Origin of the sequence: Larsenimonas rhizosphaerae, from assembly GCF_023700005.1 — a bacterium.
GTDB lineage: Bacteria > Pseudomonadota > Gammaproteobacteria > Pseudomonadales > Halomonadaceae > Larsenimonas > Larsenimonas rhizosphaerae.
This window is the reverse complement of sequence record NZ_JAMLJK010000002.1, coordinates 1-115343: the sequence shown is the minus strand read 5'-3', so window position 1 is coordinate 115343 and position 115343 is coordinate 1. Positions and strand designations below refer to the sequence as shown.

Annotated in this window: 109 protein-coding genes and 1 rRNA gene (1 of these 110 running past the window's edge); 65 read left to right on the top strand and 45 right to left on the bottom strand. The window is 60.5% G+C overall.

Annotated elements, in window-relative coordinates:
* A protein-coding gene (locus NAT21_RS10540; RefSeq protein WP_250938240.1) for an FAD-binding monooxygenase crosses the window boundary here: on the bottom strand, positions 1-1510 show its 5' portion. It extends 371 nt beyond the left edge of the window; only the first 1510 of its 1881 coding nucleotides appear in the window; the start codon lies at positions 1508-1510; its stop codon lies beyond the left edge, outside the window.
* A 445-nt stretch (positions 1511-1955) separates the two neighbouring features.
* Between NAT21_RS10540 and NAT21_RS10535 the strand changes: the two genes are divergently transcribed.
* The 5 genes from NAT21_RS10535 to NAT21_RS10515 all read left to right on the top strand — a co-directional run bounded on the left by NAT21_RS10535 (position 1956) and on the right by NAT21_RS10515 (position 6650).
* On the top strand, positions 1956-2342 hold the full coding sequence (locus NAT21_RS10535; RefSeq protein ID WP_250938238.1) for a 5-carboxymethyl-2-hydroxymuconate Delta-isomerase: 387 nt from the start codon (positions 1956-1958) through the stop codon (positions 2340-2342).
* 27 nt (positions 2343-2369) lie between these two features.
* Positions 2370-3878 (top strand): 5-carboxymethyl-2-hydroxymuconate semialdehyde dehydrogenase, encoded by a 1509-nt coding sequence (hpaE, locus tag NAT21_RS10530; protein WP_250938236.1) that lies wholly within the window; start codon positions 2370-2372, stop codon positions 3876-3878.
* 71 nt (positions 3879-3949) lie between these two features.
* Positions 3950-4930, top strand: coding sequence for a 3,4-dihydroxyphenylacetate 2,3-dioxygenase (hpaD, locus tag NAT21_RS10525; protein WP_250938234.1), 981 nt, complete (start codon positions 3950-3952; stop codon positions 4928-4930).
* 42 nt (positions 4931-4972) lie between these two features.
* The gene (locus NAT21_RS10520; protein WP_250938232.1) at positions 4973-5863 is read left to right on the top strand and encodes a fumarylacetoacetate hydrolase family protein; all 891 of its coding nucleotides are present in this window, start codon (positions 4973-4975) and stop codon (positions 5861-5863) included.
* Entirely contained in the window at positions 5829-6650 is an 822-nt protein-coding gene (locus NAT21_RS10515) for an FAA hydrolase family protein (RefSeq protein ID WP_250938230.1), read from the top strand. Before NAT21_RS10520 ends, NAT21_RS10515 begins: the two co-directional genes overlap by 35 nt.
* A 12-nt stretch (positions 6651-6662) precedes the next feature.
* Here the strand turns inward: NAT21_RS10515 and hpaA are convergent, their stop codons facing one another.
* A complete protein-coding gene (gene hpaA / locus NAT21_RS10510) occupies positions 6663-7562 on the bottom strand; it encodes a 4-hydroxyphenylacetate catabolism regulatory protein HpaA (RefSeq protein WP_250938228.1) in 900 nt (299 codons plus the stop codon).
* Between the two features lie 221 nt (positions 7563-7783).
* Between hpaA and hpaI the strand changes: the two genes are divergently transcribed.
* Positions 7784-8587 carry a 4-hydroxy-2-oxoheptanedioate aldolase gene (hpaI, locus tag NAT21_RS10505; RefSeq protein ID WP_250938227.1) on the top strand — a complete coding sequence of 268 codons (804 nt, stop codon included), beginning with the start codon at positions 7784-7786 and terminating at the stop codon, positions 8585-8587.
* Positions 8588-8686: 99 nt separating this feature from the next.
* Positions 8687-9121, top strand: a complete 435-nt coding sequence (gene hpaR, locus NAT21_RS10500; RefSeq protein WP_250938226.1) for a homoprotocatechuate degradation operon regulator HpaR — start codon at positions 8687-8689, stop codon at positions 9119-9121.
* A 201-nt stretch (positions 9122-9322) separates the two neighbouring features.
* On the opposite strand, the gene NAT21_RS10495 is transcribed toward hpaR, so the two are convergent.
* Positions 9323-10720 carry an APC family permease gene (locus NAT21_RS10495; protein WP_250938225.1) on the bottom strand — a complete coding sequence of 466 codons (1398 nt, stop codon included), beginning with the start codon at positions 10718-10720 and terminating at the stop codon, positions 9323-9325.
* 395 nt (positions 10721-11115) lie between these two features.
* Positions 11116-11592 (bottom strand): MarR family winged helix-turn-helix transcriptional regulator, encoded by a 477-nt coding sequence (locus NAT21_RS10490; protein WP_250938224.1) that lies wholly within the window; start codon positions 11590-11592, stop codon positions 11116-11118.
* Positions 11593-11671: 79 nt separating this feature from the next.
* Between NAT21_RS10490 and NAT21_RS10485 the strand changes: the two genes are divergently transcribed.
* Entirely contained in the window at positions 11672-11926 is a 255-nt protein-coding gene (locus NAT21_RS10485) for a hypothetical protein (protein WP_250938223.1), read from the top strand.
* 144 nt (positions 11927-12070) lie between these two features.
* Here the strand turns inward: NAT21_RS10485 and NAT21_RS10480 are convergent, their stop codons facing one another.
* The 14 genes from NAT21_RS10480 to NAT21_RS10415 all read right to left on the bottom strand — a co-directional run bounded on the left by NAT21_RS10480 (position 12071) and on the right by NAT21_RS10415 (position 24977).
* Positions 12071-13504, bottom strand: a complete 1434-nt coding sequence (locus NAT21_RS10480; protein WP_250938222.1) for an aldehyde dehydrogenase family protein — start codon at positions 13502-13504, stop codon at positions 12071-12073.
* Positions 13505-13623: 119 nt separating this feature from the next.
* A complete protein-coding gene (locus tag NAT21_RS10475; protein WP_250938221.1) occupies positions 13624-14478 on the bottom strand; it encodes an intradiol ring-cleavage dioxygenase in 855 nt (284 codons plus the stop codon).
* A gap of 54 nt (positions 14479-14532) precedes the next feature.
* Positions 14533-15576, bottom strand: a complete 1044-nt coding sequence (locus NAT21_RS10470) for a maleylacetate reductase (protein ID WP_250938220.1) — start codon at positions 15574-15576, stop codon at positions 14533-14535.
* Positions 15577-15600: 24 nt separating this feature from the next.
* A complete protein-coding gene (locus NAT21_RS10465) occupies positions 15601-16167 on the bottom strand; it encodes a nuclear transport factor 2 family protein (protein ID WP_250938219.1) in 567 nt (188 codons plus the stop codon).
* Between the two features lie 57 nt (positions 16168-16224).
* Positions 16225-17151: a flavin reductase gene (locus NAT21_RS10460; RefSeq protein ID WP_250938218.1), complete on the bottom strand. Its 927-nt coding sequence runs from the start codon at positions 17149-17151 to the stop codon at positions 16225-16227.
* A gap of 33 nt (positions 17152-17184) precedes the next feature.
* Complete coding sequence (thmT, locus tag NAT21_RS10455) at positions 17185-17376, bottom strand: 2-hydroxymuconate tautomerase (protein ID WP_250938216.1); 192 nt, start codon at positions 17374-17376, stop codon at positions 17185-17187.
* Between the two features lie 20 nt (positions 17377-17396).
* Entirely contained in the window at positions 17397-18368 is a 972-nt protein-coding gene (locus tag NAT21_RS10450; RefSeq protein WP_250938215.1) for a PDR/VanB family oxidoreductase, read from the bottom strand.
* Between the two features lie 5 nt (positions 18369-18373).
* Positions 18374-19132, bottom strand: coding sequence for an SDR family NAD(P)-dependent oxidoreductase (locus NAT21_RS10445; RefSeq protein WP_250938213.1), 759 nt, complete (start codon positions 19130-19132; stop codon positions 18374-18376).
* Positions 19132-19617: an aromatic-ring-hydroxylating dioxygenase subunit beta gene (locus NAT21_RS10440; RefSeq protein WP_250938212.1), complete on the bottom strand. Its 486-nt coding sequence runs from the start codon at positions 19615-19617 to the stop codon at positions 19132-19134. The genes NAT21_RS10445 and NAT21_RS10440 overlap by 1 nt, the downstream gene beginning before the upstream one ends.
* The gene (locus tag NAT21_RS10435) at positions 19614-20888 is read right to left on the bottom strand and encodes an aromatic ring-hydroxylating oxygenase subunit alpha (RefSeq protein ID WP_250938211.1); all 1275 of its coding nucleotides are present in this window, start codon (positions 20886-20888) and stop codon (positions 19614-19616) included. Before NAT21_RS10435 ends, NAT21_RS10440 begins: the two co-directional genes overlap by 4 nt.
* An 85-nt stretch (positions 20889-20973) precedes the next feature.
* Positions 20974-21321 (bottom strand): IacB protein, encoded by a 348-nt coding sequence (locus tag NAT21_RS10430; RefSeq protein WP_250938210.1) that lies wholly within the window; start codon positions 21319-21321, stop codon positions 20974-20976.
* 55 nt (positions 21322-21376) lie between these two features.
* Entirely contained in the window at positions 21377-22528 is a 1152-nt protein-coding gene (locus tag NAT21_RS10425; protein WP_250938209.1) for an acyl-CoA dehydrogenase family protein, read from the bottom strand.
* Complete coding sequence (locus NAT21_RS10420) at positions 22515-23657, bottom strand: amidase (RefSeq protein ID WP_250938208.1); 1143 nt, start codon at positions 23655-23657, stop codon at positions 22515-22517. Before NAT21_RS10420 ends, NAT21_RS10425 begins: the two co-directional genes overlap by 14 nt.
* Before the next feature lie 387 nt (positions 23658-24044).
* Positions 24045-24977 carry a LysR family transcriptional regulator gene (locus NAT21_RS10415; protein WP_250938207.1) on the bottom strand — a complete coding sequence of 311 codons (933 nt, stop codon included), beginning with the start codon at positions 24975-24977 and terminating at the stop codon, positions 24045-24047.
* A 208-nt stretch (positions 24978-25185) separates the two neighbouring features.
* Between NAT21_RS10415 and NAT21_RS10410 the strand changes: the two genes are divergently transcribed.
* The 3 genes from NAT21_RS10410 to NAT21_RS10400 all read left to right on the top strand — a co-directional run bounded on the left by NAT21_RS10410 (position 25186) and on the right by NAT21_RS10400 (position 29482).
* Positions 25186-26262: a 4-oxalomesaconate tautomerase gene (locus NAT21_RS10410; protein WP_250938206.1), complete on the top strand. Its 1077-nt coding sequence runs from the start codon at positions 25186-25188 to the stop codon at positions 26260-26262.
* A 78-nt stretch (positions 26263-26340) separates the two neighbouring features.
* Entirely contained in the window at positions 26341-27462 is a 1122-nt protein-coding gene (locus NAT21_RS10405) for a Bug family tripartite tricarboxylate transporter substrate binding protein (protein WP_250938205.1), read from the top strand.
* Positions 27463-27502: 40 nt separating this feature from the next.
* The gene (locus NAT21_RS10400; RefSeq protein WP_250938204.1) at positions 27503-29482 is read left to right on the top strand and encodes a tripartite tricarboxylate transporter permease; all 1980 of its coding nucleotides are present in this window, start codon (positions 27503-27505) and stop codon (positions 29480-29482) included.
* Between the two features lie 193 nt (positions 29483-29675).
* Here the strand turns inward: NAT21_RS10400 and ald are convergent, their stop codons facing one another.
* The 4 genes from ald to NAT21_RS10380 form a co-directional block, all read right to left on the bottom strand.
* Complete coding sequence (ald, locus tag NAT21_RS10395) at positions 29676-30797, bottom strand: alanine dehydrogenase (protein ID WP_250938203.1); 1122 nt, start codon at positions 30795-30797, stop codon at positions 29676-29678.
* Between the two features lie 92 nt (positions 30798-30889).
* Complete coding sequence (gene aguA, locus NAT21_RS10390) at positions 30890-32008, bottom strand: agmatine deiminase (protein WP_250938762.1); 1119 nt, start codon at positions 32006-32008, stop codon at positions 30890-30892.
* A gap of 42 nt (positions 32009-32050) precedes the next feature.
* Positions 32051-33397, bottom strand: coding sequence for a Na+/H+ antiporter NhaC family protein (locus NAT21_RS10385; RefSeq protein ID WP_250938202.1), 1347 nt, complete (start codon positions 33395-33397; stop codon positions 32051-32053).
* Between the two features lie 106 nt (positions 33398-33503).
* On the bottom strand, positions 33504-34925 hold the full coding sequence (locus tag NAT21_RS10380) for an aminotransferase (RefSeq protein ID WP_250938201.1): 1422 nt from the start codon (positions 34923-34925) through the stop codon (positions 33504-33506).
* A 252-nt stretch (positions 34926-35177) separates the two neighbouring features.
* Here NAT21_RS10380 and NAT21_RS10375 point away from each other — a divergent pair, with 252 nt between their 5' ends.
* A complete protein-coding gene (locus NAT21_RS10375) occupies positions 35178-36416 on the top strand; it encodes a M20 family metallo-hydrolase (RefSeq protein ID WP_250938200.1) in 1239 nt (412 codons plus the stop codon).
* Between the two features lie 45 nt (positions 36417-36461).
* Positions 36462-37967, top strand: a complete 1506-nt coding sequence (locus tag NAT21_RS10370) for an aldehyde dehydrogenase (protein WP_250938199.1) — start codon at positions 36462-36464, stop codon at positions 37965-37967.
* Positions 37968-37987: 20 nt separating this feature from the next.
* On the opposite strand, the gene NAT21_RS10365 is transcribed toward NAT21_RS10370, so the two are convergent.
* Positions 37988-38845 (bottom strand): helix-turn-helix transcriptional regulator, encoded by an 858-nt coding sequence (locus NAT21_RS10365; RefSeq protein WP_250938198.1) that lies wholly within the window; start codon positions 38843-38845, stop codon positions 37988-37990.
* 140 nt (positions 38846-38985) lie between these two features.
* Here NAT21_RS10365 and NAT21_RS10360 point away from each other — a divergent pair, with 140 nt between their 5' ends.
* From NAT21_RS10360 to NAT21_RS10330, 7 genes are all read left to right on the top strand, one after another.
* Positions 38986-39723, top strand: a complete 738-nt coding sequence (locus NAT21_RS10360; protein ID WP_250938197.1) for a glutathione S-transferase family protein — start codon at positions 38986-38988, stop codon at positions 39721-39723.
* A 391-nt stretch (positions 39724-40114) separates the two neighbouring features.
* On the top strand, positions 40115-41413 hold the full coding sequence (locus NAT21_RS10355) for a flavin-containing monooxygenase (RefSeq protein ID WP_250938196.1): 1299 nt from the start codon (positions 40115-40117) through the stop codon (positions 41411-41413).
* Positions 41413-41838, top strand: a complete 426-nt coding sequence (locus NAT21_RS10350; RefSeq protein WP_250938194.1) for a RidA family protein — start codon at positions 41413-41415, stop codon at positions 41836-41838. Before NAT21_RS10355 ends, NAT21_RS10350 begins: the two co-directional genes overlap by 1 nt.
* Positions 41835-42509 carry a DUF1028 domain-containing protein gene (locus tag NAT21_RS10345; RefSeq protein ID WP_250938192.1) on the top strand — a complete coding sequence of 225 codons (675 nt, stop codon included), beginning with the start codon at positions 41835-41837 and terminating at the stop codon, positions 42507-42509. Before NAT21_RS10350 ends, NAT21_RS10345 begins: the two co-directional genes overlap by 4 nt.
* A gap of 73 nt (positions 42510-42582) precedes the next feature.
* Complete coding sequence (gene argE, locus NAT21_RS10340) at positions 42583-43854, top strand: acetylornithine deacetylase (protein WP_250938190.1); 1272 nt, start codon at positions 42583-42585, stop codon at positions 43852-43854.
* Positions 43855-43962: 108 nt separating this feature from the next.
* Positions 43963-44916, top strand: coding sequence for a LysR family transcriptional regulator (locus tag NAT21_RS10335; RefSeq protein WP_250938189.1), 954 nt, complete (start codon positions 43963-43965; stop codon positions 44914-44916).
* 519 nt (positions 44917-45435) lie between these two features.
* Entirely contained in the window at positions 45436-46872 is a 1437-nt protein-coding gene (locus tag NAT21_RS10330) for a sodium:solute symporter family protein (RefSeq protein WP_250938188.1), read from the top strand.
* A gap of 181 nt (positions 46873-47053) precedes the next feature.
* Here the strand turns inward: NAT21_RS10330 and NAT21_RS10325 are convergent, their stop codons facing one another.
* Positions 47054-48322 (bottom strand): NAD(P)/FAD-dependent oxidoreductase, encoded by a 1269-nt coding sequence (locus NAT21_RS10325; protein ID WP_250938187.1) that lies wholly within the window; start codon positions 48320-48322, stop codon positions 47054-47056.
* A 54-nt stretch (positions 48323-48376) separates the two neighbouring features.
* Positions 48377-49270, bottom strand: a complete 894-nt coding sequence (locus NAT21_RS10320) for an MBL fold metallo-hydrolase (protein ID WP_250938186.1) — start codon at positions 49268-49270, stop codon at positions 48377-48379.
* Between the two features lie 170 nt (positions 49271-49440).
* Between NAT21_RS10320 and NAT21_RS10315 the strand changes: the two genes are divergently transcribed.
* The 10 genes from NAT21_RS10315 (at position 49441) to NAT21_RS10270 (ending at position 56932) form a co-directional block, all read left to right on the top strand.
* The gene (locus NAT21_RS10315; protein WP_250938185.1) at positions 49441-49764 is read left to right on the top strand and encodes a YkgJ family cysteine cluster protein; all 324 of its coding nucleotides are present in this window, start codon (positions 49441-49443) and stop codon (positions 49762-49764) included.
* Positions 49765-49799: 35 nt separating this feature from the next.
* On the top strand, positions 49800-50474 hold the full coding sequence (locus NAT21_RS10310) for a spermidine synthase (RefSeq protein ID WP_250938184.1): 675 nt from the start codon (positions 49800-49802) through the stop codon (positions 50472-50474).
* A gap of 30 nt (positions 50475-50504) precedes the next feature.
* Positions 50505-50921 (top strand): alternative ribosome rescue aminoacyl-tRNA hydrolase ArfB, encoded by a 417-nt coding sequence (arfB, locus tag NAT21_RS10305; RefSeq protein WP_250938183.1) that lies wholly within the window; start codon positions 50505-50507, stop codon positions 50919-50921.
* 69 nt (positions 50922-50990) lie between these two features.
* Entirely contained in the window at positions 50991-51203 is a 213-nt protein-coding gene (locus NAT21_RS10300) for a DUF3820 family protein (RefSeq protein ID WP_250938182.1), read from the top strand.
* 167 nt (positions 51204-51370) lie between these two features.
* Positions 51371-51811 carry a MarR family winged helix-turn-helix transcriptional regulator gene (locus NAT21_RS10295; protein WP_284732764.1) on the top strand — a complete coding sequence of 147 codons (441 nt, stop codon included), beginning with the start codon at positions 51371-51373 and terminating at the stop codon, positions 51809-51811.
* 43 nt (positions 51812-51854) lie between these two features.
* Positions 51855-52283 carry an organic hydroperoxide resistance protein gene (locus tag NAT21_RS10290; RefSeq protein ID WP_250938180.1) on the top strand — a complete coding sequence of 143 codons (429 nt, stop codon included), beginning with the start codon at positions 51855-51857 and terminating at the stop codon, positions 52281-52283.
* Positions 52284-52476: 193 nt separating this feature from the next.
* On the top strand, positions 52477-52968 hold the full coding sequence (locus NAT21_RS10285; RefSeq protein WP_250938178.1) for a methylated-DNA--[protein]-cysteine S-methyltransferase: 492 nt from the start codon (positions 52477-52479) through the stop codon (positions 52966-52968).
* Between the two features lie 87 nt (positions 52969-53055).
* Positions 53056-53748, top strand: coding sequence for an SDR family NAD(P)-dependent oxidoreductase (locus NAT21_RS10280; protein ID WP_250938176.1), 693 nt, complete (start codon positions 53056-53058; stop codon positions 53746-53748).
* 108 nt (positions 53749-53856) lie between these two features.
* Positions 53857-55323, top strand: coding sequence for a Na+/H+ antiporter NhaC family protein (locus tag NAT21_RS10275; RefSeq protein ID WP_250938174.1), 1467 nt, complete (start codon positions 53857-53859; stop codon positions 55321-55323).
* A gap of 73 nt (positions 55324-55396) precedes the next feature.
* Positions 55397-56932, top strand: coding sequence for a cryptochrome/photolyase family protein (locus NAT21_RS10270; protein WP_250938172.1), 1536 nt, complete (start codon positions 55397-55399; stop codon positions 56930-56932).
* A gap of 3 nt (positions 56933-56935) precedes the next feature.
* Here the strand turns inward: NAT21_RS10270 and NAT21_RS10265 are convergent, their stop codons facing one another.
* Positions 56936-57235: an ArsR/SmtB family transcription factor gene (locus NAT21_RS10265; protein WP_250938171.1), complete on the bottom strand. Its 300-nt coding sequence runs from the start codon at positions 57233-57235 to the stop codon at positions 56936-56938.
* A 91-nt stretch (positions 57236-57326) separates the two neighbouring features.
* On the bottom strand, positions 57327-58457 hold the full coding sequence (locus NAT21_RS10260) for an NADH:flavin oxidoreductase (RefSeq protein WP_250938170.1): 1131 nt from the start codon (positions 58455-58457) through the stop codon (positions 57327-57329).
* Positions 58458-58642: 185 nt separating this feature from the next.
* Between NAT21_RS10260 and NAT21_RS10255 the strand changes: the two genes are divergently transcribed.
* Positions 58643-58846 (top strand): hypothetical protein, encoded by a 204-nt coding sequence (locus tag NAT21_RS10255; RefSeq protein ID WP_250938169.1) that lies wholly within the window; start codon positions 58643-58645, stop codon positions 58844-58846.
* 152 nt (positions 58847-58998) lie between these two features.
* Positions 58999-59718, top strand: a complete 720-nt coding sequence (locus NAT21_RS10250) for a hypothetical protein (RefSeq protein ID WP_250938168.1) — start codon at positions 58999-59001, stop codon at positions 59716-59718.
* Between the two features lie 26 nt (positions 59719-59744).
* Here NAT21_RS10250 and NAT21_RS10245 read toward each other — a convergent pair whose 3' ends face one another.
* Positions 59745-60650 (bottom strand): AEC family transporter, encoded by a 906-nt coding sequence (locus NAT21_RS10245; protein ID WP_250938167.1) that lies wholly within the window; start codon positions 60648-60650, stop codon positions 59745-59747.
* Positions 60651-60819: 169 nt separating this feature from the next.
* Here NAT21_RS10245 and NAT21_RS10240 point away from each other — a divergent pair, with 169 nt between their 5' ends.
* The 5 genes from NAT21_RS10240 (at position 60820) to NAT21_RS10220 (ending at position 65353) form a co-directional block, all read left to right on the top strand.
* The gene (locus NAT21_RS10240; RefSeq protein ID WP_250938166.1) at positions 60820-61539 is read left to right on the top strand and encodes a glutathione S-transferase; all 720 of its coding nucleotides are present in this window, start codon (positions 60820-60822) and stop codon (positions 61537-61539) included.
* A 153-nt stretch (positions 61540-61692) separates the two neighbouring features.
* The gene (gene gmk / locus NAT21_RS10235) at positions 61693-62331 is read left to right on the top strand and encodes a guanylate kinase (RefSeq protein WP_250938165.1); all 639 of its coding nucleotides are present in this window, start codon (positions 61693-61695) and stop codon (positions 62329-62331) included.
* Positions 62332-62454: 123 nt separating this feature from the next.
* Positions 62455-62703 carry a DNA-directed RNA polymerase subunit omega gene (rpoZ, locus tag NAT21_RS10230; protein ID WP_250938164.1) on the top strand — a complete coding sequence of 83 codons (249 nt, stop codon included), beginning with the start codon at positions 62455-62457 and terminating at the stop codon, positions 62701-62703.
* A gap of 32 nt (positions 62704-62735) precedes the next feature.
* The gene (locus tag NAT21_RS10225) at positions 62736-64862 is read left to right on the top strand and encodes a RelA/SpoT family protein (protein WP_250938163.1); all 2127 of its coding nucleotides are present in this window, start codon (positions 62736-62738) and stop codon (positions 64860-64862) included.
* A gap of 101 nt (positions 64863-64963) precedes the next feature.
* Positions 64964-65353 (top strand): RidA family protein, encoded by a 390-nt coding sequence (locus NAT21_RS10220; protein ID WP_250938161.1) that lies wholly within the window; start codon positions 64964-64966, stop codon positions 65351-65353.
* 35 nt (positions 65354-65388) lie between these two features.
* Here NAT21_RS10220 and NAT21_RS10215 read toward each other — a convergent pair whose 3' ends face one another.
* Positions 65389-66261, bottom strand: coding sequence for an SDR family oxidoreductase (locus NAT21_RS10215; protein WP_250938160.1), 873 nt, complete (start codon positions 66259-66261; stop codon positions 65389-65391).
* Positions 66262-66370: 109 nt separating this feature from the next.
* Between NAT21_RS10215 and NAT21_RS10210 the strand changes: the two genes are divergently transcribed.
* A complete protein-coding gene (locus NAT21_RS10210) occupies positions 66371-67294 on the top strand; it encodes a hydrogen peroxide-inducible genes activator (RefSeq protein WP_250938158.1) in 924 nt (307 codons plus the stop codon).
* A complete protein-coding gene (recG, locus tag NAT21_RS10205; protein ID WP_250938156.1) occupies positions 67291-69378 on the top strand; it encodes an ATP-dependent DNA helicase RecG in 2088 nt (695 codons plus the stop codon). The genes NAT21_RS10210 and recG overlap by 4 nt, the downstream gene beginning before the upstream one ends.
* A gap of 3 nt (positions 69379-69381) precedes the next feature.
* On the opposite strand, the gene NAT21_RS10200 is transcribed toward recG, so the two are convergent.
* Together NAT21_RS10200 and NAT21_RS10195 are read right to left on the bottom strand one after the other, a co-directional pair.
* Positions 69382-69744 carry a hypothetical protein gene (locus NAT21_RS10200; protein WP_250938155.1) on the bottom strand — a complete coding sequence of 121 codons (363 nt, stop codon included), beginning with the start codon at positions 69742-69744 and terminating at the stop codon, positions 69382-69384.
* A gap of 88 nt (positions 69745-69832) precedes the next feature.
* On the bottom strand, positions 69833-70108 hold the full coding sequence (locus tag NAT21_RS10195; protein WP_250938154.1) for an HU family DNA-binding protein: 276 nt from the start codon (positions 70106-70108) through the stop codon (positions 69833-69835).
* A gap of 298 nt (positions 70109-70406) precedes the next feature.
* Here NAT21_RS10195 and NAT21_RS10190 point away from each other — a divergent pair, with 298 nt between their 5' ends.
* The 7 genes from NAT21_RS10190 to NAT21_RS10160 all read left to right on the top strand — a co-directional run bounded on the left by NAT21_RS10190 (position 70407) and on the right by NAT21_RS10160 (position 77501).
* Positions 70407-70949 (top strand): chorismate--pyruvate lyase family protein, encoded by a 543-nt coding sequence (locus NAT21_RS10190; protein WP_250938153.1) that lies wholly within the window; start codon positions 70407-70409, stop codon positions 70947-70949.
* Between the two features lie 45 nt (positions 70950-70994).
* On the top strand, positions 70995-71867 hold the full coding sequence (ubiA, locus tag NAT21_RS10185) for a 4-hydroxybenzoate octaprenyltransferase (RefSeq protein ID WP_250938152.1): 873 nt from the start codon (positions 70995-70997) through the stop codon (positions 71865-71867).
* A gap of 140 nt (positions 71868-72007) precedes the next feature.
* Entirely contained in the window at positions 72008-72697 is a 690-nt protein-coding gene (gene phoB / locus NAT21_RS10180) for a phosphate regulon transcriptional regulator PhoB (RefSeq protein WP_250938151.1), read from the top strand.
* An 18-nt stretch (positions 72698-72715) separates the two neighbouring features.
* Entirely contained in the window at positions 72716-74053 is a 1338-nt protein-coding gene (phoR, locus tag NAT21_RS10175; protein ID WP_250938150.1) for a phosphate regulon sensor histidine kinase PhoR, read from the top strand.
* A gap of 61 nt (positions 74054-74114) precedes the next feature.
* A complete protein-coding gene (locus NAT21_RS10170; RefSeq protein WP_250938149.1) occupies positions 74115-75077 on the top strand; it encodes an N-acetylmuramoyl-L-alanine amidase in 963 nt (320 codons plus the stop codon).
* A gap of 267 nt (positions 75078-75344) precedes the next feature.
* On the top strand, positions 75345-76064 hold the full coding sequence (locus tag NAT21_RS10165; RefSeq protein WP_250938148.1) for a GntR family transcriptional regulator: 720 nt from the start codon (positions 75345-75347) through the stop codon (positions 76062-76064).
* An 81-nt stretch (positions 76065-76145) separates the two neighbouring features.
* Positions 76146-77501: an MFS transporter gene (locus NAT21_RS10160; RefSeq protein WP_250938147.1), complete on the top strand. Its 1356-nt coding sequence runs from the start codon at positions 76146-76148 to the stop codon at positions 77499-77501.
* Positions 77502-77542: 41 nt separating this feature from the next.
* Here the strand turns inward: NAT21_RS10160 and NAT21_RS10155 are convergent, their stop codons facing one another.
* The 6 genes from NAT21_RS10155 to NAT21_RS10130 all read right to left on the bottom strand — a co-directional run bounded on the left by NAT21_RS10155 (position 77543) and on the right by NAT21_RS10130 (position 83605).
* Entirely contained in the window at positions 77543-78535 is a 993-nt protein-coding gene (locus tag NAT21_RS10155; RefSeq protein ID WP_250938146.1) for a 2-hydroxyacid dehydrogenase, read from the bottom strand.
* 43 nt (positions 78536-78578) lie between these two features.
* Complete coding sequence (locus NAT21_RS10150) at positions 78579-79862, bottom strand: MFS transporter (protein ID WP_250938145.1); 1284 nt, start codon at positions 79860-79862, stop codon at positions 78579-78581.
* Positions 79863-79907: 45 nt separating this feature from the next.
* Positions 79908-80876 (bottom strand): sugar kinase, encoded by a 969-nt coding sequence (locus NAT21_RS10145; protein ID WP_322974133.1) that lies wholly within the window; start codon positions 80874-80876, stop codon positions 79908-79910.
* Positions 80873-81655 carry a sugar phosphate isomerase/epimerase family protein gene (locus NAT21_RS10140; protein WP_250938144.1) on the bottom strand — a complete coding sequence of 261 codons (783 nt, stop codon included), beginning with the start codon at positions 81653-81655 and terminating at the stop codon, positions 80873-80875. Before NAT21_RS10140 ends, NAT21_RS10145 begins: the two co-directional genes overlap by 4 nt.
* Before the next feature lie 74 nt (positions 81656-81729).
* Complete coding sequence (locus tag NAT21_RS10135) at positions 81730-82761, bottom strand: LacI family DNA-binding transcriptional regulator (RefSeq protein ID WP_250938143.1); 1032 nt, start codon at positions 82759-82761, stop codon at positions 81730-81732.
* Positions 82762-82906: 145 nt separating this feature from the next.
* Positions 82907-83605 (bottom strand): glutathione S-transferase N-terminal domain-containing protein, encoded by a 699-nt coding sequence (locus NAT21_RS10130; RefSeq protein ID WP_250938142.1) that lies wholly within the window; start codon positions 83603-83605, stop codon positions 82907-82909.
* Between the two features lie 355 nt (positions 83606-83960).
* Here NAT21_RS10130 and NAT21_RS10125 point away from each other — a divergent pair, with 355 nt between their 5' ends.
* From NAT21_RS10125 to NAT21_RS10090, 8 genes are all read left to right on the top strand, one after another.
* Positions 83961-85007, top strand: coding sequence for a GlxA family transcriptional regulator (locus NAT21_RS10125; protein WP_250938141.1), 1047 nt, complete (start codon positions 83961-83963; stop codon positions 85005-85007).
* A 263-nt stretch (positions 85008-85270) separates the two neighbouring features.
* Positions 85271-86575, top strand: coding sequence for a serine hydroxymethyltransferase (gene glyA, locus NAT21_RS10120; RefSeq protein WP_250938140.1), 1305 nt, complete (start codon positions 85271-85273; stop codon positions 86573-86575).
* 42 nt (positions 86576-86617) lie between these two features.
* Complete coding sequence (locus NAT21_RS10115; RefSeq protein ID WP_250938139.1) at positions 86618-87868, top strand: sarcosine oxidase subunit beta family protein; 1251 nt, start codon at positions 86618-86620, stop codon at positions 87866-87868.
* 12 nt (positions 87869-87880) lie between these two features.
* On the top strand, positions 87881-88273 hold the full coding sequence (locus tag NAT21_RS10110; protein WP_250938138.1) for a sarcosine oxidase subunit delta: 393 nt from the start codon (positions 87881-87883) through the stop codon (positions 88271-88273).
* Entirely contained in the window at positions 88270-91317 is a 3048-nt protein-coding gene (locus tag NAT21_RS10105) for a sarcosine oxidase subunit alpha (RefSeq protein ID WP_250938137.1), read from the top strand. Before NAT21_RS10110 ends, NAT21_RS10105 begins: the two co-directional genes overlap by 4 nt.
* Entirely contained in the window at positions 91310-91942 is a 633-nt protein-coding gene (locus NAT21_RS10100; RefSeq protein ID WP_250938135.1) for a sarcosine oxidase subunit gamma, read from the top strand. Before NAT21_RS10105 ends, NAT21_RS10100 begins: the two co-directional genes overlap by 8 nt.
* A 64-nt stretch (positions 91943-92006) precedes the next feature.
* Positions 92007-92876 (top strand): formyltetrahydrofolate deformylase, encoded by an 870-nt coding sequence (purU, locus tag NAT21_RS10095; RefSeq protein ID WP_250938133.1) that lies wholly within the window; start codon positions 92007-92009, stop codon positions 92874-92876.
* A 101-nt stretch (positions 92877-92977) separates the two neighbouring features.
* Complete coding sequence (locus tag NAT21_RS10090) at positions 92978-94360, top strand: L-serine ammonia-lyase (protein ID WP_250938131.1); 1383 nt, start codon at positions 92978-92980, stop codon at positions 94358-94360.
* 96 nt (positions 94361-94456) lie between these two features.
* Here the strand turns inward: NAT21_RS10090 and argE (NAT21_RS10085) are convergent, their stop codons facing one another.
* Together argE (NAT21_RS10085) and NAT21_RS10080 are read right to left on the bottom strand one after the other, a co-directional pair.
* A complete protein-coding gene (gene argE, locus NAT21_RS10085) occupies positions 94457-95605 on the bottom strand; it encodes an acetylornithine deacetylase (protein ID WP_250938129.1) in 1149 nt (382 codons plus the stop codon).
* 31 nt (positions 95606-95636) lie between these two features.
* On the bottom strand, positions 95637-97043 hold the full coding sequence (locus NAT21_RS10080) for a YfcC family protein (protein ID WP_250938127.1): 1407 nt from the start codon (positions 97041-97043) through the stop codon (positions 95637-95639).
* A gap of 95 nt (positions 97044-97138) precedes the next feature.
* On the opposite strand from NAT21_RS10080, the gene NAT21_RS10075 reads away from it, so the two are divergent.
* Positions 97139-97909: a trimeric intracellular cation channel family protein gene (locus NAT21_RS10075; RefSeq protein ID WP_250938125.1), complete on the top strand. Its 771-nt coding sequence runs from the start codon at positions 97139-97141 to the stop codon at positions 97907-97909.
* 86 nt (positions 97910-97995) lie between these two features.
* Here the strand turns inward: NAT21_RS10075 and NAT21_RS10070 are convergent, their stop codons facing one another.
* The 3 genes from NAT21_RS10070 to cysZ form a co-directional block, all read right to left on the bottom strand.
* Positions 97996-99666, bottom strand: coding sequence for a cation acetate symporter (locus NAT21_RS10070; protein WP_250938123.1), 1671 nt, complete (start codon positions 99664-99666; stop codon positions 97996-97998).
* Complete coding sequence (locus tag NAT21_RS10065; protein WP_250938121.1) at positions 99663-99992, bottom strand: DUF485 domain-containing protein; 330 nt, start codon at positions 99990-99992, stop codon at positions 99663-99665. Before NAT21_RS10065 ends, NAT21_RS10070 begins: the two co-directional genes overlap by 4 nt.
* A gap of 195 nt (positions 99993-100187) precedes the next feature.
* Entirely contained in the window at positions 100188-100913 is a 726-nt protein-coding gene (gene cysZ / locus NAT21_RS10060) for a sulfate transporter CysZ (RefSeq protein ID WP_250938119.1), read from the bottom strand.
* Positions 100914-101075: 162 nt separating this feature from the next.
* On the opposite strand from cysZ, the gene NAT21_RS10055 reads away from it, so the two are divergent.
* The 7 genes from NAT21_RS10055 to NAT21_RS10025 all read left to right on the top strand — a co-directional run bounded on the left by NAT21_RS10055 (position 101076) and on the right by NAT21_RS10025 (position 109203).
* On the top strand, positions 101076-101852 hold the full coding sequence (locus NAT21_RS10055; RefSeq protein ID WP_250938117.1) for a DeoR/GlpR family DNA-binding transcription regulator: 777 nt from the start codon (positions 101076-101078) through the stop codon (positions 101850-101852).
* Between the two features lie 38 nt (positions 101853-101890).
* Positions 101891-103729 (top strand): glutamine--fructose-6-phosphate transaminase (isomerizing), encoded by a 1839-nt coding sequence (glmS, locus tag NAT21_RS10050; protein ID WP_250938115.1) that lies wholly within the window; start codon positions 101891-101893, stop codon positions 103727-103729.
* 146 nt (positions 103730-103875) lie between these two features.
* Positions 103876-104736, top strand: a complete 861-nt coding sequence (gene pdxY, locus NAT21_RS10045) for a pyridoxal kinase PdxY (RefSeq protein WP_250938113.1) — start codon at positions 103876-103878, stop codon at positions 104734-104736.
* A gap of 3 nt (positions 104737-104739) precedes the next feature.
* A complete protein-coding gene (locus NAT21_RS10040; RefSeq protein WP_250938111.1) occupies positions 104740-105615 on the top strand; it encodes a DUF72 domain-containing protein in 876 nt (291 codons plus the stop codon).
* A 308-nt stretch (positions 105616-105923) separates the two neighbouring features.
* On the top strand, positions 105924-107297 hold the full coding sequence (locus tag NAT21_RS10035) for a sodium-dependent transporter (RefSeq protein ID WP_250938109.1): 1374 nt from the start codon (positions 105924-105926) through the stop codon (positions 107295-107297).
* Between the two features lie 198 nt (positions 107298-107495).
* Positions 107496-108311 carry a motility protein A gene (locus tag NAT21_RS10030; RefSeq protein ID WP_250938758.1) on the top strand — a complete coding sequence of 272 codons (816 nt, stop codon included), beginning with the start codon at positions 107496-107498 and terminating at the stop codon, positions 108309-108311.
* Complete coding sequence (locus NAT21_RS10025) at positions 108292-109203, top strand: OmpA/MotB family protein (RefSeq protein ID WP_250938107.1); 912 nt, start codon at positions 108292-108294, stop codon at positions 109201-109203. The genes NAT21_RS10030 and NAT21_RS10025 overlap by 20 nt, the downstream gene beginning before the upstream one ends.
* A 14-nt stretch (positions 109204-109217) precedes the next feature.
* Here the strand turns inward: NAT21_RS10025 and NAT21_RS10020 are convergent, their stop codons facing one another.
* Positions 109218-109430 carry a PA3496 family putative envelope integrity protein gene (locus tag NAT21_RS10020; protein ID WP_322974134.1) on the bottom strand — a complete coding sequence of 71 codons (213 nt, stop codon included), beginning with the start codon at positions 109428-109430 and terminating at the stop codon, positions 109218-109220.
* A gap of 239 nt (positions 109431-109669) precedes the next feature.
* Between NAT21_RS10020 and hexR the strand changes: the two genes are divergently transcribed.
* The 3 genes from hexR (at position 109670) to phoU (ending at position 113633) form a co-directional block, all read left to right on the top strand.
* Complete coding sequence (gene hexR / locus NAT21_RS10015; protein ID WP_250938105.1) at positions 109670-110533, top strand: transcriptional regulator HexR; 864 nt, start codon at positions 109670-109672, stop codon at positions 110531-110533.
* A 78-nt stretch (positions 110534-110611) separates the two neighbouring features.
* Complete coding sequence (gene uvrD, locus NAT21_RS10010; protein ID WP_250938102.1) at positions 110612-112810, top strand: DNA helicase II; 2199 nt, start codon at positions 110612-110614, stop codon at positions 112808-112810.
* A 100-nt stretch (positions 112811-112910) separates the two neighbouring features.
* Positions 112911-113633 (top strand): phosphate signaling complex protein PhoU, encoded by a 723-nt coding sequence (phoU, locus tag NAT21_RS10005; RefSeq protein ID WP_250938100.1) that lies wholly within the window; start codon positions 112911-112913, stop codon positions 113631-113633.
* Positions 113634-113725: 92 nt separating this feature from the next.
* Here phoU and glmU read toward each other — a convergent pair whose 3' ends face one another.
* Complete coding sequence (gene glmU, locus NAT21_RS10000; protein ID WP_250938097.1) at positions 113726-115084, bottom strand: bifunctional UDP-N-acetylglucosamine diphosphorylase/glucosamine-1-phosphate N-acetyltransferase GlmU; 1359 nt, start codon at positions 115082-115084, stop codon at positions 113726-113728.
* Positions 115085-115243: 159 nt separating this feature from the next.
* A 5S ribosomal RNA gene (gene rrf, locus NAT21_RS09995) occupies positions 115244-115343 on the bottom strand; the annotation flags it as partial.

Sequence of the window (115343 nt, the reverse complement as noted above, 5' to 3'; positions counted from 1 at the left end):
CGGCGGTGGCGGCATCGGCGAACACGTAAAGACGCCAGCGCCCATCGGCTCGGGCCTGATGCCCGAGCTGCAGCGGATTACCGTCACAGACCCGCGAGACCCTTGCCGACTTGAAGCGCTTGCCGATGGGAAAGCCGGTCGCGAGCGCCTGATGATCGTCTGCATGGGTGATCAGCGACGGCGCATACTCGGTCATGAAACCGGCCGGAAACTCGATGGTGCGGGTGTAGAACTCTTCCAGCTCGCTGGGATCCTCGAACTCCTCCGGGCGCCTGGCCATCATCGTCGACCACTGCCTGTCGAAATCGATCAGGTTTTTGGCAACCACCTGACGCTCGGCGGAGTAGGTCGAAAGCAGACTCGCCGGGCTGCAACCGGACAGCACGTAGGCCAGCTTCCATCCCAGATTGAAGCCATCCTGCATCGAGACGTTCATGCCTTGGCCGGCCTTGGCGCTGTGGGTATGACAGGCATCGCCGGTGATGAATACTCGTGGCAGCTGCCCGGAGTCCGGATTATCAACGTCATCGAAGCGGTCCGTCAGTCGATGACCGACCTCATAGACGCTGTGCCAGGCCACGTTTCGCACATCAAGTGTGTAGGGCGTGAGAATCTCGTTGGCCCTGGCGATGATCTGCTCGATCGGCGTGTTGCGCACGGCACTGCTGCCATCGGCCGGCACTTCGCCAAGATCGACGTACATTCGAAACAGATGCCCCCCCTCACGCGGGATCAACAGAATGCTGCCGCCGGAATGGGACTGAATGGCACATTTGGTACGGATATCCGGGAAGTCGGTGCGCGCCAGTACGTCCATCACACCCCAGGCATGGTTGGCCTGATCGCCGGCAAGGGTGCACCCGATGGCGCTTCGCACGCCGCTTCGCGCCCCGTCACAGCCGACCACATATTTGGCCCGTACCGTACGTTCCCGACCTTCATCCGGCCCGGCCACATGCCTGAGCGAGACCCTGACCGGGTAATCGCCCTGCTCCTCGACCTCAAGTCCCTTGAACTCGATACCAAAATCCGGGCGGATGCGGGCCGGCCCGTTGGCGGCGGATTCAGCCAGATAATCGAGCACACGCGCCTGGTTGACGATCAGATGCGGAAACTCACTGATGCCCTCCGGGTCATCCGGGGTACGTGCCGTGCGAATGATGTGCTCGGGCTGTTTCGGATCCGGTTTCCAGAATGCCATTTCAGTAATGCGATACGCCTCGGCCGTGATCCGGTCGGCGAAGCCGAACGCCTGGAAGGTTTCAACGCTTCGGGCCTGAATGCCATCGGCATGGCCGATTTCGAGCCGGCCCGCCCGGCGCTCGATGATACGGGTACGAATGTGGGGGAACTGAGCCAGCTGCGCCGCCATGATCATGCCGGCAGGGCCGGTACCGACGATCAGAACATCGACGTCATCGGGCAAAACCTCGGGGCGATCCAGCCCTTCGCCGGATGCCGGCTGAACACGGGGATCACCGGACACGTAGCCATAATGGTGAAATTGCATGGTCTTCTCCTCATTGAACCTGTTGGCTCCGGACGGCATGCATGGCGGCACCTCAGTGAGCGCACCCCCGGTAACACGCCGCATCCGCAGCCCTTATACGGTTCATGCTGAACACCCCCTGTCACGATGAGGATGTGTTTTACATCCTCATGATTGTACTTTTCATAAATACACGCCCTACCTTGGTCGGCCCGGCCACCACGCCTCCTCTCCGCTCGTTAATCTATGAATGACTCGGGGACGCCCATGCTCTCTGGAGGGCACAAGGGCGCTCCTTCGGCCATGAAGGAAGGGTATGGCCTGCTCCTGGCCAACGCATTTCATGTAGATCGAAATGAGTAGAAACACCCCCTTGACACAGCAGCCCCATAAACTCATTAATATATTAACGACCAAGACGTACTGCGGTCGGCCACATCTGCTGCAGGCATCAAAGGAGAACGACGTGCCCCACTTGCATATCGAATATTCACCTCACCTCGAACAGCGCGTTGACGTGCGCGAGGTTTGCCTCGCCGCCCATCGGGTGATGACGGGCTGCGACCTCTTTCCGCTCGCCGGCATTCGCATCCGCGCCTTTGCCGCCGAGCACTGCATCGTGGCCGACGACCACCCGGACAATGACTTTCTGGCCATGACCCTGAGTGTGGGCAGCGGCCGGACCCAGGCCGACCTCAAGGCCGCCGGTGACCGACTGTTCGCCGCCGTGCAGAGCGTGCTTGCCACGCCGCTTTCCACTCCGCACTTCGCCCTTTCGCTCGAGATCCGCGAGATCGATGCCGCGCTGAGCTGGAAGGACACACCGATCCACTCCCGACTGTCCAAGCAGTGAGCCACTACTTCCTCTGGAGAATTCTCGATGAGCCAACTGGACGACAACATCGCCCGCGCACAGGGCTACATGAAGCGCTTTCGCGATCAGGGCGTTTTGAACCATATCAACGGCGAGTCGGTACCGGCCGACTCCGGCAAGACATTTGAAACGCTGTCGCCAATCGACCTCACCGCGCTGGCCGACGTCGCTCACGGTGGCGCCAGCGACATCGACCGTGCCGTCAGGGCCGCGGAGCAGGCATTCAAGACCTGGAGCAGAACCCCGGGCAAGGAGCGCCGCGCGATCCTGATCAAGGTGGCCGAAGCGATCGAGGCCCGCGCCGAAGAAATCGCCTTTACCGAATGCATGGACACCGGCCAGTCGCTGCGCTTCATGTCGAAGGCCGCCATTCGAGGCGCCGCCAACTTCCGCTTCTTCGCCGACCGCGCCCCACAGGCCGAGGATGGACTGTCGCTTCGAAACGATACGCAGATGAACGTGACCTCCAAACGTCCGCTGGGCCCGGTCGGGGTCATCACGCCATGGAACACGCCGTTCATGCTCTCGACCTGGAAGATCGCCCCGGCGCTGGCCTCGGGCTGCACCGTGGTGCACAAACCGGCCGAATTCTCGCCGATGACCGCCAAGCTTCTGGTCGAGATCGCCGAGGACGCCGGCCTCCCGAAAGGGGTGTTGAACCTGGTCAACGGGATGGGTGAAGACGCCGGCAAGGCGCTGACCGAGCACCCCGGCATCAAGGCCATCGCCTTCGTCGGTGAAAGCCGCACCGGCCAGCTGATCATGGCTCAGGCCGCGCCAACGCTGAAGCGCTTTCACTTCGAACTCGGCGGCAAGAATCCGGTCATCGTGTTCGACGACGCCGATATCGACCGCGCCGTCAACGCCGCCACCTTCATGATCTACTCCCTCAATGGTGAGCGCTGCACGTCCTCCTCGCGCCTGCTGGTGCAGGAAAGCATCTACGAAGAAGTCACGCGGCGCGTGGCGGAGGTCGCCAACGGCGTGAAGGTCGGTCATCCGCTGGACCCGGAGACCGTGGTTGGGCCGCTGATTCACCCCGAGCACGAAGAAAAGGTGCTGTCGTACTTCGACAAGGCGCGTGAAGAGGGGGCCACCATCGCCGCCGGTGGCGAGAAGGTTGGCCAGGAAGGCTGTTTCATCCGTCCGACGCTCTTTACCAACGCTACCAATGACATGACGGTCGCCCAGGAAGAGATCTTCGGCCCGGTTCTTACTGCCATTTCATTCAAGGATGAAGACGAGGCACTGCGTCTGGCCAATGACACGCAGTATGGCCTTGCCGCGTACCTCTGGACCAACGATCTCGACCGCGCCATGCGTCTGACCGACGAGCTGGAAGCGGGCATGATCTGGGTCAACTCCGAAAACGTCCGTCACCTGGAGTCGCCGTTCGGCGGCGTCAAGGCATCAGGCATTGGCCGCGATGGCGGTGACTGGTCGTTCGATTTCTACATGGAGACCGTCAACGTCTCCTTCCCACGCAAGGCCCATCAGGTGCCGAAACTCGGATGATGCCATTGTCGCGAGGCCGCATGACCGCCTCGCCTTTCAAACATCCGTGAGCCGAAAAAAGGAGTCTCTTCATGCCTATTCCAACACCGAATCTTTACCCTGCATTCAACATCATTCGCCTGAGCCACGTCGTGTTCGGCGTCAGCGATCTGGCCCGGAGCCGTCACTTCTACGTTGATACCCTGGGCCTTCAGGTCACCGATGAGGACGACAGCCGCATCTACCTGCGCGCGATGGAAGAGCGCGGTCACCACTGCATCGTGCTTGAAAAAAGCGACCGCGCGGTGGTGAAATCGCTCTCGCTCAAGGTCTTTGATGAGCAGGAACTCGACAAGGCCCATGACTGGTTCAAGGACAGGGGCCACCCGGTCGAGTGGGTCGAACGCCCCTACCAGGGCCGCACACTACGCACCACCGACTGCTTTGATGTACCGATCGAGCTGTACTTCAAGATGGACCGGCTCTCGCCCATTCATCAGCAGTACGCGCTCTACAAGGGTGTCAAACCGCTGCGCATCGATCACTTCAATCTGTTTTCTCCGAACGTGGACACGTCTGTCGACTTTTACAACCAGATCGGCTTTCGCGTGACCGAGTACACCGAGGATGAAGAAAGCGGCAAGCTATGGGCAGCATGGACGCACCGCAAGGGCGGCGTGCATGACATGGCCTTCACCAATGGCCGTGGCCCGCGGCTGCACCACACCGCGTTCTGGGTCCCGACGCCGCTCAACATCATCGATCTGTGTGACCTGATGGCCACCACCGGTTACGTCGACAACATCGAGCGCGGCCCGGGCCGCCACGGCATCTCCAACGCCTTCTTCCTCTACATCCTCGACCCGGACGGTCACCGCATCGAGATCTATTGCTCGGATTACCAGACCGTCGACCCGGATCTGGAAGCGATCAAGTGGGATCTGAAAGACCCTCAGCGTCAGACGCTCTGGGGCGCTCCGGCACCGCGCTCCTGGTTCGAGCACGGCTCCGAGTTCGAAAACCTCGAACCGGTGGATTCCCAGCTCAACGCCACGCCCATCGTCGCCCCATGATTCAAAGGGCCCGAGCACGCTCGGGCCATCAGGAGACACGCCATGAATAATGCCCTTCCCCCGCGCCTCGCGGCCTTTCGTGCCAATGGCGCTGATCGCTACGGCGTCGTTACCGACGCGGGTATTGTCGATCTGACACCGGAATTCGGCCCCCGCTTCAAGGGCCTCAAGGAAGTCATCGAGGCCGGTGCCATCGACGAACTGCTGAGCGCTGCCGATGGCCGCAGCCCGAGTTACCGTGAAGATGACGTCACCTTTCTGATCCCGGTCGCCAATCCCGAGAAGATGATCTGTGTCGGCGTCAATTTCCCGTCGCGCAACGAAGAATACAAGGACGGTCAGGCAGCGCCGAGCAAGCCATCGCTATTCATTCGCTTCCCCGGAAGCTTCGTCGGCCACAACGAGAACCTGGTGCGCCCGCCGGAAAGCGAGCAGCTCGACTACGAAGGCGAGGTCACCATCGTGATTGGCAAGGGCGGCCGCCGGATTGCGCGCGAGAAGGCCTATGAGCACATCGCGGCGCTGACGCTGTGCAACGAGGGCACCATTCGCGACTGGGTTCGCCACGCCAAGTTCAACGTCACCCAGGGCAAGAACTTCGACGCCACCGGTGCCATCGGCCCGTGGCTCGTGCCGTTCAGGCGCGCGGAGCAACTCGATGACATCGAACTGACGACCCGCGTCAACGGTGAAGTGCGCCAGAATGATCGCACCTCACGGATGATGTTCGATTTTCGTTATATCGTGAATTACGTATCGACCTTCACCACTCTGGTGCCGGGCGACGTGATCGTGTGCGGCACACCCACAGGCGCCGGTGCCCGCTTCGATCCGCCGATCTGGCTCAAGCCGGGGGATGTGATCGAGGTCGAGGCCGACGGTATCGGCAGGCTGGTCAATGGCGTGGAGGACGAACGACATGGCACTGAGTGACACCCAGGTTGCCGAGGCGGCCGAGGCACTGCTGACCGCAGAAGCCACCCGCGAGCAGATCGGACTGCTGTCCCGACGCTACCCGAACATGACGCTGGACGATGCCTACGCGATCCAGACCGCCCAGATGACGCGCAAGACGCGGGATCACGCCATTCTCGGCTGGAAGATCGGGCTGACCTCCAAGGTCATGCAGGACGCCCTCGGCATCACCACGCCCGACAGCGGCGTACTCTATGATTACATGCGCCATGACACCGGCGCCGTCATTCCCAGGGGCCATTTCATCGCGCCCCGCGTTGAAGCGGAGATCGCCTTTGTCATGAGGGCACCGCTTGAAGGTGACGTGACGCGCGAGGAAGTATTGGCCGCGACCGAGTACGTGACGCCGGCCCTCGAAATCCTCGATACCCGCATCGTGCGAAAGGACGAGGAGACCGGCCAGGCCCGCGTGATCGTCGATACCGTGTCCGATAACGCCGCCAATGCCGGCATCGTGCTGGGTGCCGAACGCCACGATCCAGGCGCGCTCGATCTGCGCTGGGTCGGCTCGATCGTCAAGCACAATGGCGACGTGGTCGCGACGGGGCTTGGCGCCGGGGTCCTGGATGACCCGGTCACCGGCCTTGTGTGGCTGGCGCGGCGGATGGCGACGTACGGCCAGCGCATCGAGGCCGGTCAGATCATCCTGTCAGGCTCGTTCATCGGTCCGATCGAATGCCCCTCGGGCAGCCGAATCGATGCCGACTATGGCGCGTTCGGCAGCGTATCGCTGACGTTCGACTGAACGACAGGCCGGTTACCGGTGGCCCGGCTGATCGCGACGGTAACCCGAGGGGGTGGTGGCTGCATGCCGTGCAAAGAATCGACAGAAATAGCCCGGGTCCTGAAACCCGAGCCGGTAACCGATCTCATTGACACTCATGCGGGTAAAGGTCAGAAGCCGCCGCGCTTCCTGCATCACGCGGTCGTGCACCACACGCTTGCTGGGCACCCCGGCGATGCGGCGGCAGACGCTGTTGAGCCGGGCCTCGGTCACATTCAGCGCATGGGCATACTCCGACAGCGTCCAGTGGGCGGTGTAGCGAGCCTCGATCTCCAGATTGAAGCGGTGAAACAGCGACAGCTCGTCGTGCCGTACACTCTGTGCCGGCAGCGAATTGGCCGAGAGCCGAAACAGGCTCACGAAGATCAGCCGGGTAAGCGCTGTCAGCGCGCCCTCTCGCCCGGGTCGGTCGGCCTCGAACTCAAGATGCAGCTCGTCGAACAGCCGTTCGATGCGGTTGACGTCAAGCCGCGCCTCGTCGCTCACCCGGCCGGTCGCCACGCACACAGGTGCTACCGCCGAGGCATCGCCCAGCTCGGGCAGCTCATCGAGCAGCGACCACACCAGCTGCTGACGCACGGTCAGCACGTGACCATCACTGCCCTCCTCGGTCGTGAAGGAGTGCGGCACGGTCGGTGGGGTCAGAAAGAACATCGGGCCCTGCTGGTGAAACTGCCGCTCGTCCAGATAGACCCGCACCATGCCACGCTTGACGTAGTGAACCTGAAAGAAGCGGTCATGATGATGCACCGGCATATTACGCCCATAGAACTCCGCCATGCGGCCCAGTGCGTCGTAATGCACGGTGGCATCGGCGTACCGCTGGTCATACTCCTGACCGATCGTGATGTTGGGAATGGGCTCCAGCGCCATGACATTACTCCTGGGTTCGCGCGGGGCTATCGCTCGACAAGCCTCTATCTTAACCACCGACAGGCGCGGCGCTCCATGGCCTCGCCGGGGCATCGACACGCTGACGAATCAATCTTCATACCCCGTCGACGGCGGCAGCCCCGTCGAGGGTATATACACCGGTCACACGTTCGCCCGGATCAACGCCGTATTTCCACACGATAACGCACGAGGAACGCCTTATGGACATGCCCATCAATACCTTCAAGCAGGCCCTTGGCCGCAGGGAAGCCCAGATCGGCCTCTGGCTCGGACTCGCCAACGGCTACTGCGCCGAGCTTGCCGCCAATGCCGGCTTCGACTGGCTTCTGATCGATGGCGAACACGCCCCGAACGACCTGCGTACCATCCTCGAACAACTTCAGGCCATGGCACCCTATCCGGCGCAACCGGTCGCCCGGCCCCCAGCAGGCGACGCCGCAACGATCAAACAGTATCTGGACCTTGGCGTGCAGACCCTGCTGGTCCCGATGGTCGATACCGCCGAACAGGCCCGCGAGCTGGTCCGCGCCACTCGCTATCCTCCAGACGGCATTCGCGGCGTCGGTAGCGCCCTGGCTCGCGCTTCGCGCTGGAACTCGATTCCGGATTACCTCGCCCACGCCGATGACCAGATCTGCCTGCTGGTGCAGATCGAAACCCGCCAGGGGCTTGAAAACCTCGATGAGATTGCCGGCGTCGACGGGGTCGATGGGGTTTTCATCGGCCCGGCGGATTTAAGCGCCTCACTCGGTCATCGCGGTAACCCGGGCCACAAGGCCGTGCAATCGGCCATCGAAGAGGGCCTCACCCGAATTCAAACGGCCGGCAAGGCCGCCGGGATCCTGTCGGCAGACAAGGCACTGGCCCGACGCTATCTCGAGCTTGGCGCCACCTTCGTGGCCGTGGGCGTGGATACCAGCCTGCTGATGGGCGCACTGACAGCACGGGCCGGCGAGTTCAAGGGCAACGACAGCGCCGCCCCGTCAACGTCCTCGGTCTACTGACTCGAACATCGCGGCGGCTGAACAGGTACCAGGCCTCGACAGCCCCGCCCGCAACCGTCAGGATACGATTCCTCCAGCGACTTCCAGACAAGGCATAACATGGCGCGCCCCACTCCCTCCCTGACCCTTGCCCTGCTTCAGGCGCGTGAATCCGCCATGGATTTTTTCAGGCCACATCTCAACCGCAACAACGTCACCGAACAGCAGTGGCGCGTCATTCGCATCCTGTGGCAGTCCGACAATCAGACCCTTGAAAGCTATCAGCTCGCCGAGCGCGCCTGCATTCTGCGCCCGAGCCTGACCGGGGTGCTCCTGCGACTGGAGCAGAGCGGCCTGGTCAGCCGCTGGAAGCCTGAAACCGACCAGCGGCGGCTGTGTGTCACGCTGACGCCCGAAGGCAATGCGCTGTTCGACAGCATGAAAGGCGAGATGATGCGCCAGTATCAACGCATCCAGCAGCACCTCGGCCCGGAGAAATACCGGACGCTGATGAGCCTGCTCGATGAAGTGCAGCAGCTCGATCCAAAGGAATAACCTTCCAGCAGCCCCACCAATGGCCATGCCTTCCCAGCGCATCCTGTTCCGGCTACTGAGGCATGATTCGAGCCCCCCGATGACAGCACGGGGCACCGGGAGTGCAACACGCCCTCTCGGCGATTGCCATGACGCTGAGGCCGAGCCTGAAACGCACAGGGCACCTCATATCGAGGTGCCCTGTGGATCAGCCTGCATGCACTAGTCGCTCAGGTCTGCCTCGAACAGGCCCTTTTTCATCTTGAACTTGACCCAGATGATCGCAATCAGACTGACGACACCCAGTACCCCACCCAGGAGGCTATAGATCGTGGCGGTCATGTCCGGCGAGGGTGAGGCATGGAAGATCACATAGGTCATGCCGATGATTCCCAGCACCTGCGGCAGCGGATAGAACGGCGTACGGTACGGGCGACGATGCTCGGGGTGGCGCCGACGCAGTACGATCACATCGATATGCGCCACGATGTAGGCCATCAGCCAGCTGGTCGCCGCGGCGATGACCAGCGCAATGATCTGCTGTGGGTTGACCAGCAGAAAGGTCACCGTCGAGACGGCTGCCAGAAACAGGATGCCGACCCAGGGGGTGTTATAGCGCGAATGCATTTTGCCCATGATGGCAAAGGCCTGGCCATTGTCGGCCATGCCCGAAAGCATGCGCGGTACGGCGGCCAGAACCGTGTTGACCGTACTGCAGGTGGCGGTCATGCCCATTACGGTCGCGATGATCAACCCGGTCTTGCCGAAGACCGCATCGACCAGATCAAGATAAGGCAGCGGCGACGTGGTCAGGGTCTCATCGGAAAGATACCGCCCCCCGCCAAGACAGAACAGGATAAAGAGCACGAAGATAATGCCCAGCGACAGGAACATGGCCCGTGGAATACGTTTTTCCGGCTGACGGATATCGCTGATCATCGGGCAGACGAACTCGCAGCCAACGAACATCCACATGGCAAGTGCTACCAGCCCGAAGAAACTGCCGTCGGCGATGCCGCCCAGCCCCCAGTCGATGCCCGCCGCACTGCTGGCTGCGGCCGGTGTCAGCGGCTGAGTCAGTGCTGTCACGCCGACCAGCAGGATGACGGCGATCATGGAAAAGGTGAATACGTTCTGAAGCCGGGCGAAGACATCGGTACCCAGGATATTGAATATGGCAATCGCTACCAGTATCAGAAGCGGCACCACGTGCGTGGGAAGTATCCCGGGGAACAGGGCCTGAAGCAGGGCATCAACCAGCAGAAACTCGGCCGGAATCGCGAAGACGGCCACCACGATGTAGCCTGCGAACACCGACACGATGGCCGGGAAATGTCCGATGGCCTTCTGGGTATAGGTGGCCAGCGTACCGGCCTGTGGATACATCAGCGAGAGCTCTGAAAACGACATGGCGTTGCAGATGGCCAGCAGGAACGCCACCAGCATGGCGGCCAGGAAGCTCAGGCCTCCAATGCCGAACCCCAGCAGCCCGGACGCCATGACCCCCTGTACCACTACGGTCCCCACACAGATTGCAATCATGGTCTTGAAACCGATGACTGGCCGGGCGGCGGGGGGGGAGTCAGGTATCGCGTGAGCTGCTTTTGTTATATCGGGCATGGTCAATGACCTCCGTAAGACAGGGTCGATTTTGTTATTGTCGGATACTGATCACGGCATCACAGTATATTGAACCAACCTACATCTACCGGAGGGGGCGTTCTTGTTCTCTCCTGCCAGGAACTTTCCTTTCCCTGCCCACCAGGATCACGTGGCGCTCTCCCGTCGATGCACCATGCCCTCCTCACCGGCATGCCCGGTGGCATGGAACAGCGGGAAGAGGATGCACCAGCAGGGGCCGCACCAGTGATTCAGGCAGTGACGCCAGGGGGGCGTCTCCAGCAGCGGCCTCACGCCTTATGATCGTTGCAATCATGAGGCAAGGTCAGGCGCGGATCGAAAGCGGGCATTATCCCGAACGGCAGGTACCGGCCGAGCGAGCCCGCAGGCAAGCGTCAGGGCGCGTTGAGGTTACGGAACATCTTGCTCAGGCACTGGTTGACGTGAACGATCTCCGCCTTGCTCAGACCATCGAACGCCTTTTCCACCACCCGGGCGGTGAGCGTTCTGGCCACCGCCAGCTTGGCTTCACCTTCAGCAGTAAGCACCACCTCGGTGACCCGGCGATCCTGCGGAGAGGGCGCGGTTTCGAGCAGGCCTGCCTCCTGCATCTTGTAGACGATTCTGGTCACCGTAGAGAGCTTGGCCACGACGTGGGTGGAAATATCGGACATGCTCAGGCGGCCCTGCTCATGAAGGATGACCAGCACCCGCCACCTGGACGAACTCAACCCCTCGGGCTTGAGCAGAGCATCTACCTCGGCACTGTACTTTGCATTCAGACGCGCAACCCAGTAGAGCGGAAAATCATGGGCGCGATATTCATCGGAGAGCGGAAAGAAGGAGGAAGCCAACTCGTCCTTGTCGACCATATAAGTGCGCTCCAGGGCGATAAAGTCATTAAAGGGTTTTGCTGTATCGCCTGACCCGTGAAAACCGCCTCGGTGCTGCATGCCTTCGCGTCAGGCACTGATATCAGCCCCGTTGGCAGGTGTCAGGAGAGGACTCGACGAACTGCATGTGATAGCTCGCCGAGAAGCAGAAGTGGCTGATGAAAAAACACCCCGGGGCGTGGACCACTTCGCTCATCGAAGCGCGCCAGCCGCAGCACTCATCAACGCCTCGCTGTACTTTTCGCGCAGGTCATCGGCACACCGGCTGCTGAGTCAGGCCGGTAACGGGACGGAAGATATCAAGCTTGGTTGACGCCAACAACCCCGGCGGCACCTCAGCCGCGGCAGCCCGGCCCTTGTGCGAACCGGGCGGTGCCCGGCGCGCTTCCGATCAGAGAAGGCGGATGGCTGACGCAACAGCCCTGAATCAGCCATCCGTGCTGACATGATGCGTCGGTCAGCTCGCTGCCGGGGACGGCAGCGGGCACGTAAAGCGCAGCTGTGGCGTGGTGAACTCAAGCAGCCCCTGCATCCCGAACTCGACCCCGAAGCCGGACATCTTGCAGCCACCAAAGGGAGTGTCGGGCTGAATCCGGGCGTGACAGTTGACCCACGCCACACCACTTTCCAGACGGTTGGCGATGGCCCGGGCGCGAACCTCATCAGCCCCCCAGACCGAACCACCCAACCCCATTGATGATGCATTGGCACGGCGCAGGGCATCCTCGACATCGGTATAGGCAATCAGCGGCAGCACCGGGCCGAACTGCTCCTCGTCCACCAGCCTCTGGCCATCGCTGACCCCCATGACGATGGTCGGCGGATAGAAGAAGCCGTCCCGCGCCAGGCGCTCGCCACCACACAGCACCTCGGCGCCCTGTGCACGGGCATCATCGACCAGCTCACTCACCAGCGCGAGCTGGTCAGCATTCTGCACCGGACCGAAGGTCACGCCCTCCTCCAGTCCAGCGCCCACCACCTGACGCCGTGCGATGTCAGCCATTGCCTCGCCGAGCTCCCGATACTGGGACTCATGCACATAGAGCCGTTTCAGTGCCGAGCAGGTCTGGCCCATGTTGAGAAAGGCCGCCTGGAAGATCGCCTCGGCCACTGCCGCAATCGGCGTATCCGGCAGCACAATGGCGGCATCATTGCCCCCCAGTTCCAGAGTGAGGCGCTTAAGGTTACCCGCCGAGGCCCGCATGACGCTCTGGCCGGTCTCGGTAGAGCCGGTGAACACGATCTTGTCGATCCCCGGGTGCCCGGTAATGGCGCTGCCCAGGCCCCGCTCCCCCGTGACCACGTTGATCACGCCCCGAGGCACATGGCGGGCAATGATCTCGACCAGACGAATCGTGCTCAGCGGCGTCAGACTGGAAGGCTTGCTGACCACACAGTTGCCCGCACGCAGCGCCGGCATGATGTGCCACACCGCGATCATGAAGGGCCAGTTCCAGGGCGTGATCGAGGCCACCACGCCCACCGGCCGATGGTGCAACTCGATCTGCTGGGCCGGCGTCTGCTCGATCGTCTCCACCGGGATTTCCTGACTCGCCGCATAGCGTGTCCAGGCCACCCCCCCGGCGATTTCAGCATGGGCAAGCGTCAGCGGCTTGCCCTGCTCCCGCACGATCAACCGTGCCAGTTCATCGGCCTCACGTTCGATGTCATCGGCCACCCGAGTCAGCGCCTCGCAGCGCTGCGCATGGCTGGCGCCCTGCCATTCGCCGAAGGCGGACCGGGCGGCGTCGACCGCGCGATCCAGCTGTGCCGGCGAACCCGCCGGGCACCGGGCAAAGGCGCTACCGCTGGCCGGATCGGTCACGTCGAAGTACCCCTCATCGCCCGGCACACGCTCGCCACCGATCAATAGTTCATGGTCACGCATCATGATTCTCCTTGTTTGCAGTCATGACCGGTGTGGAAGGCAAGGTATCGCCCGCCCACCGGGAATAGCCGTCCAGATGCGTTGAGCCCATCCACTCGAGGCGCTCCGGATCCCGGCGTCCATCAATGAGGCGGCTGCGCAATCATCACGAAGTCGGCTGTCGCTTCCCACTCGGTATCGCTCTGATTCGCCCTACGGTACGCCACGATCAACGAGGCCTTGACCCCGAACACGGCGTCCGAGGCCAGGTAGTCGTCGCCGGCCACGAAGAGGTGGGTGACGATACGTTCGTAGTCCGGGTGGGTAAGCAGGAAATGCATATGGGCCGGCCGCCAGGGATGACGCCCGAGCCGGGTCAACATGTTGCCGACAGGGCCGTCGTCGGGGATCGGATAGGAGACCGGCTTGATGCCGACGAAGTCATAGCGGCCATCGGGACCGGTGACGAACACACCCCGGTTGTTCCACGTCGGCTGCCGGCCGGGCTGCTGTACGTCATAGAAGCCGTCGCTGTTGTCCGACCAGACATCGATCCGCGCCCCCGCGATGGGCCGGCCCTCGAGATCAAGCACCCTTCCCGAGTAGCGACACGACTCGCCCTTGCCATCGAGCGAAATACAGCTGCCCATGGGCAGTTCCGGCGCCCCGTCCACGTGGAAGGGGCCGAATACGGTGTTCTCGGTGGCCCCCGCCGGACGGCGATGCGCGAGCGCATCCACCAGCATGGACACACCAAGGGTATCGGAGAGCAGGATGAACTCCTGCCGCTCGTTGTCACACAGCTGGCCGGTACGGGTCAGGAAGTCGATCGCGACCTCCCATTCCTCCTGCGTCAGCCCGACCTCCTTGATGAAGCCGTGCAGATGACGCACCAGCGACGCCATGACCTCACGCAGCCGCGGGTCGGTATCCTCGCCCATGCGCGCATTGACCGCCTCGACGGAGTTGGCTTCGGTGAAATAGTCGATCCGGGACATACTCACTTCTCCTTGTCAGCCCGGTCACCCGAGCCTCGACACGCGATTGCACCCTTACGCCGGGCGCTCGCCACGCCAGGCGCGACCCAGCAGCTCGCGGATGGCATGGCGCTCGATCGGACGCGGGTTCCAGTAGGGGTTCATGACCGCCAGCTCGGTCGCTCGGTCCAGGTCGGCCTCACGCAACCCAAGCGTCTCAAGGGCGAGCGGCGCGCCCAGGCCGGCGGCGAAGTCGTAAAGTCCGCCACCCAGCTCGCCACCGAACAGCCGCGCGGCCGGCGCCAGAACATCGGCCGCTGCCCGAGCGTTATAGGCCGCGGTGTGCGGCAGCAGGATGGCGTGGGTTTCGGCGTGAGGCAGATCAAAACTGCCGCCCAGGGTGTGGCACAGCTTGTGGTGCAGCGACATGCCGACACTGCCCAGCACACTGCCGCACAGCCAGGCACCGTAAAGCGCGTCGCTGCGCGCCTCCAGATCGTGCGGCCGGGCGACGATGGCCGGCAGTGCCCGCTTCAGGCTGTCGAGCCCCTCTACGGCCATCAGCCCGGTCAGCGGGTTACGATCGCGCGCATAGAGCCCCTCCACCGCATGCGCCATGGCGTTCAGGCCGCTGGTGACGCTGATCGCCGGCGGCAGATCAACGGTAAGTTCGGCGTCATAAATCACCACCTCGGGCAGGATGCCGGGCCCCTTGATCGTGGTCTTCAGGCCGTTCTCGGTCTGCCCCAGAATGGGTGTGACCTCGGAACCGGCGTAGGTGGTCGCCACCACGACCTGGGGAGCGTCATTGCGGTGAGCAATCGCCTTGGCCAGCCCCACGGTCGACCCCCCGCCCAGCGCCACGACGCAGTCGGCATCGACCTGCGCGAACGCCGCCATGGCGCGCTCGGTCACGGCTACCGGCGTATGCATGGCGGCCTCACTGAACACTCCGACGGCCAGCTCACCGAGCTGGTCGTGAAGCTCCAGCGCCGCGTTGCGGCGGGTGGGTGTGGACAGCACCAGCGCCCGGCGACAGTCCAGGTGGCGCAGTTCATCGGCAATACGGGCCTGACTGCCAGGCCCGAAGATGATGCGTGCCGGATGGGACGTGTACACGAAATCGTGTGCCATAACGCCTCCTCAGCGCTTGAGCAGTACCGACTCGCTGGGAAAGTCCGTCGCCCAGCCTTCCTTGAGCGGCGCCACGAACACGTTCTCGGTGCGTGTACGTGTAATCTTCCACTGCCCGTCGGGCTCCCTGCGGAACGCATTGTTGAGTCGTGATGAGCGCAGCAGCGCCTTGCCGTCGGAGAAGATCCAGGGCTGGCAGTGAACCCATTGCCCCTCGGCGAGGTCGCCGCGGACATGGATCTGCTCCGAGGTCAGGTAGTGGACGTTGAGCAGCAGCATGGGGTCCGCGTCCTTTTTCCAGAAGCCTTCGAAGTGCCGCCGAATCGCTGCCGCCCCCTCGGCACGCCCGAACTGGCCGTCGTAGTATTCACCGACGCCTTCCCAGACGGCATCCTCGGTATAAAGCGCCATGATCCGATCGATGCGTTCGGCATCACTGGTCACCCCATACTCGGGGATCGGGGTATCACAGAGGAACATGTAGCGCGCCTGCAAACGGCGGATGTCGGCCTCGGCCTCCAGTATCTCGATACGTGCTACCAGCGCCTTCACTTCATCATTCGTTACGTCCGACATGGTCGGTCTCCTTGACTTGATTGGCTTGCTTGCACAGTGACCTCTCGTATGGAGGGGTCACGAAGGGGCGCCGAGACGCTCGATCACGCGTCCAAGCCCCGACTTGAGCGCGTCGGCTTCGTTTTCCGCCAGACTTTCAAACAGACGACGTTCATAGTCGTCGGCCATGGTCAGAAGACGCAGCGCCAGCGCCTGCCCGGCATCGGTAAGACACACGCCCCGGGCGGCATCCATGCTCAGCAGACCGCGCTCACTCAGCGCGGCAAGGGTATCCTCGAGCTCCACGAGCGGTTGCGTCACGCGTCGCGCCAGCACGTCGGCGGCCAGCGGCCCGCTGTCGGCGAGCAGGGTCAGCACCCGCCACTCGTTGTCATTGACACCAAGGCTTGCGAGCCGCGGGTAGAAATCGCCACGATAGGCGGCCAGTGCCTGACGCATCAGGTAAAGCAGGTGCCGGCCCAGCCGGCCATCCATCGCCGGCGTCTCACCGACATCAAGCATCAGCGGGTGCGGCTCGGGAACGGCGTAGCGGCCGTTGTGGAAGACCAGGGCGCTGCCCTCATTGCGGTAGGCATAACGCAACACTTCGCCAACGATGATCAGATGATCACCGCCCTCGTAGACGGCCCAGGTGCGGCATTCGAAATGGGCAGCAGCCCCGATGACTCGGGCGACATCCCCCAGCCCCTTGTCGATGGCAATGCCGGCAAACTTGTCCTCGCCCCGCCGGGCGAAGCGGTTGGAGATGTCGACCTGCTCGTTACCCAGCACATTGACCACGAAGTGCTCGGCGTGGCGGTAGGCATCCAGACTGTAGGCCCCCTTGTCGATGCTCCAGAGGATCAGCGGGGGATCCATTGACACCGAGTTGAAGCTGCTGGCGGTAACGCCATGGTCGTCGTCGCCATCGCGCGCGGTAATCACTGTCACGCCGGTGGCAAACTTGCCCAGCGCGCTGCGGAAATCTCTCGTATCGAAGCTCATGATCGACCCTCCGTTGAGGTAGTCAGACGCGGTTCAGCGGCCCAGGCGCTCGGCGGTCTCGCCACCGATGCCATAGTCGCCCTTGGGAATATCGCTGATGATCACGCGGACGTTGGCCGGTGGCGCATCGAGGGAGTTCGCAACGGCATCGGTCACCTGACGAATCATGGATTCCTTCTGGGCCGGGGTTCGCCCCTCAATCATGTAAACGTGAACGGTTGGCATTGTTGTATTCCTTTGTGGGTTCAGATATCGAGCACGAGCCGATTGCCTTTGGCCCGCGAACAGCAGACACACATCTGGTCACCATCCTCGCGCTCCTCGCCGGTGAGGAAGTGATCGCGATGATCGATCTCGCCGTCGAGGACATCGGTCACGCAGGTGCCGCACACGCCCTCCTCGCATTTCACCTCGACCGCGATTCCGGCACGCGCCAGCGCCCTGGCGATGGTATCTTCAGCGCCCACGCTGACCGTGAGCCCGGAGCGTTCGGCCACCACCTCGAAGGCCTCGCCCGAGACATCGACGTCGGCGGAAAAGAACTCCTTGTGAATGCGGTCATCATCGATGCCGCAAGCGCCCGCACGGCCGATCACCCAGTCCATGAACCCCTGCGGACCACAGACATAGATGTTGGCCCCGGCGCATGCCTCGGCCAGCACGGCGTCCAGATCAAGCCGGGTCGCCGGGTCATCGTCGTGGTGGTAGACCACGGCATCCGCGAGTCCGGCATCCGCTACCGCATCGCGGAAGGCGGTGGCGTCCTGCGACCGTGTGCAGTAGTGCAGCGTGAAGTCCTGTCCCAGCGTACGAAGCCGCCGGGCCATCGCTATCATCGGTGTCACGCCGATGCCGCCTCCGAACAACAGGCTCTGAGGGGCCGCTTCATTCAGGGGGAAGTGATTCCTCGGTCCCTCGACCTCAAGCGTGCCGCCGGTGCGTACGATCCGGTGCAGGGTTTCCGAACCACCACGACTGTTGGGATCACGCAGCACGCCGATCTCGTAGAACCCCGTCTCGGCCGGATCCGAGCACAGCGAGTACTGTCGCCACAGATCGACCTCGGCGTCATGGATGTGTATGTCCAGGTGAGCACCGGCAGTGAATGGCGGCAGCGGTGCGCCATCGGGTGCGCGAAGCCGCAGCCTGGCGATGTTGCCCGGCTCGTCGATGCGCTCGTCGATGGTCAGCGTCAGGCGCGTTTTGGGGGTCTCCATTGGCATCACCTCATGTAGATTCCACCGTTGACGTCCCAGCAGGCGCCGTTGACGAAGGCCGCGTTGGGGCCTGCCAGCAGTACCACCAGTTCGGCAACGAAGTGGGGATCCCCGAGCTGGCCCACCGGGATATTAGCAAGGGCCTGCTCAAGGTTGTTGCCCAGCACCGAACGCACCATGGGGGTGTCCATCGGGCCGGGAGCGATGGCGTTGCATGTGACGCCGAAGGGTGCCAGGTCACGGGCGAAGATCTTGGTCAGGGTCAGGATGGCGCCCTTGGATGCGGCGTAGTGGGCGCCGGTCGCGGTGCCGCCGTTCTGCCCCGCCAGCGAGGCCAGATTGACGATGCGCCCGTAGCCCTGAGCCTTGAAGTGGCGCCCGAAGATCTGACTGCCGGCGAAGGTACCGCCGGCGTTGGTCGCGAGCACGGCGTTGAAATCCGCGGGGTCGATCTCCAGCACCCCCTGCACCGCCGTACGCGCGGCGTTGTTGACCAGCACCTCCACCGAGCCCCAGCGTTCGATGCACTTGTCGAGCACGGCCTGGAAGTCCTCGGGCCGGTTTACATCGAGGGTCGCGGTCATCGCGGTCTCGCCGGAGAGGTCCAGCTCGCTGGCCAGCGCCGCGGCCGGCTCGGGGTCGATGTCGGAGATCACCACCCGGAAGCCGGCACGGTGCAGGGCACGCACCGCCTCGGCGCCGAAGCCACGCGCGCCGCCGGTGACCACTGCGGTATGAATCTTGTCGGGAGCAGGTAGTGTCATCAGAATAAATAGCTGAACGAGTTCAGCATCCCGTCGGAGTTGAGCAGGCGCGCCACCTTGTGACGGATCTTGAAGCCGTCCGGGGTGACAGTGAGGGTGTAGGTCAGGTCCGCGGCCCAGATGCGCTGGCGGCCGAACTTGTCCTCGATCAGATGCTCCGCACAGCGAACCCTGACGTCATCGCCCTCGGTTGCCTCGATCACGAAGCGCGACAGCGTGCGTATGGTACGCGCCGGCGGCGCCGAGGAAATCGAGAAGCCCTGCTGGAAGCGCTTGATGCGCTCGCGCCGCATGTGGGCGTCGTCGTGGCACAGATTGAGTGCGTTATCGAAGTCCTGGGTGTCGCCGATCGGCAGGGTGTAGAAGCCATCGTCGCGCCACAGGGCGAGCCACGCCTCGTAGTCGCGGCGATCAAGCATGTCCGCTTCGGCCCAGATAAAGGCCTGGGCGCTCCACAGCAGGGAATCGTTTCGGGTATCGGTCATGACTGCATCATCCTTTTCCACATGTCGTACGCCGCACGCATGCCGGTCTCGGCACTGATATGTCCGCGCGGTCCCGCCTCGCCGGGCTGCTCGTCCTCAAGGCCACGGTTGATCAGAATGGGCAGCTCGGCGCCCCCCTGAACACCACGCTGAATGCGCTCCCATACCTCCGCATCATCAGGCGAGCCGAAGCCCATCGGGCCCTGGAAGTGCTCGTGCAGCCGCAGCCGCGCACGGTTGGCGGCATCAGGGCCACCGTCCATGCCGATGGCGATATGCCGAACGTCGGTGCAACCGACGTTCACCGGCGTCAGCACGCGGAAAAAGGCCAGCGATAGCGACACGTTGGGGAACAGGTTGAGGTTGAAGCCGGCGCCCCCCACGGCGCGTACAATGCGTCGCACCTGCTGATCGTCATGCCCCTCGTCACGCAGTTCCTGAGCCAGTGTCTGGAAGCGTTCGGGGATCGGTGCATCGAGGTTGTCTTCCAGATCCACCAGTTCGGGGATCATCACCATGACCGAGTGACCGTTGCCGAGATCCTCGACGTAGCCCTTGCCCTGCTCGAGGAACGAGAAGACCTCCTCGGTCTCATCGTCCAGCGACTGCAGGAATGACTTGTGCACCACCGGGAAGTGATAGGCGTCAGTGGTGTTTTCGAGCTGGATCTTCCAGTTCATCGGCACACTGAACTGATGCTCGCCGATCGCCTTGACCGGGTACCCGGCGCCCTGCTTCATGAACAGATCGATCCACTTCGTTACCGGTCCGAGGAACTCGACCAGCGGCTCGACCTCTTCGTTGAAGGTGGCAAAGACCATTCCGGCGTAGGATTCGGTGCGCAGCTTGAGCAGACCATGCTGTGCCTTGTCGAAGTCATCGCCGTACTGCTCGGGATAGGGCAGCGCGCGCAGCGAGCCGTCCAGACCGTAGCCCCAGCCGTGGTAGGGACACTGGAACGAGGCGGTCTTGCCCTGTTTCACCTCGCACACCGTGGCTGCCCGGTGGCGGCAACGGTTGATCATGACGTGGATCCTGCCTTTCCTGTCACGCACCACGATCACCGGGTCACGTCCCACCTGGGACAGCTTGAACGACCCCTTGTCGGGAATTTCGCTCTCATGAGCGACCCATACCCAGGTCTTTTTGAAGATGCGGTCCATCTCGGCGTCGAACAGCGCCGCATCGTCATACATGGGGGTGCGGATATGGTCCTTGAACACCAGTTCATCCGGTTCAGGAACGAGTTCAATCCTGTTGTCGATAGTCATAATGGCCTCGCGCTAGCAGTTTTCAGGTCTTTGCCGACACGTCTGTCGAGAAACGTTTTTCAGGAAACGTCGGAAACAAAATCCGTTACTCGGGGACGACGAGCTCGCGACCGATGCGCGCCTCGACACGGCAGTATTTCCAGAGCTTGTAGGTACCGTCGCCCACGGGCGTGGAACGGAAGAAGTTGCAGGCGTCGACGATGGCTTCGTAGGTCTCGACGTCGGCCATGATGTAGAAGGTCCAGGGCGCGGCAAGAGAGGGGCCGACCTGAATGCGGTCATCGTCCATGATGCCCAGAATGGTGAGGCCGGGCAGGCCATCGATGCCCTGCAGCATGGCCCGGGTGGCTTCCCAGACCTCCTTGGCCTCCTCGGCGGTGGCGTCCATGAAATTCTGGTTGATGCCACAGCAAAACAGTACGCGATGTTTCATGTCGTGATTCTCCGTTAGCGAATGAATGATCCGGTGAGTGAGTGGATGGCCCGACTCATAGGTAGCCCGGTAGCGGGTCGTGGTCGAAGAAGATGGCGCCGGCGTTCTTGAAGGTGATCTCGCCCATGAAGGCATGCTGGGTGCAGAGCATCGAATCACGCAGAATGCGCGACAGCGGATGCCCGTTTTCGGCACCACTCATGCCACTGAGCTGATACACACAGCGGATTGCCTCGGCACATTCCCGCGTCAGATGGGTCGTGGACAGGCGCAACAGGTTGATCTGGTCGCGGCTAGGCTCACCGCCGGCCTCGACAGCGCTCCAGGCCGCCTCGGTGCTCTCGTAGAAGAAGGCGCGGGCGGCGCGCACCTGGGCCTCGGCCTTTGCAAGGCCGATCTGAGCGTATTCGCGCTCCCCCAGGTTCGGCGCACCGGTGACCGATTTGCGGCCCCCGGCCATGGCCCGCATCACATCGAGCGCTTCACGTGCCAGGCCCAGCGTGGTCACGGCCAGCACCTGAGCGGCAAAGGCCAGTGACGGGTAACGAACAAAGGGCGCGTCGATGGTCGCGCTGGCACCGCGTACGAAGGTCCATTCCTCGGCGACGTAGGCATCGTCCACAACCAGATCGTGGCTGCCGGTGGCGGCCATGCCGACCATGTCCCAGGTAGGATCGACTCGCACCTGATCGGGCGGCAGCACGGCCATGCGTGGCGCAGCGCCAGGCTCGTCGGGCTGGATGCCGACACCGCAGAGGGTCGCGCCCATGCAGCCACTGGCAAATTTCCAGCGTCCCTTGATGCGGTAGCCGTTATCGACCTTCTCGGCGGGATGTGGCGGAAAGATGCCACCGGCGAACACGACGTCCGGGGAGTCCTTCCAGATCCGGGTGATGGTGTCCCTGGGCAGTGCGGCCAGGTAGAAGGGATTCATGCCGAAACTCGCCACCCAGCCGGCAGAACCGTCGGCCGCCGAGATCGCCTCAACCATCTTCAGAAACTCGGCCGGGGATTTTTCGTCACCGCCGTAGCATTTGGGCACCAGGGCCCGGTAGACACCGATGTCCTTGAACGCATCGATGATGTCCGCCGAGATATGGCGTTGCGCCTCAAACTCCTCGCGTCGACCACGGATATCGTCGAGCAGCGCATCGAAACGCACCTCGCCGCCCCATTGGGCTTTATCGACCAGGCTATACATACGCATCTCCTTTGATTGAGGGGGTTGCTGCCGAGCGCGCGAGCAGGTAGCGCGCGGCCTGGCAGACACCGGCGTCGTCGCCGCGTCGGCCGACAAGCTGCAGGCTCACAGGGCGGCCATGATCCGTCGCCAGCGGCAGGCTCAGGGCGGGATGCCCCGACAGGTTGAAAGGTCGCACCAGGGAGGAAACCGTCAGGTCCTGCTGCCCTTCTTCAGCAGCGGCGCGAGTCATCGGAAAGTGCGGCAGTGTCGGCAGCGCCAGCACCGCGTGCTCCTCGAGTAGCCGATCGACGCTGGCGACGAAGGCACGACGTACTGCCTCGGCCTCACGTATCTCGGCGTCGCTGGTCTGGGCCGCTGCACGCAGGCGGCGCTCGACATCAGCTCCCAGGCGCCCGCTGTTGAGCCAGGCCCGGCAGGCGATATAGGTCTCGCGATTGATCAGTGCCATGCCCGCTGCGTAGGCCTCATCCATCTGCGGCAGAGCGCGCGTCGAACTGTCCAGCCCGGCGCCTTCCAGACAGGCGGCGACCGCCCCGCTGATCGCCGGGTCGGCGTGGACCTCCAGCGCGCCCAGGCTGGGCGGCGTGTCGTCAGCCGTGACACGGAACGTGGGGTCGACCGCTGCCATGAAGGCAATCAGCGTCTCGAGGTCGGCGCTCAGCGGCCCTACACAGTCGAGGCTGCTGTACGCGGGCATGGCACCCCGACGGCTGAGACGGCCAAAGGTCGGCTTGAGTCCGTAAACGCCGCAGCACGCTGCGGGGACACGAATCGAGCCGCCGGTATCGGTACCGATGCCGATGTCCGCCAGCCCCGCGGCCACTGCCGCGGCCGAGCCACTGGATGAGCCCCCCGGAATCAGGGCCGGAAAATTCGGATTGTCGGGCGTTCCGGTCCAGGCATTGAGCCCACTCATGCCGAACGCCAGTTCATGGAGGTTGGCCTTGCCGACGATGCGATACCCCGCGGCCAGAGTGCGCTCAACGATCGCCGCATGCTGCGTCGCCGCCGGGGCATCGGCCAGCGCCTGGCACCCGGCGCGAGTGGGGTAGCCGGCGATGTCGATGCTGTCCTTGACCACAACCCGCAGGGGGCCGGTGCCAAGATCCAGAGAGTGTACGAGTGCGGACATAAGCGTTTACTTTACCTATCACATGAAATTTCAAGTATTTGGATAAAAAAACGGGCTTCCATAGGCACTCGAACAACACGGACCACGCACCCGGGAGCCAACAACAGCGATGCGATACTCAACGACGATGACGAACGAACTGTCGTGGGTGCTAACGCTGTCCATGCATCCAATACAACCCATATCACATGAATTTTCAAGTAAAGTAAAACCATCTTTAGTCGCAACCTGGCTATCCCGATGGCATGCCTCCTGCCTCCTTCACGGCCTCCCGTGCTTGCTGCGTTCAATCAGGAGCAGGATGACACCCACCGTGATTCACCGGCGCGCCGGGCGGCCCGCCCGACCCGGGCAGGGAGAAACAGGCAGGCAACCGGAGCAGACGTCTCAGTCCATCGTGGAGACCTGGGCAGTCGTGTCATCGTCGCTGCCCTTGTCCCAGTGCCGTAGCAGGGTTTCGACAAAACGCTCCGCCGCGGGTGACAGGGCGCTATCTCGACGGCGCACCATGCCCAGAGTCCGCTTGACCAGTGGTTCAACCAGCGGACGCTGAACCAGTACCGGGTGCTCATCGTCGGGCATCGAAAGCCTGGGCACCGCAGCAACGCCCAGACCGACCTCGACCATGCCCAGCGACGTCGACAGGTGCTGGACTTCGTAAAACCAGGTCGGCCGATTGGCCAGCTCCGACAGCTCATGGTCCAGCAGCATACGATTACCACTCATCTTGCCGACCCCGATCAGCTTGTGCTGAATCAGCTCGGTCCAGGTGACCTGATCCTTGTTCGCCAGCGGATGATCGCGGCGACAGACGAGCACGAAGGGCTCCACCACCAAGGGCGTAAAGAGAATGTCCGGGTGGTGTCCGCTCAGCATGTTGATACCGAACTCCGCTTCACCGCTGAGCACGGCCTCGAGCCCATCGTTGGCACTGAGGTCAAGCAGGCGGATGCGGATGTTGGGATAACGGGCGTTGTATTCGCGAATGACGGCCGGCAGGAAATAGAATGCGGCCGTGGGGATGCAGGCCAGCGTAATCTGGCCAATCCGGTTTTCGGCCAGCGCACGTATGTTGAACAGGGCATGATCGAACTCATCAACCAGCCGTTTTGCCTGAGGAAAGAAGTCACGCCCTACCGTGGTCAGGGACACGCTGCGTGTCGTGCGTGACAGCAAGGCGGTGCCCAGTATCGACTCGAGTTTCTTGATGCGTCGGCTCAGCGCCGGCTGGGAAAGATTCAGCGCCTCTGCCGCGCCCTGAAAGCTTTCCAGCTCTACTACCTTCAGGAAGGCCTTGATCTGCTGTAGCTCATAGTTCATTGGTCGAACCCGGCTGAACGGTGCATTAATTACCCCCTCACGCATTATTTAATTTATCTATTACTTTCAATTAGTTACGTTATATCGCCGCATATATGCATGAAACGCATCAATTAACTATATAGTTGCATTAGATAAGACATTCCATGCATGTCAGTTTGCCTTCCACCAGGGCCAGGTCAAGTGGCCACGATGAAAGGAGCAACGGATGAAAAGCATTCCCTGCGTGCTGATGCGCGGCGGCACATCAAAAGGCCCTCTGTTTCTCGGCAGCGATCTGCCCGAGGATGAGCACCTCCGCGACGAGATGTTGCTGGCGCTCATGGGGTCAGGCAACGAGCTCGAGGTAGATGGTATCGGGGGCGGTTATCCGCAGACCAGCAAGGTCGCGATCGTCTCGCCCTCCTCCGAGCCAGGCATCGATGTGGATTATCTGTTCGTTCAGGTGATGGTCGAGCAGCGCCGCGTCGATACATCCCCCAATTGCGGCAATATGCTCAGTGCGGTAGGTCCCTTTGCGATCGAGCAGGGGCTGGTAACGGCCTCGGGTGACACAACCCGCGTCACCATTCGCAATGTGAATACTCAAAGCATCATCGATGCCGACATTCAAACCCCGAACGGTCAGGTCACCTACGCAGGCGACACCCGGATCGATGGCGTACCGGGCTCGGCTGCACCGGTGTTGCTGTCGTTTCGCAATGTGGTCGGTGCCAAGACCGGCGCGCTGTACCCGACAGGACAGGCGCGGGACATCATTGATGGTATCGAAGTGACGTGTGTTGATGCCGCGATGCCCATGGTACTGATTCGCGCCGCTGACCTCGGCAAGCGCGGGGATGAAACACCGGAAGAACTCGATGCTGACCGTGAACTGCTGAAGACGCTCGAGTCCCTCCGACTGAAGGCGGGCCATGCCATGGGCCTGGGTGACGTCTCGAACAAGGTGATTCCCAAACCCGTGCTGATCAGTGCACCGCGTGAAGGTACGCTCCAGGTTCGTTATTTCATGCCAAGCCGATGCCATCGGGCGCTCGCGATTACCGGTGCTGTAGGCCTTGCGATTGCCTGCGCCGATGCCACCGGCATTACCAAGGGCCTTTCGGCAGCACCGAAGGACAACGGACTCATGGACTTCGAACACCCAAGTGGCGCCCTGTCGGTGATCAGCCATTGGACCGAGGGAGAACAGTGGCCGAGCTGTTCGCTGGTGCGGACCGCACGCCGCCTCTTCAGCGGCACCGTTTTTGTTCCGGACGAGACTGAAACGACAGTCGCTGGGTAAATTCACCTGAAAATCTCGCACGCCAGCCTGCTTACACGATTTTCATCCTTTCAATAAAAACCAGAAGAAGGGGAAAACATGCACTTCACAGTCACACCTTCACTGCGGTTTTATCGCCGATGTGCGCTGGCTTTCGTGCTCGCGCTATGCCCGTTCGCCGCCAGTGCCGACACCACGGCCAGTGACGAACCGGCCATCCCGGACACGCTGACCTGGACCGTACCGTTCGGCGTTGGTGGCGGAACGGACGTCTGGGCACGCTTCATGTCGCACTGGATGGCTCAGTCGCTGCCCGGCACGCCCGCCATCGTCATCAATAACGTGCCCGGTGGCGGATCGCTGACCGGCGCCAGCCTGTTCTACTCCCGTGCCAAGGACAATGGCGAGCAGATGCTGGTGACTTCGGCCTCAACGCAATACCCGGCCATGCTGAAGGACCCTCGTGTTCGGTTCGACTACGACAGCTGGACGCCGATCGTCGCAGCCCCGACCGGCGGCGTCGTCTATACGCAGCCGAAGTTCGGCAAAACGACCGACGAGATCCTGGAAGCCCTTCGAAACAACCCCACCAAGTTTGCGATGCAAACCCCGACAGGGCTTGAAATGCCCGTCATGCTGGCCTTTGACATGCTGGGACTTGCCGTCGAGCCGGTCTTCGGGATGCGCAGCCGTGGTGAGGGTCGCCTGGCATTCGAACGAGGCGAGGCAGGCGTCGATTTCCAGACCACATCGGCCTACTTCAGTAACGTTACCCCGTTGGTCAACGACGGCAAGGCTGTTCCGCTCTTCTCGCTGGGTGTCATGGATGAGGATGGCCATATCGTGCGCGACCCGGCCTTCCCGGACCTTCCCACGTTCAGCGAACTCTACCTCGCCCGCGAAGGCACCAGCCGTGACGATGTGGCCTATCAGGTCTTTCACAAGTTCTTCGCCAGCGGGTACGCGCTGCAGAAACTGCTGCTGATCCCGAAAGGCGTCAATCCCGACCTGATTGCGCGCTATCGCCAGGGGGCCCGCACGCTGATGAGCAACGACGATTTTCTTGCCGCCGCACGCAAGCAGATCGGGCCATACAAGCCGGTCGTGGGTGAGGTCGCCGCGAAGCAACTGGCTGCCGCAATGGAACTCAGCGATGCAAACCGGCAATGGGTCATCGACTGGCTCAAGGACCGGTACGGCGTCCGGGTCCTGACGAAGTAATGGACCGGACGCCCCTCAACAAGAAAAGAGGTAACAGACAATGATAAGTGCCTTAGTCACGAGCCTGAGTGAGGTGTTGAGCGTCTCGCATCTCATGTACATGGGACTTGGGGTATCGATCGGCCTGCTTGTAGGAATCATTCCAGGGCTGGGTGGCATTGCCGGTATGGCCCTGCTGCTCCCCTTTCTGTATGGCATGGAACCGGGGCTGGCCCTGGGCATGCTGATGGGTATGGTCGCCGTCATTCCGACAGGCGATACCTTCACGTCGGTACTCATGGGCATTCCCGGCTCCAGCGCGTCGCAGGCGACCGTGATGGACGGGTTTCCCCTCGCCAAGAAGGGTGAGGCTGCCCGGGCTCTCTCCAGTGCCTTTCTGTCATCGCTGTGCGGTGGCGTCATCGGTGCCATCGTACTGACGGGCTTTATTCTTATCGCCAGGCCCCTGGTGCTCACATTCTCCTCGGCGGAGCTTTTCGTGCTTACCCTGCTCGGGCTGGCAATGGTGGCCGTACTGTCCAGCGATAACCTGTACAAGGGCCTGGCCGCCTGCGGCCTTGGCCTTTTGGTCGGCGCCATCGGTACCGCACCGGCCACCGGTGAGTTCCGTCTGAACCTCGGGGTGGAGTACCTTTTCGATGGTGTGCCCCTGATCGTGGTCGGTCTGGCCATCTTTGCCCTTCCGGAAGTTGTGGACCTGTTGATTCGTCGGGGCAGCATCGCCCAGGAAACCACCTCGCTCGGTCACGGCTGGCGACAGGGCCTGCGCGATGTCAGGGATAACCGCGGCCTGGTGGCAAAGTGTGCCTGCATCGGAAGCATCATCGGTACCATTCCAGGGCTTGCCGGCTCGGTCGTGGACTGGATTACCTACGCCATTGCCGCCAAAACGGCGAAGGGTGAGAAGAACTTCGGCAAGGGCGACATCCGGGGTGTCATCGCGCCTGAGTCTGCCAACAACGCCTGTGCCTGCGGCGCCATGGTGCCGACACTGCTGTTCGGTGTACCCGGGTCGGGGACTGCGGCCATCTTCCTGGGTGGACTGCTGTTGCTGGGCCTTGAGCCTGGTGTGACCATGGTCACCACCAACCTTGATCTCACCTATACGATTATCTGGTCACTCGCGCTGGCCAATATTCTGGGGGCCGGGCTGTGTCTGATGCTTGCCCGCCCGGTAGCACAGGTCACACGTGTGCCCTTCGTGTTTCTCGCGCCCATCATTACCACACTAATCCTGTTTGCCGCCTTCCAGGCCACGCGGTCGCTCGGCGACTGGTATACCCTGATCGCCATCGGCGCCATCGGTCTGCTCTTCAAGCAGGCAGGGTGGTCACGTCCGGCGTTTCTGATCGGCTTCGTGCTGGCCCCTGGCGCCGAGACCTACTTCTATCAGAGCGTTCAGTTCCATGGCATGTCCGCCTTCATGCGGCCCGGCGTCATTGTCATTCTGTCACTGATCGTGCTGGCGTTTGCCATCCCGCTGATCAAGCGTGTCTATCAGAAGAAACACAAGACATCGCCAGCAGCCCTCGATGCCGAATCGTCAGCAGCCCTCGATGCAGAGAGCGCACCGCTCAATGACGCCGAGCCCACGTTCGGCCGGATCGACCTGACGCTGATCGTTGGCCTGCTTGCGCTCGCGGCCGGTGCCTGGTACGACGTCAGTGGCATGTCCACCATCGGCGGTATCTTCCCGATGCTGGCCATCGGAATCATGGCCATCGGGGCGCTTCTCGCCGGCGTACAGGCCCTGAGAGGCAACGTGCGCTGGGAACATCAACCGATCGGCCAGTCCATGGCGTGGCTTGCAGGTCTGCTTGCCTTCGTCGCCCTGGCATCGTTGTTCGGCTTTGTAGCCTGCGCCTGCCTGATGGCACTGCTGTTCATCCGCATCGTTGCCAGGGCGAACTGGGGCACCTCCCTGCTGGTTGCGCTGGGCATCGGCACCTTCCTGCTGACCATGCAGTCGTTGCTGAACCTGGAGTACCCGTCAGGATGGATTGATTCCCTGATGTACTAAGGGGCTGAATCGATCGACCGAGGCCAGCGGCATCTGAAAACAGGTGCCGCTGGCCTTTTACGTGGCTGAAAACCCGAGTCACCACAGACCGCCGCCTACCTCACTCTTCCTTGAAAGACAGACATGCAAAACTGCCCACGCCAGGCGTGGGCAGCGATCAGAAAAACACGGATATGCCGTGTCAGCCCTGGGCTCAACCGCGCTCGAAGAGGGCTTCTACCGATGCGCAGGACTCTCCGAAGGCTTCGGCCACGGCCGGGTGCGCCAGCGCGCCACCGGTCAGGTTCAGGCCGCGACGGAAATGTTCATCCTCGGCGAGCGCCTCCTGCCAGCCGTGCTCGGCCAGACGCACGATCCAGGGAAGCGTGGCATTGCTCAAGGCCTGAGTGGAGGTACGCGCCACGGCGCCGGGCATGTTGGCCACACAGTAGTGCACGATATCGTCCACGATGTAGGCAGGATCGGCATGCGTGGTAGCCCGACTGGTCTCGAAACATCCCCCCTGATCGATCGCGACATCCACCAGCACGCTGCCCGGCTTCATCATCGACAGCATCTCCCGGGTGATCAGCCGAGGGGCACTGGCGCCCGGCACCAGAACGGCGCCAACGATCAGATCGGAGTCGCGCGCGGCCGCCTCGATGGCATCCCGAGTGGAGTAGACCGTACGCAACCGGCCCTGATAGCGCTGATCCAGCAATTCAAGGCGTGCCAGCGAACGGTCCAGCACCGTGACATCGGCCCCGAGCCCCAGAGCCATGCGCGCCGCGTTTTCACCCACGACCCCGCCACCGATCACCGTGACCCGAGCCGGGGCGACGCCGGGCACGCCCGACATCAGGATACCGGCACCGCCCTGGGCCTTTTCCAGGCAATGCGCGCCGGCCTGAACCGCCATGCGGCCGGCCACGCCGCTCATGGGGGCCAGCAGGGGCAGACCGCCGTGGCCATCGGTGATGGTTTCATAAGCGATGCAGGTGGCACCCGTCTTCAACAGCGAGCGCGTCAGCGCTTCATCGGCGGCCAGATGCAGGTAGGTAAAGAGTGTCTGATGTGCCTCAAGCCGCGCCACCTCGACCGGCTGCGGCTCCTTGACCTTGATGATCAGCTCCGCCCCGGCCCACAGCGCATCGACGTCCGACTCGATGCGCGCCCCGGCCTGTTCGTAGGCATCATCAGGGTAGCCGCTGCCGACACCGGCACCGCGTTCGACAGCCACGGTATGGCCCCGCTCGGTCAGCTCACGCACGCCGGCCGGCGTCATCGACACCCGGTACTCGTGATTCTTGATCTCCGCTGGAATGGCAATCTTCATGGTCCACTTCTCCTTGTTGGCCGTGTTTAAAGCGTAGAAACAACCAGGGATGACATGCGATGTTCCGGGTCAATTCGTGACCGCCAGAGTCATCACCACCGGACACCGGCCCGGGGCTGCTGCTGTGTGATGCAGTGAATATTGCCGCCGCCCAGCAGGATTTCACGGGCCGGCACGCCCACGATCCGACGCGTCGGAAACAGCGCGGCGAGTGCATCCCGCGCCTGATCGTCCCGGGCCGGGTCCAGCAACGGCATGATGATCGCGTCATTGGCCATGTAGAAATTCACGTAGGAGCCCGCCATGCGATCCCCGGCCAGACGCGGGCGCGAATGCCGCAGGCGGTCCACCCCATTGGCCTCGGCCTCATCGATGTAAAGCGGGCGGGGGGCGATGAGCTTATGGACGGTGAGCCGCCGCCCCCTTGCGTCCTCCGCGGCGTCGAGCACGCGAAGCGCCTCGTGTGAAATGGCGTACTGTGGATCACTCGCGTCCTCGGTCCAGTTCAGCACCACCTCACCCGGCGCGATGAAACAGCACAGGTTGTCGACATGGCCGTTGGTTTCATCCTGATAGCAGCCCCTCGGCAGCCAGATTACGCGTGAAATACCCAGCAGTTCGGCCAGTGTTCGCTCGATCTCGGCACGGCTGATGCCCGGGTTGCGGCTGGGATGGAGCAGGCACTCCTCGGTGGTGATCAACGTGCCCTCGCCGTCGACGTGAATGGCACCGCCTTCAAGCACCAGGTCGGTGGCAAAGCGCTCCACACCCAGCATCTCGGCGATCTTGAGCCGGATGCGGCAATCCTTGTCCCAGGGAAAGTAAAGCCCGTCACTCAGGCCGCCCCAGGCGTTGAAGGTCCAGTCGATGAGGGCGGACCGGCCCGATGGATGCGTCAGAAAGGTCGGGCCGACGTCACGCATCCAGGCATCATTGCTGGACAGTTCCACGACACGGATATGCGCCGGCAACTGATGGCGGGCATTTTCATACTGACTGTCGCTGACCCCCATATACACGGTTTCACTCTCGGCAATGGCCGTGGCCACCGCCACGAACGCCTCCTGTGCAGGCTTGGCGCCCAGCCGCCAGTTATCGGGGCGCTCGGGCCATAGCATCCAGCAGGCCTCGTGGGGCTCGAATTCGCCGGGCATCCGAAATCCCAGCGCCCCCGGGACACGATCAGCGTGATCATCGTGGGTGTGATTCATGTTATTGGCGTCATGGGGCATAAGGGTCGACATGGCATGTCCTCAAAGGTAACCGGCAATCACGAACGCCACCGTCGCCACGCCTGCGGCGAGCAGGGCGTAGGGCAACTGCGTCAGCGCGTGGGCCATGGGGGTGCAGCCACTGCCCTGGGCAGACAGCACGGTCGAGTCGCCGTAAAAACAGGCGTGGCTGCCAAAGGCACTGGCGGAAATGAGCGCGCCGACAACCAGTGGCATGCTGGCATCCACGCTGATGGCCAGGGGCAGAATGATGGGTAGCGCGACGGCAAACAGCCCCCAGAAGGAACCGGTGGCGAAGGCCAGAAAGGCCATGGTCACGAACCCGATGGCAGGCAGCATCTGGGCGGTCATCAGCGGCTCAAGCGTTGTCACGACGAACTGGGTCAGACCGAGGTCATCGTTGACCTCTTTCAGGACGAAGCCGGCGACCAGGGTGCCGAGCGGCAGGATCATCGACTTGAACCCGTCGAGCATGGTGTCAAAGGTATCGTTGAACCCCATCAGGCGCTGAGAAAGGATCAGCACCAGCATGACCGCGAGGGCCGCAATGACGCCGCGCAGAATATCGATATCGAAATACCAGGTAAAAAAGATCAGGCTGGCGATCGGCAGCAGAAAATTGATCAGGTGGGGCCGGCGCTCGTCATCATCGGCGATTTCGAGTGCGCTTTCCTCGGCGCCATCGGGGATGGGCTGGCCGGCGGCCGCACGCGCTTCGGCCTTTTTCATCGGCCCGATGGCCGGAATCCATCCCATCGCCACCAAAGGCACCACGATGGCCGCCACCCAGGCATAGAACATGTAGGGGATCGCCTCGATATAGAGCGACATGCCGTTGGTAGTGATCTGGTTGTCTTCCAGAAGGCCCGAGAAAAATACCGCCCAGGTCGAAAACGGCACCAGAATGCACACGGGCGCGGCGGTCGAATCAACGATATAGGCCAGCATTTCTCGAGACACGTTGAACCGGTCAGTGATCTTTTTCATCGACGCACTGATGGCCAGCGCATTGAGGTAATCATCGACAAAGATGATCAGCCCCAGAAACCAGGTGGCCAGCAGCCCCTGGCGACGGCCGTGAATACGTCGGGTGACAAGATCGCCAAAGGTCAGTACGCCGCCGGTGCGTACCAGCAGGGCGATCAGACTGCCGAACAGGCCGCACACGAGAATGATCCAGGTTACGGTGTCGTTGCCCAGTACCGTCAGCACCGTATCCGATGCCTGGGTGACGATGCTGAACGGGTCGAGCATCAACATGCCGACCAGAGCTCCTGTCATCAGGGATTCAATGGTTCGTCGGGTAAAAATGGCCATGACCAGCACGACCAGTGTGGGAATAAGACTGGCAGGTCCAAAGGTATCCATCGTTTCGCCCTCTTACTGTGTTGTCATTGTTGGATCGTCGGGGCTGTAGGGCGGCGGACCGCCCTTGCTGCTGTGCTACTTGTCGGTCATCGGTACAGGCGGCAGGTCATAGATACCCGTCCGCCCGGAGCCCGTCAGTCGTAGCCGACAGGGCCTGATCCAGAATATCCACCACCTGATCGACGACCTCGCGTGTCCAGATCAGAGGCGGCGAGATGATATTGAGATGGCCGACCGGGCGAATGATCAGCCCCCTCGCTTGCGCCTCATCCGCCACACGGTCTCCCACGCGCGCCTCGACCGGCAGCAGTGCCCGCGTCGTCTTGTCGGCCACGTTTTCAAGACACATCATGAAGTGGCTGCCGCGCACATCACCGACGGTTGCGTGCCTTGAAAGCGTGGCCAGCCGCTCTTCCAGATACGGCCCGACCTCAAGCACGTTGTCGCAGATGCGTTCGCGCTCCATGATCTCGATGTTCTTGAGCGCTGCCGCGCAACTCACCGGATGGCCGGAATAGGTAAAGCCGGTGCTCAGTACGCCACCCGGGCCCTGGGGCCTGGACAGCACCTCGTACATGTCATCGGAAATCAGCGTCGCCCCGAGCGGTGCATAGCCCGACGACAATCCCTTGGCGCAGTTGATGATATCGGGCTGCACGCCGAACACGGCTTCCGATGCAAAGAAATGCCCCAGACGGCCGAAGGCGGTCACTACCTCATCGGCGATGAGCAGAATGTCATGTTTACGACAGACGGCCTGCATGCGCCGCAGATAGCCCTCGGGCGCTACCAGCACCCCACCGGCGCCCATGATCGGCTCGGCGATGAACGCGGCGATATTATCCGCCCCGAGGCGCGCGATGGTGTCTTCAAACTCCTGAACCAGATGATCGCAGTACGCCGACTCGCTCATGCCCTCGGGGCGACGGTAGCAGTTGGCCTCGCTGAGGTACGTGACGAGGTGATCGAGGGTATCAAAATCCCAGTTGTTGCTGGCAATCCCGGTCAGGCTGGCTGCCATGTAGGTCGTGCCGTGATAGGCGTTGTTGCGGGAAATGATCCGTTTCTTGGACGGCTTGCCCAGTCGGTTGAAGTAGTAATGCACCAGACGCACGGTAGCGTCATTGGCGGCCGAGCCACCACAGCTGTAGAACACGTGATTGAGGTGGGCAGGCGCCAGATCCGCCAGCTTGTCCGCCAGCAGCGTCGCCGGAACGTTCGAAAGGTTGTTGAACGTCGAGAAGTAGGCCATCCGCGTGGCCTGCTCGGCCATGGCCTCACCGATCTCGCGTCGGCCATGGCCGACGTTCACACACCAGAGTCCGGCAATGCCATCGATGAACCGGTTGCCCTGAGCGTCCTGTACATGAATGCCTTCGCTTTCGGTGATGATGTCGCAGCCATGGGTGCCGAACCGGCTGAAATCGGTAAAGGGATGAATGAAGTGATCCTTGTCCTTCTGCCAGAGCGCCTGAGCGCGCTCGGGGGTATCAAGGTCCGTCGTCTCGCGGGGGGGCGTCGTGTTCATGGCATGGCCTCATGTCGTATTGACGGCCCGTGTCATCGGATCCGTCGCGGGAAAGGGTCACCGACAGGCTAGCGAGCCGACAGGTACCGCTGAAATATCCCCATTGGGGTATACCCCTCACCCTCACTGCGCGCCTATGGTCGTGGGACAGTGGTCACCGGGCACCTGCCGGCCCCGGAGCGATCCGTCGCCCGGCGTCAGCGGCGCCAGGCCATCAACGATCCCACAACACCAACAACAGGACGCGTGGACATGACTACCTCGATCAACGGCGAACGCCTGTGGAACAGCCTCATGGCCATGGCTGCCATCGGCCCCGGGCCGAACGGCGGCAGCTGTCGGCTGGCCCTGACACCGGAAGACAGCGACGGCCGCCTTCTGCTGCTGGACTGGTGCGAGGCACTGGGCCTGACCACACAGGTCGATGGCGTCGGCAATCTGTTCATTCGCCGCGAAGGACGCCAGCCGGACCTCCCCCCGATCGCCACCGGCAGCCACCTGGATACCCAGCCCAACGGCGGGCGTTTTGACGGCGTCCTGGGCGTGCTGGCCGGGCTCGAAGTCTTTCGCACCCTCAGCGAACACGACATCACCACCACGCACCCGCTGATGCTGGTGGTCTGGACCAACGAGGAAGGCAGTCGATTCGCACCGGCCATGGTGGCCTCCGGTACCTGGGCGGGCGCCTTCGACACGGAGTACACGCTGACCCGCACCGACCGCGATGGCATTACCTTCGGCCAGGCCCTCGAGGCCATCGGCTTCACGGGCGACACCCCGGTCGGCGAGCCGCACCTTTCGCATTTCATCGAGCTGCATATCGAGCAGGGCCCGGTGCTTGAAGCGGCCGGCGAAAGCATCGGTATCGTGACCGGGGTGCAGGGCATGCGCTGGTTCGATGTGGTCTTTACCGGTCAGAGCGCACACGCGGGTACCACACCCATGGCCGCCCGCGCTGATGCCCTGGCCGCAGCGGCCCGATTGATCGACCGGCTGCACCACTATGCCGTGGCCGATGAGACCGGCACGACCCGCATTACCTTCGGCACCCTCGACGTGCCTGACAGCTCGCGTAACGTCGTACCCGGCCAAGTGCGCCTGAGCGTTGATCTGCGCCAGACCGATGATGATGCGCTGGATGCGCTGCAACAGCGCTTCAGGACCGAACTCGAGGCCTGTGGCGAGGCATTCGGCGTACAGACTCACGTCGAACGCATCTGGGCGTCCCCGGTGACGCATTTCGACCCGACCTGCATCGCCGCCATCGAACAGGCCGCCCGGGCGCGGCATTATCGCTGCCGGAAAATGGTCAGCGGCGCAGGCCATGACGCGGTCTACGTTTCTCGCCGAACCCCTACGGCCATGATCTTTGTGCCGTGCTGGAAGGGACTCAGCCACAACGAAGCCGAATACGCCTCGCCCGAACACTGCGCCCAGGGAGCCCAGGTGCTGTGCGATGCCCTGCTGTCGCTGGACCGATGCCGCGACTGATGCGGCCTGACTGACGTACGCGCCACCTTGTCCACGGAGACTGTCATGACTCATACCACGCCCGAGACCCACGCTGACTGGCAACGCCTGGCCAGCCAGCTTCACCTTGAAACCCGCGCCTGGATCGGCCAGCGCCATACCGCCGCCCAGGACGGGGCACGTCTGACCACCCTCAATCCGGCAACCGGTGAAGTACTGGCCGAGGTCGTCGCCTGCGATGCCCCGGAAGCCGATGCCGCCGTGCGCCATGCGCGCCGTGCCTTCGAGGCAGGGCACTGGTCTCGCCGCCCTCCCGCCGAGCGCAAGCGCACCCTGCTGCGCCTCGCTGACCTGATGGCTCACCACCGTCACGAGCTGGCCCTGCTGGACACCCTGGACATGGGCAAGCCGATCACCAGCGCCCTGGGGGATCTGGATGGCGCCATCGGCTGCATCCGCTATCAGGCCGAAACCATCGACAAGCTTTATGGCGAGATTGCCCCGACCGGCGAGGAGCACCTGGGGCTGGTGCTTCGGGAGCCACTCGGGGTCGTGGCCGCGATCGTGCCGTGGAACTTTCCGATGATGATGACCGCCTGGAAGATCGCACCGGCCCTGGCCGCAGGCAACAGCGTGATTCTCAAACCGTCCGAGAAATCGCCGCTGTCGGCGCTCCGACTGGCTGCGCTGGTCGCCGAAGCCGGCGTGCCAGACGGCGTCTTCCAGGTATTGCCGGGGTACGGGCATACCGTGGGTCAGGCGCTGGCGCTGTCAATGGATGTGGACTGCCTCGCCTTTACCGGGTCGACGCAGGTCGGCAAGCAGCTCATGCAGTGCGCCGGCCGGTCCAACCTCAAGAAGGTCTACCTCGAATGCGGCGGCAAGAGCCCGAACGTGGTGTTTGCCGACTGCCGAGACCTGGACGCGGTGGCTGCCCACGCCGCCAGCGCGATCTTTCACAATCAGGGCGAAGTCTGTATCGCGGGATCACGGCTACTGGTGGACAACCGCATTCGTGATGCCCTGGTGGAGCGCGTGGTGGCCGCCGCCGAGCACATGCAGCCAGGCGACCCCCTCGACCCTGCCACGGCGATGGGCGCCATGGTGGATCAGGCGCAGTATGACCGGGTCATGACCTATATCCGGCGCGGCGTCGAGGAAGGTGCCCACCTGTGCACCGGAGGCCAGGCTCTTGACGGCCCGGGGCTGTTCATTCCGCCGACCATCTTCAATGACGTGAACGCCGACATGACCATCGCACGCGAGGAAATATTCGGGCCGGTGCTTTCGATCATGGGCTTTGACAGTGAAGACGAGGCCATCGCGCTGGCCAACGACAGTGTCTATGGCCTGGCTGCCGGACTCTGGAGTCAGGATATCGATCGCATCATGCGGGTGACCCGGCGGCTCAGGTCCGGCCAGGTCTACGTCAATAACTGGGCGGGCAGCGACATGACCATGCCCTTCGGTGGCGTCAAACAGTCCGGTAACGGGCGAGACAAGTCCTACCACAGCCTTGAGGAATACTCCGAGCTCAAGGCGGTATGGATGGCGCTGAACGTCAAGGCATGATCACCAGCGTCATACTTCCGTCAGGCAGGGGCGGCCGGCCCGCCTGGCTGACGCCGTGAGACCAGCGCCACGTGATCAAGAAACAGCCTGAACAGCTGCGACTGGGTCGAGATATCCAGACGCTGGTACAGGTTCTTGCGGTGCACCTTGACCGTGCCATCGCTGATGCCAAGCTCTCGAGCAGCCGACTTGGTCGAGTGCCCGGCCAGCAGCAGATGCACGATTTCCTGTTCACGCGGCGTCAGAAGCCCCTCGCCGAAACTGGCAAACGCCAGCTCGATCGGTGCCTGGGTATCCGTATGGGATTGAAACAGCCCGGCCTGCCAGTGCCAGAATTCGGTGAGCATCACCTGAAGTACCGGTGCCACGCTTCGAAGCGCATGCAGGCTTCGGCGCGTCAGCGGCGCGCACTCTTCGCGAAACCCCAATGACACCATCATCACGACGTTGGCATCCACGCGGGCCAGAATGCCGACCTCGTCGCTCAGATCCAGCGCGCGATAGTAGTACTGATAATACTCGCTCTCGTGAAAGCGATCCGGCGCCAGCTCCCGCAGCGAATACACCCCCTGATCGGCTCCGCGCTGAATCGCGGTAAAGAACGGATCAAGCAGATACGCCTTGCCGAGATACCGCCCGATGGCGTGTTCACGCAGGTCACTGGCGTAATCGTCACGAATCATCAACGGTCGGGCGCGGCCCTTGTAGGTACTGATCAGGATGGACTGAATGTCGGTGATCTGACGTAGAAAGCGGGTCAGGTGTTCGGGAAACTCAGCGGTGCTTGAGCGCGAAAACAAGCGCGCCAGTGCCTGATGCCAATCGGCAGCGGCCTTGTGCGTCAGAAAGCCGTCCAGGGAAGAAGTGACTGGCGTCATGAGAAGTTCCTGTGCCGTAACACCCCAGAGATAACGGCATATCCGCATGGATTTCAAGTCCGCCCCCTCGCGTCGACCCGAGCGCGCGCATCGGACTAGACTGACCCTTGCGTCGTTCACCCCTGGCAAGGAGGCTGCCCATGACCATCACACTCTACGCCCATCGCCTGTCTCAACCCTCAAGAGCCGTCGACATCCTGTTGCGCGAGCTGGGCATCGAACACACTTTCCATGAAGTCGATTTTGCCGGCGGCGAGACCCATACCGACTGGTTTACTCACATCAATGCCCTGCAGACCATCCCCGCGCTCTGGGTCGACGATCACGGCACGCCGCTGTATCTGGGTGAAAGCCACGCCATCATGCGGTATCTGTGCCGCACCGCGGCAGATCAGGAGGGCGCGCAGCGCTGGTATCCGGGTGATGCCGACCCAGCCCGCTCGGCACGCATCGATCAATGGCTCGACTGGCACCACGGCAACGTGCGCCGACATGACATGTTTCATCACATCATGAACCTGCATCAGACCCTGCCGATGCTCAAGCGCGAGATTCAATCCACGTTACTGACGCCACTTCAGGACGGCCTCACACCCGGCCTTGCCATGCTGGAGGCCCACCTTTCACGCCAGCAGCAGGGCACTCCTGCCCTGACCGGCGATGGACACCCGACACTTGCCGATCTCGCCATCAGCTGCGAGCTGCATCAAATCATGGCGGTCGGCTATCGGTTCAAGAACTACCCCCACGTGAAGGCATGGCTTGAGGCCATGGCCGAGCGGCCTCACGCTCACGCCGTGGGCGACCGGATTCGGGCCCAGGGCCATGAGATCCGGGAACAGAACAGTGACTACCTGGCGCTCGATGCGTTCGGATAGGGCCGGGCATCGCATCAGCCGCGGCACGGGCATGGAGTCGTGCCCTGGCCGCTGCATCCGGCCGATTCACGCATCTTTCGGTGAACACGCGGGCCCAGCATGAGTGTTCGCCACACCAGGATTACTAAAGCTGATCCAAAAGAAAAAATAAGTATATTTTAATGATCCACTCCGACTTCGTAAGCTTCCAGGCACAATAAAATCCGAGGAAGCCCCCATGTCAGCCGTCTCCCTGTTCGATATGCCTCCCCCACAGCCCTTGCCTTCACACGGCCCCGGGGCATGCCACCGCACCTCCAGGTAATTACACCCGATCTCTCTTCGACGATCGATAGGCGAGACAGTGTCGGTATCACCCCCGCCTTTCACCTACTCAACGGAAAACAACATCATGGCTCTGCAGAAAAGCTACGTTGACACGCTCGTAATTGGCGCCGGACAGGCCGGTATCGCCATGAGCGAACATCTCATACAGGCGGGTGTTTCACACCTGGTACTGGAGCGCGACCGCATCGCGGAACGCTGGCGCACACAGCGCTGGGACTCCCTGGTGGCCAATGGCCCGGCCTGGCATGATCGCTTCCCGGGCATGACCTTTGCCGATGTCGGCCCCGATGCCTTTGCGGGCAAGGAACAGGTCGCAGCGTATTTCGAAACCTACGCAGCGAACATGGATGCCCCCGTCCAGACCGGCGTCGAGGTAACGTCGGTGGTGCGCAACGAAGGCCGCCCCGGGTTCACCATCAAGACCTCGGAAGGCACGCTGGAGGCTGCCCGCGTCGTGGTCGCTACGGGGCCGTTTCAGCGACCGCTGATTCCGCCGATTGCGCCTCGAACCGATGCACTGACTCAGATCCACAGCTCCGAATACCGCAATCCCGAGCAGCTGCCCGAGGGCGCCGTGCTGGTGGTGGGTGCAGGCTCATCAGGCGTTCAGATTGCCGAAGAGCTGATGCGTGCAGGCCGACAGGTCTATCTCTCCGTGGGCCCGCATCACCGTCCGCCGCGCACCTATCGCGGCCGTGATTTCTGCTGGTGGCTGGGCGTGCTGGGCGAGTGGGATGCCGAGGCGATGAAGCCGGGCACCGAGCATGTGACCATCGCCGTGAGCGGGGCACGAGGCGGTAATACGATCGATTTTCGCCGCCTTGCCGCCAGCGGCATGACACTCGTGGGCAGAACCCAGGGGTTTGATGAAGGCATGGTGACCTTCGAGTCGGACCTGGTGCAAAACATCGCCCTGGGCGATGCCAACCATCTCTCGCTGCTGGACGCCGCGGATGCCTACGCGGCCCGCAACGGGCTTGATCTGCCGCCTGACCCTGAAGCGCGGGAACGCTTGCCCGACCCGGATTGCCTGACGAACCCGCTGAGCTCGCTCGACCTCGACGCCGCTAGTGTGAGCAACATCGTCTGGGCGACCGGCTTTTCCCAGGATTACAGCTGGCTGAATGTCGATGCCTTTGACGACCAGGGCAAACCCCAGCATCAGCGCGGCGTCTCAAAAGAGCCGGGCGTTTATTTCCTGGGCCTGCCGTGGCTTTCCCGTCGCGGGTCGAGCTTCATCTGGGGGGTCTGGCACGACGCCAAACACGTCGCTGACCACATCGCGACCCAGCGCAAGTATCTGGCCTATCACGCCGACGCCCAGCCACAGGGCACGCCCGCCGATGTCGAGAGGACGATCTGATGCCGACGCATACACGTATTCGCATGTTCAATACCAGGGTCACCTACCCCAATCAGAGCCTGGACAACGACCTGTGCCAGGCCGTGCGGGCCGGTGACACCGTCTATGTCCGCGGGCAGGTCGGCACCGATTTCGACGGCAATCTCGTCGGCCTCGGCGACCCGCGCGCCCAGGCAGAACAGGCGATGAAAAACGTCGCCCAGCTGCTGAAGGAGGCGGGCAGCGACCTCTCGCATATCGTCAAGACCACGACCTATATCACTGATCCTCGCTTTCGCGAGCCGGTCTATCGTGAAGTCGGGCTGTGGCTCAAGGGAGTGTTTCCCATCTCCACCGGTCTGGTGGTCGCGGGACTGGCCCAGCCCGAGTGGCTGATGGAAATCGACGTGATCGCCGTTATTCCCCAACAGGAGAGTGACCAATGACGCTATCGATTGCCGGTTTCTGCCGTGAGACAGGCCAGTTCGGCGCGGCCATCACCTCATCAAGCATCTGTGTGGCCAGCCGCTGCGTCTTCGTCGGCCCGCGCCATGGGGTGGTGCTGACGCAGAACGTCACCAATCCGGTGCTTGGTCAGCTGGGGCTCGAACATCTGCACTCCGGCCTGACCGCCGGCGAGGTGCTGACGAAACTGCTGGACAGTGAAGACTATCCCGAGTGGCGCCAGCTTCAGGTGCTCGATGCCCACGGCGACAGCGCCGTTCACAGCGGCGCCGAGACGCTGGGCATTCATGCGACGCGTGCCGGCAACGACTGCGTGGCGGGGGGCAACATGCTGGCGGAGGCCAGCGTGGTCGACGTCACGGTCGCCGCCTTCGAAAACGCCACGGGCGAACTGGCCGAGCGTCTGCTGGTGGCCCTGGCCGCGGGCGTCGACGCCGGCGGCGAAATGGGCCCCGTCCACTCCGCAGGCCTGAAGGTCACCAGTCAGGCCAGCTGGCCGGTCGTCGACCTGCGTGTCGACTGGCACGACGACCCCATCGTCGAACTGCGCCAGCTCTGGACGCGTTACCTGCCCCAGCGCGACGACTACGTCTGTCGCGCTGTCCGCCCCGATGAGTCGCCCTCCTATGGCGTGCCGGGAGACGTGCGTTAAGCCCCGGCTTCGCCAGAACATGGCCGCTGACCGGCGGCCTGCCGAGAAGCCTGCTTCCTTCCTGACGGCGCACATGACACATCATCGTGTGCGCCGTTCCTTCATGGGATTTCGAACTGCCATGCCATCTACTACTGATGCCGTTGACCTGCTCACCACCCTAGTGGGGTTTGATACCACCAGCCACCGCTCCAACCTCGAACTGATCGCCTTCATCGAGTGCTATCTCGACGACCACGGGGTCGCCTCGCGTCGCGTACTCGACACGACCGGCGAGAAGGCCAATCTCTTCGCGACCATCGGCCCGCAGGACCGTGGTGGCGTCATCCTGTCGGGACATACCGATGTTGTTCCCGTCACCGGCCAGACCTGGCACACCGACCCCTTTACCCTGACGGCGCTGGAAGGTCGTCTCTACGGGCGCGGCGCGGCAGACATGAAGGGCTTTCTCGCCGCGGTGCTTGCAACCGTGCCGGCGATGACCCGGGCCGAGCTTGGCGTGCCGATTCATCTCGCCTTCTCTCACGATGAGGAGGTCGGCTGCGTCGGGGTGCGCAGTCTCATCGACGATCTCAAGGGCGTTGCCCATCGCCCCGTGGCCTGCATCGTCGGAGAACCCACGCGGATGCGGGTGGCGACGGCGCACAAGGGCAAGCTCGCCATACGGGTGTCGGTCACCGGCAAGGCGAGCCATTCGGGCATGGCCCCGGAGGGCGTCAATGCGATTCATGCCGCAGGGCATATGATCCAGTGGATCGACACGCAGGCAAGGGCAAAAGCCCAACATGGCCCGTTTGACGAGCGATTTTCGGTGCCCTGGACCACGCTTCAGGTCGGCGTCGTGCAGGGGGGAGAGGCGCTCAATATCGTGCCGGCGACATGCCATCTCGATATCGAGATGCGCACCGTCCCCGAGGATGATCCCGAAGCACTGCTCGAGGCCCTCACGGCCGTCGCCAGGACGGTCGAAGCCGACATGCGCGCGCATCACGATGAGGCTCGCATCGAGGTCACCCGGCTCGGCGACTATCCGGGGCTCTCGGTCGAGGAAACCAGCCCGCTGCTGGCGTTCACGCTGGGGTTGATCGAGGATCAGGATCGCGCCCGCATCGGCTACGGCACCGAGGCCGGACTTTTCCAGAATGGGCTCGACATCCCGACCCTCGTTTGCGGCCCCGGCGACATGGCGCAGGGCCACACACCGGATGAGTTCATCGAAACGGATCAGCTGCACCAGTGCGTTGCCTGGCTGCACGAGATGGTCGACGCCTTGACGACAGACGCCAGTGACAGTAGCCATGGAGGCCACGCGCCGTTCATCGCGGCATCCCGGCCAGGCCGGTAGCTATTCCAGGCAGGGCAGACCTTCGGCATCGGTGCCGTCTGGTACGCTTGTGGGTAGACGAACTCTCTCCAGCGTAACGCTTACTCCAACTGCAGGACGGCCGAACCGATGCGTCAATTTACCCTCAAGCAACTGCGCTATTTTGTCGTCGCAGGCGAACTCGGCAGCGTGACGGGCGCCGCGAAACAACTCTATGTTTCACAACCCTCGATCTCTGCCGCCATTCACCAGATCGAGGAGATGACGGGACTTCAGCTCTTTGTGCGCCATCATGCTCAGGGGCTGTCCCTCACCCCCTCGGGAAGACAGCTGATGACGCGAGCCCGGCAGCTGCTTCGCGATTCGGACAATCTGATGCAGTATGCAATGTCGCTGGGAGATACGATCGCCGGCGAACTCAAGCTGGTGGCGTTTCCCACGTTTGCGCCCGTTTTCCTCCCTCGCCTGCTGCGCAAGTACGCGGATGCCTACCCGGACGTCAACCTGAGCTGCCACGAGATGACGCAGGAAGACATTCTCAAGGGGCTGCACAACGGCGAGTACGAACTGGCGTTTGCCTATGATCTTCAGCTGCCTCAGGAGATCGAGTTCACCCCGCTCTCGCGCTTTCCTCCCTATGCCGTCGTGGCCGAGGATCATCCACTCGCCCGGCAGGGCAGCGTAAGCCTTGCCCGGCTCATCGAGCATCCCATGGTGCTGCTGGACTGGCCCCAGAGCCGTGAATATTTTCTCTCCCTGTTCGAAGCCGAGGGCATTGTGCCCGACATCATTTATCGGGCGAAATCACTCGACATGATTCGCGGCCTCGTCGCCAACGGCTTTGGCTTTTCGCTGTTCAACACGCCGCTGACGACCGACAAGGCGTTCGATGGCAAACGTCTGGTGGCGCTCACGCTTGAGGAGGACGCCCGACCGCTGTCCATGGGCATCGCCAGCCTTCGTCACCTCACCCTCAGTCCGGCGGCAGAGGCCATGCGCCAGCTCGCCTCACGGACCGACCTTGTCCTTGAGCCCATCAACTCACCGCGCTCGACCCCCTCGTCTTCCACCCCCGACGCCTGACCACTCGCACCGTCAATGCCCTGGCACGGCCATGGCGGTGCGGAACTGCATCAGCGAAACCTATCCCAACGTTCGCATAAAAGTATTTTAACCAATCCGGGGCCCTGCTTATCGTGGAGCTACACGGTGAGACCTTGGTATTAAGAAAAGTCGGCTCACCGTTCAGGGCGCCATGCCTGCAAAACGACTCACAACAACAGTCAACAACGGAGTCCCCATGTCCTCGCATTCGATCCACATGCTCTCAGACTCATGCCTGTTCGAGCGCTGCTCGACCGGCCCCCACCGTTCATCACGGCTTTCCTGTCGTCCCCGGTCGCGCACTGCGTAGTGACCGCTTGGCTTCATCAGGTATCACCTTCCAGGGAGAACCCCATGAGTTCATGGACCTTAATCGCCTTCGGTGTCGTGTCAGCCGCCACGCTTGCGCTTGCTGTCGCAGCGCTGCTGCTGGACAGGCAACGCCAGCCCCACTGACCAACAGACCTCTTTCAATAACAATTATCCGAGGACTATCCCATGTTGAACTGGGCCCTACTGATCGTGTCCGCCACGATCCTGATCGGTCTGTCGCTCTACTCGATGCGAGTGGCCGGCGACCAGGACGAGTCAGGCTTTCTCGTTGCCAATAATTCGCTCGGCCCCTTCGTGGCCGCCGCTACCCTGATCGCCACCGGCTACAGCGGTTTCGTCTTCATCGGCTCCCCGGGGGTCGCCTACGAGTACGGATCGCTCGAGCTCTTTTCAAACGCGTTCTACACGCCCGCCTTTTTGATCGCTACACTGTTTTTCGCCAACTATCTGCGTCGCAAGGCCCGCACGCTGGGCAGTCGTACCATGCCCGAGTACATCGCACAGACCCATTCGGCGGGCATGGCCGGACGCTGGCTGCAGGGACTGGTGGCCGTCATCATCATTTTGCTGCTGAGCGTCTTTCTGGTGTCCCAGATCAAGGCGATCGGCCTTCTTGTCTCCGGCTGGCTGGGAGTTTCACCGACGATGGGCGCGCTGCTGATCACGCTGCTGGTGGTCGGCTATACCATGTTCGGCGGGCTACGGGCCGTGGCCTGGACCGATGCCGTGATGGTCCTGGGGATGGTGCTGGCCTCCTGCGTCATCGCCTATGTCGTCTTTGTCGAAATTGGCGTGGGCGAGCTGATCGCCAGGCTCGATGTGATCAACCCGGAGCTTGCCAACCCCTCATCCGGAGCCCCCTACGGTGACAGCCCGGCCTCGGCGCTGCTACTGCTTCCCTACGCCTTTCTGTGGGCCGCAGCGCTGCCGTTCATGTCGGTACGCTTTCTCGCCATCAAGCAAAACGTCAGCATGGCGCGGGTCGGCATCTGGGTCGCCATTCTTGGCCTTTTGCTCAACTTCACGCCGCTGGCGGGGCTCTACGCCAAGGCCTATTTCCCCGATCTCGCTTCTCCGGACATGGCCATGCCCACGTTTCTGGCGGAAGGGGTCAGCCCTCTGATGTCCAGCGTCATCACGCTGTTCATTCTTTTCGCCATGAAATCGACCGCGAACTCACTGATGCATACGGTCTCGACGGCGCTCTCCTATGATCTGCGCGCGGCACTGGGGGTACACAAGGGGTTCACGACCACCATGACGTTCAACCGGTTGATGGTGCTGATCGTGGGGATCTGCGGCTTTGTCGGCATGGCCTACATGCCTCCGGTGATGATCCTGTGGCTGGGCATTCTGGGTAACGGCACGCTGATGGCGTCGCTGTTCGGGGTGACGCTGTGCTCGACGTTCTGGCAGGGCAACAGCGCGGGGGCGTTCTCCTCCATCGCCGCTGGGTTCAGCGTCAGCGCCTTCCTTCTGCTGGGTACGGATCTCGGCTGGGTGCAGGGCCCGCTCTACGGCTGCCTCGCCTCTGCGGCCTGCTACGTCGGTGTGAGCCTGGCAACACGTCGCGCGCTCACTCCCGCTGCCTCGTCCCTCTGATCGTGCGCCCTGTATGGCGTGCGGACTGAAACACGCTGACGGGCCACCGGGGCCGTGAACGTAAAAGCGGCAGTGATTTGAAATCACTGCCGCTTTTTTGCGTGAGTAGTACCATTGGTATCGGCTGAAGACGGCAGCAGTATCCTGCTCAAATGCTGAACATCTGCTGGTGCTACGCCCGTCAGGCTCGCCTGTCCGGACCGGCCAGCCATTCATGGCCTTTCAGCATCAGGTTCCAGTAGATGAACGGCAGCTGCCGTGCCTTGATGTGCCAGCCCAGTCGAGTAGCCTGCCGGGCCTGGTTGACCCAGTCGGGAAAGGTGGGTTGTAGCTCGCCACCGTAGCCGAACTCCGCCAGCACCACCCGGCCACGCTCGACCGTCAGCGGGCAGGCACCGTATCCGCGATAGCACGAGGGCAGCGGGTCGCCCTTCAGTTGAGCAACCAGGTTGTCTGCCACGACGGGGGCCTGCTTTCGCACTGCGGCAGCGGTCTTGGCATTACTGGTGCCGCTGGCATCTCCCAGCCCGAACACATCCTCGAAACGGGTGTGCTGCAGCGTCTCCGGGGTGAGATCCAGCCAGCCTGCGTCATTGGCCAGTACAGAGGTGCGCACAAGCTCTGGCGCGCGCTGAGGCGGCACCACGTGCAGCATGTCAAAAGGCACATCGGCCACATCATTCCCCGCTTCGCTGGTGACCTGAAAACGCGCGAGCCTGGCCGGACCGTCGACCGCGATCAGCGTCTGCTGAAACCGGCACTGAATACCGTAGCGCCTTATGTAGCGTTCAAGCGCAGGGACGAAGGCCGCTACGCCAAACAGGGCGCCGCCGGCATTGTGAAAATTCACATCGATATCGCCCAGAACCCCCTTTCGCTCCCACTCGGCGCAGGAGAGATACATTGCCTTCTGGGGCGCCCCGGCACATTTGATTGGCATCGGTGGCTGGGTAAAAAGCGCCCGTCCTCTGGTCATCGATTGCGTCAGTGACCAGGTATAGGGCGCCAGGTCAGCCCGGTAGTTGGAGGTGACGCCATGATGACCCAGCGCCGCGTCCAGCCCCTCAATGGCGCTCCAGTCAAGGGTCAGACCAGGGGCCACCACCAGCGCTCTATAACGCAGGGTCGCGCCGCTGTCGAGTTCGACCTGGTGCTGGTCCGGCAGCAGTGCCGTGGCCGCACAGCGGTGCCAGGTCACGAAGGAGGGCATGACCGAAGCCATGGTGCGGCGTGTCTGCTCAGGGGTGAATACCCCACCACCGACCAGCGTCCAGCCCGGTTGATAGAAGTGTTCTGCGGCCGGCTCAACGATGGCAATATCCAGCGCCGGCTCACGGCGGTGCAGGCTGGCGGCCACGGCAATGCCACCGGCCCCGCCGCCGATGATGACCACGTCATGGCCGGTGATGTGCGCCGACGCCTCCTGGTTCAGATCATTCATGCCACTCATGCGGTTCTCCGGTTCATGTGGTGCCCGAGGGCAGGATAATGAGGCCATCGAGCCTCAACGGCTGATGCCCGGCGCATCGAGGGGAATCTTCAAATAGCGTCGCCCATTGTCTTCCGGGGCGGGCAGCCGCCCTCCCCGTACATTGACCTGCAGCGCATGCAGCAGCAGCCTGGGCATCGGCAGATCGCTGTCGCGGTGATTGCGCATCGCGATGTACTCGTCGCGCTGCTGCTCACCCAGCGGATGCACGTTGGTATTGCGCTGCTCCTGCACGGTACTTTCCCAGCGAGGCGCTCGCCCGTCAGGCATATAGTCGTGGCCGGTAAACAACCGGGTCTGTTCCGGCAAGGCCAGAATGGCCTGAATGGAGTCCCAGAGCGCGGAGGCACTTCCGCCGGGAAAGTCGGCGCGTGCGGTACCGAAATCAGGCTGAAACAGGGTGTCATGCACAAAGGCCGCATCACCGATGACGTAGGTGACCGAGGCCAGGGTGTGGCCGGGAGAGTGCATGACCCTGACGGAAAGTTCGCCCAGAGCGAAGGTCTCGCCATCATCGAACAGGTGATCCCACTGGCGGCCATCGGTGTCCAGGGCCGGCAGGTTGTAGATGTCCTTCCAGAGCGCCTGGACCTCGGTAACGGCCCGCCCGATGCCGACCGGAGCACCAGTCCGCTCATGCAGGTAGTGGGCGGCGGACAGGTGGTCTGCGTGGGGATGGGTATCCAGAATCCAGGCGAGCGTCAGCCTCTCTCGGGCAATATAGTCAAGCAGGGCATCCGCATGATGGGTGGACGTGGCACCGGCCTTTTCATCGTAATCCAGTACCGGATCAATAATGGCGCAGGCGCTGGTGGCCGGGTCACTCACCACGTACTGAACACTGAAGGTGTCGGGGTCAAAGAAGCCGGCGACATCAGGCTGGCCAGGAGAGTGGGCGAAGGTTGTCATTGCATCACCATTGAACGTCACTAATGTAGGAAGGCAGGACTCAGGATAGTTCATTTTATAGAATAACGTTATTCTAATTTGATATATATTACCTGTTCGATGTTCTGACATGCCCGTTCGCGGTATTCTGCCCCCGGTATCAAGACGCGATCACAACACAGGATGTTTCAATGCCGGCTACCCCGGATCCCCATGATACGACCGCCCCGCAGGAGGTCAGCTGCTTCAACTGCGAGGCCTGCTGCTGTCGGCTCGAAGTGCTTCTGGACAGCGATGACCTGGCCCGCAACATTCCTCATCACCTCGTCGAGGAAGATGCCTGGGGCGGGCTGGTCATGCGTCAGGAGGAAGATGGCTGGTGCGCCGCGGTCGATCGCAATACCATGCTGTGCACCATTCACTCGCGCCGTCCACAGAACTGCCGTGATTTCGACATCGGCAGCTTTGAATGCCTTGAAGAGCGCGCGATTCACCTGGTGCCGGCACAGCATTGACGCTGCACCCTCCCCCCCTTTGACAGGCGAGCCTCATGGCCAAACTAAGTGAAATCGATACAGCGGCCATTCCCGGCGGGCGCGGTCACCTGCGGTTGTTGCAGCGTGATGATGAATTTTCGATCCGTATCGCAGGCAAACCCGGTGAACTGATGAATACCCGCCTGCACGGCTCGGAAGATGCTCTGGCGGAGCTGGCCTGCGCGCGCGTTGCGGCGCATTCGGCCGTGCGGGTGCTGGTGGGCGGACTGGGCATGGGCTTTACCTTGGCCGCCGCCCTGAAAAGCCTGCCTGCACAGGCCGAGGTCGTGGTGGCCGAACTGGTGCCGGGCGTTGTCGAATGGAATCGCGGCCCGTTGGGCGCGGCAGCCGGTTACCCGATCAATGATCCCCGGTGTCGCATCATTGTGGATGATGTGGTTGCCGTGCTGGAACAGCACCCCGGTGCCTTCGATGCCATCATGCTTGATGTCGACAACGGCCCTGAAGGTCTGACCCGCAAGGACAATGACCGGCTGTACAATGCAAAGGGCCTTCAGACCATTCAGGAAGCACTGCGACCGGAGGGAGTGGTGGCCGTGTGGTCCGCCGGGATGGACCCGGCGTTCAGTGAACGCCTGAAGCGTGCCGGGCTGTGTGTCGAAGAGCATACCGTACGTGCTCATCGTCCCGGCAAGGGCGCACGCCATACCATCTGGCTTGGCTGGTAAATCCACCACTGAACAAGGGAGATACCGCAAATGCCACTGGATATTTCACGCAACGTCTCGATTCCCGACAATGAAATCGAGCTGACGGCCGTACGTGCACAGGGTGCGGGCGGTCAGAACGTCAACAAGGTGTCGTCGGCCATTCACCTGCGCTTCGACATCCGCGCTTCCAGCCTGCATCCGGGCTTCAAGGAAAAGCTGCTGGCCCTGCGCGATCGCCGGATCACCCGGGATGGGGTGGTGGTGATCAAGGCCCAGCAGCACCGAACCCAGGAGCAGAATCGAGAGGATGCCCTGGCCCGTCTCAGGGAATTGATCCGACCGGTGCTGTATTCCGACAAGCCGCGCAAGGCGACCAGACCGAGCCGAAATGCCAAACGCAAACGGATGGACAGCAAGACACGCGATGGTGCCAAAAAGCGCCTGCGAGGACGGGTGGATCATTGAGCCCCGCTTCCTGTCATCTGTCTCTCACGGCCATGCACCGACCGCTCATTTATCTGTCCGAGGGTAGCCATGAATCCGGATGATCTTCAGAAACTGGTGCAGTGGCGAATGCCGTTCGGCAAGTACGAAGGGCGCCTGCTGGCGGATCTGCCCGGCCATTACCTGCACTGGTTCGCTCGGGAAGGGTTTCCCGATGGCGAGCTTGGGCGCCTGATGGCCCTGATGCGCGAGATCGACCACAACGGTCTGTCGCCGCTGCTCGAGCCCCTGCGTCACCGCTGAGCACACTTTGCACGCCACGGCCCTCGCATTGGTTCAGGGCCGTTTTTCGATGAGCCAGCGACACCCTTTCATACCGACTGATACCCTTTGACGATAAGGGTATGCCAAATACGCCTATATGGTAGCGTGCAATTAAATCGCGCACGATCTATATTGAGGACATGACGATGTCGACGGATACAGATAACGACCTGAGCCTTGAGTCACAGCTGTGTTTTTCCCTGTACGCCGCTCAGCTGGCAGTGGGTAGAACCTATCGTCGGCTGTTGAACGAGCTGGCACTGACCTACCCGCAGTACCTGGTCATGCTGGTGCTATGGGAGCGCGATGGCCAGGGCGTGTCACGGATCGGTGAGCTGCTTCATCTGAACTCGGCCACGCTGACCCCGCTGCTGAAACGCCTTGAAACCGCGGGTCTGCTTGTCCGCCAGCGAAGCAGCACGGATGAACGCCAGGTCACCGTGACACTGACCGAGGAAGGCAGCGCACTTCGGCAGCGCGCTGCCTGTATTCCGGCCCAGGCCTTTGACGCCAGCCATTGCTCACCGGAAGAGCTGGCCTCGCTCAAGGCATCCCTGGATCAGCTTCGGCACAATCTGGATCAGTAATCGTTTCCCTTGTTGCAGCAACCTACTCTGACAGGAGCATTTCATGAGCATCGAACAGGTTATTTACCGTGCCCAGGCTACCGCTACCGGCGGCCGTGATGGTCAGGCCACTTCAGCCGATAACGCCCTGGACGTCAAACTGTCGACGCCCAGGGAGCTGGGGGGCGCCGGCGGAGAGGGCACCAACCCGGAACAGCTCTTTGCTGCCGGGTACTCTGCCTGCTTCATTGGCGCACTGCAGTTTGTCGCGGGCCAGGAAAAGGTGTCCCTGCCGGAAGATACCAGCATCACGGGTGATGTCGGCATCGGCAGGGTTCCCGGCGGCTTTGGTATCGAAGTCACCCTGAACGTGTCACTGCCCGGCCTTGAGCAGAAACAGGCTGATGCGCTGGTCGAGAAGGCCCATGGTGTATGCCCCTACTCCAACGCGACCCGCGGCAATATTGATGTCACGCTCAACGTCAGCGTCTGAAACCTGACTCATCGACAGAAGGCGCCCCATCCCGGGGCGCCTTTTTCATGCCCGACCAGATGATGACACGATCGCTGATGACGGCAGGGGCCCCTGACGCCCCCTGGTCTTTGGTCATATCAGGGCGCTATTTGTGCCTGGCACCGTACCCGGTGTGCCAGGCTTGACGTATTGCCCGCACCGGAGCAGAACAATGACAACGGCCCGCCTGACCCTTGCCGATCTGCCGATCGGTACCCTTCGACTGACTGCCAGTGATCACGCACTGACCAGCATCGAATTTTTGACCACACCCGATGCCACCAGTGACGATGACAGCCTCCATCACCCGATCCTGGAGCAGGCCGCCAGAGAATTGTGCGCCTACCTTGCCGGGCACTGCCACCACTTCACCGTGCCACTCGAACCTCAGGGCACGCCTTTTCAGCATCGTGTCTGGCAGGCACTGCAGGCCATTCCCTGGGGCGAGGTGCGCAGTTATGGCGAGATTGCCAGGGCCATTGAGCAACCGGAAGCGGCGCGCGCCGTCGGCATGGCCAACAATAAAAACCCGCTGCCGATCATGATTCCCTGCCATCGGGTCGTGGGCAGCAAGGGGCAGTTGACCGGTTATTCCGGTGGCCTGACCCTCAAGGAACAGCTGCTGGCGCTTGAGCAGGCGCAGCAGAGCATGGCCCTGATCTAGAAAATGCCGGACCAGGGTGGCCGGCGGGTATGTCGCTGCCTACAGTAAGCGGCTATACACTTGCCTGCCGACGGGAGAAATACTGCCATGGACGTTAGAGTTGCACTCGTTTCCGGTGCCAATCGCGGCATCGGTGCCGACATCGCAAGACACCTGTATCAGCAGGGCTGGCAGCTGTCGCTGGGAATGCGTACCCCGAGCCGCCCCGCCTGGGATGATGATGGCCGCTGCCACCTGTTCGCCTATGATGCAACCGAGGGCCAGGAGCCGGCCTGGGTGCAGGAAGCGCACGCTCGATTCGGGCGCATCGATGCCCTTGTTCCCTGCGCCGGGCTCATGATTCCTAAAAGTGTCATTGATGCCGAGGAGGACGAACTGGAAGCCATGATGGCGGTTAACGTCATGGCGCCTCGTCGATTGGCAAAGGCTGCCTGGGAGCCACTCAAGGCCAGCGGCCGTGGCCGCATCCTTCTGCCGGGTTCACTGTCCGGCAAACGCGTCAAGTCAGCCGATTCCGGTACCTATGCACTTACCAAGCATGCCACGGTGGCGCTGGCTCATGCCCTGCGTCAGGCCGGCTGGGAGCATGGCATTCGAGCCACGGCCATCAATCCGGGGTTCGTCAATACGGACATGGCCCGCAGCATCACCCACTATCCTCCCGACCAGATGACCGACCCGACAGCCATTGCAGAGGCTGTCGGGCTGCTGATCAATCTTCCCAATACCTCCAGCGTGGCGGAGTTCAACGTGAACTGTGTGCTGGAACCCATGTACTGAGGTGAGCGCCAGGCCTGACACTGGAAATTGGGCCTTTCCGGTTCGCCTGATAGACTGCCGGCCCATAATCACATACCGCTCTGCCACACACGTGCACAGGACTACACCATGTCATCTTCTTCCTCTACCAGCGCTGCTGACGGCCAGGCACAGCCCCCGGCGCTGACCTTCCGCTTCGGTGTCTGGGGCGCTGCCGTGCCCCTGGTGTTTTTTGTTGTCTGGGCCATCACGATCAGTGTGCAGGGGTTTGCCTCCGAAGTCGGCCTGATCATGGGGGCATTGTTTGGCCTGACGCTGGGCCTGTTCTTCTGCAAGAGCAAATGGCATGCCTATGCAGAAGGGCTGTTTGACGGACTGACGCAGCCCATCGGCGTTGTCGCACTGGTAGCCTGGTTTTATGCCGGCATGTTCGCGCAGGTGCTTCAGACCGGCGGGCTGGTCGAGGGGTTGATCTGGCTGGGAAGCATTTCCGATGCCTCCGGAGGCGTGTTCGTCGGGCTGGCGTTCCTGCTGGCGGCGATCTTCTCCAGTGCCGTCGGCACCGGCTACGGCACGGTAGTGGCCTTTTGTACCTTCATGTACCCGGCCGGCATCGCCGTTGGTGGTGACCCGGTGATGCTGTTTGCCGCGATTCTCTCCGGTGCCATCTTCGGCGATAACCTCGCGCCGGTCTCCGACACAACCATCGTTTCCGCCACCACCCAGGACGCCGACGTACCGGGCGTGGTCAAAAGCCGCTTCAAGTATTCCGTCATGGCCGGCCTGCCGACCCTGATTCTGCTGGTGGTGTTCGGTGGCAGTGACGCAGGCAATGCGGGGCCGGATGCCGTAACCGCCATGCAGTCAGCCACTGACCCGCAGGGCCTGATCATGCTGATCCCGTTTGTACTGGTGCTGACGCTGGCCCTTCGCGGCCAGCACCTGCTGACCTCTCTGACCTGGGGCATTCTGTGCGCCTGCGGGCTGATGCTGGTGACCGGCATGGCCTCACCGGCAGACTTGCTGACCGTGAACGCCGATGGCGAGATGGGCGGCGCACTCGTGCGTGGGGTGAAAGGCTACATCAACATGGCAGTACTGATTCTTCTGATCGTCGGGGCTGCACATCTGATGACCCTCGGCGGCACCATGGACCGTGTGACCGAACTTCTGATGCGCTGGATCAAGGATTCAGTGCGTCGGGCGGAACTGGCGATCTGGGGTCTGGTAGCTCTGCTCAACAGCGCCATCACCATTAATACCGCCGCCGAGATTGCCGCCGCTCCCTTCGTCCGCGAGCTGGGCACGCGCTACCATATTCACCGCTACCGCCGCGCCAACATGCTCGACGCCGTGACCTCGGCCCTGGGCTACATCTTTCCCTGGGGTGCGCCGGTACTTCTGGGCTGGGCGACGATCAGCGCCATGCAGGAAACCTACGCCTGGCTGCCGGTCGTATCACCGACGGCAGTTTTTCCCTTCGTCTTCCAGGGGTGGTTGCTGCTGGCCATCATGCTGTTCGCCGCGATCACCGGCTGGGGCCGCACCTTTGAAGATGCCAAGGGCAATACCCTGACCACCCGCCCTACCGACTGATCTCTCACGGCGCCGCCCTGGCGGCGCCAATTTCCGGCTACGCTTTTCGCATACCCGTGGACAGGATATGCACATGGCCTCTCTCGTTGTTCTTCTGGGCGATCAGCTCAGCGACCGCCTTCCCGCCTTTGATGATTTCGACCTCGACACCGACCGGGTGCTGATGGCCGAGGTCGATCAGGAAGCCCGCTACGTACCGCACCACCCCCAGAAGATTCTGCTGATCTTCGCGGCCATGCGCGCCTTTGCGACCCGCCTCGAGCAACAGGGCAAGCAGGTCATCTACCGAAAGATCGACAGCACCATCGACGCCAATTCACTGGAAGACGCGGTACGCCATGAGCTTGAACGCCGCCACTATGATCGGGTCATCCTGACCCACTGTGGCGAGCACCGGCTGCATCAGACGATGCGGCGCTGGCAGGCCGACCTGCCGGTAGACGAGGTCGAGCTTCGCGCCGACACCCGCTTCATCGCGCCGCTGTCGTTTTTCAGGCAATGGGCCAGGGATCGCAAGGCGTGGCGGATGGAGTATTTCTACCGCGAGATGAGGCAGCGCACCGGGCTTTTGATGAATGCCGACGGCTCACCTGCCGGTGGCCAGTGGAACTTCGATGCCGACAATCGCCGCGCCTATGACGGCAATACGCCCCTGCCCGAGCATCCCGGGTTCGAGATGAGCGAGGCGACCAGAACGCTTGCCCGCCAGATCGAGAATCGCTTCGGCGATCATTTCGGCACCCTCGATACCTTCAACTGGCCGACCACCCATGACGAGGCCGAACGGCTGCTCGAGACCTTCATCGACGAGGCTCTGCCCGGCTTCGGCGACTTTCAGGATGCCCTCGCCCACGGTCAGCCCTTTCTGTTTCACGCACTCATTTCATCGTCACTGAATCTGGGGCTGCTCGACCCGCTGGACGTCTGCCGGCGCGCCGAGCAGGCCTACAGGGACGGCAATGCGCCCCTCAATGCCGTCGAAGGCTTCATCCGTCAGATTCTTGGCTGGAGAGAGTACGTGCGTGGGCTTTACTGGCAGCTGATGCCGGACTACGCCGAGCGCAATCATCTGAATGCTCGCAAGACACTGCCGTGGAGCTACTGGGGCGGCGAGACCGACATGCACTGCATCCGTGAAGTGGTGCGCGGCATCGAGCAATACGGCTACGCCCATCATATCCAGCGACTGATGGTAACCGGCAACTTCGCGCTACTGCTCGGCGTCAACCCACGTGAGGTGTGCGAGTGGTATCTGGCGGTGTTCGTGGATGCCTTCGAGTGGGTGGAGCTGCCGAACACCCTCGGCATGGCGCTGCACGCCGACGGCGGTGTGATGGGTTCGAAACCCTACGCCGCGAGCGGTCGCTATATCGACCGCCAGGGCGATTACTGTGCGCACTGCACGTATAACGTCAAGACCACCAGCGAGGATGACAGCTGCCCGTTCAACAGCCTCTACTGGGCGTTTCTTGACCGCCACCGTGACCGGTTCGAGGGGAACCACCGCATGAAGATGATGTATCGCAACTGGGACCGTCAGGCCGACGACAGGCGCGCGGCGACGCTTGCGCGCGCCCGCTGGGTCAGAAACAACGTGGAAAGGCTGTAAAGCTCACAGCCGTTCGGCGAGCGCACCTAGAAAGGCCTGTGCGGTGTCGCGCTCATAGCGGTAGTAGGTCCACTGCCCGGCGCGATGCGACGAGACCAGCCCGGCCCGTGACAGGGTCGCCAGATACAGTGAGATCGTAGGCTGTGACAGGCCGGCCTTTTCACGAATATGGCTGACACAAATGCCCCCCTCGGGTGCCCCTTCCTTCTGCGGCGGAAAGTGCTCCGCGGGGGCCTTGAGCCAGCTCAGGATATCGAGACGCACCGGGTTGTCCAGCGCGCTTAATACAGTAGTGATGTCCATGCACCTGGCCATAGAAAATGAATGATCGGGCCATTATACGGTGTGCAGGCCGGGCTGCCGAGCACATGACCGGCACACCGATGTGACATGCTCAGCGCACCAGACTATCCAGAGCAGCGCTGTCAAAGTCATGCAGCTCATCAAGCCGGCCTTCACGCACCTTGTTGGCCCAGTCGGGATCAGACAGCAATGCCCGACCTACTGCAATCATGTCAAACTGATGATCGGTACGCTGGTCGGCAAGCTGTTTGATATCCACCCGGCTTTTCGATGTCGGGTCTTCTTCTCGTGTGAAATGACCGGTGCGAAAGGTCTTGTCGAGACCGATACTGCCCACCGCGATCACCGGCCTGCCGGTCAACTCCTGAGCCCACTGGGCCAGTGTCATGTCGCTGCCGGCAAAGCCCGGCTCCCACATGCGGCGCGTACTGGCGTGGAACATGTCGACACCATCCTCGGCCAGCGGACGCAGCAGTTCACCGAGTTCCTGTGGTGTTTCGGCGATGCGGGCGTGGTAATCCGACAGCTTCCACTGGGAGAAGCGGAAGATGATCGGAAAGTCCGGCCCGGTCACGTTGCGCACCGCCTGTACGATCATGCGCGGGAATCGAAGCCGGTTCTCCACGCTGCCACCATAGGCATCGGTGCGCTGGTTGCTCTCCCGCCACAGGAACTGATCGATCAGATAGCCGTGAGCGCCATGCAGCTCGATCGCATCAAAACCGAGGTTTTTCGCCTCATAGGCTGCCCGCGCGAACGAGGCCACCACATCATGGATATCGTCTTCACTCATGGCACGTACCACCTCGACGCCGTCCTCGACGATCGCCATCGGCCCGAAGCCCGACACGTTACCCTCCGGCTCGGTACCCGGACGGCGCTCACGCCCGACATGCCATAGCTGCGGAGCGATTTTTCCGCCGGCAGCATGTACCCGCTCCACCACGTTCTTCCAGCCCTCAAGCCCGGCGCCATGGAAGGCTGGCACGTTCGGGTAGCCGTTGGCACCCGGGTGGTCGATATAGGTCCCTTCCGTGATGATGAGTCCTACACCACCGAGAGCACGGCTCTCGTAATATTCAGCCACATCCGTGCCCGGCACACCGCCGGGCGACATGTTGCGGGTCATCGGCGCCATGGCAATGCGGTTGGGCAACGTGGCACCGTTTAATTTCATGGGTTCAAACAGGGGGGCGGCAAGGGTCTTGTCAGTATCGGCCATGATGGCTATTCCTATAAATATAGATATATATAAATATACTATCCCCAATATGGCACCCTGTATACCTCGCAGTGCGGAAATACCCGACATTAGTTGGATGACCTGAAGTGGCATACAAGCCAACTGACCCAACTGCCATGAGACAAGGTCACTCACATGCGTGAAATCCGCACCTCACGCCCTGCGTGGCCTTTGACCTGTTCATTCTCAAGCGACCCGGTGCCGACCCGTCCTGCAGCCAGGACACCATCACGCGCGCCAGAGCCCATGTGGATAACATGAGTAACAGCGAGCGCGACCAGCTTGTCCACACCCTGATTAACGGGCTCCCAGGTGCTGAAGAGCGATTGATGACATCCAATCGCGAGGCGCTCCCGACTGCCCGCTGATCGGGCGTTTAAAAGGGCTGGCGGCGCTTCAGGGCATCGAAATGGCACTGAAATTCCGTGGCCGATACCTGATTCAGCATAGTATTCGCTTGCACCACGGCTTAAGGAAGTCTTAAATAATATGCTTAGCACGCTTATTAAAAGGTTACCTCATGCCGGACATCCAGCTGGAGCCCCTGGTCGCTTCCCGCGTTTCACTGAAAAAAACCCTCGTCCGTTATCTGGGCTACCTGCTGCTTACCGCCCTGGTATGCCAGGGTCTTTACTGGAGCCTGTTGCTGGAGGAGATACCGCGCTTCTCCGAAACGTCCTTTGTTGAACTTGCCCAGACAGCGGCGCTGGCTGCCAGTCTGGCCTGTCTGTGGTGCGCTCGGCGCAAGGGCCTTTACTCATATGGCATTCCGCTTCTTTTCGGCTGGCTTCTGGCCTCGCTCGTTCGTGAGCAGGATGCGATGCTCGACAGCATCATCGATGATCTATGGCAGTGGTGTGTCGGGCTGATCGCTCTGGTGACGGTGACTCATACCGTTCGCCACCGCCGTCGTATTGCCCGTGAGCTGGGCCAGTTCATCCAGGAGTCCGCGTTCGGTTTGTTCATGGGCGGGTTTTTTACGGTCTATGTCTTTTCACGGCTGATGGGTCGCCACGAGCTGTGGCAGGCCGTACTGGGCAGTGCCTATGAATACCGGATCAAAAGCGGTGTCGAGGAAAGTCTGGAGCTGATGGGCTACCTGCTGATGCTTTACGCCTGCATCGAGCTGTGGGCCAGGGCACGAGAAAGACATCAGGGGGGCAAGGGAGACGCTCGCAGGGTATTCGCACGCGCTCCGCGACTTCACACCCCTTCAGAAAAACAGCGGAACCATGCCTGACGCGTCGCCCGTCAGGGCGTCATGGATCACCCGTGCATCCATGCCACCCAGACCGGTAACGTCAACGCTGCCGCCAGGGTCGATAGAAAGATACAGGCGCCAATGTCACGCTGCTGCTCGGGACGGGTTACAAACGCCAGGACATTGACGCCGATCGGCCCTGCTGCCAGCAGGACCACGACCTGACGGGCCATGGGGCTGATCCCGGGCAGCCAGGCCGTCATCAGTGCCACCAGAGCCGGGAACAGCATCAGCTTCAGCATGGTGATGACACCAATGGTGGCACTGAGGTGCAACCGGTAGCGGGTCAACCCCACGCCCAGCACCAGCAGCGCACAGGGCAGTGCTGCGCGACCCAGCCATTCCAGCATGGTGGTGAGCGTGTCAGGCAGCGTTATCCCGAGCAGGTTGACTACCCCACCCAGCATCAGGCCCACGATAATCGGGTTGATCATTCCCTTGAGCATGGTCAGTGGCTTGAGCTGCTGGCCGCGTGCATCCACGATGGCTGCAAAAAGCGAGTGGGCGGAAAACAGGATCAGACTGTGAAATGCCAGAATCGCATACACGAACATCAGCCCATCATCCCCGAACAGGGACGCGGCCATCGGCAACCCGATCAGCACATTGTTCGAATAGCTTCCTGCCAGCCCCAGTACGGTCGACTCTCCTGACCTGCGCCACACCCACAGATTGATCAACATGAATACGCCCAGTGCGGGCAGGTAATAGGCCAGCAGCAACCACGGCGAGAGCACCTCACCGAGTGGTGCCCGGGCAATCCCCAGAAACAACAGACAGGGCATGAACAATTTGAAGGTAACGGTTCGCAACCCGACCAGAGATTCCGCCGTCAGCCATTGTCGGCGCCCCAGAACGTAGCCCAGCACGATCACACCGAAAATGGGCAAAATGGCCAGTGTTGCAGTCATGTCCAACCTCATGCGGTCCTTCGAAAAAGGGGCCTGACATGCCACATGCCAGAGGGGCTGCCGGCGGCCAGGATGATAGTAGTATGCTCATCTGTATCGTGCGCCTCGCACAGGCAGACAAGCCACACTAAGCTTGGCACACTCATCACTGCACTGCGGAGCTAGGGTCATGGATTACGTACTGTATTACTGGCCGGGCATTCCCGGACGGGGAGAGTTCGTACGGCTGGTGCTGGAGGCGGGACAGGCTGAATATCGGGATATCGGTCTTGAGCCGGATGGCGTCGAGCAGATCGAGACCTTTCTGAACGGTGAAGCAAGCCTGCAGACACCGTTCGCGGCGCCGTTTCTGCTGGCCGAAGGCCAGGTCATTTCCCATGTGGCCAACATTCTGCGTTTTCTCGGCCCGAAGCTGGGCCTGACCTCCGAGGACTCTGTATCCCGCGACTGGGAGCACAGCCTGCAACTGACCATTGCCGATTTTGTGACCGAAATTCACGACACCCATCATCCGCTGGGGCCGTCGCTTTATTTCGAAGAGCAGAAAACCGAGTCCATGCGCCGTACCGCCACCTTTTTGCAGGAACGACTGCCGCTGTTTCTGGGGTACTTCGAACAGATTCTGACCACCAATCCGGCCAGCCACCATCACCTGGTCAATGACAGGCTGACCTGCGTGGATATTTCCCTGTTCCAGGTGATCGAGGGGCTGCGCCATGCCTTTCCCCGTACCATGGAGACCCTCGACGGCACCCTTCCCGGCATCAACGCACTGCATGCCAGTGTCATGGCCTTTCCGCCGCTCAAGGCGTACATGAACTCCTCACGACGACAGCCCTTCAATGAAAACGGCCTGTTTCGCCATTACCCGATCCTTGATCAGCCGTGAGAAAGGCATCATGACGGCGCGACTCGATCAGCATGGCCATGATACGGCCGGCCAGCGGAACCCGGGCTGCCCCCGATCCACGTTCTATGCGATAATCGGCCCCTTTCACTTCTGCTCCCATCGATTGCTGACACCCTAATGACCAACGCTCACATGCCTCACGAATCCGGCCAGCTCTATGTTGTTTCAGCGCCTTCCGGCGCCGGAAAAACCAGTCTGGTCAGCGCCCTGCTCAAGGATATGGATCACATCGGTGTGTCTGTATCTCACACCACGCGCACCATGCGTCCGGGTGAGGAAGACGGGGTCAACTATCACTTTGTCGATGAACCTGCCTTTCAGGCCATGATCGACCGCGGCGAGTTCTTCGAACATGCCTGGGTCTTTGACCGTCACTACGGCACCTCCAGACCGGCCGTGGCCGCCCGCCTGGCGGAAGGCGAGGATGTCATCCTTGAGATCGACTGGCAGGGTGCGCGCCAGATACGTGAACAGCGCCCGGCCACGCGTTCCATTTTCATTCTGCCGCCCTCGTTCAATGCGCTCCGTACCAGGCTTTCCGGGCGAGGCCAGGATGACGATGCAACCATTGCGCGACGCATGAAGGATGCCGTCAGCGAGATGTCGCATTTCAACGAGTATGACTACGTGGTCATCAATGATGACTTTGAAGTCGCCCTTGCGGAACTGAAAAGCATTATTCAGGGCGAGCGATGCCGCAGTGAGCGAGTGCAACTGCGCCACAGCGCCCTGCTGGAGGACCTCTTGTCACACATGCCGCCCGTCGAGTAGACTCGATATCCCCCCGAACATTTGCTCTTGTCACGGGACAGGCCGGATTCCTTCTGCCTGTCGACAACGGGCTTTCGTCTGACGCCTTGCGTCATTCACACACATGATCAGGTAGTTATTCCCATGGCACGAGTTACCGTCGAAGATTGTCTCGATAACGTTGAAAACCGCTTTCAGCTGGTCATGGTCGCTTCGCGCCGTGCCCGTCAGCTGGCCCGCGGCAGCCGTAACAGTGAGCTGGACTGGGAAAATGACAAGGTGACCGTGCTGGCCCTGCGCGAAATTGCAGCAGGCCATGTCGATTCCAGCGTACTCGATGAGCCGGTCGAAGCACCGACACCGCGTCCGCGTCCGCAGCCCCAGGATATCTGATATCCCCACCGGCTCACGGTCAGGAAGGCTCCATGTTTACCATTGATGATCTGGCCGACCGCCTGGATGGTTACCTGCCTGGCGATGAGATTCGCCAGGTCAAACGCGCCTTTTATTACGCCGAGCAGGCCCATGACGGCCAGCGTCGGCGTTCGGGCGAGCCCTACGTTACCCACCCCCTGGCCGTTGCCAATATCCTCGCCAACATGCATATGGACTATCAGAGTCTGATGGCTGCCATGCTGCATGATGTAATCGAGGATACCGGTGTCACAAGAGATGCACTTGAGCGGCAGTTCGGCCTGGAAGTCACCGAACTGGTCGACGGGGTGTCAAAGCTGACCCAGATCACGTTTGAAGACAAGGCCGTGGCCCAGGCCGAAAACTTCCAGAAAATGGTACTGGCGATGTCCCGCGATATTCGCGTCATCATCGTCAAACTCGCCGACCGGCTGCATAACATGCGAACCCTGGGTGCCCTGCGACCGGACAAGAAGCGCCGCATTGCTCGCGAAACGCTTGAAATCTATGCCCGCATTGCCAGCCGCCTCGGCATCAACACCATTCGTGTCGAACTGGAAGACCTGTCATTTCAGGCGATTTACCCGATGCGGGCCGAACGCATACAACGTGCCGTTGCCAAGGCACGAGGCAATCGCCGCACCATGATGCGCGAGATTCAGACAACGCTGCAACAGTGTCTGGATCATGATGAATTGACCGGCACCGTCATCGGCCGTCAGAAGCATCTGCTGTCGATCTATACCAAGATGCGCGACAAGCACAAGTCCTTCAACGACCTGATGGACGTCTTCGGCTTTCGCATCATCACCGACCGGGTCGATACCTGTTACCGGATCCTCGGTGCGGTGCATAACCTGTACAAGCCGGTGCCCGGACGCTTCAAGGACTACATTGCCATCCCCAAGGCCAATGGCTATCAGAGCCTGCATACCACCCTGTTCGGCATGAACGGCATCCCTGTCGAGGTACAGATTCGTACTCGTGAGATGGAAGCCATGGCCAACAACGGTATTGCCGCCCACTGGCTTTACAAGGCGGGACAAACGGATCGCCCCATTGCTGCCGGCAGCCATGCGCGGGCACGCGAGTGGGTCAAGGGCCTGCTGGAAATGCAACGGCGCGCCGGCAATTCACTGGAATTCATCGAGCACGTCAAGAACGATCTGTTCCCGGACGATATCTACATTTTCACCCCGAAAGGCGACATTACCGAGCTGCCTCGTGGTGCAACCGCAGTCGATTTCGCCTATAACGTGCATACGGATATCGGCAACAGTTGTATTGCCTGCCGGATCGACCGTCACCTGGCTCCGCTGTCCACGGTGCTGCAGAGCGGCCAGACCGTCGAAATCATTACCGCACCCGGCGCGCGGCCCAATACCGCGTGGCTGTCCTATGTCGTCACCGCCAAGGCACGTTCGGCAGTACGCCATTACCTGAAGCATCAACAGCGCAGTGACTCGATTCTGCTGGGCCAGCGCCTGCTCAACAAGGCACTGAGCGGCTTCAAGAGCCATCTCGACATGATCGGCAAGGCCCGGATTGCGCGCTATCTCGACACCAATCAGCTGGAAAGCCTGGACGATTTGCTCGACAGCATCGGCCTGGGCAACCGCATGGCCTATCCGGTAGCGCGCACGCTCGCGCTGGGTGGCGCAGCCAATGACGAGACATCGGAAGAGCACATGCCGGGGCCCATCGTTGTCGGCAATGACGCCGCCACGGTAATTACCTTTGCCCGCTGCTGCTATCCACTGCCGGGCGATATCATTCTCGGCCATCTGAGTACCGGCAAGGGCATCGTGGTTCATCGGCATAACTGCAGGAATCTGGGTGATTTGCGCAGTGACCCTGAAAAATGCTTCCCGCTGGTATGGGCCGAGCAGATAGAACAGGATTTTCCCGTTTCACTTCGCATCGAGATTGAAACGCGCCGCGGCCTGATTGCCCAGCTGGCGGGGCTCGTCAACGACGGGGATGCCAATGTCGAGCGGATTGGTATCGAGGAACGCGATGCCCGGCTCTCGATCGTCAACCTGGTGATTGCGGTTCAAAGCCGCGTCCAGCTGGCTGGCATCATCAAGCGAATTCGAAGCCTGTCTCACGTTACTCGTATTACCCGACAGACCAACTGAACGACCATGATCAGCCTCGACCGGCTCACTGGGCCGGGAGCGGCTTTTTTTTAGCCCGTACGGCAGGGCGAAAGCACTGACCACCACAAGAGGGAAATATCATGAGTAATCGCGCCGCTATCCATACCGATCAGGCACCTGCCGCCATCGGCCCCTACTCCCAGGCCATCAAGGCCGGCAATACGGTTTATCTGTCCGGCCAGATTCCGCTGGATCCCAATACCATGGAGCTGGTCAGTGGTGATATCGAAGCCCAGGCCCGCCAGGTGTTCAAAAATCTTGCGGCAGTCTGCGAGGAAGCCGCGGGCTCATTGAACGAGATAGTGAAACTGAACCTCTATCTCACTGATCTGGACAACTTCGCCACGGTCAACACCGTGATGGAAGAGTTCTTTACAGCGCCCTATCCAGCCCGTGCTGCCGTTGGCGTACGCGCACTTCCGCGTGGCAGCCAGGTTGAAGCCGAAGGGGTCATGGTCATCGGTGACTGATCCGCGTGCCCGGGGCGTGCCCCGGGCCATGCCTGTCAATCAACCCTGCAGGGCAGACCGGCTTCTCGCAGCACATCGCGATAGCCTTCCCGGAAGGTGGGAAACATGAAGGTGTACCCTGCCATTTGAAGGCGTGTACTGTCGCAGCGCTTGCTGGCACGCCGGCGAAGGGGAGACTGGATCGTATTGCTTGGCTCGATGCCCAGCGCGCGTGACAGCCACATCATCACATCATGAATCGGTGCGGCCTCCTGATCACTGCCCAGATAGACCGGATCCAGGGTATCACCGGCCAGCGCCTTCTCGATCAAAAAGACCAGTACACCGGCACAGTCATCACGATGAATTCGATTTGAATACATCGGAGGCGTGGCGGGCGCTACGCGACCTTCCTGAACCTGATTGATCAACCGCTCGCGGCCCGGACCGTAGATGCCGGAAAAGCGAACCGACGTTCCGGGAATCGAGCTCTGCCACAGGCGACTTTCAGCCTTGTGAAGCCACTTTCCGGCAAAGCCGGTAGGCACAATAACGCTGTCTTCGGTGACCGTTTCTCCGTCACACTGACCATACACTGACGTCGACGATACAAAAATCACCTGCTTCGGTGGTTCAGCACGTGCTTCAAAGGTGGTCAACACACGATCAAGGCCTTGATAATAGGCGGATTCATAGGCACTTTCCTCGAACCGATCCGCACTCAGGATATAAATCACGATATCGGCATCAGGCAGCGCAGCCACTGCCTCGTCATCATCAAGGTTCATGGCCAGCGGTTCAATGCCACTGCCTTCCAGCTTTTCAGGGTGACGACGGACCCCGATAACGCGCTGTCCCTGTGCGATCAATTGCTGTCCAAGAAGGGTTCCTACATCACCGCAGCCCAGAATTAAGGTCGTATTATTCACCTTTTCACTACTCCCTGTTACAACGGTATGGATATCATGGTGTTAGTCGCTATCACCGACCCGGTCCGGCATGCCATCCTTGCAGCCGGGCACTATTGAAGGCCAGCTCATGACTCTAACAGAACTTCGATACATCGTAACCTTGGCGCAGGAACGACACTTCGGTCGGGCAGCAGAGCACTGTTTTGTGTCTCAGCCTACGCTGTCGGTGGCCGTCAAGAAACTTGAGGAAGAGCTGGGGGTGGCCCTGTTCGAGCGCAGTAAATCCACCGTTCAGGTTACCCCTCTGGGCGAAAAGATCATCGCTCAGGCCCAGCGCGTCCTGGAGCAGGCCGGCGTTATCAAGGAGCTGGCTTCCGAAGGCAAGGATCAGCTGTCCAGCCCACTGCGGGTGGGTGCGATTTATACCATCGGCCCTTATCTCTTTCCGCATCTGGTGCCCATCCTGTCGCAGCTGGCCCCTAAAATGTCGCTGTACATTGAAGAGAACTTCACCGGCGAACTGCGGCGCAAGCTGCGCAGCGGGGAACTGGACGTCATTGTGGTGGCACTGCCCTTCAACGAGCCCGATGTGCTGACCAAGGTCATGTATGACGAGCCCTTTGAAGTGCTGATTCCAACCGATCACGACTGGGTCAGGCATGAGGCCATCGAGAAGGAGTGGCTGCTCAATGAACGTCTGCTCCTGCTGGGTGAAGGCCACTGCTTCCGGGACCAGATTCTGGAAACCTGCCCTGCGCTCAACGTTCAGCTCACCAACCCGACCAATACACTGATTGCCGAAGGTGGATCGCTTGAAACCATTCGGCACATGGTGGCCTCCGGGCTGGGTATTACCATTCTGCCCAAGTCGGCAACCGGCACCCGGCACTATGAAAGCGGCATGCTCGAAAGCCGGCCGTTTACCGAGCCTGAGCCCAGCCGTAGCGTAGCCATCGCCTGGCGCACCAGCTTCCCGCGCCCCAAGGCCATCGATGCCCTGACCAACGCCATACTGAAGTGTCCGCCAGCAAAGGGTGACACAACCTCATGAGTGATGTGGCCACGCTGAGCCACCCGATTAGCGCCCTCAAGGGCGTCGGGCCGGCGCTGTCGGAAAAACTGGCGCGCCTGGGTGTCAGCGTCGTGGCAGACCTGTTGTTTCACTTGCCTCACCGCTATCAGGACCGTACGCATATCACGCCCATTGGTCATCTGCGCAGTGGCCGGGAAGCGGTCATCGAAGGCGAGGTGACCGCCAGCGAGGTTGTCGTGGGGCGACGACGAAGCCTTCTGGTCCGCATGAAGGATGATACCGGCATCGTTTCCCTGCGCTTTTTTCACTTTGGTCAGGCCCAGACCAGCCAGTTCGCTCGTGGGATACGCGTACGCTGCTTTGGCGAGGCACGCGCCGGCAGCACCGGACTGGAGCTTTATCATCCCGAATACCAGCTGGTCGGGCGACATGATGCTCCGATAGAAGAACAGCTGACACCGATTTATCCCACCACCGAAGGCCTGCCCCAGCCACGGCTTCGCGCACTGATGGGTCAGGCGCTGGAAATTTTCGATACCACGCCGTCGGCCCTGCCCGACCTGATTCCCGCCCCCCTGCGCAGCCGCTTCGCGCTGCCGGCCCTTCACGATGCGCTGCATTATATTCACAGACCGCCACCGGAAGCACCGCTGGAACAGTTGATCGAAGGGACTCACCCGATGGTATCGCGGCTGGCGCTGGAGGAAATGCTGGCGCATCAGCTAAGCCTTCGTCAGGTACGTCGCCGCATTCAGCAGGACGCCGCCCCGGCACTGGGCAGTGGGGCCAGCCTGAATGCTCGCTTTCTGGCCGGCCTGCCGTTCGCACTGACCAGCGCCCAGCATCGTGTTCTCAACGAAATAAACGGTGATCTGCAACGAGCGTTGCCGATGCTGCGACTGGTCCAGGGCGATGTTGGTTCGGGCAAGACCGTGGTCGCGGCAATGGCCATGCTTGGCGCCGTGGCGCATGGCTATCAGGCTGCACTGATGGCACCGACCGAACTGCTGGCAGAACAGCACTACCGCACTCTTAAGCAGTGGTTCGAGCCGCTGGGCCTCACGGTGGACTGGCTTGCCGGACGCCTGAAGGGCAAGTCACGCCTGGACGCCAAGGCGCGTCTGGCCGATGGCACCGCACATGTTGCGGTCGGCACACACGCCCTGTTTCAGGAAGATGTCGCGTTTCATCGCCTGGGACTGGCCGTTATCGATGAACAGCACCGCTTCGGCGTTCATCAGCGTCTTGCACTGCGCGAAAAGGGGGAAGCGGTCGGTATTACGCCTCACCAGCTGGTAATGACGGCAACCCCGATTCCCCGCACGCTGGCCATGAGTGCCTACGCTGACCTTGATGTCTCCGTGATTGACGAACTGCCTCCTGGGCGCACACCGGTAAAAACCGTGGTGGTTCCGGATGAACGCCGTAACGAGATCATTGATCGAATCGAAAACGCCTGCGCCGAGGGGCGCCAGGCCTACTGGGTCTGCACTCTGATCGAGGAATCCGATGCACTGCAGTCCCAGGCCGCTGAAAGCACCCTTGAACGATTGACCGAACACCTGCCGGGGCTGGCCATCGGTCTGGTGCATGGTCGCATGAAGGCTGCCGACAAGGCGGCTGTCATGGCAGCCTTCAAGGACGGCGAGCTGGATCTGCTGGTTGCCACTACCGTGATCGAGGTCGGTGTCGATGTTCCCAATGCCAGCTTGATGATCATCGAAAACCCCGAGCGCCTCGGGCTGGCCCAGCTGCACCAGTTGCGCGGCCGGGTCGGGCGGGGATCGGTCGAAAGCTTCTGTGTCCTGCTCTATCATCCGCCACTGTCAGGCTCGGCCCGCGAACGACTGGGTGTCATGCGCGATACCAATGATGGCTTTCGCATTGCCGAGAAAGACCTTGAACTGCGAGGCCCGGGGGAAGTGCTCGGAACGCGCCAGACCGGGCTGATCGGCATGAAAGTGGCCGATTTGACGCGCGACAGGGGGCTGCTCGACAGTGTTCGCGCCTGTGCCGATGCCGTGGTCGACAACGAGACTGTCAGTGAAGCGCTTATCCAGCGCTGGGTCGGGCGCGAGGCCAATCGGTACGGCCAGGTCTGACCGTTAGCGCCTCAGATAACGCAACAGTGCCTGCAGGGTATCGAGGCGTGCCACATCACCTACTACCCGGAGCCGATGGCTCATCAGCGCTTCACGAAAATGCCTCGGGGAGGGCCGTTTCAGAAAGGCCACCGCTGCATCTGCATCGCGAAAGCGCAGCTCCAGTTGCGTCGATATCGGCAGCCCTTCGCCCGCCTCCACCCCGTCGGCATGAAGATGGTAATGCCGCGCCACGCTTAAATCTTCCAGTCCGATCCCGAAATGCAACGGCCCCTTTGCAGCTACGGCATCGCGAAACTCGGGCTGGCGACGCCAGGCACGCTTGAGCAGCTGCCCAAGCATCCACAAGACAAAACGCAGTTTCATACGGCCTCCGAAGGCAGAGTCATACCTGCATCCTAGGCCAAAAAAAATGCCGGCGATATGGCCGGCATTTACGTTCAGTGGTTCGGTCTTAACCGGCCACGGAATCCTTCAGCTTCTTGCCGGGCTTGAACGCGACAGTCTTGCTTGCCGGAATGTTCAGCGGTGCGCCGGTCTGCGGATTCTTGCCGGTACGTGCGGCACGTTCACGCACGGTAAAGGAACCAAAACCGATCAGGGTAACGTCTTCACCCTTGGCAACCTGGCTCGTAATCTCATCCAGAATCACGTTCAGTACCTGACCGGCCTTGTCCTTGGACAGATCCGCCTGTTCTGCAATCGCAGCAGCAAGTTCGGGCTTACGCATAAAGTCTCCTGAAAAGTGCAATGGCATGGCAATGAGGCCGCGCACTGTTGATTATCAATGGTATCGACCCTCGCCAGCCGATCTGCATTCGGCTGTCCTGGTGCGGCTCCACAGGGGGGCCGCGTGTCGAACACGGCCTAGCCTAGCAATCACGGCCCCCCTGTAGCCAGCATTACGTCACTGGTGGCGACGATTTCCTTCATATGGATACATCTCATCAATCCTGCTGACATATCCTCACCATTGGGTCATGGCAGCTCGCACTTTATACTGCTGCCCCCACCAAGGAGCTGATGGCATGTCCTTTTTTACTCGCTGGCGCCCTGTCACGCCCTGGCCACCCTCAGTCCCTCGGGCCTGGCAGCCATGGCTTGCCTCCACGGATTCGCTGACCGCCCGCCTGAGCAGCGCCATGCCCGCCCCCTTGTCAGTTGTGCTGACGCACGAAGGAACAGGGCTGCCTGCCGCCGATGAGCAGCACCGACTGAAGCAGTCCGGGCGCCGCTACATGCTGACGCGTGAGGTGCTGCTTTGCTGCGGCCATACGCCCTGGGTGGCGGCGCGCTCCGTGGCGCTGCTTACTCCGAGCGCGCAACAGCTTCTTGCCGGCATGGGCCGTACTCCTCTGGGGCACTGGCTGTTTACTCAGCCAGACACGGTGCGCTCATCGCTCGAGATGACCCTGTCCGCATGCTCTTCGACCGCCAGTCCTGATTTACAGCCTCTTGTCGGGCGCCGCTCGGTATTTACCCACCCTCGAATCACCCTGCTGGTACAGGAATTTTTCCTGCCTCCCATGGGGATGGCGCTGGCCCTGCCGCCACCCGGGCCAATGCGCTAGACTGAGCGACACATTTATTACCCCTACCGGAGTGATACCGCCGCCATGCTGCGATTGCCGCCCCCCTTTCAGCGACTGCCCGACTTTCTGCAACTGATGCGGCTTGACCGGCCCATCGGCACCTGGCTTTTGATGTGGCCGACCATGGCGGCAGTGTTTCTGGCCGCCGATGGCCAGCCGGAACGTGCCAACCTGGTGATCTTCCTGCTGGGGGTGTACGTGATGCGCGCCGCCGGCTGCGTGATCAATGATTATGCAGACCGGGATTTCGATGGCCATGTGGAGCGCACCCGTACCCGGCCACTGGCGACCGGGCGCATCAGCGCCCGGGAGGCCCTGATCCTGTTCGTCGCCCTTCTGGCCCTTGCCTTTGCGCTGGTATGCTTGACCAACGCCTTTACCATCTGGCTGTCACTTGGCGGGGCGCTGCTCGCAGCGATTTACCCGTTCATGAAGCGCTACACCCATTTTCCACAGGCCGTGCTGGGTGCTGCCTTCGGGTGGGCCATTCCGATGGCCTTTGGTGCAGCACAGGGCGAGGTACCGGCCATTGCGTGGTGGCTCTTTTTTGCCAATGTGGCCTGGACGCTGGTCTATGACACCCAATACGCCATGGTAGACCGCAACGATGACCTGAAAATCGGCATTAAATCGACGGCGGTGCTGTTCGGCAGGCAGGACCGATTCATCATCGGATTGCTTCAATTGCTGGTACTGGCGCTGCTGTTCATGCTGGGACTGGCCGCGCGTCTTGACGGCTTTTACTGGCTGGGGCTTGTGGGCATGGGACTGACCTTCCTGTATCAGCAGCGCCTGATCTGGACACGTTCACGCGAAGGCTGTTTCAAGGCCTTTCTGAACAATCACTGGACCGGCGTACTCCTGTTTGCAGGCATTGCGCTGTCGGTCTGGCCCTGACACCCCAGGGAACGCGCTGCGGCCATATTCATTGCACGTGTCATACTCCTGTCATGCCAGCGCGTTAAAACTGTCACCACCTTGTCATTATTCGCGCCGTACTGCCCCTGTACAGCGCGACCTCAACGGGAAACAGGTGCATGAAGTCCAGGACCGTACTGATAGTGGATGACGAAGCGGCCATTCGGGAGATGGTCGCCATTGCCCTCGAAATGGCTGACTTTGATGTTATCGAAGCCAGTAATGCGCAGGATGCCCACGCGCTGATTGTCGATCACCAGCCGGACCTGGTGCTGCTGGACTGGATGATGCCGGGCCTCAGTGGTATTGAACTGGCTCGGCGGCTCAAGCGTGACACCACCACCGCGGATATTCCGGTCATTCTGCTGACTGCCAAGGGCGAGGAAGACAACAAGGTGGTCGGCCTTGAAAGCGGCGCCGATGACTATATCGTCAAGCCCTTCTCTCCCCGTGAGCTGATCGCTCGTCTCAAGGCCGTACTGCGTCGTACCACCCCCAAGGGCATGGAAGATGTGGTCGAGGTGGAGGGACTGCGTCTGGATCCGTCCAGCCACCGGGTCAGCGGCAATGGCACTCCGATCGAGATCGGTCCGACCGAGTACCGACTGCTGCAGTTTTTCATGACGCATCAGGAGCGCGCCTATACTCGAGCCCAGCTGCTTGACCAGGTCTGGGGCGGCAATGTGTATGTCGAGGAACGCACGGTCGATGTACATATCCGCAGGCTGCGCAAGGCGCTGGGTGACCCCTGGCAGAACCTTGTTCAAACCGTGCGGGGCACCGGCTACCGCTTTTCGATTCAGGCCTGATCACCCTGCGAGGCACACATGCACTACTGGACCAATGAGCTGTGGCGTCTGGCCTATCTGGTCATCGGGTTCGGCTTGCTGGGGGCCTTGCTCGGCGTCGGCGGATGGGGTGTGGCCCTCGGGCTTGCCGTGCACATGGCCTTTACCCTGGCGCACCTTAAAAAGCTGTATGCCTGGCTCAATGCGCCGGTACACCAAAAGCCTCCCGCAGGGGATGGTGTCTGGGGTGATCTGTTTGATCGCCTTTATCGCTACCAGAAAAGCCAGACGCAACTGCAGGGGCGATTACGCCGGGTACTGACTCGTGTGGAAGAATCTTCCGAGGCAATGCGTGACGGCATCGTAATGCTGGACCCCCAGGGCCATCTTGACTGGTGGAACAGCGCCGCCGAGCAGATGCTCGGGCTGGACGCCAGGCACGACCGGGGTCACCACGTGGCCAATTACCTTCGCGACCCGCACTTCATTTCCTATTTCACCACGGGCGAGTACCAGGAGCCGGTCCTTTTTTCATCACCGGCTCATGACGGTCGCACCATCGAAGCCCGTATCACGTTGTTTGGTGACAATGAACGGCTGGTGCTGGTACGCGACGTCACTCGGCTGCAGCGACTTGAACAGACCCGCCGGGACTTTGTCGCCAACGTCTCCCATGAACTGCGCACGCCGTTGACCGTGCTGTCCGGCTATCTGGAAACCTTTCTTGATCAGGCCTCGAGTCAGCCGGATACCGTGCCACGCCGCCTGACCCGTGCCTTCGGCCAGATGCAGGGGCAGACACACCGGATGCAGAACCTGGTGGATGACCTGCTGACCCTGTCCCGGCTCGAAACCAGCGAGCGTCAGACGGAACGTCAGCCGATCGATATGGCCAGCATGTGCCAGTGGATTCAGGAAGACGGCGAGGCCCTGTCCCAGGGCCGTCATCATTTCCTGGTCGAGGTCGAAGAGCCGCGCGCAATTCTGGGCGAGGAACGCGAAATTCGCAGCGCCCTGTCAAACCTGGTCATCAACGCCGTACGCTACACCCCGGACGGGTCGACCATTACCATCCGCTATGCCACACATGAGCGCGGCGCCATGGTCGAGGTCATTGATGATGGTGATGGTATCTCCGCGACTCACCTGTCACGTCTGACCGAACGCTTCTACCGGGTCGACAAGAGCCGGTCTACCGAAAGCGGCGGTACCGGACTGGGGCTGGCCATCGTCAAACATGTGCTGCTGCGTCACGATGCTCGCCTGGATATCGAAAGCGACATTGGCCAGGGCGCCGTCTTTCGCTGCATCTTCCCCGCCTCCCGGCTGGATGCACCGGTAAACGCACCGGCCGGCACAGGCAGCTTCCCCCGCTGAAACAGAGCCCCGCCCATGATAGGCTCGAGCCCTGTCATCGATCATTGGAGCCCGGCTCTTCATGACCTTATCTCGCTGGGGGCTGGCCGTGCTGCTGGCGCTCCTTGCCGGCTGCAGCACAGCCCCCATCGCGGTTCATCAACGGCCTGACCCAGGCCCCGTGCCAATGCGCGCCAACGGGTCGGCCGATACCTACAGTGACCATCATGCCCTTGACGTCCGTCCAGGCTATCGGGTGGATCACCACTACCCTGCACATGTCAGCAGCCACCGCATACGCTTTCTGGTGCTGCACTTCACCAGTGACGACAATGCCGCCGCCTTTCGAGCGCTTCAGGGTCCGAACGTCAGCGCGCATTACCTGATCACCGCCAACCCGGCCCGATCGGGCAGCGTGCCCGTGGTGCTTCAAATGGTCCCGGAAGCACGCCGCGCCTGGCATGCCGGTGTCAGCGCGTGGCAGGGTCGTCATCACCTGAACGACACCTCGATCGGCGTGGAGATCGTCAATGACGGCCCCGAGGAAGGAACGCTGGCCGGCTGGGCGCCCTATTCCGACACGCAGATTGAAGCCCTCATTGCCCTGGCCCGGGACATCCAGGCGCGATACCACCTGAACCCGACCGAGATCGTCGGTCATTCCGACATCGCACCACGGCGCAAGGTTGATCCAGGCCCCCTGTTCCCGTGGAAACGTCTCTACGAGGCAGGCATCGGCGCCTGGCCAAACGATGATGTAGTGGCCGGTTATCAGCGTCATTTCAACCGGCATCCGCCACCTCTTCATGCCTTTCTGACGGCCCTGGCTGCCTATGGCTATGACGTGACGCCGGTAACACGGCTGGATGATCAGGCTCGTGCAGCCGTGCGCGCCTTCCAGATGCATTTCCGGCCCGCTGATTACTCGGGCGAGCCGGATACACAGACTGCCGCCATCCTGTGGGCGCTGCTGGCCAGATATCGCCCCCGAGCCCTGTGCACCGACGAGACCAACGATCACATGCCGTCTTCCTGCCTGCCCTGAGCCCCGATGAGCGAGGGACAGCGACGTCGGGATGGCGCTTGTATACACATGCAAGATCCCCTAGTGCTTTAGGCTAAATTTCTGCCGCAAATATCGCCATTTGGCCGCGATACCGATACATGTGTATACATCTGTTCCACGCCCTCACTGTAAGAGGTGACGCATGCTTTCCCACAGCCATTCTCTGAATATCTGCGCTGCGGTGGTGTCCCTTCGGCATACAACCTGCCCGCCGTCCCACGCGGTACTCCTTCCCGGGGGGCATTCATGCGCCAGTCACTGACAGCTCTGCTGACACTTCGAAGCTGGATACTCGATGGCACCCTGCCGGCCGGCGAGCGCCTGTGGGAAGCCACACTGGCCGCGCGCCTGAATGTGTCGCGCACCCCGCTTCGGGAAGCACTGGTTCATCTTGAGCACGAAGGGCTTGTCGAGGGAGCCGACCGCGGCGGCTATGCGGTACGTGGCTTTTCACCGGCCTATATCAGGCAGACCATCGAGATTCGCGGCACGCTTGAGGGTCTGGCCGCACGCCAGGTGGCAGAGGCAATGCCCTCGGCGCAGCAGCTTGAGCCGCTGCATCAGATTGTCGAGCACATCGATGACATCGTGACACAGCCCCATCTCGGAGAAGATGCCCTGAGCCGCTATATGGAACTCAACAGCGAGTTTCACCGGCGTCTGCTTGCCCTTGCCGACAACACCGCACTGAGCGAAGCGCTGACGCGCATCGCACACCTGCCCTTTGCATCGCCTGATGCCTTTGTCATGGGCTACGCCCACTCGGCCCCGGCACACCGCCTTCTGTTCATCGCCAACGACCAGCACCGCTGCATGGTGGATGCCCTTTCCAGAGGAGACGGTGCCCGTGCTGAACAGATCGCCCGTGAGCACGCACATATCGCACGGCGCAATCTGGACAACGCCCTCGAACATCCGGCAAGTCTCGAAGCCATGAGAGGCAGCACACTGATTCGTCACCCGTGAACGTGACGCGGCACTCGGTACTCGGTACTCGGTACTCGGTACTACTACCCACCGGATCACAATAACAATGAGAGATCACCCATGACGTCAGATCAGACCACGCATACCGACCCACGTACCCTGCTCGATGATGCGCCCATGGGGCGGGCACAGATCCTGGCCGTGGCCATCACCGTCGCCCTGAATGCACTTGATGGCTTCGATGTGCTGGCCATCAGCTTCGCTGCTCCCGGTATCGTGGCCGAGTGGAACATCAACCGGGCCGAGCTCGGAGTGGTGCTGGCAATGGAACTGATCGGCATGTCGCTGGGATCCATCATGCTGGGCGGCCTGACAGACCGCTTCGGGCGCCGACCGGCCAACCTTGGCTGCCTGATGCTGATGACCGTGGGCATGCTGCTGTCGGCCACGGCCGGCAGTGTGATCGAACTGGGCATGTGGCGGGTACTCACCGGCATCGGAATCGGCGGAATGCTCGCCTCGATCAATGCCACGGCAGCCGAGTATGCCAACCGCAAGAGCCGCAATCTGTGCGTATCGCTGATGGCGATCGGTTATCCGCTGGGGGCTATTGTCGGTGGCACCATCGCCGCCCAGTTACTGCGGCTGTTTGACTGGCGGGCGGTCTTTTTCTTCGGTGCCGGCATGACGGCACTGATGATTCCGCTGACCTTCATTCTGCTCAAGGAAACCGTGCCCTATCTGTGCCAGCGACGGCCGGCCCATGCACTGGAGAAGGTCAACCGTGAACTGAGGCGTTTGGGACACCCGACCGTGGACCGGCTGCCGGAGGTGTCTACCGACCATGACGAGACATCGCCGCTGGCCATTTTCAACCCGGCCATGCTCCGCACCACACTGATGCTGACGCTGGCCTACTTCATGCACATCGCCACCTTTTATTTTCTGCTGAAATGGATACCGGAAATTGTCGTAGGCATGGGATTTACGCCCGCCCATGCTGCTGGAGTGCTCATCTGGGCCAATATCGGCGGTGCCTCGGGCGGCATCCTGCTGGGGCTTCTGGGCCGGTACCTGCCAATACGCCAGATCACCATGGCCGCACTATGCCTGTCGGTCGTCACGGTGATCTGGTTCGGTCAGGGCGCCAATTCGCTGGCACACATGTCTCTGGTGGCCGGCCTTACCGGGTTTTGCACCAATGCCGGCGTGGTGGGCCTGTATGCCCTGTTTGCCCAGCGCTTTCCTACCGCGCACCGAGCTTCCGGCACCGGCTTTGCCATTGGTGTTGGACGGGGCGGAGCCGCGCTGTCACCGATCGTGGTGGGGGTGCTTTTCACCATGGGCCTGGGACTGCAAGGCGTGGCGGTAATCATGGCTCTCGGCGCGGCCATTGCCGTGGCAGCCCTGCTGATACTGGGCAAATCACCCGCGGAAATGAACAAACAGGCAACTCGACCGGACGGCAGGACATGACAGACGTTCACGCCAGTTTGCCGGCGTGAACGTGCAAAGGCTTAGCTGGATGCCAAAGCGTCCCAGTTGAAGGGTTTCGGTGGCCGATCACCCTTGAGGCCGGCCACCATGTTCTGCACGGCAAGCTCGGCCATGGCATAACGGGTCTCATGCGTGGCAGAGCCGATGTGGGGCAGGGTTACGGCATTATCGAGCCGGGTCAGTGGCGACGTTGCCGGCAACGGCTCGACCTCGAACACATCAAGCCCTGCGGCACGAATCGTGCCCTGCTCCAGCGCCGTGATCAGTGCGGCCTCATCGACGACACCACCTCGGGCAATATTGATGAAAAGAGCATCCGGGCCCATCGCTTCGAACTGAGGCTGGCCGAACATGTGCCGGGTCTGCTCAGACAGCGGCACGGTGACACAGATGATGTCGGACGTGGCCAGCAGCTCATCAAGGGGCTTCCACTCGACACCAATATCCTTCTCGACCGTCTCATGGCGTGATCGGTTGTGGTAATTGACGGTCATCTCGAAGCCGAATTTCGCCCGACGGGCAATGGCCTGACCGATCCGCCCCATACCGACGATCCCCAGTGTCTTGTGATGCACATCAACGCCGAATTGAGGCTCATCAAGGCTTGCGTTCCACTCGCCATTCTTGACCATGGTGGCAAGTTCAACGGCGCGCCGCGCCGTGGCCAGTACCAGCAGGAAGGCGGTATCCGCGGTGGTCTCGGTCAGCACATCCGGAGTGTGGCACAGCACAATCCCGCGACTGGACAGATAGTCGATATCGTAATTATCCACCCCGACCGACACGCTCGACACCACTTCAAGGTGCTCGGCACGCTCAAGCAGGGCCCTGTCCAGCCTGACACTGGCGCCCAGCAGCCCGTGGGCCTTTGGCAGAGCAGCCAGAAACTCCTCGTCCCGGGTCAGATTCGACCGGCCGGTGAAGTCCAGCACGTGGCAGGCCTGCTCCAGCCGCGCCATCAGATCGGGCTTGAGCGGACGCTGGTACACGATGACGGTTTTTTTATCTGACATAACATTCCCCTGACTCTGAACAAGCATGCAAGAAGGTGGTGGTTCAGCGAGACGCCGCTGCCGCGACGGCTTCGCCCCTGGGTGCCTTTTCCGTGGCAGGCCTGACGCACAGTATCAGTGCCGCCGAGACTAGAAGTGCAGACCCCATGGCAATATAGGACGCCGAGGAGCTGCCGGTCATGCCGTTCAGATAACCCACACCATAGGCACCCAGAAATCCGCCCAGCGCGCCACAGGAGTTGACCAGTGCCATGGCCCCGCCCGCCACGTTGCTTGGCAGCAGCTCGGGAATGATGGCAAAAAACGGACCATAGGGCGCATAAAGACCAAAGCCGGCCACGATCAACAGCGCATAAGACCACCAGAAATGATCGGCACCAAGGATCCAGGAGCCCATGAACGCCAGCCCCGCGACACACAACGGTGGCCAGACAAAGTGTCGTCGATTCAGGTATTTATCGGACCCCCATGAGACCAGCAGCATGCCGATGACTGCCGCCAGATATGGCGCAGAGGACAACCAGCCGGTGGAAACGATATCCAGGCTGCCAGCCTTCGACAGCATCGACGGCAGCCACAGGACAAAGCCGTAGACACCGATACTCCAGCAGAAGTATTGCAGGCACAGCAGCAGTACCTGCGGCGTCTTGAAGGCACTCATGTAATTCTTGACCGGCTTCAGATCGCGCTGCTCCTCAGCCAGCGACTGACGAATGGCGGTCTTTTCATCATCATTGAGCCAGGTGGCCTGTTCCGGCTTGTCGACCACCAGGAACCACCAGAAAACGGCCCAGATCAGCCCGGGCACCCCTTCAATGATGAACATCCAGCGCCAGTCGGTGTGCTCGATCAGGTACCCTGACAGCACTGACATCCAAAGAATGGTGACCGGGTTGCCCATGATCAGGAAGGTATTGGCTCGTGACCGCTCGGCCCGGGTAAACCAGTGACTCAGATACACCAGCATCGCCGGCATGACGGCCGCCTCGGTCACGCCCAGCAGGAAGCGAATAACGATCAGCGCATTGACGTTCGGAATGATGCCAGTGAGCGTCGCCAGCGCACTCCAGGCAATCAGGCACCAGAAGATCAGTACCTTGGCGCTGCGCTTTTCCGCATAAATCGCCCCGGGTACCTGACAAAAGAAGTAGCCGAGAAAAAACAGTGACCCCAGCAGCGAGGACACCGCCGGCGTGATGTTCAGGTCATCAGCCATGCCACCCGCCACGGCAAATCCGTAGTTGGCACGGTCTACATAGGCCAGTGAGTAGGTGATGAATACTATCGGCATCAAATACCACCAGCGCCGAACGGGCAGATGTCTCATCGTGATGCTCCTTTTGCCGGACCTTCCGACGATGGGTGAGTGATCCTATACGGGGCGATGGGCCGCCAGCGCCCGCTCAAGTTCGGTTCGGGTGGGCAGGCCTTCCATGTCACCCCGGGTCTGTACCGCCAGCGCGCCGATCTGATTGGCACGCTGCAGGCAGGCGCGGGGCGACTCGCCATCCAGCCGAGCGCTGATATAGCCTGTGGCAAAGCCGTCACCGGCGCCCACGGTATCGATTACCCGGTCGACCCTGACGCCGGGAACCATGAATGCCTCAGTGGCGCTCTGATACCAGGCGCCTTCCGGCCCGAGCTTGATCACCACCTCCTTGACGCCCTGCTCCAGATAAAATGCCGCGATGCCCTCGGCGGTGGTTTCGCCGGTCAGGATTTCACCTTCCGCCAGGCCCGGCAGCACCCAGTCTGCATCGAAGGCCAGCGCATTGATGGCGCGCCGCATGGTGTCAGTATCCGGCCACAGGCCCGGCCTCAGGTTGGGATCAAAGGAAATGGACCCGCCACGTGCACGCATGGTCGCCATGGCGTGGCGCGTCAGGTCGTGAACCGAGGCCCCCAGGGCTGGCGGAATCCCGGTGCAGTGCAGGTGACGGGCACTCGCGATCAGGTCGTCCGGCAGGTCGTTCGGGGCCATGTGGCTGGCGGCTGAGCCGCGACGGAAGTACTCGACTTCCGGGTCACCGCCATCGTCACGTCGGGACTTGAACTGAAAACCGGTCGGGTAACGCGGGTCTACCTGAACCCGGGATACGTCGATTCCCTCAGCCGCCAGCGCATCAATGATGAATTGTCCCAGACTGTCCTGTCCTACCCGGCTGACCCAGCTGACATCCAGCCCTAGCCGGGCAAGCCCGATGGCGACATTGCTGTCAGCGCCGGCGATGCGCTTGTGAAAGCGCATGACCGAAGCCAGAGACCCTTCGGTCTCGGCCACCATCATGGCCATGGTTTCGCCAAAGGCGATCACATCACAGGAAGGAAGGGACATGCTCATGCACAGTGCTCCTTGGGTAACTCGTTCAACGTTTCAATCCAGTGCGCCAGAGTGATGACATCCTCGGCCGGCACAGGAAACTCGATGGCACGGGGCAACGTCTCCGGCAGGGTTTTCCAGAGCGATGACCAGTGCGCTCGCGTTACGACATTCGGGACGCAGGCCTCCCAGCCACCATTGCGAAACACTGCAGCCTTGCAATGCACGTAATCGATCCAGGGCGCCATTCGGGTCACGCTCCCGGCGATGTCATGGTCGGTCCAGTGCCCGTTGCCAAGATCCAGTGTTGCCCCGGGCCGGCGATCCATGGGCAGCCGTTCGGCCAGCGCCTTGTGAAGCGCCTCGTGACGCGCCGGATTGGCCCCATCCCGGGTTTGATCATTTTCGATCGTCAGCGGCATGGTGGAGCTTGACAGCCAGCGTGCCAGTGCATCTGCACCGGCCTCGACACCTGCAGCGGGCAGATGACCCAGCCCGCATTTCAATCGGCCGGCTCCGCATTTGAGCGCTCGGTCAGCGGCGCGCCGCAGCGCGGGCATATCCAGCGTGCCGGACTGATCAAACAGGGGCGCCGCGGCGGAATAAACCACCAGCAGGTGGCGATCAATGGCCAGTGCTGCCAGCTTTTCAAGCTCGGCATCCGTGCCGCCCAGCAGTTCCTCCCTGATCTCAACACCGGCCGCGCCGGCGTCTGCAATCCAGCTCAGCACGGCCGGCTGCCCCAGCCGGCGAACGGTATCGCTTCCAAACGCAGACGTGCAGACAAATACGGGACCCATCGATATTTCCTTGTAGTTACAAACCATCATTCTCAGTCTTTGGTAACGTTCCCAAAGCGGGGCGAGGTGACCGCCTAGTCCACCCGTGCGGTACTGCCACGCACATTCAGCGTGGCCTCGAACGTACGGTGTACGGGCGCTTCGGCATCACCCTCTATACGGGTAAGAAGCCGTATGATGGCTTCCTCGCCCATGGCCCCCACCGGCTGTTCAACCGTGGAGATCCCCGGGCCGACCAGTGCACACCATTCCAGCTCATCAATGCCCAGAAGGCCGGTTCGCTCAAGCGGCGCGGGCATCAGCTGATGCAGCGCCTGGCAGACCGCCAGGTTGACCACGCCATTACCGGTCAGAATCGCGCCTCGGCAGGCCGGAGCCTCATCCAGCCAGCCGGCCAGACGCTCGCCGAGTCGTGCCGGTTCGTTGTCCAGGTCCACTTCGAACAACTCACTCTCAAGCCCTGACAGCAGTGCTTCCGATTCAAAGCAGGCTGTACGCTCCTCGCGTGAGCTGATGCCCGGTATCGGCGGCGTTACCATCAGTACCTTTCGATATCCCTGCTCCGCCAGGTGCGTCATCGCCAGATGCATGGCCTGCGCGTTGTCCAGTCCCACCATGTCACAGGCAAGCCCGGGCAGGTGGCGATCCACCATCACCATCGGCAGACCGGCTTCGAACCGGGCCACCAGTGGCGCCACGCTGTGTCCTCGCGTATTGACGACCAGGCCTTCCACGTTATAGCCCTGAAGCACGTCGAGGTGACGCTGTTCGAGCAGATCATCACTGTCGGTATTGCACACCACCAGCGAGTATCCGCGAGCCCGGCAGGCCTGTTCGGCACCATGAATCATGGCCACGGTAAACGGGTTGCGCATGTCGGCGACCAGCATGCCGATCAGTCCGGTGCGTCGACCACGCAGGCTGCTGGCAATCCGGTCGGGGTAAAAGCCCAGCCGGGAGATGGAGGCCTCGATGCGAGTCCGCATCGATTCGGACAGCAACGACCGTTCCGGTCCGAAATAACGCGACACGCTGGTTTTGGAAACGCCGGCGTCCCGGGCGACATCCAGAATGGTCAAGCGTGGACGCGCAGGTGGTCGGGGCATGGACGATATACTCCTCGCGGATTTCCCTGAGAAAATTAATGGGAACGGTTCCAATAATGGATATAGTGCCGGTTATTCACCGGCACTGAAATGAGACTATCTGCGTAAATCGGTGAGCTTTGACTACATACACCTGGACCAATGTTCAAGTCAGCGGCGAGGCAATCCGGGCATCCTCGACCACGCACCGGTCACGTATACAATCGTTTTCATGAGACATTTCGCGATCAGGTTCAGCTATGCCCTCGGCGATCCAGACAGCGACCGAAGGATGCTCAAGCAATCGAGCGGCATACGCCATCGCCTGCTCTCCCAGATGCAGCTGGTATCCCTTGAGACGCACCGCCACCGGCGCATAGAACGCATCTGCCGCAGTAAAGGCTTCTCCGGCAAGCCAGGGGCCGCCAAACCGGTCCAGGCCCTCGCACCAGAGTGACTCGAGTCGCTTGAGGTCCTGCTCCAGCGCGTCGCCGGGAGTGCCCATGTCAATGGTCAGACTGCAGTTCATCGAACACTCGTTACGCAGCGCCGGAAAGCCGGAGTGCATTTCGGCCGCCGCACAGCGAGCAAAGGCCCGGGCTGTTGGCGCCTCCGGCCAGACACCCGGGGTGCCTTCGGCGAGGTATTCACAGATGGCCAGCGAGTCCCAGACGGTTACCTCACCGTCCACCAGGCAAGGCACCTTTCCGGTAGGCGAGAAGGCATCAAACTGTGGCTGCCGATCCCCATGAACAAACGGAACCATGATCTCGTTGAAGGGGATATCCAGTGCGTGCATCAATACCCAGGGACGCATGGACCAGGAGGAGTAGTTTCTGTTGGCAATATAAAGATGGCGTGACACGGACACTTCCTTGAGAATCATGGGGTTGGGCGCTGATACATACATCCGACGGCGTAATGGGGAAAGCACCCCGAACAAAGGTACCGCAGAATATGACATTGCCTGTGCCATGCAGTAAAAACCAGGGACAGGTTCGGCGCGGCACTGATACCGGACAACCAGGTCAGCGCCAGGCAGGCAAAACACCGTAAAGTCCTGGTGCCGGGTGTTTTCGATCCCGGTTAAACTACACCGGACAAACCGGCAGCGTACCTGCCGTGCCGTCTCGGGCACCATGGTGGCGCAGGTACGGCCTGTCCCCCTGGATACGCACTAGAAAAACAAGAATGTTCGCTCATGGGCCGGAGCCTGTTTCATGCCGCCAGACGTTTACGCCTCACCCAAAGTTCCGTTGTCAGTGGGATTTGTGCTGCTCCAGCGCTTTACCATGCTGCCGTTTTCGGCATTCGTGGACTGCCTCAGGCTGGCAGCCGACGATGGAGACAGAAGCCGCCAGGTACACTGTAAATGGCGCTTCATGACATCAGATGGCAAGGATGTGACCTCCAGCAATGGCGCCATCATGACCGGCTGCGAGCCGCTGGCGGAGCCGGAGCGCTTTGACTACATCGTGGTCATCGGCGGCGTGTTGTCCGAAGACGACCAGCAGGATCAGCAGGCCCTCGATTATCTGCGTCTGGCTGCCACCCGGCAGGTGCCGCTGATCGGGGTGTGTACCGGTGTATTTTCCCTGATTCAGGCCGGGCTGATGGAGGGACGCCGGTGCTGCGTCAGCTGGTACCACCACCGGGATCTAGCCTCTCGCTACCCGGCCATCGAGCCGGTAGCAGACCGGCTTTACCTTGATGACGGCGATCGACTGACCTGCGCCGGCGGCATTGCCTCGGCCGACCTGGCCTCCTATCTCGTCGAGCGTCACCTTGGCCGCTCCTGGGCCCGTAAAAGCCTGCACATCATGCTGATTGATGAACCGCGGGAAGGTGCACATCCGCAGCCTCAACCAGTGGTATTCAACCGGGTAGCCGACCCGATGGTACGGCGTGCCATTTCCATGTTCGAGCAACACCTGGGCACGATTCTGACCGTGGATGAACTGGCAGGACGGCTTGGCACCTCACGAAGAAGTCTGGAGCGTCGCTTCAAGGAACAGCTGGGCATCAGTCCTCAGAAGTTTGCCCGCGATCTGCGACTTCGTTATGGGTACTGGTTGCTGAGCTACACACAGTCCAGTGTGACCGATATCGGCGACCGCTGCGGATTTTCGGACACAGCCCATTTTTCCCGTCATTTCCGTGACGCCTTTGGCGTGTCCCCATCGGAAATACGCAAGCTGCCCAAAAGCGCCCGCTCCCCGCTGGTCGACCCTTTCTTCCTTCATATCGGTGATGACACCGCCCGGTAGGTTCCGTCCTGCCACGTGCTGTTGCCCATTCCTCCCGCCATGTCGGCGCATCTGTCCTTCTGCGCCAGATTCAAAAATAAATACGTTTAAAAATCAGCGATATAAGCGAATTGAAGGCTTTCTACAAAAGATTTGTCGCAAACGTTCAATCATTTCACCTCACACAAGGCCAATGATGAGCGACAGACACTCCGAGCGGCCTGAGATGAGCCACCAGGTTCACAGGGGCTTACAACCACAAGACACCAAGCCGGGTTATCTCCATGAACCATGAAGATCTGAACATCTGCGATCCCCTGATCACGTCCGCCATCGCTGAAGAAGTCGAGCGTCAGGAAGCTCATATCGAGCTGATTGCCTCGGAAAACTACACCAGCCGTGCTGTCATGCAGGCGCAAGGGTCACAGCTGACCAACAAGTACGCGGAAGGTTATCCCGGCAAGCGTTACTACGGTGGCTGCGAGTTCGTTGACAAGGTCGAACAGCTGGCCATCGACCGTGCCTGCGACCTGTTCGGCGCCGATTACGCCAACGTACAGCCACACTCTGGTGCTCAGGCCAACGCAGCCGTCTTCATGGCACTGGTCAAACCCGGTGACACCATTCTGGGCATGAGCCTGGCCCATGGTGGCCACCTGACTCACGGTGCCGCGCCCAACTTCTCCGGCAAGCATTACAACGCAGTTCAGTACGGTATCAATACCGAAACCGGCGAAATCGATTACGACGAAGTCGAGCAGCTGGCCAACGAACACAAGCCCAAAATGATCATTGCCGGCTTCTCTGCCTACTCCCGTGTGATCGACTGGCGCCGGTTCCGCACCATTGCCGATAACGTTGGTGCGTGGCTGATGGTCGATATGGCGCATATCGCCGGTCTGGTCGCAGCAGACCTCTACCCGAGCCCGCTGCCTCATGCCCACGTCGTGACCACCACGACTCACAAGACCCTGCGCGGGCCTCGTGGCGGCATGATCCTGTCCGCACATGGCGATGCCGACCTGTACAAGAAACTCAATGGCGCGGTTTTCCCCGGTCAGCAGGGCGGCCCCCTGATGCATGTCATCGCCGCCAAGGCCGTGGCCTTCAAGGAAGCGATGAGCCAGGAGTTTGTCAGCTATCAGCGTCAGGTACTGACCAATGCCAGCATGATGGCAAATACCTTTATCGAGCGCGGCTACGATGTCGTGTCCAACGGTACGGAAGATCACCTGTTTCTGGTATCACTGATCAAGCAGGGCGTGACCGGCAAGGATGCAGACGCCGCACTGGGCCGTGCCTGCATTACCGTCAACAAGAATACCGTGCCCAATGACCCCCAGAGCCCGTTTGTGACCTCCGGCCTTCGTATCGGCACTCCGGCCATTACCTCACGCGGGTTTGGCGAAGATGACTGCAGGGAACTTGCAGGCTGGATCTGTGATCTGCTCGACGTACTGGCCACCCAGGAATCCACCGACAAGGTAGAAGCGCAGGTACGTGACAAGGTGGCGACACTGTGCTCCCGCTACCCGGTCTATGGCCAAAAAGACACTGCAGCAGTCGGCGAACACGCCGCTGCCATCTGATCCACGCCGATCGAGATCGGACAGTATCTTCCGGAGAAAAACATGAAACGTTATTCTGGATTCGGGCTCGTCAAACACGCGATGAGCCACCATGAAAACTGGGAGCGCCAATGGCGCAACCCCACCCCCAAGAAACAGTACGATGTCATCATCGTTGGCGGGGGTGGTCACGGTCTTGCCACTGCCTATTATCTGGCCAAGGTACACGGCATCACCAACGTGGCCGTGATCGAGAAGGGCTGGCTGGGCGGCGGTAACACCGCACGTAATACCACCATCGTGCGCTCGAATTACCTGTGGGACGAAGCTGCAGCCCTGTTTGAGCACTCGATGAAGCTGTGGGAAGGCCTCTCACAGGACCTGAACTATAACGTCATGTTTTCCCAGCGCGGTGTGCTCAACCTCGGGCACACCCTGCAGGACATGCGTGATATCCAGCGTCGCGTCAACGCCAACCGTCTGAACGGCATTGATGGTGAAGTGCTTGATGCCAAGGGTGTTCAGGACATCGTTCCGATTCTGGACTGCTCGAAGAATGCCCGCTATCCGGTCATGGGTGCCTCCTGGCAGCCACGCGCCGGTGTGGCACGTCACGATGCCGTTGCCTGGGGCTATGCGCGTGCTGCCGACTCGATGGGCGTCGATCTGCTTCAGAATACCGAAGTGACCGGCTTCAAGATTCGTGATGGTCGCGTCCATGGCGTGCACACCAATCGCGGTGACATCGAAGCCAAAACCGTTGGCTGTGTCGCGGCAGGGAACTCGGGCGTTCTGGCCAAGATGGCCGGCTTCAAGCTACCGCTTGAATCACACCCGCTGCAGGCACTGGTATCCGAACCGCTGAAGCCGATCCTGGATACCGTGGTCATGTCCAACCACGTTCATGGCTACGTCAGCCAGTCCGACAAGGGTGACCTGGTCATCGGTGCCGGCATCGACGGCTACGTCGGCTACGGTCAGCGCGGCAGCTATACCACCATCGAGCACACCCTGCAGGCCATCGTGGAAATGTTCCCGATCTTCTCCCGTGTCCGCATGAACCGCCAGTGGGGCGGCATTGTGGATACGTGCCCGGACGCCAGCCCGATCATCTCGGCAACCCCGGTCAAGGGCATGTTCTTCAACTGTGGCTGGGGCACCGGCGGATTCAAGGCCATCCCGGGTTCCGGGCATGTCTTTGCCGCCACGCTTGCCAAAAACGAAGCCCACCCCATCGCCGCGCCGTTTTCGATTGATCGCTTTAATTCAGGCGCGCTGGTCGATGAACACGGTGCCGCAGGCGTAGCTCACTGAGGAGATTGCAGCATGTTCCATATTCACTGCCCGTACTGTGACGAATACCGCGAAGAAGAAGAGTTTCATCCCCGTGGTCAGGCACACCTGGCGCGTCCGGCAACGCCGGACACCACCACTGATGACGAATGGGGCGGTTACCTGTTCTTCCGTGACAACGAGCGCGGCATCCACCACGAACTGTGGGTGCACTCGGTGGGGTGCCGCAAGTTTTTCAACATTACTCGCAACACGGCCACCTACGAAATTCATGAAACCTACAAGATGGGTGAACGACCGTCCGTAACGGCCGAGAACCTGCCTGATTCCCAACACCAGTCCGGTGTTCAGGCAGCGACCAGCGGCTGGCAAACCGTTGGCGCACGCCCCGAGAGCGCGTCCCTGAATCAGGAGGAACAGGTATGACACAGCAAAATCGTCTTGCCAATGGCGGCCTTATCGATCGCAAGCGGCAGTTGACGTTTACCTACAACGGCAAGCGTTATACCGGTTACGAAGGGGATACCCTTGCTTCTGCGCTGCTCGCCAATGGCGTTGATATCGTCAACCGCAGCTTCAAGTACTCGCGTCCGCGCGGGGTGGTGGCCGCTGGTGCCGAAGAGCCCAATGCACTGGTACAGCTCGGCGCAACCGAATCCACTCAGGTTCCCAACGTGCGTGCGACGCAGCAGGCACTTTACGAAGGTCTGGTCGCCAAAAGCACCAACGGCTGGCCCAACGTTCAGCGCGACCTGATGGGCATGGTCGGCAAGATGGGCGGCAGCTTCATGCCCCCGGGCTTTTACTACAAGACCTTCATGGCCCCGGCCTCCATGTGGATGACGTATGAAAAATACATCCGCAAGGGCGCGGGACTGGGTCGCAGCCCCACCGAAAACGATCCGGATACCTACGATCATCTGCACCAGCATTGTGATGTGCTGGTTATCGGTGCCGGGCCATCCGGCCTGATGGCAGCCCTGAGCGCCGGCCGTCGTGGTGTTCGTGTCATTCTGTGTGATGAGCAGGAAGAAATGGGTGGCTCACTGCTCGACAGCCGTGAACTCATCAACAGCCAGCCTGCCACGCGCTGGGTCAGCGATACCCTGGATGAGCTCAACCAGCTTGATAACGTGACCGTACTGTCCCGCACGACAGCCCACGGCTATCACGACCATAACTTCGTCACCCTGCATGAGCGTCGCACCGAGCATATCTGGGACCGCGCCACCCCGGCCAACGGTCGCCCTCAGGTACGTTCACGGCTTCACCGCGTACGTGCCAAGCGCGTTATTCTGGCCACCGGAACGCACGAACGTCCGCTGGTCTATGCCAATAACGATGTTCCAGGCAACATGATTGCCGGTGCGATTTCAAGCTACATCCGTCGCTATGGCGTTGTTCCGGGCAATAGCCTGGTGCTGTCCACCAACAATGACCATGCCTATCGTACGGCCTTGAACTGGCATGAAGCCGGCCGCAAGGTGGTCGCCATCGTGGATGCCAGACCGTCGCCGAAAGGAACCCTGGTCGACCAGGCACGTGCGCTCGATATTCGCATCATCTCCGGCAGCGCCGTTATTGAGGGCAAGGGCACCAACCGAGTTTCCGGAGCATGTGTTGCCGCCATTGATCCGGCTGCCTTCAAGGTCACAGGAAAGGTCGAAGAGCTGGAGTGCGACACGATCGCGAGTTCCGGCGGCTACAGCCCGGTCGTGCACCTGTCGTCACATACCGGTACGCGTCCGCAGTGGAATAGTGAAATACCCGCCTTTGTACCGGGTGAAGTCAAGGGCATGACGCCGGTTGGCAGTGTCACGGGCGTGTTTGATCTGAAAACCGCGTTCGATACCGCTCTGTCCGCGATCGATCATGCGCTTGAAGAAGCCGGCGATACGAGCAGCAGCAAGGTCACCGAGGCACCGCAGGTTGATGCCATTCAGGAAGGCCCCTGCTGCGCGCTCTATCAGGTACCGCATACCAAAACCACTCTGCGGGCCCCGAAACAGTTCGTTGACTTCCAGAATGACGTGACGGCTTCAGCCATCGAAATCGCGACACGCGAGGGCTTCGAATCCATCGAGCACGTCAAGCGGTATACCGCACTGGGCTTCGGTACCGACCAGGGCAAGCTGGGTAACATCAACGGTATGGCGATTGCCGCGCGCATCCTCAATCGCAGCATTCCCGAAGTCGGGACGACCGTATTCCGCCCCAACTACACACCGGTGACCTTTGGTGCCATCGCCGGTCGTCATTGCCGTGACCTGTTCGACCCCGAGCGTTATACCGCCCTGCATCAGTGGCATGTCGAGCACGGCGCGGAGTTCGAGGACGTCGGCCAGTGGAAGCGTCCGTGGTACTTCCCGAAAACCGTCAACGGCAAGAAGGAAACACTGGACGAAGCTGTAGCACGTGAGTGCCTGGCCGTTCGTGAGAAGATCGGCATTCTCGATGCCTCGACGCTTGGCAAGATCGACATCCAGGGCCCGGATGCCCGTGAATTCCTCAACCGCGTTTACACCAACAAGTGGGCCAAGCTGGCACCGGGTCGCGTTCGTTACGGCCTGATGTGCAAGGACGACGGCATGCTGATGGATGATGGTACGACCAGCTGCCTGGCCGAAAACCACTTCCTGATGACCACCACCACGGGCGGTGCTGCAGGCGTTCTGGAATGGCTGGAAGTATGGCACCAGACCGAATGGCCGGAACTCGACGTCTACTTCACCTCCGTGACCGATCACTGGGCCACCATGACCGTAACCGGTCCGGATGCCCGGAAGCTGATGGAAGAAGTAACCACCGACGTGGATCTTGACCGTGAATCGTTCAAGTTCATGGACTGGAAGGAAGGTACCGTCGCCGGCGTTCCGGCGCGCATCTTCCGTATTTCCTTCACCGGTGAGCTGGCCTACGAGATCAATATACAGGCCAACTACGCCATGAAGGTCTGGCTCGAGCTGTTCGACAAGGGCGAGAAATACGGCCTGACCCCGTACGGCACTGAAACCATGCACGTACTGCGTGCCGAGAAGGGCCTGATCATTGCCGGTCAGGACACCGACGGCTCGGTAACTCCGGAAGACCTCGGGCTTCAGTGGGCCGTCGGCTACGACAAGCCCTTCGAGTGGATCGGCAAACGCGCCCTGACGCGCCCCGACACCTCACGCAAGGACCGCAAGCAGTTTGTGGGCCTGAAGCCGAAGGATGCCAATGTCGTGCTTGAAGAAGGGGCTCAGATCGTACTGGATCCCAACCAGTCCATTCCGATGGCCATGGTCGGTCACGTTACGTCAAGCTACTACAGCGCCCATTTGAAGCGTGGTATTGCACTGGCCGTGGTGAAGGGTGGTCATGAACGCATGGGCGAAACCGTCTATCTGCCGATGGCAGATGGCAAGGTGCATGAAGCAGAAATCGTCAGCCCGGTATTTCTTGATCCCAAGTGGGAGCGTCAAAATGTCTAATATTCAGGAATTCGATTGCCGTCCGGACAGTCAGCAGGGTGCCGAATCCTCACTCCACTGGAGCTATCAGAACCAGAAGCCACGTTCGCCGGGGCAAAACCCCGGCGTGCAGATCAGGGAACATGCCCTGCTGGGTCACCTGACCCTGCGCGGCGGCGCCATTGTTCTGGATGAAGCGGTACGTGATGTGCTTGGCACTACCCTGCCCTCACGCCCTCACGCCATCAACCAGAACGATGCGGGGACCCACTCGATCCAGTGGATCTCTCCCGATGAGTGGCTGGTGATCGTGCCCGGTGGCGAGGAATTTTCGATCGAGGCTCAACTTCGCAAGGCGCTGGGCGATGCCCACTTCAGCATCGTCAATGTCAGCGGCGGGCAGACCGTTCTGACCCTGTCCGGCGAGAAGGCGCTTGAGGTGCTGATGAAATCAACATCCTACGATGTTCACCCCCTCGCCTTCCCGGTGGGCAAGGGCGTTACCACCACCTTCGGCAAGGCAACCGCCATTATCCGCCGCCCGGCGGAAGATCACTGGGAGCTGGTCATACGTCGCAGCTTTGCAGACTACATCTATCGCTGGCTGCTTGATGCATCGGCGGAATATGGCGTCACCACCTCCTGACCGGCCGAGGTCGGCCTGAACGGGCCGACCTTTCCTCTCGATTTCCCACGAACATGGACACGTCATGACTACGATGGCCACTACCTGGATATTGTCTGCCCAGTGCGAAAGTCGTCTGGGTTCTGTGGATGTGCTGACGCGCTTTTTAAAGGAGCAGCACTGCTATATCACGGAAGTCAGTTCGTTCGATGATTACCGAGCAGGCCAGTTTTTCATTCGCGCCGCCTTTCGCCCTGAAGCCACCGGCGACTTTGATCCAAGTGCCTTCGAGGCTGATTTTCAGGAGCGGGCCTCGACGTTCAACATGACATTTGAACTGACGCCTGCCAGCAAGCGCGTCAAGACCATCATCATGGTATCCAAGGCCGATCACTGCCTGAATGACCTGCTGTATCGCCACAGGACCGGACAGCTCCCTCTGGATATCCAGGCGATCGTTTCCAATCACCCGGACCTTGAGCCGCTGGCGCAATGGCATGGGCTGCCGTATTACCACTTCCCGGTCACCGCCGGAACCAAGTCGAGTCAGGAAGCGAAGATACGACAGGTGATCGAGGAGACCGAGGCTGAACTGGTCGTGCTGGCCCGCTACATGCAGGTGCTTTCACCGGCCATGTGCAACCTTCTGACCGGCCGGGCCATCAATATTCACCACTCCCTGCTGCCTGGCTTCAGGGGAGCAAGACCCTATCATCAGGCGTACGAGAAAGGCGTCAAGATGGTCGGCGCTACCGCTCATTACATCAATGACGACCTTGATGAAGGCCCCATTATCGCCCAGGGCATCGAGCCAGTTGATCATGCCCACTATCCGGAAGACCTCGTCATCAAGGGTCGGGATATCGAGTGCCTGACGCTGGCACGCGCCATCCAGTTACATATAGAGCGTCGCGTCTTCATGCATTCAGGCCGAACGGTGATTCTCAAACACTAGCACCGGGACAACACCGCGCCCTCCTGAACCCTCTCATATTCAGCCTGCTACTCCTTCTGCGAGCACTGTAGCGGGTCATAACAATAAAGGAGCCGCTTACAATGCCTATAAGCGTGTTTGAGCTATTCAAGATCGGTGTCGGGCCATCCAGCTCTCATACCGTTGGGCCGATGCAGGCCGCCCATGACTATCTGCAGGAGCTGAGGGACAGGCATCTTGTCGGAGACGTTGCCCGAATCACCGTCAAGCTGTTTGGTTCACTGTCCTCCACCGGCATCGGACACGGCACCGACCGGGCCGTGATCATGGGGCTGATGGGTGAGCGCCCTGACTCGATCAACCCGGAGGTCATCGCCGGAGATATCGATACCCTGCTGGAAACCCGCCAGCTGCTGCTGGGGCGTGAACAGCCCGTCAGATACATCTGGGACGAGGATATGCAGTTCCACGACGAGCGGCTGGAATATCATCCCAATGCCATGTCGATTCACGCCTTTTCCCAGAACGGCGAGATGCTGTACGAAAACACCTATTACTCGATCGGTGGCGGCTTTGTAGTGGACCATGTTCAGGCCACCTCGGGGCTACCGCCCGTCGATGATGTCGCGCTGCCCTACAACTTCGATACAGCCGTGGAACTGCTGAGCCTGTGCAAGCAGCACAACATGCGCATCAGCGAGCTGATGATGGCCAACGAACTGGTCTGGCGCAGTGAGCAGGATGTGCGGGACAGGCTGTGGAATATCTGGAAGGCCATGTGTGACTGCATCGATCAGGGGCTTACCAATGAGGGCATCCTGCCGGGCGGCCTGAACGTAAAACGACGTGCACGCAAGCTGCATCAACGTCTTCAACAGGTGGAACAGGACCCCTGCCTGATTGCCTCGACCTTCTCGGCGATGGAATGGGTCAATATCTTTGCCCTGGCCGTGAATGAGGAAAATGCCGCGGGCGGGCGCATGGTGACAGCACCGACCAATGGCGCGGCCGGCATTATACCGGCGGTACTGCATTACTACATGAAGTTCCAGCCCGGCGCCTGCGAGCGCGATGCGGTCGATTTCCTGCTGACGGCTGGCGCCATCGGGATCCTGTGCAAGAAAAACGCCTCGATTTCAGGCGCCGAAGTCGGCTGTCAGGGCGAAGTCGGTTCGGCCTGCGCCATGGCAGCAGCCGGTCTGGCTGAAGTCATGGGCGGCACGCCTGAACAGGTCGAGAACGCTGCAGAAATCGGCCTTGAGCATAACCTGGGGCTGACCTGCGACCCGGTCGGCGGGCTCGTACAGGTGCCCTGCATCGAACGCAACGCCATTGCCACCGTCAAGGCCATCAATGCCGCCCAGCTGGGCCTGCGTGGTGACGGCCAGCACTTCATCTCGCTGGACAAGGTCATTCGTACCATGCGCGATACCGGCCGCGACATGCAGGACAAGTACAAGGAAACCTCCAAGGGAGGACTGGCCGTCAATACCATCGAGTGTTGATGATCTGACGTCAGGACAAGCCTCCGGTGGGCATCCACTGCCCACCCTCTGATGCCATCATCTGCTGCGCAGGCCTTCGCCGGGCAGCTTCCGCTATCACTCCGCCAGATAATCGCCCAGACGCTGCATGAAGGCAGCGCCCAGGTCGAGCTGTTCCACGGAAATAAACTCGTCCGGCTGATGAGCCTGCCCAATGCTGCCGGGACCACAGATAATCGCTTCGAGTCCGGCTTCCTGAAACTGTCCGGCTTCGGTAGCGTAAGCTACTGCCTCCGGGACCTGCTCTCCCATCAATGCCTGACATATCCCGAGCGCGGCCCTGTTATCACGATCTGCCAATGCCGGCACCGTGGCAGTTATGGGCGTAGTCGTGATGGCCACACGCGTATCGCGGTAGCTCATTTCACGCTCAAGCTGATCACTGAAGGCGACAAAGCGGGCATGGACGGCTTCAAACCCATCCTCGGGCAGATGACGAATCTCCCACTCGAAGGTACATTCCCGTGCCATGATGTTGACCGCTGTCCCCCCCTGGATCTTCCCGACATGCAGGCTTGAGTGCTCGACATTGAAGGCCTGATTGCAGCAGCCCTCGTCCTTCAGCTCCCCCATGATGTCCTCGATTTTCGCCACCAGTCTCGCTGCCACATGGATTGCCGAGATTCCCTGATACACCTGGCTTGAATGTGCCTCCACGCCGGTCACTGTCGTGCTGAGCGTAGTAATGCCCTTTTGCTGCGTCACCGGTTGCATCAGCGTGGGTTCACCCACAATCACGGCAGCAGGACGTGGGCAGTCAGCCACCAGCCGCTCGATCATGCGTGGCGCGCCCTGACAGCCGATCTCTTCATCATAGGAAAAGGCCAGCCAGATCGGCCGCGTCAGAGACATTTCGACCCACCGGGGAACCTCGGCCAACGCACAGGCGATAAACCCTTTCATGTCGCAGCTGCCTCGCCCGTACAGCCGGCCGTCTCGCTCGGTCAGGGTAAACGGATCCGTTGTCCAGGGCTGACCATCGACCGGCACCACATCCGTATGGCCAGACAACACCACACCGCCTTCAACATTCGGCCCGATGCGGGCCAGCAGATTGGCCTTGCGGCCATCATCGCTCTCGATCCGGCGGCTCTCTATGCCATACCCGGCCAGATACCGTTCCACGAATGCGATCAGTTCGAGATTGGATTCACGCGTGACGGTATTAAACCCCACCAGGTGGGTCAGCAGCTCCACAGCAGTCATGACACGTCCTCAGGAGAAAAGAAACAGGATTTCATGCAGGCCCCCAGCCAGTCAGCACGGCGATGGTCAACATCACCCAGCCCAGCAGAAAAGCCTTGATCAACATGGGGAAGAAAAAACGCACCCAACGGTCATAGGGCACGCGGGCAATGGCCAACATGGCCAGTGTGCCGCCCGAGGTCGGCACCACCATATTGGTCAATCCGTCGCCAAGCTGGAATGCCAGAATAGCCGTCTGACGCGTCATGCCGATCAGGTCCGACAGGGGGATCATGATCGGCATGGTAGCCATGGCCTGCCCGCTGCCGGAAGGAATGAAGAAATTGATCAGGCCATGAACCAGCGTCATCGCCAGTGTTGAAACCAGTACCGGTAGCGAGGCCAGCGGCTCCGACAGCGCATGGACGAGAGTATCACCGATATGCCCCTTTTCCAGCAGTACCTGAAGGGCGCGCGCCAGGCCCACCAGCAGGGCACCGGTAGTGACCGAGGCTGCGCCCTCGAAAAAATGCCGATTGATCTGTTCGGCCGGCATCCGGGCCATTATTCCAGCCGCAATGGCCATGGCGATGAAGGCTCCGGCAATTTCATTGATGTACCAGCCATAGACAAACACCCCGTACAGCATGACAGCCATTCCCACGATAAAGCTGCCCAGTACCCGGAGATCCCGCCCACTCAGATGGTAGTCCGCCAGCGGCCTGTCCAGAGCATCGCTGCCTTCATCCACCGGGACATCGGCCAACAGGGAAGCCTCGGTATTTCGGGTAATTCGGCGCATGTAACGACTGGTATGATGTGCCATCAGCATCAGTGTGCCAATACACAGCACGCTGCGAAGCCCGGCACCGGAGAACATGGGAAGCTGGGCCAGCTGATCCGACACACCCACGGTGTATACATTGATGGGCGAGGTCGCAAACCCGATGCCTACCCCACCGATGGCAATACCCGCGCCCACCATGCGATCCCCACCCAGAGCCAGCCCCAGCAGTATTGCGATAGGCACCAGGGCGATATTGTTCTCATATCCGACCGCCACACCCAGCGCACCAAATACAAGGGTCATCACCCAGATCAGAAGCGTCGGATGCGTGCGCCCGACACGACGCACCAGCGTGCCGACCATGTTTTCCAGCGCGCCGGTCGCTTCCAGCACACGAAACAGGCCGCCACCAACAAACACGGCCACAATGATGCTGGCCGACTCCACCATACCCAGAGGTATGGACTGAAATATTGCCAGAAAGGAGGGTGGTGGCTGTTCAATCAGGTGAAAGGTGCCCGGTATTACGGCCTGCCGACCGTTCACCTGGTGATAGTCGAAGCTGCCTGCCGGTATAACCCAGGTCAGCCCCCAGACCACCACCAGCAGACCAAGGATCAGAATGGCCGGATGAGGCACGCGTTGATACCAGGGCACGGTTGCCTTTGTCATGACGTCTCCCTTGTTATTGTTCTGGTCGCCAGTAGTGCTCGGTCACAGCGATGCGGCCTGCTTCAACACGAGTCGTCCTTCAGCATGGAAAGGCCGTGGCGCACTGTCAATGCAACGGCCGCGAACACGCCATGGGCACGGCCGGGCCGGTACGAGGCATGGCCCGAACCTACGACAGTGGTATCAGCCTTCGCCACACGGTAAGCTCACGCCCGCCTTTCAACGCCTGCCTGATTTCGAGACATGCCGACATGCTGCTTCAGTACATCGATATCATAGGCACGTTTGCCTTTGCCCTCAGTGGTACCAGTGCGGGGATTCGACGCGGGTTCGATATCTTCGGCATTCTGGTACTGGCGATGTCGACTGCAGTGGGTGGCGGTATCGTGCGAGACCTGTGCATCAACGCCACACCACCGTCCGGCCTGGTTCATCCGGTCTATCTGATCACGGTCATCGTGGCCGTCTTTGTCGGCGTTTTCTTTCAACGACTGATCATTCGCATGGAAAAGCCGACCCTGTGGCTCGACGCCCTGGGGCTCGGGTTCTTCTCGGCATTCGGTGCCCATAAAACCTATGAATACACCGGCGAGATATTGTTGTCGTTGATTCTGGGCTGTGTCAGTGCCGTGGGGGGCGGTGTCATTCGCGACATACTGGCCCATCGGCCACCGCTGGTATTGACCAGGGATATATACGCCAGCGCGGCGCTGATCGGGGCCGGTATCGAACTGCTGGGCGTCACGGGAGTCATCGACAGCCGCTGGAGTATCTGGCTGGCCATTTTCACCTGCACCCTGATTCGCGTGCTGTCACTTAGATACCATATTCACCTGCCGTCAATCACCTCGAAATTCGAGGGATGACATGGCGGCTGCCCGGACGCGCCTGGCCAGATACCAGACATAAAAAGGGCGGCCATACGGCCGCCCCCGGATCAGATGCGCTCGCATCAGTGATCTACCGCGCCATGCGCCCCCAGACCCGTTTGAGACCGAACGAACTGGGCATCAAACAGAAGCGCTTCATCCTTCGCTTGCCGGGAGTGGTCTGTCACCGAAAACAGCCAGATACCGATAAAGGCTACAGCCATCGAAAACAGGGCGGGATAATCGTAGGGATACACGGGCTCGGCATGACCCAGTACCTTTACCCATACGGTAGGCCCAAGCACCATCAGCGTGATGGCGGTCAATAGCCCCAGCCCGCCACCCAGCACTGCACCGCGCGTGGTCAGCCGCTTCCAGTACATCGACAACAGCAGTACCGGAAAATTACAGCTGGCCGCAATGGAGAAGGCCAGGCCGACCATAAAGGCCACATTCTGCTGCTCGAAGGCAATGCCCAGCACAATGGCCACGATGCCCAGAATCAGTACCGTGATCTTGGAAATCCTTACTTCCTTCGCTTCATCGGCATTGTCCTTCATGATGACCCCGGCATACAGATCATGCGAAATGGCCGATGCTCCGGCCAATGCCAGCCCCGCTACCACAGCCAGAATGGTGGCAAACGCCACGGCAGAGATGAAGCCCAGAAAAACACTGCCGCCGACCGCGTCCGCCAGATGCACCGCCACCATGTTGGTGCCACCGATGATCGAGCCATCCACATTCATGAACTCAGGGTTGGTGCTGACCAGAATGATTGCGCCGAAACCGATGATGAAGGTCAGAATATAGAAATAACCAATAAAGCCGGTCGCGACGAAAACGCTTTTACGCGCCTCACGGGCATCACCCACGGTAAAGAAACGCATCAGGATATGTGGCAGACCCGCGGTCCCGAACATCAGAGCCAGCCCCAGCGAAATGGCTGAAATGGGGTCCTTCACCAGCCCACCCGGGCTCATGATCGACGCGCCGTTGTCGTGGACCGCGACCGCCTCGGAGAACAGGGCCTCGGCACTGAAGTCCACGTGCATCAGTACCATGACGGCCATGAAGGTCGCACCGAACAACAATAGGGCCGCCTTGATCATCTGTACCCAGGTCGTCGCCAGCATGCCGCCAAACAGCACATAGCAGACCATCAGTACGCCTACCGCGACTACTGCAATTTCGTAATTCAGGCCGAACAACAACTGAATCAGTTTGCCGGCCCCCACCACCTGAGCAATCAGATAAAGCGCCACTACCGCCAGTGAGCCAAAGGCCGAAAGGGTACGCACCGGACGCTTGCCAAGCCGAAATGAGGCGACATCGGCAAAGGTATACCGGCCCAGATTTCGCAGCCGCTCGGCGATCAGGAACATGATGATCGGCCAGCCGACCAGAAAGCCCATCGAATAGATCAGGCCATCATAGCCCGACGTGAATACCAGCGCCGAGATCCCCAGAAAGGATGCCGCCGACATGAAGTCACCCGAAATGGCCAGACCGTTCTGAAAGCCGGTAATCTTCCCGCCAGCTGCATAGTAGTCTGCCGCCGTCTGGTTTTTCTTCGAGGCCCACCAGGTGATGTAGAGGGTAGCGGCGACAAAGAAAAGGAACATGATGATGGCGGGAATGTTGATGTCCCGCTTGCTGACCTCACCGGTAATGGCATCGGCAGAGAGCACCGGGAAGGAAAGGGCCAGCAGTGCCAGGCCCGTCAGGGAACGAGAGGAGCGCCCGAACATCATGACTGCACCTCCTTGAGCACCTGGACGGTAAGCCGGTCAAATTCACCGTTGGCTCGTCGAACGTATATGCCTGTCAGCACAATGGCCGAAGCAATCAATCCAAGCCCGATAGGGATGCCCCAGGTAGTGGTCATGCCGGGAGCGAGTGGTGTACCCAATACCTGGGGCGCAAAGGCAATCAGAAGAATGAAAGAGAAATAAAGTCCCATCATGATCAGTGACAGCATCATGGCGAACCGACCTCGCTTGGCTACCAGCTCCTTGAAACGAGGGTTCTGTTCAATGTTCTGCCATCGTTGTACATCCCGGTCATCCAGTTTCGCCATAAGACAGCTCCCGCATCGGGTTCATTGTTATTAATATTCTGCTCCTTAAGCGATAGTAGATAATGCCCTGAAAGCGCAGCACACTTTGGTCGCGTATAGACCAAAGGCGCAGGCTATCGGGCCCCGGGCCCACTGCTCTCGCGCAGCCTCAAGTCCCCTTTCGTGGTCGAGCCCCGGGGGTGCCTCAATCAGTAATTATTTCGTCACGCCAAGGCGACGATAGTGCCCGTGCCAGAACGTGACCGAAGCCGCCACGGCAGCCGGCATGATCAACAGGTTCAGCAATGGAATCAGCATGCCAAGTGCTACCACCCCCCCAAAGGTAAGGGACTGCCACCACTTTTTGCGCAGCCGCGCCTTCATGTCGTTAAAGCTCACTCGGTGCAGGTCCATCGGATAATCCAGATACTGGATTGCCATGCTCCAGGCACTGAACAAGGCCCACAACAATGGACTCAGTATGTTGACTCCTGGAATGAAGCCGATGATGACCAGTATCAGCATGCGGGGAAGAAAGTAGCCAAGCTTTCGACATTCCCGCCCGAGACTATCCAGAGCCTGCTTCGCCAGGCTGCGATCGTCCTCGACGGGTACGCCGCTGACCTGAGCATCCAGCTTTTCCGCCAGAAACCCGTAAAAGGGCGAGGCAATCAATGTCGCGACCAGCGTGAACGAAAAGAAGGCAATGACCAGCAGAGAGAGGACGACCAGTGGCCAGATCAGCCACTCCAGCCAACTGAGCCAGGAGGGAACCTGCATCATCCAGTAGGCAATCCAGCCCTCGAACCGACCTACCATCCACCAGATGGCCAGCACGTAAATCAGCAGATTAATGACCAGCGGTGCGAACACATACCGACGACACCCCGGCTGAAAGACCATTCGGAGCCCTCGCTCCAGAGAGGCGATAGCACTGACCATGAGACACGTCTCCATATACGGTGAAATAAGTCGGACGCTACCACATTTCGATGCAACTGCCCGGCTCGCTGTGCTCAGGTACGCATCGTATTAGCCATTAGTTGCAAAAGCCTTTCGAAACACTCAAAATATCTTTCGAAATGAAACATCGGGAGTCACACCGTGGCAGAAGTACTTACCAGACGGAATACGCCCCAGCGTCGCCGGCACATCGTTGATTTTGTGCATGCACGGGGTGAAGCCAGTGTGGATGAGCTCGCCCGGGAATTTCATACTTCCGAAGTCACGGTTCGCAAGGATCTGGCCGCGCTTGAAACCAACGGCTTGTTGCTGCGTCGCTATGGCGGCGCAGTTCCCATTCCGAAGGAAATGACGGAAAGTGCCCCCCTGCTTTCACAAAGAAAGAAGGCGATTGCCCGGGAAGCTGCGCGCCATATCCGGGATCACAATCGACTGATCATCGATAGCGGCAGCACCACAGCGGCCTTGATTCCCTGGCTCGAGAAATCAACCGGTCTGGTCGTCATGACCAACTCACTGTCGGTTGCCAACCAGCTGAGAATGCTGGAGCGGGAACCCACACTGCTGATGACCGGGGGCACCTGGGATCCTCACTCGGAGTCCTTCCAGGGGCAGATTGCGGAACAGGTCCTCAAGGCCTATGACTTTGATCAGCTGTTTATCGGTGCCGATGGTATTGACCTGCACCGCGGGACGACCACATTCAACGAGTTATTGAGCCTGTCGCGGGTCATGGCCGATACCTCACGCGAAGTCATCGTCATGGCGGAGTCCGAAAAGGCCGGCCGCCGGATCCATAATGTCGAATTGCCCTGGGCGGCCATCGACATTCTGGTGACCGATGAAGAACTCGGCGATGACGCCGAAAAAATTATTGCCTCTCACGGGGTCCGTGTCATTCGGGCCGCCATTGACTGACTAATCCAGTTAAACGATTGATAACAAGGAGTGTTTCCATGTGCGGTATTGTCGGCGCGATTGCGCAACGTTCAGTACAGAATATTCTGCTTGAGGGCCTGAAGCGCCTCGAGTACCGGGGTTACGATTCGGCTGGCATGGCCATTTTCGATGCCGAAAACACGTTGCAGCGCAGCCGCGCCATGGGCAAGGTCGCCGCGTTGGAAGAAAAGCTGGAACAGCAGTCCCTGAAGGGGCAGCTCGGCATTGCGCATACGCGCTGGGCAACCCATGGCAAACCGTCCGAACATAATGCCCACCCCCACCAGTCCGGCGACAAGCTGGCAGTAGTACACAACGGCATCATCGAAAACCATGAAGCCCTGCGTGAAGAGCTTGAAGGTCAGGGCTATGTATTTACCTCCGAAACGGATACGGAAGTCATCGCTCACCTGCTGTCTCGTGAATACGACAAGACGCAGGACCTGCTGACCGCTGTACAGAACATTGTCAGTGGCCTGGACGGCGCCTATGCACTGGGCGTTATTCATGCCGACCAGCCCGACACCCTGATCGGTGCTCGCAAGGGCAGCCCGCTGGTCGTTGGCGTGGGGATCGGTGAAGCCTTCCTGGCGTCTGATCCGCTGGCGCTTTTGCAGGTTACCGACCGCTTCATCTACCTGAAGGAAGGTGATGTAGTCTGTCTGCGTCCGGAAGGCAGCGTGCAGGTCTTCAGCGAACAGCGTGAAACGGTCTCTCGTGAAGTCATTACCTTCGAACACGGTGACGGTGCCGCATCAAAGGGCAATTATCGCCACTTCATGCTCAAGGAAATTCATGAGCAGGCATCTGTCATTGCTTCAACACTTGAAGGCCGACTGGGCGAGCGCCACGTTCTGACCCACTGCTTCGGTGCCGATGCCGACAATCTGCTGGGCCAGGTCAAGAACATCCAGATCGTGGCCTGTGGTACCAGTTATCACGCAGGTATGGTGGCACGCTACTGGATCGAGAAGCTGGCCGGCATTCCTACGCAGGTCGAAGTGGCCTCCGAATACCGCTACCGTGAAGTCGTGGTTCCGGAAGGCACACTGTTCGTGACCCTGTCACAGTCCGGTGAAACGGCTGATACTCTGGCCGCCCTGCGCTACGCCGCCAGCAAGGGTGGTTATCTGGCCAGCCTGTCGATCTGTAACGTCCCGGGCAGCTCACTGGTGCGTGAATCCGATCTGTGTCTGATGACCCAGGCTGGTCCTGAAATCGGCGTTGCCTCGACCAAGGCCTTCACATCCCAGCTTATCGCCATGATGCTTTTGACCCTGTCACTGCGCATGGTGCGTCAGGGTGACGACCAGGTTCAGGCCGATATCGTCGCGGCACTGCGTGGTCTGCCCGGCCTGTTCGAGAAGGGACTGGCCATGGATAGTGCGATCGAAACCCTGTCGGCCGCCTTTGCCGAAAAGCATCACGCCCTGTTCCTGGGACGTGGGCCGATGTTCCCGATCGCTCTGGAAGGCGCGCTCAAGCTCAAGGAAATTTCCTACATCCACGCAGAGGCCTACCCGGCTGGCGAACTCAAGCATGGTCCGCTGGCCCTGGTCGATAACGACATGCCGGTCATTGCCGTGGCGCCCAATGACGAACTGCTCGAGAAGCTGAAGTCCAACCTGCAGGAAGTACGTGCACGCGGTGGTGAGCTGTTTGTCTTCGCGGACGAAAACGTCCACCTCAAGGAAGGTGAAGGCATCCATATCATGCGGATGCCGGCTGTCGAGGAACATATCGCACCGTTACTGTACACCCTGCCGCTGCAGCTGCTGTCCTATCACGTTGCCGTGCTGAAAGGCACCGACGTTGACCAGCCGCGCAACCTGGCAAAATCCGTAACTGTCGAATAAGACCGTTCAGGCGGTGCCCCTTTCGGGGCACCGCCATCTGCTGCATCGCTTCCCCTCTCTCCCCTCCCGTTCTTCAACGATTGAGCTTCACCCGTTACGGCTTTCAATGCATAGTAGGTGACTCACTTTCAGCCTGACTTGTCCTTATGCCCCATCTTCTGTCGCTTCAAAGCCACGTCGCCTATGGGCACGTAGGCAACCGCGCTGCCGTCTTCCCGCTGCAACGCCACGGTTTCGATGTTACGGCGATTCATACCGTCCAGTTTTCCAATCACACCGGGTATGGTGCGTTTACAGGTGACGTTTTTTCACCGGCCCACCTGATGGATGTACTGAATGGCATTGAGGCCCGCGGTGCCCTGAAGCACATGCAGGCATTGCTGACCGGGTATCTGGGGGATGAGCGCACTGGCGATGTAGCACTTGAGGCATTGACGCGTATACGACGCCATCAGCCTGATGCCCTTTATTGCTGTGACCCGGTCATGGGAGATACAGGGCGCGGCTTTTTCGTCAAACCCGGCCTGCCGGAATGGATTCGTGATCATGCCATTGCCCGTGCCAGCATCATCACGCCCAACCAGTTCGAACTGGGCTTTCTGGCCGACAGAACCATCGCATCACGCGGTGATGCACTGGCCGCGGCCGCAGATCTGCGTGCCAAAGGACCAAAACAGGTAATTGTGACCTCGCTGGATGTGCCCGAACTCCCCGAGCACCATATTGCAATGCTGCTGGACAACGAGGAAGGCAGCTGGGAAGTCATGACGCCAAAGCTTCACTTTGATACCCCCCCCAATGGGGCCGGTGACGTTACATCCGCGCTTTTTCTTGCCCACATGCTGAAAGGGGCTTCTCCGGAGCAGGCGCTGGCGCAAACAGCCTCATCGGTCTTTGCCATTTTCGAGGCGACCTTCGCAGCCGGCGAGCGCGAACTTCAGTTGATCGCAGCCCAGGATCGTTTACTGACCCCGCCTCAGCTTTTCCGCGCCGAGCGTGTGCGCTAGATCATGGCTATCGAGCCCGCTTCGTCCATTCCGCTGTACCTGGGCCTGCCGATGTGGTCTTTCGATGAGTGGAAAGGGTCCTTTCTGGCACGCCACACCCCCATGCAATACGCACTGGAGGAATATGCCAGCGTCTTTACTGCCGTAGAGGGTAATACCACCTTCTATAGTGGGACACCTGCCGAACGGACACTGCAGCAATGGGCAGAGCGTACTCCGGATCACTTTCGGTTCTGTTTCAAGCTTCCGCAGTCCCTGACTCACGAGGAGCGGCTGGCTGTTCCACAACACTGCCTCGACTTTCTGAACGCCATCCGATTGTTGATGCCAAAACTTGGGCCCGTCATGATTCAGCTTCCAAGGGACTTCGGCTGGCAGGAACTAGGGAAACTGGAACGCCTGCTCATTCAATGGCCTCCGGATATTCCCTGTGCCGTAGAAGTACGCACACCGGAATTTTTCCACAAGGGAGAGGCCGAACGTGCTCTCAACCGATTGTTGATAACTTATTCGGTTGATCGAGTGATGCTGGATGTTCGTCCGTTGTTTTCAACACACGATGATACCAACCGAGCCTTGACAAAAGCACAACAGGAAAAACCGAAACGCCCATTACACGTGCTCTCCACGGGAAATTCTCCGATTATCCGCTTTATCGGCCATTTTGAAAGCGAAGCAAATACTCACTTTTTCACCCCCTGGATTGAGCAGCTTGCCCTGTGGATAAATCAGGGGAAAACCCCTTATCTGTTTTTACATACACCTGACAATCGACGTGCGCCCGAGCTGGCCAGAGAATGCTGGAATCGCCTGTCCGAGCATCTTGCGCTGACACCCCTGCCTCGCTTTCCGGCAGAGCAGCAAACCTCGCTGTTCTAGAATGATCTCCACATGACGCGACAAGGCCGAGCCTGAACGGCATGGTGTTACGCCACGAGGATTCGGCCACTGCCTGGAATGTGGTTTACCTCTTAAAGACTGTGGCCCGCTTAACGTATACTCCCCGTGTAGCCTTGCGAACCAGCTCGGAGCAGACCACCTGCTCGCGAAGTGCGATCATCATCGCCATCGAAAACGTCGCAAGCGTCGCCGCCCTGTAATCCAGGAGGCATGGCGAGCGGCATAACAACCATAAAAGCCATTGCCGGCTTCGGCAGGCAATACACGCGATTATTCAGGGTGATTCAATGCCTCAAAAATCCCATACCCATGCGCAGTGGTCCTCACGCCTTGCCTTTCTGCTGGCCGCCGTAGGCTCCTCGGTCGGACTGGGCAATATCTGGAAGTTCCCTTACATGACCGGCGAAAGCGGCGGTGGCGCGTTCGTGGTGGTCTATCTCATCTGTATTGCACTGGTCGGACTGCCGATCCTCATGTCGGAGTGGCTGCTGGGCCGGCTGGGTCAGAAAAACCCGATGTCCTCCATGCAGAAGATTGCCGGACGCATGAAGCGCTCCCAGTCCTGGGGGCTGGTCGGGTTGGCGGGTATCCTTGGTGCCTATCTGATCCTGTCGTTTTACAGTGTCATCGGTGGCTGGGCCCTGGCGTACATCAAGTACGCGGTCACGGACACCTTCAGTACACTCGACGGTGACAGTGTAGGCAGCCTGTTCGGTAACCTGCTCGGCGATCCGAGCACACTGCTCCTGTGGCATAGCGTCTTCATGATCATGACCGTGGGCGTTGTAATAGGTGGCGTTGCAGGTGGCCTTGAGCGTGCAGCCAAGACATTGATGCCGGCACTGGTGGTTCTTCTGGTGGTCATGGTGGGGTACGCAGCCACTACTGATGGTTTTGCCGAAGGTGTGCGTTATCTGCTGCTGCCTGATTTTTCCAAGTTGACCGCGCAAACAATACTTGCCGCCATGGGGCATGCCTTCTTCACCCTGAGTCTTGGGATGGGCATCATGATGGCATACGGGTCATACCTTTCCGATGACGTCAATATTGGCCGCACCGCGGTCATCGTGGTCTTCATGGATACGATCATTGCTCTGATGGCCGGCATGGCCATCTTCCCCATTGTCTTCAGCAACGGCCTGGATGCCGGCGCAGGCCCCGGTCTGATCTTCCAGACCCTGCCTCTGGCCTTCGGCCACATGTCCGGTGGATGGCTGTTCGGTATCCTGTTCTTTGTACTGCTCGTGTTTGCCGCGTGGACATCATCCATCTCCCTGCTGGAGCCGGTTGTCGAATGGCTTGAAGAGAAAACCTCGATGAACCGCAAGGGTGCCACCATTGCCGCCGGTCTCGCGACCTGGGCGCTGGGGCTCGCCACTGTGCTGTCGTTCAATGTGTGGTCGGATATCCATCCGCTGGGTATTTTCGACAAGTTCAGTGGCATGACCATCTTTGACCTCCTGGATTACGCCACCAGTAAGGTAATGCTGCCGTTGACCGGACTGGCTACCATTATCTTTGTAGGCTGGTTCATGCAGCGTGATGAGCTGAAAAGCCAGCTCAATGTCTCCAGCGGTGCCTTCTCGCTGTGGTACGTAACATCACGGTTCGTGGCCCCGATCGGGGTAGCGGTAGTGTTTGTATTCGGCCTGATCAACTAGTCAGCCGCTCTAAAGGGTTGATGGCAGTGTGCCGATAAGGCCCTGTTGTCGGCCCTTTTTCTTTGCCTTCTCCCTGCCCGTGCCCGAGTACGCTGGTGCCATGATTATCTTCGGTCATCATTTACTGAAGGGGCACGGGCCACCATGTCAACCAACGCTGTAACCTCCTCACTGGCTAGCAGGTTCAAACGGCTGCCACTGAACCCCTCGACACTGATCGGACTGGTAGGCGCTGCGGCCCTGCTGATGGCGGTCCTTACCTTCGGTGCCGAATCACCGCTGGCATTTCTCAATATGCCTGGTCTGATGATTGTGGTCATCGGAACACTGGCAGCCACCTTTTTAAGCTATCCCCTGCGCGAACTCTCGCATGTTGCCAACGTCATCCTGATCGTTTTCCGCAAGGAAAATGATCATGTTCAGGAAGATATCGGCGAGCTGGTCAACCTGTCCCGACAGTGGATGCATGGCCAGGGGCGAAATATTGAAAAAATGCTGGACCAGACCCGTAACCCGTTTCTGAAAACCGGCATCAGCCTGGTCATCGACAATATCAAGGAAGAGGAAATCGTGGATCTGATGCGCTGGCGCATTTCACGATTGAAGGCGCGCGAGCGTGGTGAAGCACAGATCTTTCGAACCATGGCCGCCTATGCACCAGCCTTCGGCATGCTGGGTACCCTGGTGGGGCTTATCAACATGTTGAGTGTGATGAAAACCGGCGATATTGCAGTCATCGGGCCCAGCATGGGTATCGCGCTGCTGACAACGTTCTACGGCATCCTGCTGGCCAACCTGGTATTCAAGCCCATCGCGGTCAAGCTGGAGCGTCGCACGGAACGCCGGGTCATCGCGATGAACATGGTGGTAGAAGGTGTATCAATGATGTGCCGTCGGCGTTTGCCCTCGTTCATTGAAGCCACCCTGCAGTCCTTCATTGAAGAATATCGCGACCAGGATGAACTGGGTGAGCAACGCCGTTCGGGAGAACCCCATGTACGCGAAGCGCGCTGAGGTTCCGGAATCCCTGTCGATCCGAACCCCGGCCAGGCGCCGGGACGAGCTGGCAGAGGACTTTGATGACAGCTCGCTGGATCAGGCAGGCTGGTTGATCAGTTACCTTGATGTGCTGACACTGCTGATCATGCTGTTTGTCATTTTGCTGATGTTCAATCGGCCTGTGCCGGATATCGAACCGGAACCGGTCAGCATGGCGGCTGCCACCGGCGGAATCATGCCGCTTCACAGGGGCATCCAGCCCATGGTGAATGGTGAAATTGTCGGCCCACCCCGCTCGGTCACACCGGTGCAGGACCCTGCCATGTCAACCGGGACTCTCGCAGAGGCCGCCACACCGCTGCCGCCGGCACCTGACCTGACGCTCACGCCGGAAGCTCTCATGGCCGTTGGTCGTGTCACTGGCCCCATGCCGATGGTCGCTTCCGCTGCCCCTGCCACTGACAACAACGATGGCATGCGAGTAATGGACCAGCTCAAGGATGTGCTGCCGGTACTTGATGGCGTAGTCGTGCAGCCAACCCCACAGGGAATCACATTCAGGATTCAGGATCGTCTGCTGTTTTCAAGCGGTGACGTGAGCATTTCACCGGAAGGTGAGCGACTGTTGACGCAACTGGTACCGGCTCTGGAGCGATTCAAGGGATCTATTTCGGTCGAGGGGCATACGGACAGCCAGCCCATTTCAACGGAACGTTTTCCGTCCAACTGGGAACTGTCAACTGCCCGCGCCAGCGCTGTACTGCGCCTGCTTCGAAATCGCAATATTGCAGGCGACCGATTGCGCGCCGTTGGCATGGCATCCACTCGACCGCTGGCAGATAACGACACGCCAGATGGCCGAGCAGAAAATCGGCGCGTAGAGCTGGTGCTCAAGGCATTGCCCTGAGATGGAGGGTGTCGTCAGGGTGAGCCGGAATGATGCGTCAGTTCATCACCGCGAATATGGCGCTCGAGTCGTCGCTGTTCGCGGTGAAGCTCGATCCCTCGCCGCGCCTGGTAGTATCGGGTAGCGGCCCTTTTGGCCTTCTGCTGGTGCCGCTCGGCTTCAACTGACATGAAAATGTCGAGAAGCTGCGTCTTGATGGAGGAAAGCTGTTCATCTTTATGCATCATCAATCACTCCCTGAAGGGGCCTAAATCAATGAGTGCCGGCGATGACGGCAGGCTATACAGATCATACCAACGTCCAATCCACATATTAGCCTAACGCTGAGGCCCGATTCGCAGTACCATGCGTCGCATCATCCGGACTTTGCCAACAACTCACATTTGGTGAGGTGCTGCAACATTACTATAGCGTTATTGACACTATAATGACGCCAACGACATTAACGTATGTACTGGGAGTTACCGTGAGTCTTGCCCTGTTTGATGAGCTAAGGGACCGCCTGCCTGACTTCAGGCGTTCAGAACAGAAAGTAGCCCGTTATGTGCTGCGCCATCCCGATGAAGCCATCCACATGCGCATTGCCGACATCGCCAAGAACGCAGGCGTCAGCGAACCGACGGTCATCCGTTTCTGTCGCGCGCTGGGCTGTGACGGCTTTCAGGATTTCAAGCTTCGGCTGGCCCAGATGCTGGCAACCGGTGCGCAATACGCTCAGTTTTCGATGGATGACAGCCATGACGTTGGGCAGTTCACCAATGGCATCTTTGATTCAACCATCGGCATTCTGCTGTCGGTAAGAGACAGAACCGACCCGGAAGCTGTCAGCAAGGCCATTCAGGCACTGACACTGGCCAATCGGGTCGAGTTTTACGGCTTCGGTGCCTCCGGTGCGGTGGCTTCCGATGCCCAGCACAAGTTCTTCCGCCTGCAGGTATCAACCGCAGCCTATGCCGACCCTCATATGCAGAACATGTCAGCGGTCACGCTAAGCGCGGGAGACGTCGTGGTGGCTATTTCTCAGACAGGCCGTACCAGCTCACTGTTGAGTAGCGTGGATCTGGCCCGGGAAGCCGGAGCGACGGTGATCGGACTGTGCCCCCGCAACTCGCCGCTGGCCAATGCCGTCAATATTCCGCTGTTCATTGATGTACGCGAGGACAGTGAAGTCTATACCCCGATGACGTCACGCATCGTGCATCTGGTGATGATCGATATCCTGGCCGTGGGCGTGGCCAAGTCGAAAGGCTCTCAGCTGGATGACAAGGTACGCGCCGTGAAACGCAGCCTGGCGCCGCTTCGTGTCCCGGAAGGCAACAGCGGCCACTGACGGGTGGGTCACGGCAGGTCACAGGTGGGTATGATAAAGTGGCAATCACATTCCCTCTTCTGCCGATGACCTCTTGCCATGGATTCACAGCCTCTTCTCGACTCGCTTAACCCCGAGCAGCGCCGTGCTGTCAGCGCGCCTCAGGGCAATGTACTGGTACTGGCCGGGGCCGGTTCCGGCAAGACACGTGTACTGGTTCACCGTATCGGCTGGCTGATGCAGCACGAGCGGCTTTCGCCCTATGCCATCATGGCCGTGACCTTTACCAACAAGGCCGCTCGTGAAATGCGAACCCGCCTTGAGGCGCTGCTGGATGTGTCATTGCGCGGGATGTGGGTCGGCACCTTTCACTCCATCTCACATCGTCTGCTGCGCACCCATTGGCAGGATGCCGGCCTGCAGGAACATTTTCAGATCATCGACATGGATGATCAGCTCCGTCTGATCAAGCGTCTTGTGCGTGAGCACAATGTTGATGAGGAGCGTTTCCCTCCCAAACAGGTGATGTACTTCATCAGCGGCTGCAAGGAAGAAGGCATGCGTCCGGCGCAGCTGGATGGCCACGGTGACAGTTACATGCAGCAGATGATCGAGCTTTACGAATTCTATCAGGCCGCCTGTGAGCGCGGTGGTCTGGTGGACTTTGGCGAGCTGCTATTGAGAAGCCTGGAGCTGTTGCGTGATAACCCCCGTCTGCTGGCTCATTACCAGGACCGCTTCGCTCACCTGCTGGTCGATGAGTTTCAGGATACCAATACGCTTCAGTATGCCTGGCTCAAGCTGCTGGCAGGTTCGCGTGAGTGCCTGACCGTCGTCGGCGACGATGACCAGTCCATCTACGGCTGGCGCGGTGCCAAAGTTGAAAACCTGGAGCGCTTTCGAGACGAGTTTGCCAATACGGATCTTGTGCGTCTGGAGCGTAACTATCGCTCGACCAACGTGATCCTGGACGCCGCCAACCACCTGATTCGCCAAAATGGCGGTCGTATGGGGAAAGAGCTCTGGACGGATGTCGAAGATGGCGAACGCATTTCGGTCTATGCCGGCTTCAATGACCTGGACGAAGCCCGCTTCATCGTTGACAGTATTCAGAAACATGTCAAAAAAGGCATGAGCCGTCATGAAATAGCCGTGCTGTATCGTTCCAACGCTCAGTCCCGCGTTATTGAAGAAGCCATGATCAGAAGCGGCATGCCTTACCGGATTTACGGGGGGCAGCGCTTTTATGAACGTCTGGAAATCAAGAATGCGCTGGCCTATCTACGGCTGCTGGTCAACCGTGAAGATGATGCCTCGCTGGAACGCGTCATTAATGTTCCCGCACGCGGTATTGGCACAAAGACCATCGAGCAGCTGCGTCATGTGGCGCGGGAACAGCAGATTTCCCTGTGGCAGGCGCTCACCAATGCGTCATCGCATGGTGTGCTCAGGGGCCGGGCCGCCAATGCAGTCAGCCAGTTTGCCGATCTGATCGATACCCTTGATAACGACACGGCCGGCATGGCACTGCATGAGCAGATTGATCACGTCATTACCCTGAGTGGCCTGATAGAACACCACCAGGCAGAAAAGGGCGAGAAAGGGCAGGCTCGAGTGGAAAACCTGCAGGAGCTGGTCAGTGCAGCACGCAGCGTGGCCCTGGCGGATCCGTTCTCAACCACGGATGACATGCCCGAAGCCGGTAATGGTCTGGGGCAGTTTCTGTCCGAAGCAGCGCTGGATGCCGGCGACCATGAGGCCGGTGAATTCGAGGACGCAGTCCAGATGATGACCCTGCATTCTGCGAAGGGCCTGGAATTTCCGGTGGTATTTGTCGCGGGTGTAGAAGAAGGGCTTTTCCCGCACAAGATGTCCATGGAAGAGCCAGGGCGCCTCGAGGAAGAGCGTCGTCTGTGCTATGTAGGCATTACTCGGGCCATGTCACATCTTTATCTGACCTATGCTGAAATGCGTCGGCTGCATGGCAAGGAAACCTATCAACGGCCCTCACGTTTCCTGCGAGAGCTGCCGGAAAATCTGCTTGAAGAAGTACGCCTGAGGGGACAGGTATCACGGCCCGTCTCCCAGCGACCTGCCCCGGCACGCCGCAGCATGACATCCAACCCGACCCCTGACAGCGGCCTGAGCCTTGGGCAGCGCGTTCGTCATCCCATGTTTGGCGAAGGCATCATCATTGATGCGGAAGGCAATGGGGATCGAGCGCGCGTTCACGTCAGCTTCGAGGATCATGGCGACAAATGGCTGGTGCTGGGTTTTGCCAGGCTGGAGCCTGTCTAGACTGTCATCATAACGTCACACCTGCCGGGTAGGATCAAGTGTCGCCAGCGTGGCGTCACTTTTTCTACTTCACTCCTTATTCAGTGCACCAGGGAGCGCCATGGACATCACCAGTGGTCATCACAGTCAGCATATTTCGCGTCAGTTCAACAAGGAACTGGATGCTCTGAAAACCCACTTGATGGCCATGGGTGGCCTCGTCGAGAGACAGGTGCAGGATGCCACCACCGCACTGCTCGAGGGGAATGGGCATCTGGCAGAGGAGGTCTGCAACAAGGACCATGACGTCAATGCCATGCAGTTGCAGATTGATGATGAATGCACCCAGATTCTGGCTCGACGTCAGCCCGCCGCATCCGATCTGCGTCTGGTGCTCGCCGTTACCCGTGCTGCTTCCGACATGGAACGTATCGGTGATGAAGCCAACAAGATTGCCCGACATGCCCTGTCATTGATTGATGAAGGTTATCAGACCAACGGGTTCATCGAGGTTCGGCGTATCAGCCAGCAGGTACGTGACATGCTACGCAATGCGTTGACGGCCTTTGCCCGTTTCGATACCTCACTGGCTCTCAATGTGTTGCATACGGATGAGTCGGTAGACAGTGAATATCGAAGCTCCATGCGCGCATTGGTAACCTTCATGATGGAGGACGCCCGCTCGATCGGTCCGATTCTTAATATCATGTGGGTGCTGCGCGCTCTGGAGCGTATTGGTGACCATGCCAATAACCTGGCCGAGTCCGTGATCTACCTGGTCAAGGGGCTGGATATTCGTCATACCGCACTGGATGAACTGGACGAGAAGGAACTGGACAGCTGATCATGCTCGCTGTCTGAATGGACGAATATATACTGCAGACATGAAAAAGCCGGGCATCATGCCCGGCTTTCAGATTGTACTACCTTCCCGGTTTACTTCCTGCTCGGCCGCTGCCAGTCATTTTTCTCAACCTGACGCCCACGAGCAATTGCAAGAGCGTCATCGCTGACGCGTTCGGTGATGGTAGAGCCTGCGGCAACCGTGGCACCCTTTCCAATTGATGCAGGTGCGACCAGCGCAGAGTTGGACCCGATAAAGGCATTATCGCCAATCTCGGTCCGGAACTTGTTTACACCGTCATAGTTACAGGTAATGGTGCCTGCGCCTACATTGACGTTTTCACCCAGTGTCGCATCGCCTACGTAGCTCAGGTGATTGATCTTGCTGCCTTCGCCAACGTGTGCATTCTTGGTTTCAACAAAGTTGCCTACTCGTGAACCGTGCTCGAGTACGGTGCCCGGCCGCAGGCGCGCAAAGGGGCCGATGGCAGCCTTGCCATTGACCTGAGCCTGCTCGATGACACTGTGGGCGGCAATGACCGTACCAGCCCCGATACGAGAATTTGAAATCAATGTGTATGGGCCGACTTCAACGCCATCTTCCAATACGACATCACCTTCAAAGATACAACCCACGTCAATCTTGACGTCCTGTCCGATCGAGAGCGAGCCTCGAACATCGATTCTGGACGGATCAGCGAGGCTGGCACCATTGCGCATCAGTTCATCAGCCTGCCCCTTCTGGAAAATACGCTCCAGACCAGCCAGCTGAAGTCGGTCGTTGACCCCTTGTACTTCATGCTCGGAGGCGGGCTCAGCCGTCTCGATGGCAATACCTTCGCTGGCGGCCATCGCAATGATATCCGTCAGGTAATATTCACCCTGAGCATTATCCGAGGACAGCGCAGGCAGCCAGGTTTTCAGCGAGGCAGCCGTGGTTGCGAGAATACCTGTATTACATTCACGGATCGTTTTCTGAGCATCGGAGGCATCCTTTTGCTCCACGATGGCAGTCACGCGATTATTGCTGTCACGTACAATTCGCCCATACCCGGAAGGATTATCCACCGTAACGGTCAAAAGTCCCAGATGCTGATCATCTACCTTGGCCATCAGGGCCTTGAGAGTTTCCGGCTGAATCAGGGGTACATCACCGTAAAGGATCAGAACCTTGCCATCACCCAGCTGGTCCAGCGTCTGGGCCACGGCGTGGCCGGTTCCCTTCTGTTCCCGTTGCAGTGCAAATGTAACCTGTTCTGCTGCCAGGGCCTCTTCAACACGCTCGGCACCATGACCGACTACAACATGCAGGCGGACATCATCCATCGCTTTTGCAGCCGCCACAACATGGCTGACCATGGGCTTGCCGGCGAGAGGGTGAAGTACCTTGGGAAGAGAAGACTTCATACGGCTTCCCTGCCCGGCGGCGAGGATGACAACATCGGTAGTCATTATGAGCAATGCTCCTTGCTTAGTGATTCAATCTAGATGTAGTACCAGTGTATCAGAATGATATGACAGTAGACTTGACAGTGATGAGCACTGCACCGCTGTTTTTTTGAGCCATAAAAAAAAGCCCCTGGTCGTATGACCGGGGGCTTTGGTATAGATGCCTGACGATGACCTACTCTCGCATGGAGAAGCTCCACACTACCATCGGCGCTAAGCTGTTTCACTTCCGAGTTCGGCATGGGATCGGGTGGTTCCGGCT

Excerpts from the sequence above, each read along its gene's own strand:
- NAT21_RS10165 (WP_250938148.1), top strand. The coding sequence starts at position 75,345 with ATGCGCCAGTCACTGACAGCTCTGCTGACACTTCGAAGCTGGATACTC.
- NAT21_RS10250 (WP_250938168.1), top strand. The coding sequence starts at position 58,999 with ATGCCGGACATCCAGCTGGAGCCCCTGGTCGCTTCCCGCGTTTCACTG.
- NAT21_RS10495 (WP_250938225.1), bottom strand. The coding sequence starts at position 10,720 with ATGCCCGATATAACAAAAGCAGCTCACGCGATACCTGACTCCCCCCCC.
- NAT21_RS10310 (WP_250938184.1), top strand. The coding sequence starts at position 49,800 with ATGGCCAAACTAAGTGAAATCGATACAGCGGCCATTCCCGGCGGGCGC.
- NAT21_RS10225 (WP_250938163.1), top strand. The coding sequence starts at position 62,736 with ATGTTTACCATTGATGATCTGGCCGACCGCCTGGATGGTTACCTGCCT.
- rpoZ (WP_250938164.1), top strand. The coding sequence starts at position 62,455 with ATGGCACGAGTTACCGTCGAAGATTGTCTCGATAACGTTGAAAACCGC.
- phoB (WP_250938151.1), top strand. The coding sequence starts at position 72,008 with ATGAAGTCCAGGACCGTACTGATAGTGGATGACGAAGCGGCCATTCGG.
- NAT21_RS10275 (WP_250938174.1), top strand. The coding sequence starts at position 53,857 with ATGTCATCTTCTTCCTCTACCAGCGCTGCTGACGGCCAGGCACAGCCC.
- NAT21_RS10100 (WP_250938135.1), top strand. The coding sequence starts at position 91,310 with ATGTCTAATATTCAGGAATTCGATTGCCGTCCGGACAGTCAGCAGGGT.
- NAT21_RS10105 (WP_250938137.1), top strand. The coding sequence starts at position 88,270 with ATGACACAGCAAAATCGTCTTGCCAATGGCGGCCTTATCGATCGCAAG.
- NAT21_RS10040 (WP_250938111.1), top strand. The coding sequence starts at position 104,740 with ATGGCTATCGAGCCCGCTTCGTCCATTCCGCTGTACCTGGGCCTGCCG.
- NAT21_RS10070 (WP_250938123.1), bottom strand. The coding sequence starts at position 99,666 with ATGATGTTCGGGCGCTCCTCTCGTTCCCTGACGGGCCTGGCACTGCTG.
- NAT21_RS10385 (WP_250938202.1), bottom strand. The coding sequence starts at position 33,397 with ATGGATACCTTTGGACCTGCCAGTCTTATTCCCACACTGGTCGTGCTG.
- argE (WP_250938190.1), top strand. The coding sequence starts at position 42,583 with ATGACACATCATCGTGTGCGCCGTTCCTTCATGGGATTTCGAACTGCC.
- glmS (WP_250938115.1), top strand. The coding sequence starts at position 101,891 with ATGTGCGGTATTGTCGGCGCGATTGCGCAACGTTCAGTACAGAATATT.
- NAT21_RS10315 (WP_250938185.1), top strand. The coding sequence starts at position 49,441 with ATGCCGGCTACCCCGGATCCCCATGATACGACCGCCCCGCAGGAGGTC.
- NAT21_RS10325 (WP_250938187.1), bottom strand. The coding sequence starts at position 48,322 with ATGAGTGGCATGAATGATCTGAACCAGGAGGCGTCGGCGCACATCACC.
- glmU (WP_250938097.1), bottom strand. The coding sequence starts at position 115,084 with ATGACTACCGATGTTGTCATCCTCGCCGCCGGGCAGGGAAGCCGTATG.
- NAT21_RS10335 (WP_250938189.1), top strand. The coding sequence starts at position 43,963 with ATGCGTCAATTTACCCTCAAGCAACTGCGCTATTTTGTCGTCGCAGGC.
- hpaR (WP_250938226.1), top strand. The coding sequence starts at position 8,687 with ATGGCGCGCCCCACTCCCTCCCTGACCCTTGCCCTGCTTCAGGCGCGT.
- NAT21_RS10160 (WP_250938147.1), top strand. The coding sequence starts at position 76,146 with ATGACGTCAGATCAGACCACGCATACCGACCCACGTACCCTGCTCGAT.
- NAT21_RS10400 (WP_250938204.1), top strand. The coding sequence starts at position 27,503 with ATGATAAGTGCCTTAGTCACGAGCCTGAGTGAGGTGTTGAGCGTCTCG.
- NAT21_RS10025 (WP_250938107.1), top strand. The coding sequence starts at position 108,292 with ATGTACGCGAAGCGCGCTGAGGTTCCGGAATCCCTGTCGATCCGAACC.
- NAT21_RS10115 (WP_250938139.1), top strand. The coding sequence starts at position 86,618 with ATGAAACGTTATTCTGGATTCGGGCTCGTCAAACACGCGATGAGCCAC.
- aguA (WP_250938762.1), bottom strand. The coding sequence starts at position 32,008 with ATGAATCACACCCACGATGATCACGCTGATCGTGTCCCGGGGGCGCTG.
- arfB (WP_250938183.1), top strand. The coding sequence starts at position 50,505 with ATGCCACTGGATATTTCACGCAACGTCTCGATTCCCGACAATGAAATC.
- NAT21_RS10415 (WP_250938207.1), bottom strand. The coding sequence starts at position 24,977 with ATGAACTATGAGCTACAGCAGATCAAGGCCTTCCTGAAGGTAGTAGAG.
- NAT21_RS10300 (WP_250938182.1), top strand. The coding sequence starts at position 50,991 with ATGAATCCGGATGATCTTCAGAAACTGGTGCAGTGGCGAATGCCGTTC.
- NAT21_RS10360 (WP_250938197.1), top strand. The coding sequence starts at position 38,986 with ATGACCATCACACTCTACGCCCATCGCCTGTCTCAACCCTCAAGAGCC.
- cysZ (WP_250938119.1), bottom strand. The coding sequence starts at position 100,913 with ATGGTCAGTGCTATCGCCTCTCTGGAGCGAGGGCTCCGAATGGTCTTT.
- NAT21_RS10065 (WP_250938121.1), bottom strand. The coding sequence starts at position 99,992 with ATGGCGAAACTGGATGACCGGGATGTACAACGATGGCAGAACATTGAA.
- NAT21_RS10020 (WP_322974134.1), bottom strand. The coding sequence starts at position 109,430 with ATGATGCATAAAGATGAACAGCTTTCCTCCATCAAGACGCAGCTTCTC.
- NAT21_RS10355 (WP_250938196.1), top strand. The coding sequence starts at position 40,115 with ATGGCTCTGCAGAAAAGCTACGTTGACACGCTCGTAATTGGCGCCGGA.
- NAT21_RS10125 (WP_250938141.1), top strand. The coding sequence starts at position 83,961 with ATGCCGCCAGACGTTTACGCCTCACCCAAAGTTCCGTTGTCAGTGGGA.
- NAT21_RS10210 (WP_250938158.1), top strand. The coding sequence starts at position 66,371 with ATGACTCTAACAGAACTTCGATACATCGTAACCTTGGCGCAGGAACGA.
- NAT21_RS10170 (WP_250938149.1), top strand. The coding sequence starts at position 74,115 with ATGACCTTATCTCGCTGGGGGCTGGCCGTGCTGCTGGCGCTCCTTGCC.
- NAT21_RS10460 (WP_250938218.1), bottom strand. The coding sequence starts at position 17,151 with ATGAGCTTCGATACGAGAGATTTCCGCAGCGCGCTGGGCAAGTTTGCC.
- NAT21_RS10285 (WP_250938178.1), top strand. The coding sequence starts at position 52,477 with ATGACAACGGCCCGCCTGACCCTTGCCGATCTGCCGATCGGTACCCTT.
- NAT21_RS10435 (WP_250938211.1), bottom strand. The coding sequence starts at position 20,888 with ATGACTATCGACAACAGGATTGAACTCGTTCCTGAACCGGATGAACTG.
- NAT21_RS10345 (WP_250938192.1), top strand. The coding sequence starts at position 41,835 with ATGACGCTATCGATTGCCGGTTTCTGCCGTGAGACAGGCCAGTTCGGC.
- glyA (WP_250938140.1), top strand. The coding sequence starts at position 85,271 with ATGAACCATGAAGATCTGAACATCTGCGATCCCCTGATCACGTCCGCC.
- hpaI (WP_250938227.1), top strand. The coding sequence starts at position 7,784 with ATGGACATGCCCATCAATACCTTCAAGCAGGCCCTTGGCCGCAGGGAA.
- NAT21_RS10450 (WP_250938215.1), bottom strand. The coding sequence starts at position 18,368 with ATGGAGACCCCCAAAACGCGCCTGACGCTGACCATCGACGAGCGCATC.
- hpaE (WP_250938236.1), top strand. The coding sequence starts at position 2,370 with ATGAGCCAACTGGACGACAACATCGCCCGCGCACAGGGCTACATGAAG.
- NAT21_RS10220 (WP_250938161.1), top strand. The coding sequence starts at position 64,964 with ATGAGTAATCGCGCCGCTATCCATACCGATCAGGCACCTGCCGCCATC.
- NAT21_RS10150 (WP_250938145.1), bottom strand. The coding sequence starts at position 79,862 with ATGAGACATCTGCCCGTTCGGCGCTGGTGGTATTTGATGCCGATAGTA.
- NAT21_RS10135 (WP_250938143.1), bottom strand. The coding sequence starts at position 82,761 with ATGCCCCGACCACCTGCGCGTCCACGCTTGACCATTCTGGATGTCGCC.
- NAT21_RS10405 (WP_250938205.1), top strand. The coding sequence starts at position 26,341 with ATGCACTTCACAGTCACACCTTCACTGCGGTTTTATCGCCGATGTGCG.
- NAT21_RS10445 (WP_250938213.1), bottom strand. The coding sequence starts at position 19,132 with ATGACACTACCTGCTCCCGACAAGATTCATACCGCAGTGGTCACCGGC.
- NAT21_RS10375 (WP_250938200.1), top strand. The coding sequence starts at position 35,178 with ATGACTACCTCGATCAACGGCGAACGCCTGTGGAACAGCCTCATGGCC.
- NAT21_RS10380 (WP_250938201.1), bottom strand. The coding sequence starts at position 34,925 with ATGAACACGACGCCCCCCCGCGAGACGACGGACCTTGATACCCCCGAG.
- NAT21_RS10475 (WP_250938221.1), bottom strand. The coding sequence starts at position 14,478 with ATGTCCCGGATCGACTATTTCACCGAAGCCAACTCCGTCGAGGCGGTC.
- NAT21_RS10330 (WP_250938188.1), top strand. The coding sequence starts at position 45,436 with ATGTTGAACTGGGCCCTACTGATCGTGTCCGCCACGATCCTGATCGGT.
- NAT21_RS10425 (WP_250938209.1), bottom strand. The coding sequence starts at position 22,528 with ATGCGTATGTATAGCCTGGTCGATAAAGCCCAATGGGGCGGCGAGGTG.
- NAT21_RS10240 (WP_250938166.1), top strand. The coding sequence starts at position 60,820 with ATGGATTACGTACTGTATTACTGGCCGGGCATTCCCGGACGGGGAGAG.
- NAT21_RS10520 (WP_250938232.1), top strand. The coding sequence starts at position 4,973 with ATGAATAATGCCCTTCCCCCGCGCCTCGCGGCCTTTCGTGCCAATGGC.
- purU (WP_250938133.1), top strand. The coding sequence starts at position 92,007 with ATGACTACGATGGCCACTACCTGGATATTGTCTGCCCAGTGCGAAAGT.
- NAT21_RS10320 (WP_250938186.1), bottom strand. The coding sequence starts at position 49,270 with ATGACAACCTTCGCCCACTCTCCTGGCCAGCCTGATGTCGCCGGCTTC.
- NAT21_RS10035 (WP_250938109.1), top strand. The coding sequence starts at position 105,924 with ATGCCTCAAAAATCCCATACCCATGCGCAGTGGTCCTCACGCCTTGCC.
- ald (WP_250938203.1), bottom strand. The coding sequence starts at position 30,797 with ATGAAGATTGCCATTCCAGCGGAGATCAAGAATCACGAGTACCGGGTG.
- NAT21_RS10270 (WP_250938172.1), top strand. The coding sequence starts at position 55,397 with ATGGCCTCTCTCGTTGTTCTTCTGGGCGATCAGCTCAGCGACCGCCTT.
- NAT21_RS10245 (WP_250938167.1), bottom strand. The coding sequence starts at position 60,650 with ATGACTGCAACACTGGCCATTTTGCCCATTTTCGGTGTGATCGTGCTG.
- NAT21_RS10440 (WP_250938212.1), bottom strand. The coding sequence starts at position 19,617 with ATGACCGATACCCGAAACGATTCCCTGCTGTGGAGCGCCCAGGCCTTT.
- NAT21_RS10465 (WP_250938219.1), bottom strand. The coding sequence starts at position 16,167 with ATGTCGGACGTAACGAATGATGAAGTGAAGGCGCTGGTAGCACGTATC.
- thmT (WP_250938216.1), bottom strand. The coding sequence starts at position 17,376 with ATGCCAACCGTTCACGTTTACATGATTGAGGGGCGAACCCCGGCCCAG.
- NAT21_RS10515 (WP_250938230.1), top strand. The coding sequence starts at position 5,829 with ATGGCGTGGAGGACGAACGACATGGCACTGAGTGACACCCAGGTTGCC.
- NAT21_RS10350 (WP_250938194.1), top strand. The coding sequence starts at position 41,413 with ATGCCGACGCATACACGTATTCGCATGTTCAATACCAGGGTCACCTAC.
- ubiA (WP_250938152.1), top strand. The coding sequence starts at position 70,995 with ATGCTGCGATTGCCGCCCCCCTTTCAGCGACTGCCCGACTTTCTGCAA.
- NAT21_RS10190 (WP_250938153.1), top strand. The coding sequence starts at position 70,407 with ATGTCCTTTTTTACTCGCTGGCGCCCTGTCACGCCCTGGCCACCCTCA.
- NAT21_RS10295 (WP_284732764.1), top strand. The coding sequence starts at position 51,371 with ATGTCGACGGATACAGATAACGACCTGAGCCTTGAGTCACAGCTGTGT.
- NAT21_RS10110 (WP_250938138.1), top strand. The coding sequence starts at position 87,881 with ATGTTCCATATTCACTGCCCGTACTGTGACGAATACCGCGAAGAAGAA.
- NAT21_RS10145 (WP_322974133.1), bottom strand. The coding sequence starts at position 80,876 with ATGAGCATGTCCCTTCCTTCCTGTGATGTGATCGCCTTTGGCGAAACC.
- NAT21_RS10480 (WP_250938222.1), bottom strand. The coding sequence starts at position 13,504 with ATGATGCGTGACCATGAACTATTGATCGGTGGCGAGCGTGTGCCGGGC.
- NAT21_RS10370 (WP_250938199.1), top strand. The coding sequence starts at position 36,462 with ATGACTCATACCACGCCCGAGACCCACGCTGACTGGCAACGCCTGGCC.
- NAT21_RS10485 (WP_250938223.1), top strand. The coding sequence starts at position 11,672 with ATGCCTTCGCGTCAGGCACTGATATCAGCCCCGTTGGCAGGTGTCAGG.
- NAT21_RS10080 (WP_250938127.1), bottom strand. The coding sequence starts at position 97,043 with ATGACAAAGGCAACCGTGCCCTGGTATCAACGCGTGCCTCATCCGGCC.
- argE (WP_250938129.1), bottom strand. The coding sequence starts at position 95,605 with ATGACTGCTGTGGAGCTGCTGACCCACCTGGTGGGGTTTAATACCGTC.
- gmk (WP_250938165.1), top strand. The coding sequence starts at position 61,693 with ATGCCTCACGAATCCGGCCAGCTCTATGTTGTTTCAGCGCCTTCCGGC.
- NAT21_RS10155 (WP_250938146.1), bottom strand. The coding sequence starts at position 78,535 with ATGTCAGATAAAAAAACCGTCATCGTGTACCAGCGTCCGCTCAAGCCC.
- NAT21_RS10290 (WP_250938180.1), top strand. The coding sequence starts at position 51,855 with ATGAGCATCGAACAGGTTATTTACCGTGCCCAGGCTACCGCTACCGGC.
- NAT21_RS10090 (WP_250938131.1), top strand. The coding sequence starts at position 92,978 with ATGCCTATAAGCGTGTTTGAGCTATTCAAGATCGGTGTCGGGCCATCC.
- hpaD (WP_250938234.1), top strand. The coding sequence starts at position 3,950 with ATGCCTATTCCAACACCGAATCTTTACCCTGCATTCAACATCATTCGC.
- NAT21_RS10200 (WP_250938155.1), bottom strand. The coding sequence starts at position 69,744 with ATGAAACTGCGTTTTGTCTTGTGGATGCTTGGGCAGCTGCTCAAGCGT.
- NAT21_RS10140 (WP_250938144.1), bottom strand. The coding sequence starts at position 81,655 with ATGGGTCCCGTATTTGTCTGCACGTCTGCGTTTGGAAGCGATACCGTT.
- NAT21_RS10265 (WP_250938171.1), bottom strand. The coding sequence starts at position 57,235 with ATGGACATCACTACTGTATTAAGCGCGCTGGACAACCCGGTGCGTCTC.
- NAT21_RS10420 (WP_250938208.1), bottom strand. The coding sequence starts at position 23,657 with ATGTCCGCACTCGTACACTCTCTGGATCTTGGCACCGGCCCCCTGCGG.
- NAT21_RS10430 (WP_250938210.1), bottom strand. The coding sequence starts at position 21,321 with ATGAAACATCGCGTACTGTTTTGCTGTGGCATCAACCAGAATTTCATG.
- NAT21_RS10490 (WP_250938224.1), bottom strand. The coding sequence starts at position 11,592 with ATGGTCGACAAGGACGAGTTGGCTTCCTCCTTCTTTCCGCTCTCCGAT.
- NAT21_RS10365 (WP_250938198.1), bottom strand. The coding sequence starts at position 38,845 with ATGACGCCAGTCACTTCTTCCCTGGACGGCTTTCTGACGCACAAGGCC.
- NAT21_RS10195 (WP_250938154.1), bottom strand. The coding sequence starts at position 70,108 with ATGCGTAAGCCCGAACTTGCTGCTGCGATTGCAGAACAGGCGGATCTG.
- hpaA (WP_250938228.1), bottom strand. The coding sequence starts at position 7,562 with ATGGCGCTGGAGCCCATTCCCAACATCACGATCGGTCAGGAGTATGAC.
- phoU (WP_250938100.1), top strand. The coding sequence starts at position 112,911 with ATGGACATCACCAGTGGTCATCACAGTCAGCATATTTCGCGTCAGTTC.
- NAT21_RS10280 (WP_250938176.1), top strand. The coding sequence starts at position 53,056 with ATGGACGTTAGAGTTGCACTCGTTTCCGGTGCCAATCGCGGCATCGGT.
- pdxY (WP_250938113.1), top strand. The coding sequence starts at position 103,876 with ATGCCCCATCTTCTGTCGCTTCAAAGCCACGTCGCCTATGGGCACGTA.
- uvrD (WP_250938102.1), top strand. The coding sequence starts at position 110,612 with ATGGATTCACAGCCTCTTCTCGACTCGCTTAACCCCGAGCAGCGCCGT.
- recG (WP_250938156.1), top strand. The coding sequence starts at position 67,291 with ATGAGTGATGTGGCCACGCTGAGCCACCCGATTAGCGCCCTCAAGGGC.
- phoR (WP_250938150.1), top strand. The coding sequence starts at position 72,716 with ATGCACTACTGGACCAATGAGCTGTGGCGTCTGGCCTATCTGGTCATC.
- NAT21_RS10410 (WP_250938206.1), top strand. The coding sequence starts at position 25,186 with ATGAAAAGCATTCCCTGCGTGCTGATGCGCGGCGGCACATCAAAAGGC.
- NAT21_RS10260 (WP_250938170.1), bottom strand. The coding sequence starts at position 58,457 with ATGGCCGATACTGACAAGACCCTTGCCGCCCCCCTGTTTGAACCCATG.